Raw genomic sequence first — 113,843 nt, 5'->3', positions numbered from 1 at the left:
TGGTGATGCTGGCTCGCAAGCTTGCTCGAGTGGTATTCGCCCTGCTTAAAGGACAGAGCGAATACCAATCAAAAGTGAGTTGAGGGTTTCCCTCAACCATAGAATCTCCCACAAGGGCACCGCAATCCACTGTGGGAGCGAGCCTGCTCGCGAAGGGGCCAGACCAGACACCGCAAAGCCTCCAGGAGATCGTAATGACCGATACAGCAATGACCCCCACCGAATTCGAAGCCGCCCTGCGTGCCAAGGGCGCCTACTACCACATCCACCACCCCTACCATGTGGCGATGTACGAAGGCCGCGCCACCCGCGAGCAGATCCAGGGCTGGGTCGCCAATCGCTTCTACTACCAGGTCAACATCCCGCTCAAGGACGCCGCGATCCTCGCCAATTGCCCCGACCGGGAAGTGCGCCGCGAATGGCTGCAACGCATCCTTGATCACGACGGCGTGCCCGGCAGCGAAGGCGGCATCGAAGCCTGGTTGCGCCTGGGCGAAGCAGTGGGGCTGGATCGCGAGCAGGTCCTGTCGCAGGAACTGGTCCTGCCGGGTGTACGTTTCGCCGTGGACGCCTACGTCAATTTCGCCCGTCGTGCCTGTTGGCAGGAAGCGGCCAGCAGCTCGCTGACCGAACTGTTCGCGCCGCAGATCCATCAATCGCGGCTCGACGCCTGGCCCAGCCATTACCCGTGGATCGACGTCGCCGGCTACGACTACTTCCGCGCGCGGCTGAGCCAGGCCCGGCGCGATGTCGAACACGGCTTGCGCATCACCCTCGCGCATTACGTCACCCTCGAGGCCCAACAACGCATGCTGCAGATCCTGCAATTCAAGCTGGATGTGCTGTGGAGCATGCTCGATGCCATGAGCATGGCCTATGAACTGCAACGCCCGCCGTATCACACCGTCACCCGCGACCACGTCTGGCATCGGGGGATCGCCCTGTGAGCCTGATCGACCGCGAGCAGTCACCGTCGTTGCGCCGGGGATTTCGCCTGCAATGGGAACCGCGCCAGGACTGCCATGTGCTGCTGTACCCCGAAGGCATGATCAAGCTCAACGCCAGCGCCGGGCAGATTCTCAATCTGCTGGATGGTGAGCGCAGCGTCGCAGCGATCATTGATCGGCTGACGGCGGATTTCCCGGGCGTACCGGGGATCGACGAGGATGTGCTGGCCTTTCTGGAGGTGGCCCATGCGCAGTTCTGGATCGAGTGATGCGCCGCCGGGGCCACCGCTGTGGTTGCTGGCGGAGTTGACCTATCGCTGCCCGCTGCAATGCCCGTATTGCTCCAATCCACTGGACTTTGCCCGCCACGGCGAGGAATTGAGTACCGAAGAATGGATTCGCGTGTTCCGCGAAGCACGGGACATGGGTGCCGCGCAACTGGGATTCTCCGGTGGCGAGCCACTGGTGCGTCAGGATCTGGCGCAGTTGATCAAGGCCGCGCGGGACATGGGTTACTACACCAACCTGATCACCTCGGGCATCGGCCTGACCGAGCAGAAGGTGCGCGACTTCAAGGTCGCCGGACTGGACCATATCCAGATCAGTTTCCAGGCCGCCGACGAAGCGGTGAATAACATGCTGGCCGGCTCGCGCAAGGCCTTCGCCCAAAAGCTCGCCATGGCCCGGGCGGTGAAAGCCCAGGGCTATCCGATGGTGCTGAACTTTGTCACCCATCGGCACAACATCGACCGGATCGCGCAGATCATTGAGCTGTGCCTGGAACTGGAAGCGGATTTCGTCGAACTGGCCACCTGTCAGTTCTATGGCTGGGCCGAGCTCAACCGCGTCGGCCTGTTACCGACCCGCGAGCAGTTGCAGCGTGCCGAGCGCATCACTAACGAGTACCGCGAGCGGCTTGAGGCGCAAGGCCATCCGTGCAAGTTGATCTTCGTCACCCCGGATTACTACGAGGAACGCCCCAAGACGTGCATGAACGGGTGGGCCAACCTGTTTCTCGACATCACCCCCGACGGCACGGCGTTGCCGTGTCACAGCGCCCGGCAATTGCCGGTGCAGTTTCCCAACGTGCGCGAACACAGTATCGAGTACATCTGGAACGATTCCTTCGGTTTCAACCGATTTCGTGGCGATGCGTGGATGAAGGAGCCGTGTCGTTCCTGCGATGAAAAACACAAGGATCTGGGAGGCTGCCGCTGCCAGGCCTTCATGCTGACCGGTGATGCCGCCAATGCCGACCCGGTGTGCAGCAAGTCGCCGCACCATGGCGTCATTCTCAAGGCCCGCGAAGAAGCGCAAGCGCCGGGGCTGGGCATGGAGCACCTGACGTTGCGCAATGAGAAGGCGTCGCGGCTGATCTACCGCGGATAGATCAAACACCGCAGAACCCTGTGGGAGCAGGCTCGCCCGCTCCCACAGGGTTCTGCGGTGATTACAAAGTCCGAGTACAACAAGATGGCGCTACCCATTGGTCTGATTGCATTCGCAGCCGGATGCGTTAGTGTGGCTTTACCTTCCAAAACAATAAAAAACAGGCTTTCCTATGAGCCAGAGTCTCAGTCAGCTGCGTAAATTCGTCTCGCCTGAAATCATCTTCGGTGCCGGCTGCCGGCACAACGTCGGCAATTACGCCAAGACCTTTGGCGCGCGCAAGGTGTTGGTTGTCAGCGATCCGGGGGTGATTGCCGCCGGTTGGGTCGCCGATGTCGAAGCCAGCCTGCAAGCGCAGGGCATCGAATATTGCCTTTACAGCGCCGTCTCGCCCAACCCGCGGGTCGAAGAGGTCATGCTCGGCGCCGAGCTGTATCGGGAAAACCACTGTGATGTGATCGTCGCCGTCGGCGGCGGGAGCCCGATGGATTGCGGCAAAGGCATCGGTATTGTCGTCGCCCATGGTCGCAGCATCCTCGAATTTGAAGGGGTAGACACCGTCCGGGTGCCCAGCCCGCCGCTGATCCTGATACCGACCACCGCCGGCACCTCGGCCGACGTCTCGCAATTCGTGATCATTTCCAATCAACAGGAACGCATGAAGTTCTCCATCGTCAGCAAGGCGGTGGTGCCGGACGTGTCGCTGATCGACCCGGAAACCACCCTGAGCATGGACCCGTTCCTGTCCGCCTGTACCGGCATCGACGCCCTGGTGCACGCCATCGAAGCCTTCGTTTCCACCGGTCACGGGCCGCTGACCGATCCCCATGCACTGGAGGCGATGCGCCTGATCAATGGCAATCTGGTGCAGATGATCGCCAACCCGACGGACATCGCCCTGCGCGAAAAAATCATGCTCGGCAGCATGCAGGCCGGGCTGGCGTTCTCCAACGCGATCCTTGGCGCCGTGCATGCGATGTCCCACAGCCTGGGCGGTTTCCTCGATTTGCCCCATGGCCTGTGCAACGCGGTGCTGGTGGAGCACGTCGTGGCGTTCAACTACAGTTCGGCGCCGGAGCGTTTCAAGGTTATCGCCGAGACCTTTGGCATCGATTGCCGGGGTTTGAACCAGCGGCAGATCTGCGGGCGACTGGTCGAACACCTGATCGCCCTCAAACACGCCATTGGCTTCCATGAAACCCTTGGCTTGCATGGGGTCAGCACGTCGGACATTCCGTTCCTGTCGCAACACGCGATGCATGACCCGTGCATCCTGACCAACCCGCGCGAGTCCAGCCAGCGTGATGTCGAGGTCGTCTATGGCGAAGCCCTCTGACGAACAACAACGGGCCCTGGCCGGGCTGCTGGGACTGGGCAGCCACTCGGCCCGCAAGAGCCATTACCCGGAACTGGCCGCGCGTCTGGATGAACTGGAAGCCGAACGCAACCGCTACAAATGGCTGTTCGAAAACGCGGTCCATGGGATTTTCCAGGCCAGCCTGCAAGATGGCATGCGGGCCGCCAACCCGGCGCTGGCGCGCATGCTCGGTTATCAGGACCCGCAGGAGGTGCTGTTTTCCCTGAACGACCTGGCCAGCAACCTGTTTGCCGGTGGCGTGCAGGAACTGGAAACCATCGGTGAAATCCTCAGGCGCCAACACAGCCTGCACGGTTACGAAACCCGCTTGCGCCGCAAGGATGGCAGCCACCTCGATGTGCTGATGAACCTGTTGCTCAAGCCCGGTCAGGAAGGCCTGGTGGAAGGTTTTGTCGCCGACATCACCGAGCGCAAACAGGCCCAGCAGCGCCTGCAACAACTCAATGACGAACTGGAGCTGCGCGTCACTGCGCGCACCGATGAACTGCTCGAAGCCAACCGCAACCTGCAGCAGCAGATCACCCAGCGTAAACAGATCGCCCAGGCCCTGCGCGACGCCCGTGACGCCGCCGAAGCGGCCAATCGCAGCAAGGACAAATACCTCGCCGCCGCCAGCCATGACCTGCTGCAACCGCTGAACGCCGCGCGTTTGCTGATCTCGACCTTGCGCGAGCGCAAGTTGCCGGACGTCGAGCAGGTGCTGGTCGAGCGCACTCACCAGGCCCTGGAAGGCGCCGAAGACCTGCTCACCGATCTGCTGGATATTTCCCGGCTCGATCAGTCAGCGGTCAAGCCGGACATCGCGCCTTACCGCCTGGATGAATTGCTCGGGCCGCTGGTTTCGGAGTTCCAGTCGGTGGCCCAGGCGGCGGGATTGAATCTGCGGGTGCACATGGGCGATTACGCCATCAGCACCGACCTGCGCCTGATGACGCGCATCTTGCGCAACTTCCTCAGCAATGCCTGTCGCTACACCGAGGAAGGCAGCATCCTGCTCGGCGCCCGGCGCCGGGGCGATTATCTGCGCCTGGAGGTGTGGGACACCGGGCGTGGGATCGCCGCCGACCGGCTGGACTCGATCTTCCTTGAATTCAATCAGCTGGATGTCGGCCGTGCCGCCGACCGTAAAGGTGTGGGCTTGGGGCTGGCCATCGTCGAACGCATCGCCAAGATCCTCGGCTATAAAATCGGCGTGCATTCGCTGCCGGGGCGCGGTTCGATGTTCAGCATCGAGGTGCCGCTTTCCCATGAAGTCCCCTTGCCGATCAGCCAGGCGGCGCCCCAGCCGGGGACCGGTAACCCGTTGCCGGGCCGGCGATTGCTGGTGCTGGACAATGAAGTGAGCATCCTGGAGAGCATGGGCGCGTTGCTCGGGCAGTGGGGGTGCGACGTGGTGACGGCCACCGATGAAGCCTCGGCGCTGGCGGCCCTTGAGGGACGGGCGCCGGAACTGATTCTGGCGGACTATCACCTCGATCATGCGGTGGTTGGCTGTGATGTGGTGCGCCATTTGCGCGAGCATTTCCACCGGCCTATCCCGGCGGTGATCATCACCGCCGACCGCACCGACCAGTGCCGGCGCTCGCTGCAACGGCTCGACGCACCGCTGCTGAACAAACCGGTCAAGCCCGGCAAGTTGCGTGCGGTGTTGAGTCAGTTGTTGGGGGCGCCGGCTTAAAGCGCCCGGTACTGCAGCTTGAAGCCCAGCGTCGAGGTTTGACCTTGCTCCAGCAAACGCAAGCCTGGCCGACCGGGCAGGTGGTGCGCGTTGACCGGGTGGCTCACCGGTTCGAGACAGAAAAAATCCAGGCCAGCCGGGCAGTAAAGCAAGTAGTAGTCGCCGCCTGTGGCCTGGCACTCCAGTTCATGACCCAGGTCGGGCTGCTGGATCAGGCAGTGGCCATTCCATTGGCAAAAGCCGTTGTCGACCAGTGTCGCGGGCAATGCCTTGGGTTGTCGGAAATCCCAATCGGCGGGTAACGCAGCGAGCTGTGTCGGCAGTTTGGACGCATCGCACAACCAGACCTGCTCGGCCGGGGCCGTCAGGCGAGTGTTCGCCGTACGTGGAAAGTAGGGGTGCAGACCGAGCCCATGCCATGCGGCACGTTCGGCGAGATGCGCGATGTGCAACTCGATGCTCAAGCGACCTGCGCTCAGCTCGAATCGTTGCCGGGCGCGGTAGGCGAAGGGCGTGCTGCTGTCGAGTTGCAGGATCACTTCGTTCGCTGAATGGGAAACCACGTGCCACGGTTGCTGCCAGGCGCTGCCATGGATCGGCAGCGGATCGGTGATGCTGTTGGGGGCCAGCGCCAGCCAGCCATCGGGGCAATCGAAGCCGCCTTCGGCAATGCGGTTGGACCAGGGCACCAGGGGAAAACAGCCGAGTTTGCCGGGCAGGCCAGTGTTCAATGCCTGCGCATCGGCGTGGCGCAACAAGGGCTGGCCGGTGCCGAGTACGGTCCAGTTGACGATGCTCGCGCCGAGTTCGGGGGCGAGGGTGAGGTGGGTGAATTCGTCTTCGAGTTCGAGCAGTGTTGGTGTCATGTTGATCAGCGCTATCAATTGATGCGGGGGATTTGCAGGCGCCAGGCTTGCCGGCGAAGGCGTCCTTCAGTGCGCCTTCGCCGGCAAGCCTGGCGCCTGCAAGTAAGGAATTACAACACCAAATGCGGCAACCAAAGCGACAGCGCCGGAATGTAGGTCACGGCCATCAGCACCAGGAACAGCACGCCATAGAATGGCAGCAGCGCCTTCACGGTTGTTTCGATACTGACTTTACCCACGGCCGACCCCACAAAAAGTACCGCGCCCACCGGCGGTGTTATCAATCCGATTCCCAGGTTCACCAGCATGATCATGCCGAACTGTACCGGATCGACGCCAATGCCGAGAATCACCGGCATCAGGATAGGCGTGAGGATCAGGATCAGCGGCGCCATGTCCATCACCGTGCCGAGCAACAGCAGCATGACGTTGATGCACATCAGAATCACGTAACGGTTGTCCGACAAGGTCAGGAACATCGTCGTGATCTTCGCCGGGATCTGCATCAGGGTCATGATGTAGCCGAAGCTGGCGGCGAAGCCGATCAGGATCATCACGATCGAAATCGTCCGCACCGTGCGGTGCATCAGTTTCGGCAGTTCGCTCCACTTGTAGTCGCGGTAGATGAACATGGTCACGAAGAACGACCACAGCACCGCAATGGCGGCTGATTCGGTCGCAGTGAAAATGCCCGACAGAATGCCGCCGAGAATGATCACCATGGCCATCAGGCCCCACATGGCTTCGCCGCAGATTTTCAGGGCTTCGCGCATCGGGATGACTTCGCCCTTGGGGTAGTCACGCTTTCTCGCGAAGATCAGGCACAGCACCATCAGGCATGCGCTCATCAACAGGCCCGGCACCACGCCGGCCATGAACAGCGAAGCGATCGACACCGTGCCGCCGGCGGCCAGCGAATAGAGCACCGAGTTGTGGCTTGGCGGGGTCAGGAGCGCTTGTACCGAACCGCTGACGGTCACCGCCGTGGCGAAATCCCGGGGATAGCCTTTGCGTTCCATTTCCGGGATCAGCACCGAGCCGACCGAGGCCGTATCGGCCACCGAAGAACCGGAGATCGCGCCGAAAAAGGTCGAGGCCATGATGTTGACCAGCGACAACCCGCCACGTACGAACCCGACCAGCACCCCGGCAAACGCCACCAGGCGTCTAGACATTCCGCCCTCAGCCATGATCGCGCCGGCCAGGACGAAAAACGGAATCGCCAGCAGGGAAAATTTGTTCACGCCTCCGGCGACCTGGATCATCAGGGCCTGGAACGGAATGTCGATCCACCAGGCGCCGATCAGGGCCGAAAGCCCCAGGGCGTAGGCGACCGGCATGCCGATCAGGATCAATGCGATAAAGCTGCCCAACAGAATCAAAGCGTCCATTCAGGCAGCCCCTTCGCTTTCTTCAACCAGGTCGAAACGTACGACCCGACGATTGCTCTGATCACCGAGCAAGAGTTTTTCCAGCACGAAAATCAAGGTCAGCAGGCCGCCCACGGGGATCGGCATGTAGGTGATGCCCACGCGCAGGGTCGGCAGGGCGCTCATGAACTGATTCCAGGTCGACAGGCACAGTTTGGTGCCCCATACGGTCATGAACACGCAAATGGTCGCCATCAGCAGTTGCGAGAAGAGGCTCATGCCCTTGCGCATGCCGGGCGACATGCGATCGGTCAGCATGGCCACCGCCATGTGCGCACCCGCCCGGTAACTGGCGGCGGCACCGATGAAGGTGAACACCATCATCAGCAGTATCGCGGTGGGCTCCGGCCAGCTGGAACCGGTGCCAAGCACGTAGCGGGCGAACACGCCCCAGGGAATGATCAGGGAAATGGTCAGGACCGACAGGCCGGCGACCCAGATACAGGACATGTACAGCCGGTCGTTGAAGCGCAGCAATAGATTCTTCATCGGGTTTCACCGTAACCGGGCGCGCACGAACGTCTACCCATGTGCAGACGCGCGCGCCGGGCCTTTCAAGGGAGCGGGAGAGTTACTGAACGGCTTCGATGCGCTTGATCAGATCGGCGTAGGGCGCGCCGTATTTCTCGCGGATCGAGGCGGTTGCGTCGTAGAAAGGTTTCTTGTCGACGGTGATGAACTCGACGCCGGCGGCCTTGAGTTTCTCTTCGCTGCTGGCGGACTTGGCGTCCCACAGGGTGCGTTCGTGGGCTTGCGCGGCCTTGGCGGTTTTCTTCACCAGCACTTGCTGTTCGGGGGTGAGTTTTTCCCAGGTGATTTTCGACATCACGATGGGCTCGGGCAGGATCAGGTGGCCGGTCAGGCTGTAGAACTTGGCGTTCTGGTAGTGGTTGTGTTCGAGCAGGGTCGGCGGGTTGTTTTCCGCGCCATCGATCACCCCGGTCTGCAGGGCGCTGAAGATTTCCCCGGTGTCCATGGCGATCCCGTTGCCGCCCATGGCGTTGATGGTGTCGATGAACATCGGGTTGCCTTGCACACGGATCTTCATGCCCTTGAGGTCTTCGAGGCTGCGCACCGGTTTCTTGGTGTAGATGTTACGCGTGCCACCATCCATCCAGGCCAGGGCCACCAGGTTGAATTCGGAATGGGTGATCTTGTCGAGAATCTCGTCGCCGACTTCACCGTCGATGACTTTGCGCATGTGTGCCTGGTCGCGGAACACGAACGGCATGTTGAACACGTTCACGTCCGGCACCACCGGGCCGACGATGCCGAGGCTGACCCGGGCCATCTGGATCGCGCCGACCTGAGCCTGTTCGACCACTTCCTTTTCCGAGCCGAGTACACCGCCGGCGAACATTTTGAAAGTCAGTTTGCCGCCGCTGTCGGCCACCAGGGTCTTGCCCAGTTGCTCTTCGGCGACCACGGTCGGATAACCCGCGGGATGGATGTCGGCGAATTTGATTTCCAGCGCCTGCGCGGCGCTGCCGAAGGTGAAAGCGAAAGGAATTGCAGCGGCGAGCAAGGTGCGTTTGAAGTCCATGGGCATTTCTCCAGTCTTGTTATTTTTGTATTCAAAGGCGCAGCGGTGCAGCAGAAGCGGTGGAGGCTATCGATCCAACAGTGCCGGCGAATCGTTGAACAACGGTTCCGGCAGACCTTTCACGCCGGGGTCGAGGGCGAACACCCCGCCGGCGAGTGACTGCCGATCATGGTCATCACCGGGGCGAATCGAGGTCACGAACAGCGTGTCCAGTCGACTGCCTCCGAAGGCGCACATGGTCGGTTTTTTCACGGGGACAGCAAGGGAGCGGTCGAGGCGACCGTCAGGGGTGAAGCGGTGAATCAGCCCGGCGTCGTTGGCGCAGATCCAGTAGCAGCCTTCGGCGTCCACGGCCGCGCCGTCGGGGCGGCCGGCGAACAGGTTCATGTCGACAAAGACCCGGCGACGGGTCGGGGTGCCGCTGTCGATGTCGTAATCGAAGGCCCAGATCTGCTGGACCGATGGATGGGAATCGGACAGGTACATCGTGCGTCCGTCCGGGCTGAAGGCCAGGCCGTTGGGCACGATGAAACCGTCCAGTTGCGGCGCCAGCGGCCCGCGTTGTCCGGCGCTGTAGCGATATAGCCTGCCGTCGGCGGCATTGGCGGCCATGTTCAGCACCATGCTGCCGGCCCAGAAACGCCCCTGGCGGTCACAGCGACCATCATTGAGGCGCATGTCCGGGCGGGGATGATCGACGAAGGCCAATGGCTCGCTGTCGAGACTGCCATCGTTATGCGCGTGCAGATGAAAGAACCCGCTCTCCATGCCGGCGACCCAGCCACCGTCGGGGTGACGGGTAATGCATGCGAGCATTTCCGGAGTTTTCCAGGCGTCGACATGACCGGTGTCGGCGCTCCAGCGTTGCAACCCCCCTGCAGGAATATCGACCCAGTACAGGGCGTTTTCCTCCGGGACCCAGACCGGGCTTTCACCGACCGCATTGCGGGCATCGACAATCAATTCGGCTTGCATGGCAACTCATTCCCTTGGGTTTTTGTTGTTGGGATCAGGTGGCAGGCGCGGGTGGTTTCAATCGTCGAACGGGCCGGCTGCGCAGAAGGCGCCACCCTGATAGACCCGGGCCGGATCATCGGCGGCCGGCAGTGGCTGGGCTTCGACTTTTTCGCGGAACACTTCGGAGCTGTCCTTCGCGACATATCCCAGGCGCGTGGCGAATTGGTTGTCCCACCAGACGTCCTTGTTATCGGACATGCCGTAGATCACGGTGTGGCCGACCTCCGGCGTGTACAGCGCGCGTTCGAGCAATTGGGTGAGGTCGGCGAAGCTCAGCCAGGTACTCATCATCCGGCGGTTTTGCGGCTCCGGGAACGACGAGCCGATGCGCACGCTGACGGTTTCGATGCCATAGCGATCGAAGTAGAAGGTTGCCATGTCTTCGCCGTAGGACTTGGACAGGCCGTAGTAGCTGTCGGGACGGCGAGGGGAGTGGGCATCGATGACTTCATCTTGTTTGTAGAAACCGATGACATGGTTGGAGCTGGCGAAGATCACTCGTTTCACGCCGTGTCGACGCGCGGCTTCGTAGATGTGGAACACGCCGCAGATGTTGGCACCGAGAATGTCTTCGAACGAATGCTCGGTGGAAACGCCGCCGAAATGCAGGATAGCGTCCACGCCTTCGACCAGTTGATGCACGGCCTGCTTGTCGGCGAGGTCGCAGGGTACGACTTCTTCACGGTTATCGATGGCCGGGGCTATGTCGGCGATGTCCGACAGGCGAATGACATTGGCATAGGGGCGCAGGCTTTCACGCAAGACTTTGCCCAGGCCACCGGCGGCGCCGGTCAGGAGCAGACGATTGAAGGGGGCGCGGGCGGTTGAAGTGGTCGTCATGGGAGTCCCTGAACACGCGGTTGTTGTTATTGGAATTGTTGTAGGTTGTCGTATGACTAACTCGAGTATCGTAAGTGTTTCCGGTTCTTGTCAACGCGACTTTGGTGGAAATTGACGAGGGGCAATCACTTTCCCTGTGGGAGCTGGCTCGCTCCCACATTGATTCGGCCAAACCTGATAGCAGCTGCCCGAAAAGACGCCCTTACAACAGCGAAATCGGATAACTGATGAACAATCGGTTCTCATCGAATTCGTTGGTACTGAAGTCCCTGCGAATGCTCGCATTGCGCCATTTGACGTTGAGATTTTTCAGCGCGCCGCTTTGCACCGTATAGGCCAGTTCCGACTCGCGGCCCCATTCCTTGCCGTCGGTGATGGTGCCGGTGTGCACATTGTCGCCACTGATGTAGCGGTTCATCAGGGTCAGGCCGGGAATGCCGAGGGCGACGAAGTTGTAGTCGTGGCGCACTTGCCAGGATTTTTCCCGGGCGTTGTCGTAGCTGGAGTTGTAGCTGTCGTTGGCCAGGGTGCCACCGCTGGTGCCGTTGACCCGCATCCAGACATCGTCGCCACTGAGTTTCTGCAGGCCGACATAAAAGGTGTTGCCGCCATACTTGGCGGAGAGCAGGGCGAACGCGGTCTTGTTGTCGAGGTCGCCGGCCAGGGCGCTGCCTTCTTCCTTGCCGATGAAGTAGCCGAGATTGGCGCCGAAGGTCCAGTCGCCGAGGGGCTGGCTGTGGCTGAGGTTGAAGTACTGCTGCTGATAGATGTCGCTGAGTTCGGCGTACCACACACCGACCTGGGTGCGCTTGTCGTTGAAGGCGTATTCGCCGCCACCGAAGTTGAAACGGTCCGAGGTGAACGCCGCTTTACCATTCATGAACATGTCTTCCATGCTCGCATCATTGCGCGGGCTGTTCTGCCGGAACTGACCGCCGTAGAGCGTCAGGCCGCTGATTTCCGTGGAGGTCACCTGACCGCCACGGAAGGTTTGCGGCAACGAACGGCCATCGTCGGCGCGCAGGATCGGCAGCACCGGCATCCATTCGCCAACCTTCACTTCGGTTTTCGAAATCTTGCCCTTGAGCGCCACACCCAGGCGGCCGAAATTGTCGGCGGGGCGGCCGTCACCGTGGATCGGCAGCAACTGCGTACCGCCCGTGCCTTTGCCGCCATCGAGTTTCTGCGAGTAGAGCCCCAGCACATCCACGCCGAAGCCGACCGGGCCGGGGGTGAAACCGGATTTGGCATCGAGGATGAAGTTCTGCGTCCACTCTTCAGCCTTGCCCTGGGGGGAGGCCGGGTTGGTGAAGTTGCGGTTGAAGTAGGCGTTACGCAGGTTCAGCGTGGCCTTGGCATCGTCGGTGAAACCTTCGGCCTGGCTGGTCATGGGCAGGGCGAAGGCGAGGCTGCCGCAGCCGATCAGGCTCAAGGTATGGCGGCGGGTGAACGAGGGACGTGGACTGCGGGCGGACGGATTACGGGCGAGGTGGCTCACTGTGACGCTCCATTTTTCTTGTTTTTATTTTTTGTTATACGTCGTCGTACAACATTGAGGCGATTATTTGCGGGGATTTCCAGGGTTGTCAATCAGAAGTTATACGATGACTTGACTGTTGTGGGAGCGAGCCTGCTCGCGAAGACGGACTGTCAGTCAACAAGGCGGGTGAATGTGATATTGCAATGGGCGAGCAGGCTCGCCCCCACAGGAAATGGCGGGTTGAACGTAGTTTGCGATCCCCCTGTCGCCGCGAGGTAGAGCGGATGCTAGTCTTGTTTAACGCTGAAACAAGGGAGCCCTCATGGGCAATCACAAGATCGAGATTCGTCGCAGTAACGTCGAGAAAATTCTGCTGGGGGCCGAGAAAGTCTTCGCCGAAAAAGGCTTCGGCAGCACCGCCATGGCCGACATTGCCGCCGAGGTAGAGCTGCCGCGCTCCAATCTGCATTACTACTTCAGCACCAAGACCGAGCTGTACAGCGCCGTACTCTTGGGTCTGCTGGAAGTGTGGAAACAGGACGCGCTGTGCTTCGAGATGTTCGACGATCCGCGCGTGGTACTCAGCAGCTACATCCGCGCCAAGATGAACCACTCACGCAGTCGCCCCTACGGTTCGAAAGTCTGGGCCAACGAAATCATCCACGGCGCGCCGACCCTGGGCGAGACACTGGACGCAAGCCTGTACGACTGGGCCAAGATGAAAGAAGCGAAGATCCGCCAGTGGGTGGACGACAAACGCATCCTGCCGGTGGAACCCTCGAGCCTGCTGTACATGATCTGGGCCTCGACCCAGCACTACGCGGACTTTGATCATCAGGTGAATATTCTCAATGATCATCAGCCGCTATCGGACATGCAGTTCGAACGGGCGGTGCAGACGGTGACGAGTGTGATTTTGCGGGGGATTGGGTTGGAGCCTTGAGGCGGTCGGTGCCGTTGCCGACCTCTTCGCGAGCAGGCTCGCTCCCACAGTTGAAATGCATTCCAATGTGGGAGCGAGCCTGCTCGCGAAAGCGCCCGTTCAGACGCCGCTGAACTCAGACTGCGACATGGTAGGGATTGCGCGGATCATGATTCCAGTCCAGAAACGGCTTGCCGGTGTCCACCGGGACCATTTCGATGCAGTCCTGCACCGGGCAGGTGATCTGGCACAGGTTGCAGCCGACACACTCTTCATCAATCACTTCATAGGCGTGGGTGCCATCGGCCTTTTTCACGCTGGCCACGGCCTGGTGCGAGGTGTCTTCGCAGGCGATGTGGCAGCGGCCGCAACCGATGCAGGCCTCCTGGTCAATCTTCGCAATCACCTGATAGTTGATGTCCAGGTACTTCCAGTCCGTGGTATTGGCCACCGCCCGCCCGGAAAACTCTGAAATGCTGGCGTAGCCCTGACTGTCCATCCAGCGCGACAGGCCGTCCTTCATCTCCTCGACAATCCTGAAGCCATGCAGCATCGCCGCCGTGCACACCTGCACCGAGCCACTGCCCAGGGCGATGAACTCTGCCGCGTCGCGCCAGTTGCCGATGCCGCCGATGCCGCTGATGGGCAAGCCCTGGGTCTGCGGATCGCGGGCGATTTCCGCGACCATGTTCAGGGCAATCGGCTTGACCGCCGAACCGCAATAGCCGCCATGGGTACTCTGACTGCCGACCATTGGATTGGCCACCATGCGCTCCAGGTTGACGCTGGTAATCGAATTGATGGTGTTGATCAGCGACACCGCATCGGCGCCGCCCCGGTGCGCTGCGCGGGCAGCTACGCGGATGTCGGTGATGTTCGGCGTGAGCTTGACGATCACCGGCAGCGAACAATACGTCTTGCACCAACGGGTGACCTGTTCGACGTACTCCGGCACCTGGCCGACCGCCGCACCCATGCCGCGCTCCGGCATGCCATGGGGGCAACCAAAGTTCAGTTCGATACCGTCGGCGCCGGTGGCTTCCACCAGCGGCAGAATGTGTTTCCAGGACTCTTCGACGCAGGGCACCATCAACGACACGATCAACGCACGGTCCGGCCAGTCCTTTTTGACCTGGGTGATTTCCCGCAGGTTGATCTCCAGTGAGCGGTCGGTGATCAGCTCGATGTTGTTAAAGCCGAGAACCTCTCTGTTAGCTCCGAAGTGCGCGGAATAGCGCGACGACACGTTCACCGCCGCGGGATCCTCCCCCAATGTTTTCCAGACCACGCCACCCCAGCCGGCTTCGAAAGCGCGGACCACGTTGTAGGCCTTGTCGGTCGGGGGCGCGGAGGCCAGCCAGAACGGGTTGGGGGACTTGATGCCAGCGAAGACAATCGACAGATCGGCCATTTACGCAGCCTCCACGTTGAGCATCAGTTGAGCATGAATAGCCTCGGCGGCCCGCTTGCCGTGTTGCACCGCTTGCACGGTGAGGTCCTGGTCGAGGCTGGTACAGTCGCCGCCGGCATATACGCCGGGGATGCTGGTTTGCAGCTGTTCGTCCACCAGGATGCGATCGCCCTGGCGCTTGAGCTCGCGGGCCAGCGGGTCGGCGAGGGCGCTGTCATCGAAGGTCTGGCCGATAGCCTTGAAGATCGCGTCGGCAGCCAGCTCGAAGGTTTCGCCGGTGGTTTGCAGGCGACCTTCAACCAGATGTGTGCGAGCGAAGCGCATGCCGCGTACCTGACCCTGGTCATCGAGCAACACTTGCTCCGGTTGTGCCCAGGTCAACAGGCGCACCTGATTGGCCTTGGCGATGTCTTGTTCGTGGTGGGTCGCGCCCATGTCTTCGACGCCACGGCGATACACCAGGTTGACGTCATGGGCGCCGAGGCGAGCCATTTGCACCGCCATGTCGATGGCGGTGTTGCCGGCGCCGAGCACGATGCAGTGGTCAGCCAGAGGCAGTTCGGTCAGGTCTTCGGCCTGGCGCAGTTCGCGGATGTAGTCGGTGGCGGCTACCAGCCCGGGCGCGTCTTCATGCGGTAGGCCCAGCTGTTTGCTGGCCGCCAGGCCGAGGCCGAGGAACACCGCGTCGAATTGTTGATGCAGATCGCTGAGGCTCAGGTTGTCCCCGAGTTTTTGTCCATGGCGGATTTCGATACCGCCGATTTCCATCAGGAACTCCAGCTCCTTCTGCGCGTAATCGTCCACCAGTTTGTATTTGGCGATCCCATATTCATTAAGGCCGCCGGCCTTTTCCCGAACCTCGAAAATCACCACGTCATGCCCGTGCATGGCGCTGCGATGGGCGCAGGACAGCCCCGCCGGACCGGCACCCACCACGGCAATGCGCTTGCCGGTGGCGGCGGCACGGGAGAAGGGGTGTTGGCTGAAATGCGCGTTGTCCACGGCGTAGCGTTGCAGCAGACCGATCAACACCGGCGCGCACTCATGGGCGTTGTTGCGCACACAGGCTTGCTGGCAGAGGATCTCTGTGGGGCAGACCCGGGCACAACTGCCGCCGAGGATGTTGGCCGAAAGGATTTTCTGCGCCGCGCCCTGGACGTTGTCCTGGTGGATGTTGCGGATGAACGAGGGAATATCGATCTCGCTCGGGCAGGCATTGACGCACGGTGCGTCGTAGCAATACAGGCAGCGCGAGGCTTCCAGGTGGGCCTGCCGATCATTGAGTGGCGGCGCCAGGTCGGTGAAATGGCCGGCGAGGGCGGCCGCGTTCTCGTAGGGGTGCGGGAGGTGGGTCAGGGTCTTGATCACGGTTTTTGGCCTCACGGTGATGGAGGTTATGCCTCTACATGGGCATTGTTTTTTTGCTGCCTGGACCGGCCCTATCGCTGGCAAGCCAGCTCCCACAGGTTTTGTGAACACCTGAGATCTCTGTGGGAGCTGGCTTGCCAGCGATAGGCCGAAGGCCGCTCTCAGCGCTTCACGGCAACCGGCTGATTCAACTCGGCCCGCTTGCTCAACAAGTCAAACACCGCCGGATACGCCGGCCGTTCGATATAGCGTCCGGCCCCACGCTCGGCCCGCAGGTCACCATCGGCCCAGACCACCCGGCCCTGGCTGATGGTGTGGCTGGGCACGCCGCGTACGGTCTTGCCTTCGAAGATGTTGAAGTCGACCTGCTGGTGATGGGTCTTGGCCGAAATCGTCCGGGTGCCGTGCGGGTCCCACAGCACCAGGTCGGCATCGGCGCCCACGCGGATCGCGCCTTTGCGAGGGTAAAGGTTGAAGATCTTCGCGGTGTTGGTGGAGGTGAGGGCGACGAAGTGCTGCATCGACAGGCGCCCGGTGTTCACCCCTTCATCCCAGAGCACGGCCATGCGGTCTTCGATGCCGGCCGTGCCATTGGGGATCTTGCTGAAATCGTCCTTGCCGGCGGCTTTCTGCTCGGCGCAGAAGCAGCAGTGATCGGTGGCGGTGGTGTGCAGATTGCCCGCTTGCAGGCCATGCCACAGTGCGTCCTGATGGCCGCGCGGACGGAAGGGCGGGCTCATCACGTAACCGGCGGCGGTCTGCCAGTCCGGGTGTTGATAGACGCTGTCGTCCAGCAGCAAATGCCCGGCCAGCACTTCGCCGTAGACCGGTTGGCCCTTGGCGCGGGCGTAGGTGATTTCGTCCAGCGCTTCCTTGGTCGAAACGTGCACCAGGTACAGCGGCGTGCCCAGGGTTTCGGCGATGCGGATCGCCCGGCTTGCGGCTTCGCCTTCGACCTGGGAAGGGCGCGACAGTGGATGCGCTTCCGGCCCGGTCATGCCCTGGGCCATCAGTTTGCGTTGCAGGTGATAGACCAGCTCGCCATTTTCCGCATGCACGGTGGGCACAGCACCCAGTTCCAGGCAACGCTCGAAACTCGCCACCAGGGTGTCGTCGGCCGCCATGATCGCGTTTTTGTAAGCCATGAAGTGCTTGAAGCTGTTGACCCCGTGATGGATCACCAACTCGGCCATTTCCTCGCGGACCTGCTCGCTCCACCAGGTGATGGCGACGTGGAAGCCGTAATCGGAAGCGGATTTCTCGGCCCAGCCGCGCCATTGATGGAAGGCTTCCATCAAGGACTGCTGCGGGTTGGGAATCACGAAGTCGATGATCGAGGTGGTGCCCCCGGCCAGACCCGCCGCCGTGCCGCTGAAAAAGTCTTCGCTGGCCACGGTGCCCATGAAGGGCAGTTGCATATGGGTATGGGGGTCGATGCCACCGGGCATCAGGTATTGGCCGCTGCCGTCGAGCACTTCGGCACCTGCGGGCACGTCGAGGTCTTCGCCGATGGCCTTGATCACGCCGTCTGCGCAATACACATCGGCGCGATAACTTTCATCATGGGTAATAACGGTGGCGCCACGAATCAACAGAGACATTCCGGATTCCTCGCAGGCATGACCGACTGATGTCGGTTCTAGATGTTTTTATAGGTGGCCATCGTAAACAGGTGTATTCCTGTCAGCGCTGTCAGGAATAAACGCTAGCTGCTGTTATGGGAATCAGCAAGAATATTTTTTATTAGCTTATATCTGTTTTAACTTATTGATAATTAACAGTTTAAATCTAAAATCACCAAAATGGTGAGACCCCTCCCCATTTTGACGCACTTGACAGGTTCGAAATATGGTCAAGATTTTCTATGTGAAATCAGCTGTTTGAGTATGGTCTATGGTTGATGCGCGACATTGAAAAAAAGATCGGCGCACCAGATTGAGTCCTGACTGTTCGGACAACTTGCCTGGCATTCGGCCTGAGTGGCATGGCAACTCGCCGAGGATTCAATGGTTGTACAAATAAAACTGATAAATATCAGTTGCTTAGCAAATGTTTATGGAACTGCCCGATGCACAAACGGGGTACCCGGCATGCTTATTGATGCCGCCAGCCCCTGATGAGCAAAAAATAATTCAAAGAACAGTGGAGCGGCCATGCAACAGATCAGATCGCAAGTGACCGAGCGCGACGGCTTGTTCGAGCTGGAAGCCGGCAGCGATGTCCTCGACAGTCCCCGTTACAACCACGACATGGCACCGACCAAGGTGCGCGAACGAACCTGGAACAAATGGCACATCACCGCGTTGTGGGTCGGCATGTCGATTTGTGTGCCGACCTATACCCTTGGCGGCGTACTGACGGCCTATTTTGGCCTGAGCGTCGGCGAAGCGCTGCTGGCGATCCTCTTCGCCAATATCATCGTACTGATTCCCCTGACCCTGAACGCCTTTCCCGGCACCAAGTACGGCATTCCGTTCCCGGTGTTGCTGCGTTCGTCGTTCGGCATCCTCGGTTCCAACATCCCGTGCCTGATCCGCGCCCTGGTGGCGTGTGGCTGGTTCGGCATCCAGACGATGTTCGGCGGCCTGGCCATTCACCTGTTTCTGGGATCGGTGTTCGAGGGCTGGAAATCCTTGGGTGGCACTGGTGAAGTCCTGGGCTTCATGATGTTCTGGGCGCTGAACCTGTGGGTGGTGATCCGCGGCGCCGAGTCGATCAAATGGCTGGAAACCCTGTCCGCGCCGTTGCTGGTGGCCGTGGGCGTGGGGCTGCTGGTGTGGGCGATGCCCAACGTGTCGATGACCGAATTGCTGGCGATTGCGCCCAAGCGCCCGGAAGGGGCCAGTGTGGTCAGTTACTTCGCCGCCGGGCTGACCGCGATGGTCGGCTTCTGGGCCACGCTGTCGCTGAACATCCCGGACTTCAGCCGCTATGCAAAAAGCCAGAAGGACCAGATCGTCGGGCAGATTATCGGCTTGCCGCTGACCATGTTCCTGTTCGCCGCGCTGGGCGTGGTGATGACCGCCGCCTCGGTGAAACTGGTGGGCGTGACGGTGTCCGATCCGGTGACGCTGATCGGTCATATCCAGAGCCCGGTCTGGGTCGCGCTGGCCATGGCGCTGATCATCATCGCCACGCTGTCTACCAACACCGCGGCCAACATCGTGTCGCCGACCAACGACTTCCAGAACATTGCGCCCAAGGCGATCAACCGGACCAAAGCGGTGATGCTCACCGGTTTCGTCGGCCTGGCGCTGATGGGGCATGAACTGCTGAAAAAGCTCGGGCTGATCGTCTCGGACATCAGCCTGGAAACCGTCTATTCCAACTGGTTGCTCGGCTATTCGAGCCTGCTGGGGCCGATTGCCGGGATCATGGTGGTGGACTATTTCCTGATCAAGAAACAGCAACTGGACCTTGCCGGACTCTATCGCGATGACGTGTACCCGGCGTGGAACTGGAACGGCTTTCTCGCGTTCGGTGTGCCGGTGGCACTGACGCTGTTGTCGCTGGGCAGCGACGCGTTCAGCTGGTTCTACAGCTATGGCTGGTTCACCGGCTCGGCCCTTGGCGGTTTGATTTACTACGGGTTGTGCGTGATGCGACCCAGCCCGTCGGTCGCCAAATCGGCGGTGTGATTGAAGGCCTCATCGCGGGCAAGCCCGCTCCCACAGGGGAACGCATTTCAACTGTGGGAGCGGGCTTGCCCGCGATGACGGCCTCACATTCACCGACAAAATGTATGAGAGAAACCTATAAGAACAGCCTGAGGAGATCCCCATGAACGCAGCCGTAGACGTTCTGCAATCCACCCATCAGCACATCAACCGCGACCGCTTGTGGCAGTCGCTCATGGAACTGGCCAAGCTCGGCGCGACGGTCAAGGGCGGTGTCTGTCGCCTGGCCCTGACTGACCTCGACCGCCAGGCCCGTGATACGTTCGTGAAGTGGTGTGAGGAAGCCGGCTGCACCGTCAGCATCGACGCCGTGGGCAATATCTTCGCCCGTCGTCCCGGGCGCAATCCGGATCTGCCGCCAGTGATGACCGGCAGCCATATCGACACCCAACCCACCGGCGGCAAGTTCGATGGCTGCTTCGGCGTGCTGGCCGGCGTCGAAGTGCTGCGCACCCTCAATGACCTGGGCATCGAAACCGAAGCGCCGCTGGAAGTGGTGGTGTGGACCAACGAAGAAGGCTCGCGCTTCGCCCCGTGCATGATGGGCTCCGGCGTATTCGCGGAAAAATTCACCCTGGAAGAAACCCTGGCCAAGGTCGATGCCGAGGGCGTGACGGTCGGCGAGGCGCTGAACGCCATCGGCTATGCGGGGCCGCGCGCGGTCAGCGGTCATGCGGTGGGCGCCTATTTCGAAGCGCACATCGAGCAAGGGCCTATTCTCGAGGACGAACGCAAAACCATTGGCGTCGTCATGGGTGCCCTCGGGCAGAAATGGTTCGACCTGAAACTGCGCGGCGTCGAAGCTCATGCCGGTCCGACCCCGATGCATCTACGCAAGGATGCGCTGGTCGGCGCCGCGGTGATCGTTGGCGCCGTCAACCGCGCTGCTCTCGGTCACCAGCCCCACGCCTGCGGCACCGTCGGTTGCCTGCAAGCCTATCCCGGTTCCCGCAACGTCATCCCCGGGGAAGTGCGCATGACCCTGGACTTCCGCCATCTGGAACCGGCACGGCTGGACTCGATGATCGCCGAGGTCCGCGAAGTCATCGAAACCACTTGCGAAGAACACGGTTTGACCTATGAGCTGACACCCACCGCCGACTTTCCGCCGCTGTACTTCGACAAGGGCTGCGTCGAAGCGGTACGCGGTGCCGCGCAAGGGCTGGGCCTGTCGCACATGGACATCGTCAGTGGCGCGGGACACGACGCGATCTTCCTCGCCGAACTCGGCCCGGCCGGAATGATCTTTGTGCCGTGCGAAGGCGGCATCAGCCACAACGAAATCGAAAACGCCGCGTCGGATGACCTGGCGGCGGGGTGCGCGGTGTTGTTGCGGGCGATGCTGGCGGCTTCAGCAGCGATTGCCGACGGCCGGCGCACCAATTGACGAGCAACGAAATGCAGCCTTCGGCCGGCAGGCTGCAATTTCGCCCAAGGATCGCTCCCGGACTCAGCGTCGCGTTTGCAGCATTCTGAAAATCAGCATACCCGCCAGCATGGCGAACACGAAGACCCATGCCTGCCAGTGCCCTGTCGGCAGCAACACCAAGGCCGGGCCCGGACAAATACCGGCGATACCCCACCCGATTCCAAAGAGCAGGCTGCCACCGATCAGTCGCGAGTCCAGTTCACGGCTGACCGGCAATTGCATGGGCGCGCCCAGCAAGGATGTCGGTTGCTTCATCGCCCAATGAAACGGCACCCAAGCTACGGCGATCGCGGCGATCATCACCAGTGCCAGCGAAGGATCCCACACACCGGTAATGTCCAGAAAACCCAACACTTTGGCCGGGTTCGCCATGCCAGCCAGCAACAAGCCGATGCCGAAGAGCACGCCGGCCATGAACGCGATCACTTTGCGCATGCTTAATACCCCAGCTGGTGACGTATAACGAAGACCGTCACAAAACCCGAGAACATGAAACTTAATGTGGCAACAATGGAGCGCGGTGAGAGGCGCGAGATCCCACACACGCCATGGCCACTGGTGCATCCCGAGCCATAGCGGGTGCCAATGCCGACGCATAACCCGGCGACGATCAGCCCCACGGGCCCCGTCTTGAATTCAATGGGCGGCCATGCATTCAACAGTGCCCACACCAAGGGGGCTGCCAGCAGTCCGAGAATGAACAAGGCTTTTTCGGCCAGCCCCGAATCCTTGCGCTCGATCAGGCTGCCCAATAACCCGCTGATCCCTGCAACCCGTCCGTTGCATACCACCATCAGGCCGGCGGCGAGTCCGATAAGCGCGCCTCCCGCGAGGGCAGACCAGGGGGTGAAGTGAACTGAGTCAAACATCATGGCAATGCTCCTGAAGGGTAAGGCCTTACGCACAGTACTTATTCTGCTTGAGCATAGGTTGGCATCCTTTCCTTGGCGACGGCTGAAGAGCTGCGAAGGGCTCTGCACTATCGCCATCCGCAGCGGTCGACATCTTCACAGGCAGACACCTGAACGCGCTGCTGCGCCCATGGAGACCCAATGAGCCAAGACGTCCTGACCACCGAAACCAGTCGCCGCCAGTTGCAGCAGATCATCACCGGCCTGTCTGACGGGGTGATTCTGCTGGAGCTGGATCAGACGATTGTCTGGGCCAATGACGCCGCGCTGGCCATGCATGGTGTGGCGCGGATTGGCGAGCTGGGGGCCGATGCCGAGGACTATGTCCGGCGTTTCGCCTTGCGGTATCGCAACCATCATCCGGTGCCGGTGGACAACTATCCGATTCACCGCGTCGCGCGTGGCGAGACCTTCAGCGATGTGCTGGTCGAGCTGACCCCGGCCCATGACGAAGAACGCACCTGGGTCCACCGCGTGCGCAGTCTGGTGGTGACCGACAGCCACGGTGAGCCGGAGTCCCTGGTGCTGATCATGGACGATGTCACCGACTGGGCCAGCGCCGAGCAGCGCTTCGAAAAAACCTTTGCCGCCAACCCCGCACCGGCGGTGATCTGCCGCCTCAGCGATCTGCGCTACATCAAGGTTAATTCCGGTTTTCTCGATATGACCGGTTATGCACGGGATCAGGTGATCGGCAACTCGACCTATGAACTGGACGTGCTGGATCAGGCTGAAAACAAAGACCTGGCCAAGCAGCGCTTGCGCGAAGGCGCGACCATCCCGCAGATGCAGGCTGAACTGCGTTTGGCGGACGGCGGCAACAAGCAAGTGATCGTCGCCGGCCAACCCCTGGAGCTCAACGACGAACCCTGCATGCTGTTCTCCTTCGTCGACATGGAGCCCCGGCGCAAGGCCGAAGTCGCCCTGCGTCAGAGCGAAGAGCGTTTTGCCAAGGCGTTCCGCCTGACGCCGGTGCCGGTTCTAGTGTGCAGCGCCGGGGATCAGGTGGTGCTGGATGTGAATGAGGCATTCCTCGATACCCTCGCGTATCCCCGCGAAGAGGTGCAGGGCAAGACCATCGCCGAGATCGATTTCATCCATGAAAAGGGGGCGAGGGCAATGTTGTTCACGGCACTGGAAAAAACCGCAAGCCTGGATCGCATTGATCTTCGCGTGCGTAAAAAAAACGCCGAGGTGATTGATTGCGCCGTGTCGGCGGACACCGTCAATATTCAGGACAATCCTTGTTATTTGCTGGTGTTGATGGACATCACCGAGCGTAAACGCACGGAGCTGGAGTTGGTGGCGGCTATCGAAGAAGTGATGAAAGACGCTTCGTGGTTCAGTCGCACGCTGATCGAAAAACTAGCCAACGTGAAGAATGTCCACTCGCCGCAACTGCCCAGTGTGTCCTTCACCGACCTGACCGTTCGCGAGCGTGAGGTGCTGGAGCTGATCTGTGAGGGCCTGGCCGACAAGGAAATCGCCGCGCGACTCAAGCTTGCGCCGAACACGGTGCGCAATCATGTGGCGACGGTCTATTCCAAGCTCGATGTGCACAGTCGCAGCGAGGCGATCGTCTGGGCGCGCGATCGTGGGTTGTTCGCCGGGGCAGGGCGATCCAGGGGCCAGCGGTAAGGTGCAAATGCACCAGGTGTCATAGTGCAAATGGACGTTTTGGCAGGGGACGGCGGCTCTTAGGCTGAGAGCGTGCGAACGGGGATCATGGATCTTCCGCGCGCGATTTACGAAACCGCTCAAGGATCAGCCATGTACACCACCCCCAGCACACTTACAGTCCCTTGCCACGGGGGGCAATCGCAATGATTCACCTGGCGCAACTGCGGCTGCAACTTGAGCGCAGCTTTTCTCCCCTGGCCTGCGAATGCACCATCACAGGCGAACATTCGTTGACCGTGAAGCTCTACCATCCGGTGTCGGGGCAGGTGGACCTGGTGGTCAGCGGGTTGAAGGTGTCAGCGCTCAACACCCACGAAGCAGTCGTCACCCTCATTGAGGAGCTGCGCTATGAACTGCAGAGCAATACCCTGCATCGACCCGATCCGGTGCGCTAGTTTTTGTCGGTTTTGACTACAAACCGGACTGGAAAACCCACAAAAACGGCTTTTCTGTGACCAACCCGTGAACTTTTTGGCAGTGTTTTGTTGTCACAAACTTGTCGATCACTTATCGCGGGTCATCCTATGAAAAGTCTTGGGAAACGCGTTTTCACCCCTGTTGCGCTCTGCGCCGTGATTCTCGGTGGCTGTTCCAGTCCGCCGCCACCTCCACCCGCTGCGCCACCCCCTCCGCCTGAAACGACTTGTCAGGCTTCCGATAGCACCCAGGTAATGGGCGATATGCGGGCCGAAGGGCAAGTGACGCGGGAGACCACCGTGACCCGGTGTGTCACGCAGTAAATTCGGTCAAGCACGACCCTTGTACGAGCGAGCAAGCTCGCTCGTACAAGGGGCCATCAGATCAGGACAGGAAGCCGCCATCGACGTTCAGCGAAACGCCGGTGGTGTAGCTCGACGCATCGCTGGCCAGGTAAAGCACCGCACCGGCCATTTCGCTTGGATCCGCCACGCGCTTGAGCGGAATCTGCTGCAACGCGGTGTTCAGGATGGCCTCGTTCTTGACCAGTGCCGAAGCGAATTTGGTGTCGGTCAGGCCCGGCAGCAGGGCGTTGCAGCGGATGCCGAACTGCGCGCATTCCTTGGCGAACACCTTGGTCATGTTGATCACGGCAGCCTTGGTCACCGAATAGATGCCCTGGAACACACCCGGCGAGACGCCGTTGATCGACGCGACGTTGATGATGCTGCCACCGCCGTTCTCGCGCATCAGCTTGCCGGCTTCCACCGACATGAAGAAGTAGCCGCGAATGTTCACGTCGACAGTCTTCTGGAACGCGCTCAGGTCGGTATCCAGCACGTTGCAGAACTGCGGGTTGGTCGCTGCGTTATTGACCAGGATGTCCAGGCGCCCGAACTGTTCCTTGATGCCGGCGAAGACCTGGCTGATTTGCTCCATTTCACCGATATGACAGGCGATGGCCGTGGCTTTGCCACCCGCGGCGATGATGGCGTCGGCCACGTGCTGGCAGCCGTCGAGCTTGCGGCTCGAAACGATCACATGGGCACCTTGCTGCGCCAGCAGTTTGGCGATGGCTTCACCGATGCCGCGGCTGGCGCCGGAGACGAAAGCGATCTTGCCGTCGAGGTCGAACAACTGAGTCTTGGACATGGGGTTCCCTTATGAAAAGTCTTGTTATGGAGTCAGGGGCGTGATCAGAGATCGGACTTCTGGATGACTTGCAGGCTCATCTGCTCCAGCAGTTTGTTCATGTGAATGAATTGCGCGAAGCGTTTGTCCTGGGTCTGGCCATGGTAGAAGCGGTAGTAGATCTGCTGCACGATGCCGGCCAGGCGGAACAGGCCGTAGGTGTAGTAGAAGTCGAAATTGTCGATCTGGATGCCGGAGCGCTGGGCGTAGTAATCGACGAACTCGCGGCGGGTCAACATGCCCGGTGCGTGGCTTGGCTGGCGGCGCATCAGTTGCACCGGCGCCGGGTCCCCGGCTTCGATCCAGTAGGCGAGGGTGTTGCCCAGGTCCATCAGCGGATCGCCGAGGGTGGTCAGTTCCCAGTCGAGCACACCGATGATCTGCATCGGGTTGTTCGGGTCGAGGATCACGTTGTCGAAGCGATAGTCGTTGTGCACGATGCTGGAGGTCGGATGATCGGCCGGCATCTTGTCATTGAGCCAGGCTTTCACCGCTTCCCACTGCGGTGCATCCGGGGTCAGGGCCTTCTCGTAGCGATCGCTCCAGCCTTTGATCTGCCGCGCCACATAACCTTCGGGCTTGCCCAGGTCGCCCAGGCCATAGGCGTTGTAGTCGACCCGGTGCAGTTCGACGAACTTATCGATGAAGCTCTTGCACAGCGCTTCGGTTTTCGCTGAATCGAGGCCCAGCTCTGGTGGCAGTTCGGAGCGCAGGATGATGCCCTTGACCCGCTCCATCACGTAGAACTCGGCGCCGATCACAGACTCATCGGTGCAATGCACATAGGCTTTCGGGCAATACGGAAAGCCGTCGCGCAATTGATTGAGGATACGGAATTCACGCCCCATGTCATGGGCGGATTTGGCCTTGTGGCCGAACGGCGGCCGACGCAGGACGAACTCCTGTCCGGGATATTCGAGCAAATAGGTGAGGTTGGACGCGCCGCCCGGAAACTGGCTGATCTGCGGCAGGCCGCTGAGGCCTGGGATGTGCGCCTTGAGGTATGGATCGATCAGGCTGGCATCGAGTTCTTCGCCGGAGCGGATACGGGTGGACTGGTCAGTAAGCGCCATGCTTATCCCTTCTGCTTATTTTGGAGGCCAGACATCATTGGCTAATCTAATGGCGCGCCTTGAGCGCCACAAGTGCGACACGGTCTTATAGGTTAGCGTGTTGCCGGATAATCAGCGTTCCTGATGTGTGAGAAACGGTCTCGGGGGCTATGGTTGAAAGGGGCTGATGGTTTCCAGGAAAGAGGTGTGAAATGGGTTGTCCGCAAGTGTGCGCCAGTGCCACCCTGCAATGCAGCTTCGGCGCCGCGCCAGCGGTACTCAATGTGCTGCCGGTGAACCGCACGCTGACTGGCGGGCTGCCGGCAGCGAACATCATGGATCACATTCCGCTGGTGAATGTCACGACGTTCGGCATGTGCATGAGCCTGGCCAACCCGACGGTCGCTGCTGCGACTGCCGCGGCACTCGGGGTGCTGACGCCGATGCCGTGCATCCCGGCCACCGCAACGCCATGGATTCCCGGAGGCCCGCCGACCGTGCTGTTGGGGAGCATGCCGGCGCTGGATGCCAACAGCACCTTAATGTGCAATTGGGCCGGGGTGATCAAAATCGTCATGCCGGGGCAGATGCAGATGCTCATTCCTTGATTTATGCAGGTACAAGCCGTCACCACAACAGATTCAGGTCTGTGCCGGATCGTTCCAGCGCCGAAACCACCAACGCACCCTTGAGATCGGCTTGCCCTCGACATCCAGCGGACGCCCATCGCTGGCGTAGCCTTGTTCCGGCTCGATCAGTTGCCCATTGAGATAGTGGGCCTCCACCGCCGGTTTGCCATTGGGATGAAAACGCTGGTAGCGCCCCTCGCGAACGCCATCGCGGTAGAGCTCGACTTCGGCCAGTTGTCCGTCGGGGAAGTAATTGAAGGCCTCGCCATCCAGCAGCCCGCGACGGTAAGAGGCCTTGCGTTGCAGCCAGCCTTCGGGGGCGTAGAAACTGGCGACGCCTTGCAGTTTGTCCTGTACGTAAGGCAGTTGCGCCGAGAGCTTGCCATTGGGGTGATAGAGCAGGGTCGTGCCTTGCAGCTCGCCCTGGCTGTAGTGCAAATCGGCCTGGGCGCGACCGTCCTCCTTGATGTGCAGCGCGCCGTCGAGTTGTCCGTCGAGCAAGTGACCCTTGAGTTGTTTATCGTTCTGCTGCACATCCAGCGGCGTTATGGCCATAAGCGCTCCCTGTCAGTTGACTTGCACCAGACCGCCCTTGATGGTCAGCATGCCGCCGCCATCCACGGTCTGCGAAGCGGCTGCCTTGTTGGTCAGACTGATGCCGGCATCGTTGGTCATCGTGGTGCCGGCCTTGTTTTCCAGCGATGTTCCGGCCTGATTGCTCAGCGACGTCCCGGCTTTCTGACTGATCGAGGTGCTGGCCTGGGCCGCCAGGTCGGCGCCGCTCTTGATCGTAAAACTGCCACCGCTTTGCAGGGTCAGGGTGCCGCTTACCTTGATGGTCAGGTTGCCGTCCACCGTCAGGCTGTAATCGCCGGTCACCTTGTGCTCGTAATTGCCGCCGGTGCTGTGGTTCTGGTCGGCGCCGACCTTCACCGTGCGACTGTCCTTGACGTCGAGACTGTCGGTGCCGGTCTGGATCGTCACACTCCGGTTGCCTTTCTCCAGGGTCACGGTTTCGTCACCGTCCTTCACTGTCCGGGTGCGCGCGTTTTGCACCGTCAGGGTTTCGTCGTGACCGACCGTGGCGGTGGTGTCGTTGAGTACGTTGATCTTCAGGTCTTTCTGCGCCTGCAAAAACACCTCTTCGGCGTCTTTCTTGTCCTCGAAGCGCAACTCGTTGAACCCGCCGCCGCCCTTGGACGACTGAGTCTTGATTCCCGATTGCGTCTGATTGGCAGGCAAGGCGTAGGGCAGGGCGTTGTCGCCGTTGTAGACGCAACCAGTGACCAGTGGCCGATCCGGATCGCCGTCGATGAAGGTCACGATCACTTCCTGGCCGATGCGCGGCACGAACTGCATGCCGAAACCCTTGCCGCTCCAGGGCAGCACCACGCGCACCCAGCACGAGCTGGTCTCATCATTTTTGCCATCGCGATCCCAGGGAAACTGCAACTTGATTCGACCGTATTCGTCGGTCCAGATTTCTTCCCCGGACTTGCCCACCACGACCGCTGTCTGTGGATGCATTCGCGGCTTTGGCGTGATGCACGATGGACGAAAGGGCGTGGCCTTGGGGATGGCCTCGAAACGGTTCCGATAGTTCTCATGGCTGACGTCATGGGTCACCCGGGTCACCACCCAGTCGATGTTCAGCGTCGAGTCATCGTGCCCGGCGAGGGTGAACCAATGCCCCGGGACCAGCCAGCGGCAGTCGCTCTCGCCGACAAACCGCTTCTCCTCGCTGCGCAAGCCGTCCACCCGCTGTTTGGTCAGCGCATCGCCTCGGGCCTTGGCGGTGTAACCGCCCGGATGCTCATACAGCGAGCGTGGCCCGGCCACCGCTTCGGCCTGGGCGTACAGCGAGGTCGTCGGGGTGGTGAATTCGTAATCCGTCGCTCGATACACCCCGGCCACCGCCTGTACACAAACCTGGCCCGCGCGAACACCGTGCAGCTCGCGCTCGCCCAATTGCTGACCGAGGTAATTGACCTTGGGGCCGTTGGGAATCGGCACAAACGCATCGTTGCTGTCGCCCAGCACCAGCGTGTGCTTGCCTTCTTCGTGGGTGAAAAACCAGAAAATCCCTTCGTCCTGCAACAGTCGCGAGATAAAGCTGAAATCCGTTTCGCCGTACTGCACGCAATACTCGCGCGGGGTGTAGCTACCGGTGAGCGAGAGTTTGAAGTCGGTAAAGCCGTGGGCCTTGAAAATCGTGGTGACGATGTCCGAGGTGCTGAGGTTCTGGAACACCCGGTTGTTGCTGGCCAGGGTCAGCCACCAGAGCCATGGCCTTAAAACAAGCTGATAACGCTCGGCGGTTGCGTCGGAGGGGAGTTGGCGGATTTCGGCGACCAGCGCGTCCAGTGGGCGGGTTTGGGCGTCGTTGTGCAGGGTGGTGGTGACATGGGTGGCGATGGTGGTGGTCAGGTTCAGCGAAGATTCGTCGGTGAGGCCGTTGAGGATTTGCTGGCCAAACTGGTTGAGGGCTTCTTCACCGGAAATCGACTCAGGATAAAGCGCCGCCAGCGATGCAGCGGTCAGGGAAAGACTGGTGTTAGTGTCGATAGAGCGAGGCATCGAGTAACCTCAAAGATGATAGTCAAGAACCTCAACGCAATTCTATAAGCTGGCCACGCGAAATCTGGCCAGGAAATACAACGCTTGGTTATACATACTCTCTGGCAGACTGGCTAACGGGTTTACACCAAACTCTACTGCCGCGGTCATTACCCCGAACATTCTGTGAACCGGTGTTGCGGTATCGGGATATATTTGATTCCAATAAGCAAAAATCACATAAGCGAATGCCTGAATTTCTTCCTCTCTAGCCCCGGCTTTTAAGGCGACGCTCAGCATCAGGTGAGTGGTGTATGAAGGGCCAGCCCAGATCGGTAGATTGCTTCTGCGTGCTCTGGCGGTCCAATTATGGTCTTCCCGAGGTGTGCCGACATTGACTCGCATTGTTTCTTTGGTAATACGACCGTTATCCATGGGCGTTTCCGTCCATTTGATTGTGCCGGCAAGGTTATGTGTAATGTCATATAAGTACGGCAACAAGGTTGCCGAGTCCAGAGTCCAGTAGCAGTCAGTCCAGGTTTTCCAATCCAAAGGGGCGTGCAGTGTTGAGTACTTTTCCTTTAGTAACTTATCGCGCTCCGTCTCGGTAATATTGTTTTCAGCATAGGTGTTGATCTTTTTGGAGAGTACTACCATTATTTTTTCTATGCCTTTTGATCTGAGTATGTCACCGGCGAGTGCGGTTTCCGTAATGAGTGTGGGTGTCGAGGTATATTCGCCGTAGATGGCCAGTGCCAGGTCTACGTAATTGTTGTAGTAACGAAACTGCGCAACCACCCCCTCTCTTTTTCGAGCAGCCATGCCGTCGCTACTCATCATGGCGTACATTGTTTTTTTGTCGCTGTCATAATCGGAGTAACGCATCCAGTTCATCAGGATCCTGAACATGCTGGGAATATCCTTTTTATCGATGCTCAAGGCGTTACACACTTGCATGAATCGTGAAATTACCGCGAGGCACTCTCTGTCTTTAATTAAGTAGTATTTATCATCATTGCCTTTGGGCGTATCTTCCGAATAGACGCCGTCGAAAATACGAAGTTCTGATCCTTTGTGCATGAATAACATAGTGGCCTCGCTGTTATCCGTCCTGTATTAAAGTCGATAGTCTAATAAGGTCATAATAAAAGTGCTCCAGTGAAGCTGAGCGCTCCTGCCTGAGTCGGTCGGGTATTTGCCAGTATTACTCCAACACCCACTCCGCCAACTTCCCTGTCACCTGCGTCATCAACACATTCTCGACATCCCGCGCCCCGGCCGCGCTGCATTTGGCCAAGACCGCCTGCACAATCCCGGCATCAAACTCAAACTGTTTGCCGGTCGCAGCCTTGTAGCGCCCGCGCAGTTTTTCCAGCTTCGCCAACACAATCGCTTCCAGTGTCGTCTCATCCAGCGGTCGGTACGCCACCACCGTCATGCGCGCCAGAAAGGCCGGGCGAAACGCTTGCAGCAACACCTTGTGCAAGGCTTCGTTGAAGGCGTCGGTGCCGAGCTGCGCCACCGGCGTGTCGAGCAGCAACTCAGCGCCAATGTTGCTGGTGGCGAGCATCACGGTGTTTTTGAAGTCCACCACCAGCCCGGTGCCGTCTTCCATCACGCCTTTGTCGAAGACGTTGTAGAAGGCTTCGAGCACGTCCGGGTGGGCCTTTTCGATTTCGTCCAGCAGCACCACGGAATAGGGTTTGCGCCGTACCGCTTCGGTGAGGACGCCGCCGCTGCCGTAGCCAACGTAACCGGGTGGGGCGCCTTTGAGCTGGCTGACGGTGTGCGCTTCCTGGTACTCCGAGAGGTTGATGCTGATCAGGTTGCGCTCGCCGCCGTACAACGCATCGGCCAGGGCATAGGCGGTTTCGGTTTTGCCGACACCGGTGGGGCCGACGAGCAGGAACACGCCGACCGGTTTCTGCGGGTCGGTGAGCCCGGCACGATAGGCTTGCAGGCGTTGCGCGATGGTGTTCAGCGCGATGCTCTGGCCCATCACCCGCTGCCCCATGCGTTGGCCGACGGTGCGCACGGCATGGGCTTCGTCGGCGAGCATTTTGCCCACCGGGATGCCGGTCCAGCCGGCAATCACCGCTGCCACGGTTTTGGTATCGACCTGCTCCGGCACCAGCGGATCGTCCTGGCGAATCGCGTCGAGCCCGGCTTCCAGGCGCAGCAGTTCGGCGGCCAGGTGATCGATGCGGGTGTCGGTGGCTTCATCAGGTTTGTCACTGTCGGCGCGTTCGCTCAGGGCCAGCAGTTCGCGACGGGTATCCAGCAGTTCGCGTACCGCCACCCGCTCTTCGCCCCAGCGGGTTTCCAGTTCGCGAATGGCCTGTTCGTTGCTCAGTGATTCGCTCTCGAGCCCGGTGATGCGTTCGCGATGGTCAAGCCCGGTGGCCTGTTCCCGGCGCAGGCGTTCGACTTCGTCTTTCAGACTCTGCTGGCGGTGGCGCAGGCTCTCCAGCGGGGGCGGTACGTCGTGCTGGCCGAGGGCGACCCGGGCGCAAGCGGTGTCGAGTACGCTGATGGCCTTGTCCGGCAACTGGCGCCCGGAGATGTAGCGATGCGAAAGCTTCACGGCTTCGTGGATGGCCGCGTCCAGTACCTGCACGCCGTGATGCTGTTCCAGTTTTGCGGCAACTCCGCGAAGCATTTCCACGGCGGTGGTTTCGTCCGGCTCCTCGACTTGCACCAGCTGAAAACGCCGGGCGAGGGCAGGGTCTTTCTCGAAATATTTTTTGTATTCCAGCCAGGTGGTGGCGGCGAGGGTGCGTAACTCGCCACGGGCCAGCGCCGGTTTGAGCAGGTTGGCCGCATCACTGCCGCCCTCGGCACCACCGGCACCGATCAGGGTATGGGCTTCATCGATAAACAGAATGATCGGTTTTTCGGCACTGCGCACGGCGTCGATCACCCCTTTGAGCCGCTGTTCGAACTCGCCCTTGACCCCGGCTCCGGCCTGCAACAGGCCAAGGTCGAGTACTCGCAAGGTGACGTCCTGCAGCGACGGAGGCACATCGCCGGCGGCAATGCGCAGGGCCAGTCCTTCGACCACGGCGGTCTTGCCGACGCCCGGTGCGCCGACCAGGATCGGGTTGTTCTGCCGGCGCCGCAGCAGGATGTCGATGCACTGGCGGATTTCGCCATCGCGACCGACGATCGGGTCGATGCGTCCAGCGTGGGCGTCGGCGGTCAGGTCTTGGGTGTACTGATCGAGTACCGGGTCTTGCTTGGGTTGTGCACTGTCCTTGGCGACAGCGCGCACAATGCCCACATGTTCCCGTGACTTTTCCGTCCACTCCAGCAGGTTGGCGCGCAGGGCTTCACGGGGAATGCGCAGCAGCGATGACGCGCTGTTGAGCAGCAAGCTGCGGCGCTCGTCGCGGTCGATCAGTGCCAACAGCAACAGGCCGGAACGGATACTGTCCAGGCCCAGCACACTGGCCTGGACTACGGCGTCCTCCAGCAGGCCGAGGGTATGGGTGGAAAGCGCCGGTGTGCGGGTGCAGCCGGACTTGAACAACTCCAGCGCCTTGTTGATTTCGGCACTCAGGGCGTCGCGCTCCAGACCGAAGCGCGGCAGCAGCAAGGTAAAATCACCGCCCTCGATATCCAGCAACTCCAGCAGCAAGTGTTCGATTTCGACGTAGTGATGGCCCCGTTGCAGGCAGCGTTGCGCCGCCCGTTCGAGGGCGCGGCGGTTGTCCGGGTTGAGGCGTCCGATGAGGCTGGCGAGTTCCATGTTCAGGTGATCTCCAGCTGACGAAGGCGGGTTTCGATGCGTTGCACGGCGAGGCTGCTCTGGCGATGCAAACCGCCGTTCCAGCCGAGCAGGGGCGCAGCGTCGCGACCGAGTTTCAGAGGTCCGGCACCGCGTACCAGTAGCACCAGAGTGATGTCCAGGTCCGGGCCGAAATACAGGGCACTGAGGCTGGCCAGTGGCGGGTGGGCTTCACCGTTCGGCAGAAAGCGTGCCGCTTGCGCCGGGCTCAGCGGGCCGAGCGTGAGGCGGATCCCGGCGTGTTCATCCCACACCCGTGTGCCCGCCACGGCGTTGCGACCCAGTTGCAGGTTGCGGCCACCCGGTTGCAGTCGACTGCGGCTGGCCGGCGGGATTTCGCGCCAGGCCCCTTCATAGGCACTGAGTTGCACCGGCAATTCGAATTGCTCGCGCACGATGGCGGCAAAACCGGCCAGTGAACGACGGCCATCGGCATACAAGGCACTGCACGCCAGGACGGCGCTGTCGGCAACGGCCTGGCGCTCCTGCAAGGCCTTGGGCAGCAGACCGGTCAGCGCCCGCAATTGCGCGTGTACTGGGGAGGCGCCGGGCGGGGTGAAACCCACGGCGACCCGGTGTTTGCGCATCACTTTGTACAGCAGGCTCAACAACCGATGCTGGAACAGGTCGAGAAACTCGGCCGGTGCGTGATCCCTGGCCCGCGCCCGCTGCTGCAACCATTCCTGATAAGCGTAGGGCAGGGGGCCGTCGGGGCCGCCGAGGCCAAACACCGGGGTACTCAGAACCGGGAGTTCGCCGGGCGTTTCACTCAGGCTTTCGATCTGGCTGGCGGCGAACAGCGGCGTCAACGGCCCGCGCAAGCGCAAGGCTTCGGCCTGGGGCGCGCTGCCGTTGCCCAGCGTCACGGCTTGCGGGTGTTCGCGCTCCAGCAATAACAATGCCTGCAATAACTCGAACGCCTGCGGATCGCGGCGCAAGCGTTGGCTCAGGCTCAGAGGGACAGGGGCATGCCGGCTTGGGGTTGCCATGCCTTGACCTCCTTGTCGGACTGCACCAGCACCGTGCGCACGAAGCGGTTGGCCGTGGCATACAGGGAAAAGAACTGCGCCAGCACCGCCGAAAACAACACGGCGCTGCTGCCGACGAAATGCTGCGGGTCGAGTTGCAGGCGCACTTCCAGTCCATTGCGCCACCCGCGCCAGGCGTCTTCGCCGATATGGGCGATCACCCGCTCGCAACCCAGGCCCAGCAGGCCCTGAATCTGGCGTAAGGCCGAGGCCTCATCGCGCAGGTTGTGCAACTGCAGGATTTCCTTGAGGGCGTCCAGCGCCTGCGGACCTTCGACCAGCGACAAATGATTGAGGGTCAATTGCGACACCAGCCGCCAGCGCGACTCACCGTCCAGTTGCGGCAGACTCTGGGCGCTGGGTGGATTGCGCAATCTCGCCCAGGCCACCGGTCCCGGCCGTTCGAAACCCAATGGGGTACCGGCCGGCAGGCTTTGCGCCAGGTGTCGGTTGGTGCAGAGCAGGTCGGCGGTAAGGCTGTAGTCGAACAGATCAGTGAGTGGATTGAGTCGTGCGTCCACCAGGCTTACCAGCAAGTCGCTGCCCAAGCGATTGGGGGTCAATGCGCTGACCCGTCGCGCATGCCAATAGCGCTGACGCTCTGCGCCACCGTGCTGGTTGCCGTAATAGGCGGGCACGCGCTGCACGCCTTGGGCGGAGCTGGCACGCAGGGTGCGGATACTGTGGATTTCGACGCTGTTTTCCCGGTGACTGTCAGCGATCAATCGATACTCGCTGCGGGTGCCGTCCGGGCGCAGCGGTTCCGAGGTGCGCGGGAACAGGTTGATGACCGGGGCGCAACCCAGGGCAATATCGCTAGCCTGAAGCGGCAAGCGGCTGGCCGGGGCACGATCGAAGGCGATGTACAGGAACAGCGTCTGATCGGTGCTGGTGGCACCGGCCAGCGGCAGGTCGAAGAAATTGAATTTCTCCGGGAACGCAAAATACTCAGCCAGCAGGCGCATGCCGGGATGCACGCCGTCTTCGTCCGGCAGCAGCACTTCCTCACTGGCGAAACCGACGATTTTCGGTAGTCCATGCAAGGCCTTCGGAACGCTGCCCGGTGGCCCCGCGAGGACGCTGACCGCATGGGCACCGAGCAGGTCATAGAGGCAGGCATTGGTCACCGGTGATGCAGCCAGGTGCACCCGCAACTGTTCGATACCGAGATCTTCCCAGCGGGTTTCCCCCAGGCAGCGCAGGCTCAGACGCAGTGCCGAACGGGCCTGCATCACGCCGGTCAGTGCCTGGGCTTCATCGCTGCCCAGCAACAGTGCTTCGGTGATTTCCACCGGCCACAACCGCACCGCCGCACTGGTACGAAAGTGAATGCTTTCGCCTTTGCTGGTGGTGACGAACAACGGTGTGTCCCGGGGTAACGGATAACCCTCATCGAGCTTGCCTTTGCTCGGATCGGGTTCGAACTGCACGATTGCGCAGGACGGCAGCGGACGCATGGCCAATGGGTAGAGTTGTTCAAGCAGGGCGTCGCTGAATTCGGCGTAATCGTCATCGAGCCGCCGTTGCAAGCGCGCCGCTAACAGTGCGAAGCCTTCCAGCAAGCGTTCGACATGCGGGTCGGGGCACTCGTCCGGCGACAGCTCCAGGCGCCGGGCGACCTTTGGGTAGCGCTCGGCGAACTGGCTCCCGGCGTGTCGCAGCCAGGTCAGTTCGCGCTGGTAATAGTCGAGCAGTTGCGGGTCAATCGAGTCGCTCATGGCGCACCTCCAGACCCTCGCCGGTCTGTTCGATGACAAACGCCACCGGCCAGTGCTGACGGCCGCTGCGCAATTGACCGAGCAGGCGAATGCTCAGTTGCTGTAGTTGCCCCGGCAACGGATTGATCTGAACTTCACCCAGCAACAGGCGCGGTTCGAAATGCTCGATGGCCGCGCGGACTTCCCGCGTCAACTGACGTCGGTCATCGCTGCGCTGCTGTTGCAGGGCGGTCCAGTCAGCGATGCCGTAGTCGAGAATGCTTGGCGGGGAGGTCAGCGTCCGTGGTCCACGGCGGGTGTTGAACAGGCGCAGCAACTCCGTGTGCACCGAGTCGAGCAGGTCCTGGCGATCGAACACCTGCGCGGTATCCGTCTCGCTTGAGGCCAGGCGCTCGAACAGCGGGGGGAGTATGCCGGTGCCTGACATGGCCGCCGCGCCCGCTTACTTGACCAACTTGTTGGCGGCCATATCCCAGGTCGAGGCGGCCGTGCCTTCCTTGGTACCGTCGTCTTTTTGCGCCGTGAGTTCCCACTTGATCTTGGTGAAGTTCAGCGACAGTGTTTCCACCGGTTTACCGCCAGTGCCGCCGCTGACGCTGACGTTGGACAGCACCACGTTGGTCAGTGTGTAGATGATGAACGGCATCAGCTTACCGCTGCCTTCGGCAGCGTTACGACCGATGGTGATCTTGGCTTCCGGGATCGGCTTGCCGGCGCAGCAGTATTCGTTGAGGGAAGGGGTCGAGCTGTCGACGAATTTGGTCAGGGTGAACTCGCCGATGTGCGGCTTGCCGGAGGTGCGCTCCGAGTTGCTGACATCGTTGGTCACTTGCATCGCGACGTTGTGGCTGTAGGACATGACTTCGATCTTGTCCGTGTAGCCCTCGAGCAGGCTGTCGCCTTTGATGTCACCGCCGAGGTCGAGAATGATTGCATCCATCGCATGTAACTCCAGAAGGTTTTCGCGCTAGATAAAGGAAAGCCCCGCCGGAATCTCCGGCGGGAGCATGGCGGGTCAGGCTGCAACCGGTGGCGGCAACGTGGCGACCAGTCGGATCGACGCGGTCAGCTCTTCAAGCTGAAAGTGCGGTCGCAGGAACACCGTGGCCCGATAGGCGCCGGGCTTGCCGGCGACTTCGGTGACGTCTACCCGGGCTTCTCGCAACGGGTACTGCGCCTTGATCTCTTGTGGCGCGTTGTCGTTGATCAGCACGTAGTCGGCGATCCAGTTGTTGAGGTAGGTCTGGACGTTGTCGCGGGTCATGAAACTGCCGACCTTGTCGCGCATGATCACCTTCAGGTAATGGGCGAAGCGCGACGCGGCGAGTACGTAGGGCAACATCGCCGAGATCCGCGCGTTGGCATTGGCCTCGTTGGTGTTGTAGACCTTGGACTTGTTGGTGGTCTGGCCGCCGAAGAACACGGCGATGTCGCTGTTTTTCTTGTGGCACAGGGCGATGAAACCGAGGTCGTTGAGTTCCTTTTCCCGGCGGTCAGTGATGGCCACTTCGGTTGGGCACTTGAGCGACAGGTCGCCTGAACTGGTGCGGAAGGTATGCGCCGGCAAGCCTTCCACTGCGCCACCGCCTTCGGCGCCGCGAATCGCCGCGCACCAACCGTATTTGGCAAAGGCTTCGGTGATTCGCTGCGACAGGGCCCAGGCAGCGTTGCCCCACAGGTATTTGCTGTGATCAGTGCCGTTGACGTCTTCTACGTAGTTGATGCCTTCCACCGGCGAGGTTTCCGGGCCATATGGCAGGCGCAGGAGAAAGTGCGGCAGCACCAGCGACACGTAGCGCGAATCCTCGCTCTCGCGGAACGAGCGCCACTTGATCAGTTCCTGGCTTTCGAAGACTTTCGACAGATCACGCGGCACGGCCAGTTCGGTGAAGCTGTTCATGTCGAACAGTCGCGGGCTGGCGGCGGCAATGAACGGGGCGTGGGCAGCGGCGGCGACGTTCGACAGCTTTTCCAGCAAGCCGATGTCCTGGGGATGCCGGCCGAAGGTGTAGTCACCCACCAGCAGGCTGAACGGGTGGCCGCCGAAGGTGCCGTATTCCTCTTCGTAGATTTTCTTGAACAACGCGCTCTGGTCGAATTCGACGGCTTTTTCCAGGTCGTTCTGCAGCTCTTTCTGCGTGACATTGAGCAAACGCAGTTTCAGCCGCGAACTGGTTTCGGTGTTCTGCACCAGCAAGTGCAGGCCGCGCCAGGAGGCTTCGAGTTTCTGCAGGTCTGGATGATGCAGCACTTCGTTGAGCTGGGCGCTGATCAGCTCGTCTATCTGGCTGATGCGGTCGTTGATCATCGCCACGGTGTCCTTGTCGATGGCCATGCCTTCGTCGAGTACCTGGGTGGCGAACTCCGCGAGCATGTCGCGGGCGTAATCCTGCTGGCTATCGTCATGGGCCATGCGGCCTTCGGCGATGATGCGGTCGAGCAGGGATAAAGTCTGGGTCGTACTATCGCTGGCTTGGCTTGAGGCGGTGGCGGGCATGACGGAGTCTCCCTGAATGATTGAGCGATCAGGCTTGCGGTTCGGCCGGGGTTTCGGCGTCGGTGTCGACGGCGGGCGCGGCGGTGTCCGGGCGGGCCGATTTGATTTCCTGCAGGCCCTCGGTATTGGCGATGACGTCGCGCAACAGCTTGTCCAGATCATCGTTGCCGTCGAGTTTGGTCAGCAGGTCGCGCAGGCGCTGGCGGGCTTCGAACAGCCGCCGCAGCGGGGTCACTTGCTCGACCACCTTGACCGGGTCGAAGTCGTCGATGTGCTTGAAGTTCAGCTCGATGTTGAGCTTGCTGTCGTCGCCGCTGAGGGTGTTGTTGACCTGCAAGGTGGCGCGCGGAGTGATCGAGGAGAGCACTTCGTTGAAGTTGTCGCGGTCGATTTCGGTGAAGCGTCGTTCACTCAGTTTGGGCAGGGGCTCAAGGGGTTTGCCGGAGAGGTCGGCAAGAATACCCACCACCAACGGCAACTCCTTTTTTTCGATGGCGTCGCCGATTTCTACGTCGTAAGTGATTTGCACTCTGGGCGGGCGAACCCGGTCGAGTTTGTGCTGAGTACTTTCTGCCATGGTGGCTGACTCCGAAGCATGAGGCGGGCGCAATGCATCGGGGTGGCCCGCTCATCGCTTTCCCTTACTGGACCGTAGGTTAGAAAGGGTGGCAGATGGACCTGTCGTTCCTTTGACAAACCTTCCACATTCGGCAGGGGCGCCGAACTACCCAAGACGCTAGAACAGGTCTATAAAAATGCAAGCGAAAACAAATTCGGACTGACCAGCGAAAAGGAAAATTCATTTTGTTTGCACGAGTGTTTGCCGCGGCCTTGCTCTTGAGTCTCTGCGGGTGTTCGCTGTTCGGGCCACGGGTCGACCTCGACAGCCTGACCCTGGATGTCGCTCCACGGGCCAACGACAACACACCGATCGCCGTGGACTTCATCGCGGTCAACGATCCTGACCTGCTCAAGCAATTATCCGGCATCACTGCCCGGCAATGGTTCGCCGAGCGCGAGCAGTTCCAGCGCGACTATCGTCAGCTGATCTCGGTGTGGGGGCTGGAGTTGGTGCCAGGCCAGTTCATCGATCGTCAACCCTTTCCCCTGGAGGGCAAGCGGGCGGCTGGACTTTTGGTCTTCGCCAGCTATAACACTCCCGGAGCGCATCGGTTGCGCCTGGATGATCAGAGCGACGCCTGGCTCAAGTTCGACAGTCGCGAGATGAACCTGGTCAGTAACGCTCCCTCGCAGTAACAGCGCCAGCCGCGGTGTGTGCGGCACCCAAGGACGTCGAAGGGAATCTATGAGTCTGCTACCTGACGCGGTTTGCTGGCATGAAGGCATGCAATTGCTACCTCAGCATTTTCAGTTGCAAGGGTTGCGGGCCGAAGCACTGGTGGCGCATCTGGCGCAAGCCTGCAATCCGTGGTTCTGGGGCGTGAACCGGGTCGAATTCGATTCTTCGGCCTTGAGCGGCGGGTTGGTGCGAGTGCTGCAGCTTCAGGCGACCTTGCCCGACGGCTTGCCGGTCAACATTCAAGCCGGCGTGGGGCCGATGCTGGAGCTGGATATCGGCGAGGCGGTCAACGCCACCGACGATGCCACGGTCACGGTCTACCTGGCGATCAGCCCGTTGTGGCGTGCCGGTCAGTTGCTGCCGCTCAAGGGGCGCCTGCAATCGGTGGTTGGGGAGGCACTGCCGGATCTGACCAGCGGCGAATACCCGGAGTCGATCACCGTCTGGCGGCCGAACCCACGACTGTGCACGCAATTGAACAAGGCTGACTCGATCTGTCTGCCGCTGCTGAAAGTCCGCAAGGAGGGTGGCGGCTTCCTCGCGTTGCCTTACACGCCTCCCACGCCTTGCCTGTTGCCCGAGTCGGTGCTGGGGCGGCGAGTGACCGGGCTGTGTGGCCGGGCGCGGGAAAAGTGCATGTTCCTCGCCGGGCGTCTGCGTCAGGCGCAGCAGGCCGGCAATCAGGACGATGCGCTGGAGATTCGCCGGCAACTGACCGCACTCTGGGCGCGTCTGCCGGAAGTCGAAGGCACGCTGAACAATCGCCTGGCGACGCCGCAAGGACTATACGGTCAACTGCTCGGAATGGCCGGTGCCTGGGCGGCCCTCGATCCGCTGGCCGGGGTGCCGGCGTTTGCTCCCCTGGATTTTCTTGAGTTGCAACGCGGCTACGAGCAGGTACTCGATTGGCTGGAGAAGACACTGGAGCTGATCCGCGCCGGCTATCGCAGCCTGAACTTCGATCGCAGCGAGCAGATGTTTACGATTCAATTGCCCGACGATCGACCGAGCCAACGGTTGGTCATCGGCTTGCGCATGCCCAACGGCACCAGCGAACAGGCGGCGAGCGAGTGGCTGCGCGGGGCGATTATCGCCTCGGCGCCGCACATTGCGCTGCTCGGCCGCCAGCGCATGAGTGGCTTGTCGCAGCAGGCCATGAGTCGTAATGAGCAAGTGGCCTACAGCGTCGGCGACGACACCCGTTTGTTCGTGGTGACGGCCGAAGGTCAATGGTTCGATGCGCAGCTGCCACTGGTGATCGCGGCACCGGCCTCGAAGCTGGCCGGCAGTCCGTGGCAAGTGGTGTTGTTTGTCGCTCAGGCCAACGAAGAGGCGTGATCAGGGAAGGGGCGTGGCATGTCGCAACTCAGCGCAAAGGGTACACGAGGCCTTCAGGATGCACCGTTGAGCAGCGCTTTTCGCGATGCCTGGCAGCAATGGTTCCAGGCCTGGAACGAGTTGCCAAAGGACAGTGAAGACGATTCCCTGGTGGAGGCGGTCGTCGAAATGTCGACCCAGGCCTCCCAGCGTCTGTGGCGTACGGCGTTTGCCCGGGTCGGTGACGCCGCCACCGATCAGGTCAAGGCGCTGGTCTATGCCTTCGTGGCGCTGATCGATGAAACGCTGTTGTTCACTTCGTGGCCGGGGCAAGCGGCTTGGCAGGAAAAACCCCTGGAGTCGCGGCTCTACGCCAGTCGCCAGGCGGGTGAGCAGTTGCCGCTGGCGATCAAGGCGCTGCTGGACGAACAGGTTTCCACCACCCGCGACCTGGCCAATGTCTATTTGCAATGCCTGATTCTCGGATTCCAGGGGCGTCTGCGCGGCGAGCAAAGTCAGGTGCAGCATGAAAAATGGCGGCTGGCACTGTACACCTTCGCCTGGCAACACGAGGCCGGTTACGACGATGTCAGCGCCAGGCTGCAACAGCCGGCGCTCGTTGCGCCGGTGCAGTTGCCGGTGCGGCTGTCATTGCCCGACGGCTTGCGTCTGGGGTTGGGCATCCTCGGGATGGTGATATTGCTGACGGGCATGGGGCAGTTGTTCTGGCGCGATATCAGCCAGGAGCTTGAACCGGTATTGCAGCTGTCTGACGTTGCCGCGGAGCAAGGCGAATGAGTCCCTTGGCGATCGTGGCGTTGATCGTCGTGGGGGTATTGCTGCTGGCGGTTGTGCTGTTGGCGTTGTGGTGGTGGCGCACGCAGAGCGGCGCGGCGATTCGCAGTTTCTATATGGCCGTGCGTGCCATGGAGCAGGAGCAGGGCATTCAGGATCGCTACCAGATGCCTTGGCTGCTGATGCTCGGCAACGAAACCCAGGGCTCGCAATTGTGCCGTCGGTGGCAGCTGCAACCCACGGACAAACCCGCGTGGTTTGGACGTTGGTGGTCGGATTCCGATGGCGCTGTGCTGGTCGTTCCCCAGGCGCTGTTTTTGCCGGATGAAGCGATTAAACGGCAACGCGGTGGCTGGTGGCGGCTGTTGGGCTTGATCTTGCGCCTGCGCAGCAAGCGGCCGCTGGACGGCGTGATTTGGACAGTGCCGGTCAGTCGCCTGAGCAATGTTGAACAGGCCGCCAGCCTGGGACTCGAAGCGCGTCGGCGGTTTATCGACCTGTTGCAACGGTTCGGGCTGAGCTTGCCGGTGTATGTGGTGGTGACCGGTCTGGAAGAGTTGCCGGGGTTTCAGGAACTGATCTCGGCCCTGCCGCAAGAGGCCCGAGAGCGCACGCTGGGATGGTCTTCGCCGTTTGGTCCGGACGCGGCCTGGCAATCGCAGAACACGGATACTGCGCTGGATCAAGTGTACCGGGCACTGTCGGAGTCAATCATTGAGATCGGTGCCTTGTCCGGGCAGCTGAGCAGTGACCTGTATGCTTTGCCGGAGCGATTCGAAACCTTGCGCCGACCCTTGCAAACCCTTCTGGAACCAGTGTTCCAGGGTAACTCTCAAGGCGAGGCGCCACGCTTTCGCGGCATTTACTTCACCGCGAACGAGCCGGCGGATGCAGCGCCCGATAGCTTTTCAGCCTACGACAGCGACTTGCAACAGAACGCGTTTATCCGCCAGTTGTGGCGTCAGCGAGTGGTGGCCGAGCGCGGCCTGGCGCAGGTGGTGCCTCGCCTTTTGCGCCTGCGCCAACGCTGGCAGCGTCTGGCTGTCACGGTGTCGTTGGTGATCGGCGTGATCTGGGCGGGATGCATGGTGTGGGTCTGGCAGCAGTCGGTAAAAGACGCCCATGAGCTGGCGCGCCACATGCAAGCGGCGCAGAAGAACTTTGTGGTGGTGACTGACGATAATCACTGGCTGGAGCCGACGCGGCGCAATGTCCAGAGTTTCTGGCGGGTGCTGGAAAAGGCGCCGCGCTGGACATTCACCTCTGTGGCATATCCCACGTCCTGGTTCTCCTCGCTGGATGAACGACTGGAGAGCGAGCTGCGTGAGACGTCCCGGCGTCATTTGTTGCTTCCGCTGCAGGCGCTGCTGACGTCCGAGATGACCCAACTCAAATCCATCCGTAACACCGAACGCCGTGGCAATGTGGAAAGCGAGGACCCGGCCCAGTGGCAGAACTACGTCAAGGCCACCGAGCTGGTGTCGCTGGCGGTCAGCCTTGAGCAACAGAACCAGTGGTTCAGCCAGGCCCTGAACAGCCCCAAGGCGCCACTTGAAGATCTGGTGCAGCTGAGCAACAACGCCCTGTCGCTGAACCTCAATGCCGGCACGCTGCGGCACGCCAATTATTACAACCGCTTGTTGTTCGACACCGATTTCAAGGCCCTGGACCTGAGCATGGACCGGGCGCTGGTCGAGGAGAACTTCTCCGGGCTCATGGAGCGCTGGCTGGATCAATACTTTCTGGCCGACAACTTCGTACGTCAGGCCGGTTACCTCAAGTTGCACCTGGAACAATTGGAAGCCGGCAGCGGCAACTCCCTGACCGAACTCGAAGACTTGCGTGGCCTGGTGGATGACCTGCAAGCGCAGATCGGCCTGACCAACTCCGCGTGGGGCCGGGGCAAGGGGCAGGACCTGGTACCGGGTTATCAGGAAATGATGAACAAGGTGCGCCAGAGTGCCTTGCTTGGGCCGCAGGTGGAACAGCGCCTGGAGCTGCAAGCGTCGACCTTGCAACAGCGTTTCCGTGACCAATGGATCGCACAGTTGGGGGCACGGGGCAATCTGCTGGCGCAGCAGGGCGGTGGGCAACTGGTGTTGCAGGAGCATGTGGTGCAACTGGACAACGCGGTGCAGGCGTTGTTCAAGCGTGACTTCGTTTCCCTGGCGATGCACTCGGATCAGTCGGATGACGTGGCCATGCAGGGAGAAAACGTCGATGGCGATGACCTCAACGCGGCACTGAACTACTTTGCCAGCTACAAGAGCTACGTCGCCGAAGAGTTGCCACGTATCCCGGCGGATTATCGCGGCGCCCTGATGCAGGCTGCCGAAGGCGCGGTGGCCAAGGCCATGTGGCAGAGCATCAAGAATCATAATGACCACACTCACGCCTATGGCGTATTCAATGTGCAGGCCCCCCAGGCGATCGCGCTGCAAAAAGCCTTTGTCGAAGTGCGCCGCAGCGACCTCGCTACCCGTTTGCAAAGTGCCCTGAACCGCCGTGCCATGGCGCAGATTACCGATGGCCTGAATGAAGTGGTGGCGCAGCCGCTGTTCGGCGGGCGCGCGCAAATCAGTCAGTGGGACGGCTCGAAGAACCTCGGCTTGCAACTGTTTGGCGCCAGCGATGTGCAGGAATTGAAACTGACCCTCAAACAGCAGTTCAACACCATGCTCGGCATCACCGAACGCCGCACCTCGGCGCTGGAGTGGCTCAAGACGCAGCAACAGAACCTGCCAGCGCTGGATTACGAACGCGTGACGCAGTTCAGCGCACTCAATGATGAACTGCTCAAGTACAAGGATCAGAACCCGGCCAGTTCGCCGGCGCAGATCGAGCAATTGGTCAGCCGCGATTTCATTGACATGGACACCGGGTCCTGCGGCCAGATCCTGCAAACCGCCAGCCTGTCCGGTGGGCGCGGCACCCTGGCGATGCGTGCGCTTGATCTGCAGCAAAGCGCCATGCAGCGCTGCCAGTGGCTGCAACAGCAACAGGCTTCAGCCGCCTGGAATGACCTGGCCAATTACTTCAATCAGTACCTGGCGGATCGCTTCCCCTTTGCCAATGGCTTGCAGGTCGCGGATGCCGACCCGGCGCGAGTGCAGCATTTGCTGGAATTGATCGACAAGCGCCTGCCGGTGGCCCAGGCCGGCTTGCAACTGAACCAGACCCCCGAACGACTGGCCGCCGAGGATTTTCTCAACCGCCTGAAACAGGCCAGCACCTGGTTGGGGCCGATGTTCCTTCGGGACAAGAGCGGCATCCTCGGGGTTGAAATGGATGTGCGCTGGCGTACCGATCGTGATGAAGAGCGGGGTGCCGATCAGGTGATTGCCTGGAGCCTGATCGCTGGCAACCAGCAGGTCAGCTACCCCGGTGAACCGCAACCGAACCTGCGCTGGATGGTCGGCCAGCCGATCCGCCTGACCTTGCGTTGGGCACGCAATGGCTCCCAGCGCCCGGCCAACGATCCGTTGCAACCGACCCTGGTCGTGCGCGACCTGGAGGCTGCTTGGGAGTACAGCGGTCCCTGGTCGTTGTTGCGCCTGATGCGCACGCACTTTTCCGTACAGCGCCAGCCGAACGTGGACTACACGGAGTTCCCGCTGAGCTTGCGCCTGCCGGTCACGGCACAACCCAACGTAACCTCCGGACAAACCCTGATGTTTGTCCGCCTGTCGCTAATGAGCCAAGGCTCGAAGTTGCCCTTGTCGATTCAACCGCCGCCAACCCGGGCTCCGCGTTCGCCATTTGCGTTCACGGGGACAACCGCCGTCAATTCGCTGCAGGAGGAGGGCTTGTGAGCCTGCCATCAACGTCACTGTCGCAACGGATCAGCCAACTGCTGGAACCGATCAGCACCGAGGCTCCCTGTGGGCAGGATCTGCGCTACGAGCGTGAATTCGACCTGTTGCGTGAAATGCGCCGCGAGGACGACACCAGCCTGCCCACCGGAGTATGGCAATCGTCGATCAAACGGGCGCAATGGACAGAGGTGGAAGCGCTGGCGACGAGCCTGTTGCGCGAGCGTAGCAAGGATCTGATGCTCAGCGCCTGGCTGGGGGAAGCCTGGTTGCATCAGTCCGGGCTTGAGGGATTGCCTGACTGTCTGGCGCTGGTGGCCGGGCTGTGTGAACGCTATCCGCAACAGCTTCACCCACAGGCCGAGGACGGCGATCAGTCCTGGCGAGTGATTCCTCTGGAATGGCTGGTGCGGCGCTACAGTGAAGTGCTGTTGACCCGGGTGCCACTGTTCGAGTCCGGCAACAGCGAGTTCGAGGCTTTTTGCCTCGACAGTTGGCGACGCTTGCAGCTGCAACAGGTCCAGGGCAACGACAGCAAGGGAGCCAAGGCTTCGGCGGAAAACGCGCGCAGCGAACAGAAAAAACTCGTCGAGCAGGTCCGCGCAGCGCCTTTGTCCTCCTGGTTGCGCAAACAGGACAACCTGCAGCTCAGTCTGCAACAACTGCAGCGGCTCCAGGACTGGAGCGATCAGCAACTTGGCGATCAGGGGCCGGGGTTTCGCCCCTTGCAAGACATCATTGAAGCGTTGTTGACGCTGGTTCGGGAGTTCATCGCCATGCAGCCAAGACAGCCAGCCCCACCTTCCGTAGACGCTGCACCGGCCGCAAGGGTGCAACCGCAGCCCGACTCACCTGCAACGCCAGTACCACCGGTGTTTCGCGAGCCGGCCAGTCGCGAGGAAGCTTATCGGCAACTTCTGGTCATTGCCGACTATCTGTCGCGTACCGAGCCCCACAGCCCCGTGCCGTATCTGATTAAACGAGGCGTGGAGTGGGGCAACAAGCCGTTGAGCGAGTTGTTGGGTGAGTTGATCAGCGCCGACGCCGAGTCCCGCCGACTGTGGACACTGCTCGGCGTCCTTTAATGGACCCGCACATTGACGCTCGGCAGCGGCAGCTCGATGGGTGTCAGCACCGGTTGACCGGCGAAAAACGCCACCAGATTCTTGCCCACCAACTCCACGGTACCTTGGGTCGCTTCTGGCGACAGGCCGGCGACATGGGGTGTGAGGACCACATTGTTCAGGACTTTCAGGGCGTCCGGCACCTGCGGCTCGGCATCGAATACATCCAGCGCGGCACCGGCGATCCGTCGTTGTTCCAGTGCGGTGATCAGGTCGGCGGTCGCCACCACGCTGGCCCTGGCAATGTTGACGAGAAAGCCCTTCGGCCCGAGCGCGTCGAGTACCTGGCGGTTGATCAGGTGTTTGGTGCCAAGGCCGCCAGGGGTGGCGACGATCAGGAAGTCCGAGGCGCGTGCCAGTTCCGTGGGGGTCGAACAGAAGTCGTAGGGCACGTCGCTACGATGCTGGCGGTTGTGGTAGCACACACGCATGTCGAAGCCTGCGGCGGCGCGCTTGGCAATGGCCATGCCGACAGCGCCGAGGCCGAGAATGCCCAAGTGTTTGCCGGCGAGGGACGGGCGCATGATTTTTGGCCACTCGCCCCGGCGCACGGCGGCATCGCAGCGCGGCACATCACGCACCAGTGACAGCAGCAGGGCCATGGCGTGGTCGGCCACGGACGAGGCATTGACGCCGGCGCCATTGGTGACAGCGATGCCTCGGTTGGCGGCCGCTTGCAGGTCGACCATTTCATAGCCGGCGCCGATCACGCAGATGATCTTCAGGTTAGGCAGGGCGGCAATTTCGTCGGTATACAGGCCCAGCGGGCCGCGGGTCAGAACGGCATCGATCCGGGTGCCGTGGCGGCTGATGGCTTCGGCGCGCTCGGCGGGGGTCGGGGCAAGGATCAGGTGGAAACCCTGATGTTCGAGGATCGGCAGGTAATCATTGATGGTTTCAACCAGTACCAGAACGGTTGCGGGCATGCTTGGCTCCTGTGGGCAGCAGATATCGGGCTCGAACGTCGCTTGAAAGTGCTGGCTCCGGGGCGTTTTGGCAACGCTATCTTCGCAGCCGCGTCTCTCAGTGTAGGAGCTGGAGCGGCCTGCGATTGTTTTCTATGACACTGAATATTCAGGTTGGGGTAGGGTCATGGCTTTTGCGCTGTCAGAAAGCTGAGCGCAGCCTCGAGGATTTCATCGGACAAGGCCTCGCCCCGGGTGGCCCGGGCCAGTGTCAGGGCGCCGACCATCATCGAATACTGCACCAGCGCCTGTTGCCGGTTTTCGCTGGCATCGTCCGAATCCATCAGTTTGCCAAACGAATCGAGCAGTCGGTTCAGACCCTCCATGAACGGCTCGCGCAGGCCGCTATCGGCGGTTTCGTGGCACATGTCGCCGGCGAAGGCCACCACCGGGCAGCTGTCACCGGGGTTGTCGCGGCTGTGGGCGGACAGGTACGGCTCAATCAGTGCGCGGCGCGCAGCGGCTTTGTCGTCGGTGGTGGAGATGCGTTCCCGCCAGCGTGCACCCACTTCTTTGAATACCCGTTCGCTGGCCTCTTTGGCCAAGGCCTCCTTGGACTCGAAGTGACCATAGAAGCCGCCATGGGTCAGGCCGGCCGCGGCCATCACATCGACGACGCTGATCCCATGCAGGCCGCGCTCGCGGAACAGCCGGGTAGCGGCGTCGACAATGGTTTCGCGATTGAGGTCGGCTTGCTTGCGGGAAACTCGGGGCATTGGCGGCTCACAGGTAATAGGGTTGAAAAATCAGAGGGCGTACTGGGCAATGCCGTTGTCGAACGACCAGTTTTCCTTCTTCACTTTCACCAGATTAATGAAAACATCTTCCAGGCGCACCGACAGTTCCGTGTTCAGGCTTTCGGCGATGGTTTTATACAACAGTTTCTTCTGCTCGACGGTACGGCCTTCGCTGAGGGTGATCTGGATGATGACCAGCTTGTCGCTGCGCGGGATGCCCAGGTAGTTCGGATCGAAAACGAAATGATGCTCGTCGTGTTCGCGGAGGATCTGGAAGTTATCGTCCCTGGGCACGCCAATGGTGCTGTGCATGGCGGCGTAGATCAGCTCGCCAATGCGTTTGGCGTAGGTGGGGTCATGCTGCTTTTTGATTTCGACGCGAACCAGTGGCATGGAGTGACCCCAGATCGAAGACAGGTTGTTTAAAAATACATGATGATAGACCTTTATCAAGTGTCCATCGTCGGGTGGCGTTGATTGCGACCCCCCACCCCTGTAGGAGCGAGTTCGCTCGCGAGAAACCCGAGAGCACCGCGGGGTGTCTGGTTTCCAGCGTTATCGTTAACGACCATCGCGAGCAGAGCTCGCTCCTACAGAGGCGCAGGGAGTCCGGGGTGCAACCTGGTACCACCGTTCCTCACCTAAGTCTTTGCTTCTGTTCACTAATCCCGGACAATCGCGCCCCTGTTTCGGCCGGGCGCTGCCTGTCGGGTATTCCGACGCGTTCTGGCCGGGTGGCAAGTGACCGGAATGTGGAGATCCCACCGGATGAATGATCAGGCCAATAGCGTTAACGAACGCTATGTAGCAGCGACACCCGCAACCCTTTCGAGCTGGAATCGCCAAGACACCACCTGGATGCTGGGCCTGTTTGGCACGGCGATTGGTGCAGGCACCCTGTTTTTACCGATCAACGCGGGTCTGGGCGGCTTTTGGCCGCTGCTGATCCTTGCGCTGCTGGCGTTCCCGATGACCTTCTACGCACACCGTGGCCTGACCCGCTTCGTGCTGTCCGGCCGTGAAGGCGCTGACATCACCGAAGTGGTGGAAGAGCATTTCGGTCTCAAGGCCGGCGCGCTGATCACCTTGCTGTACTTCTTCGCGATCTTCCCGATCCTGCTGATCTACAGCGTGGCCCTGACCAACACCGTGGGCAGCTTCCTCGAACATCAACTGCACATCATGCCGCCGCCACGCGCGGTGCTGTCGTTCGTGTTGATCCTCGGCCTGCTGGCGGTGGTGCGTTGCGGTGAGCAAGTGATCGTCAAGGCCATGAGCCTGATGGTTTACCCGTTCATCGTCGCGTTGCTGTTCCTGGCGGTGTTCCTGATTCCGCACTGGAACGGCGGCATCCTGACCACGGCCAGCACGCTGCCTGAGCCGTCGGCGTTGCTGCGCACCCTGTGGCTGGCGATCCCGGTGATGGTGTTCTCGTTCAATCACTCGCCGATCATCTCGGCGTTCGCGGTGGACCAGAAACGTCGTTACGGCGACCACGCCGAGCAGCGCAGCTCGCAGATTCTGTCCCGCGCCCACGCCTTGATGGTGGTGATGGTGCTGTTCTTCGTCTTCAGCTGCGTGCTGACCCTGTCGCCGGCACAACTGGCCGAAGCGAAAGCGCAGAACCTGTCGATCCTGTCGTACCTGGCCAACCACTTCAGCAATCCGACCATCGCCTTCGCGGCGCCGTTGATTGCATTCGTGGCCATTTCCAAGTCGTTCCTGGGGCACTACATCGGCGCCAGCGAAGGCCTGAAAGGCTTGATCTTAAAAAGCGGCAAGCGTCCGGCGGCCAAGACCCTGGATCGCATGACCGCGGCATTCATGCTGGTGGTGTGCTGGATCGTCGCGACACTGAACCCGAGCATCCTCGGCATGATCGAAACCCTGGGCGGCCCGGTGATCGCGGCCATCCTGTTCCTGATGCCGATGTACGCCATCCGCAAGGTACCGGCCATGGCGCGCTTCCGTGGTCAGGCGTCGAACGTGTTTGTGGTGGCAGTGGGGCTGGTGGCGATTTCGGCGTTGATCTATTCGCTGAGTGCCTGATAAGTCCTGCGGGGCTTTGAGTCCGTTTTCGCGGGCAAGCCACGCTCCCACAGGGTTTGCGCTGTACCTGTGGGAGCGTGGCTTGCCCGCGATGAACGATTACGCGGTGTTCCTGAAGGCATAAAAAAACGCCGCTCATCTCACGATGGGCGGCGTTTTTTATTGCGTTGCAGCGTTAGGCTTGAACGACCGGGATGTTGGCGTTCGCAGCAGCTTCACGGAACTCGGCGATCTGGTCGAAGGACAGGTAGCGGTAGACATCGGCCGCCATGCTGTCGATCTTGCCAGCGTATTCCATGTACTCCTCGACGGTCGGCAGGCGACCCAGGATGGAAGCCACGGACGCCAGCTCGGCCGAAGCCAGGTAGACGTTCGCGCCGTCACCCAGACGGTTCGGGAAGTTACGGGTCGAAGTCGACACAACGGTCGAGTTCGGCTCTACGCGTGCCTGGTTACCCATGCACAGCGAGCAGCCCGGCATTTCCATGCGCGCGCCGGCCTTGCCGTAGATGCCGTAGTAGCCTTCTTCGGTCAGCTGGTGAGCGTCCATCTTGGTCGGCGGCGACAGCCACAGACGGGTTGGCAGCTGACCCTTGACCTGATCCAGCAGTTTACCGGCAGCGCGGAAGTGACCGATGTTGGTCATGCACGAACCGATGAACACTTCGTCGATCTTCTCGCCAGCAACGCTGGAAAGCAGACGAGCGTCGTCCGGGTCGTTCGGCGCGCAGAGTACTGGCTCCTTGACGTCGGCCAGGTCGATCTCGATGACTTCGGCGTATTCGGCGTCCTTGTCCGCTTCCAGCAGCTCAGGGTTGGCCAGCCAGGCTTCCATCGCTTGAGCGCGACGTTCCAGGGTGCGGGCATCGCCGTAGCCTTCGCCGATCATCCAGCGCAGCAGGGTGATGTTCGACTTCAGGTATTCGGCGATCGACTCTTTGGACAGCTTGATGGTGCAACCGGCAGCCGAACGTTCGGCCGAGGCGTCGGACAGTTCGAAGGCTTGCTCGACGGTCAGGGTTTCCAGACCTTCGATCTCCAGGATGCGGCCGGAGAAGGCATTCTTCTTGCCTTTCTTCTCGACGGTCAGCAGGCCTTTCTGGATCGCGTAGTAAGGGATGGCATGAACCAGGTCACGCAGGGTGACGCCTGGTTGCAGTTTGCCCTTGAAGCGGACCAGGATCGACTCAGGCATGTCCAGCGGCATGACGCCGGTGGCGGCGGCGAACGCGACCAGGCCGGAACCGGCCGGGAACGAGATACCGATCGGGAAACGGGTGTGGGAGTCACCACCGGTGCCGACGGTGTCCGGCAACAGCATGCGGTTGAGCCACGAGTGGATGATGCCGTCGCCCGGACGCAGGGAAACGCCGCCACGGGTCATGATGAAGTCAGGCAGGGTGTGGTGGGTGGTCACGTCGATCGGCTTTGGATAGGCCGCGGTGTGGCAGAAGGACTGCATCACCAGATCGGTCGAGAAGCCCAGGCACGCCAGGTCTTTCAGTTCGTCACGGGTCATCGGACCGGTGGTGTCCTGGGAGCCCACGGTGGTCATCTTCGGTTCGCAGTAGGTGCCCGGACGGATGCCGGTCACGCCGCAAGCCTTGCCGACCATTTTCTGCGCCAGGGTGTAGCCCTTGGTGCTTTCAGCCGGTGCTTCAGGCTTCTTGAACAGGTCGGAAGGTGGCAGACCCAGCTCGGCACGAGCCTTCTCGGTCAGGCCGCGGCCGATGATCAGCGGAATACGGCCGCCGGCGCGAACTTCGTCCAACAGGACCGGAGTCTTCATTTCGAAGGTGGTCAGGACTTCGTCGGTGCCGTGCTTGCAGACTTTGCCAGCATGCGGGTACAGGTCGATCACGTCGCCCATGTGCATGTTGGAGACGTCGAATTCGATTGGCAGTGCGCCGGCATCTTCCATGGTGTTGTAGAAGATTGGAGCGATCTTGCTGCCGAAGCAGAAACCGCCGGCACGCTTGTTCGGCACGTAAGGAACGTCGTCGCCGAAGAACCACAGTACAGAGTTGGTGGCCGATTTACGCGAAGAACCGGTACCGACCACGTCGCCGACGTAGGCGATCGGGAAGCCGGAATTGCGCATTTCTTCGATCTGCTTCATCGGACCGGTGACGCCTTGTGCGTCAGGCACGATGCCGTCGCGAGCCATTTTCAGCATGGCCAGGGCGTGCAGCGGGATGTCCGGGCGGGACCAGGCATCAGGAGCAGGGGACAGGTCGTCGGTGTTGGTCTCGCCAGTCACCTTGAATACGCGCAGGCTGATCTTGTCGGCCAGGGTAGGGCGGTTCTTGAACCACTCGCCGTCAGCCCAGGATTGCAGTACGCCTTTGGCGTGAACGTTGCCGTTCTTGGCTTTTTCAGCCACGTCGTGGAAGGCATCGAACATCAGCAGGGTGTGCTTGAGTTCTTCGGCGGCCACTGGCGCCAGTTCGCCGTCGTCCAGCAGGTTCACCAGGGTCACGATGTTGTAGCCGCCCTGCATGGTGCCGAGCAGTTCAACAGCGCGCTTCTTGTCGATCAGGGGGGATTTGGCTTCGCCTTTGGCGATGGCGGACAGGAAGCCGGCCTTTACATAGGCGGCTTCGTCCACTCCAGGTGGAACGCGATTGGTGATCAGGTCAACGAGGAAAGCTTCTTCGCCAGCCGGGGGATTTTTCAGCAGCTCGACCAGGCCTGCAGTTTGTTCGGCGTTAAGCGGCTGGGGAACGATACCCAGTGCTGCACGCTCTTCGATATGTTTGCGGTAGGCTTCAAGCACAGTTATTACCCTCATCAGTGGTCCCAAATGGGTGTCCGGGACGCTCATCCCGAAATTGCCGTACTCATGCGCTGCATGGCGTTGTGAGCCACTTAGCCAGAATTACCGACAATTCCTTACAGAAGCTGCTTTCAAAGTTTTACGCCTGCAGAACGGGAGCTGATGAGGGTTGGCGTCGGATTCTTCCCCGCTGGAAAAAACCTTCGCCAACACCGCTCTGAAGGAACGACTGTGCTCGTGACGCTTTGAAAACAGCTTCTAACGGACATTGGCGCCTAAAAAGGCTGGCTGATTCTACGGCAAAAAAAAATTAAAGGTAAGTCAGGCTCTATTGGACTTTGGTGGCGAACAGCCTCGGGAGTGCGACAGAGCCTCAAGCGCTGAACTTTGAGGGGTGATCAATACCGGACAAAGGGCTAACATGCCGGCCTGTTTTGCTTTTTCGTGTTCTGCCTACCTATGCCCAATCAGACCATCAAGACCCCCTGCGTCGGCCTTTGCTCCACTGTCTACGGTGACCTGGTGTGCCGTGGCTGCAAGCGTTTCCACCATGAAGTGATTCACTGGAACGGTTACAACGAAGAAGAAAAACGTGCGGTATGGCTTCGTCTGGAGCAGCTGTTGTCCCAGGTGATGGCGGCCAAGGTCGAGATTTTCGATGCGTCGCTGCTCAGAACCCAGCTGGAGCAGCGCAAGATCCGCTTCGTGCCGCATCAGTCGGCCTATTGCTGGGCGTACCAATTGATCGCCCGGGGCGCGCGGGTCATCAATAACCTGGAAGCCTACGGGATGGTTTTGTTGCCGGAGTTCCGTGACTGGAACCTGCCGGTATTGCGCGATGCCATTGATCGGGAGTTTTTTCTGCTGTCCGAGGCGCATTACCAGCGATATATCGCCCCAGGATTTCTCAAGGATGCGTTTGGCGGCTGATTTTTAGAAGCTTCGCGAGCAGGCTCGCTCCACAGGGAAATGCATTTCAACTGTGGGAGCGGGCCAGCTCGCGAAGGCGTCCTGACAAGCGCCGAAAATCTCAATGCTTGTTCGCAATCTCCTCCAGATGATCCTCGATCTCCTGCGGCTTGAGCACCAGCACATCGCTTTCCACCGCATCGAGCACCACTTCCGCCGTATTGCCGATCAACGTTCCGGACAACCCGCTACGCGCCACGGTGCCGATCACCGTCACTGCCGCCTGCAGTTTGTGCACCATAAACGGAATCAATACGTCCGCCGGGCCTTCTGAAATGTGCAGGTGCTCATCGTCGATGTCGAATTCCGCCTGGAACGCCTTGCACTGTTCGCGATAGCGCGCCTCGATGGTTTCGCTCAGTTGCAGCGTGGCGTCCGCCGACGACAACATCGGAGAGGGGTGGGCGCTGATCACGTGCAGATGGGCTTTGGCCAGGCTGGCGATGTCATAGCCGTGATCGATGATGGTGTTGTGCAGATGGCGGTGTTCCGGGTCCACGTTGCCAACATCGATGGCCGCCAGGATCACTTTGTCCTTCCAGGAACCGGCGGTTTTCACCAGCAGGACCGGCGTCGGGCAGTGACGCAGCAGTTTCCAGTCTGCCGGGGTCAGCAGGGCCTTTTTCAGCGCGCTGTCGGGGAAATGCTGCTTGACTACCAGGCCACAGCCCTCCGCCTGCTGCACATCGACGATGGTTTCATGCAGGCTCTGATTCCAGGCCTGCTCGGTGGTGACGCTGTAACCGTCCTCCAATAGCGCGGCCTTGAGCACGCTCAACATGGCGCTGTGATCATGCTTGGGGTCGCACACCAGCAGGTGCAGGTGCGCCTGGGTCACGCCGGCAATCAGTTTGGCCCGTTTGAGCGCCAGGCTTTCCGAGTGTTCGGGTTCGATGACCACCAGAATGCTGCGTATGGCTTGCATGATCGGGATCTCCTGAAAATGAAAAAGCATGGCGTTGCACAACTATAGTTGCTGCCCTGACGCGTGGGTGTTGATACATATCAACGGTCGGCGACTGGTGGTCTGCCGGCAGGCCGGTATAATCGGCGCCCTTCGTTTTGAACCTATTATCCCGTGGGCCCCATGATCCTTCCCGAAATTCACGAGTTCCTTGGCTGTCGCACCCCCGACGGCTGGGTCCAGGCCGCGCTGGCCGATCAGGAAACCCTGCTGATCGACCACAAGAATTGCGAATTCAAGGCCGCCAGCACCGCGCTGAGCCTGATAGCTAAATATCACTCCCATGTCGACCTGATCAACATGATGTCGCGGCTGGCCCGGGAAGAGCTGGTACACCACGAACAAGTCATGCGCCTGATGAAAAAGCGCAAGATCGAGCTGCGCCAGCTGTCCGCAGGGCGTTACGCTTCGGGGCTGCGCAAAGTGGTGCGCAGTCACGAGCCGGTGAAACTGGTGGATACTCTGGTGGTGGGGGCCTTCATCGAAGCCCGCAGTTGCGAGCGTTTCGAGGCGCTGGTGCCGCATCTGGACGAAGAGCTGGGCAAGTTCTACTTTGGTTTGCTGAAAAGCGAGGCCCGGCACTTCCAGGGTTACCTGAAACTGGCTTACCAGTATGGGGACGCCAAGGACATTGCGCAGGTGATCGACAAGGTTCGTGCCGCCGAGCAAGCGTTGATTGAGTCGCCGGATGTGGAGTTTCGTTTTCACAGTGGCGTGCCGGCAGCGGCCTGATGCACTGAGAATGTAAAAAACTCTTAAAAGCATGAAACATCACTGAAAACCGGCCTTCATGGCCGGTTTTCGCTGCTTCTTGTCTCTGTCCCGGCAACGACCAGGTCAGATCCGCCCCGCGACTGATCAGCCCGTGTCGCGGTCGTCATCGTCTTTCTCCAGCGCATGCTCAAATTCCGCGCCGAGTATCAGCGGACCCATGTGATAGCTCCCGTCCAGTCCCAGCACTGGCCGCGACTTGATCGAACCCATGCCGTTGAGTTCGTCCGAACCTTTGTATCCAGTCTTGCGGTCCTTGCGCACATCGCTGGCACCGATGTACACGCCGAGGCCGAAATCATCCTCGTCAAAGGCCCAGCCCAGGCCCCGCTCGCTGTCAAGAAATATGCCATAAGGACTGACGATCTCACCGCCCACCAACGGGGTTACCACTCGCTCGTCACTGCCGCTGTAGCGCGGTGCGCTGGTGGCACCGGCACGCAGACTGTAGCGCCAGTCTTCGGCATGCAAGGCGGTGGAAGGCAGGAGCAGGCAGCAGGAAGTCAACGACAGACACAGCGGACGGAACATGGAGACACCCGAGGGAAATTTGGATGCCCCATGCTAGGTGGCTGGCGACGTGCAATCCTTGGCAGCTATGTCGCGAAACTGTCAGAGACTGTGAAAGTGCCTAGCGGCTCAAACCCAGGCGCTCATGCCATTGCGCGATGGATTCTTCGGGATAGTCATCGAACTGTTTATCGCCAGGTTTGACCTCGGTCTCGACCCAGGGGGCCTTTGAACCGAGCAACAAGTGCGTGTGTTCCGGCGGTACCGGCAGCGGTGTGTCGATGGCCGACGCAAATGGGTAGATAAACTCAGGCCATTCGGGGCTGAACAGCCACAAACCCGAACCGCAAACCGAGCAGAAATGCCGTTCGGCACTGCTGCGGTGGGCACGCTTTTCGCCTTCGCCCTTGAGCAGGGCGTGGTAAATCGCGAGGTTCTTGCGCCCGCGTACCTTCAGGCTGTTGGCATCACCGGCAATATTGATCGCAAAACCGCCACCGCCCTGGGTTTTGCGGCAGATCGAGCAATAGCAGCGTTGATAAGGGTAGGGGTGGGCGCTGTTCAGGCTGAACGACACTGCGCCGCAATGGCAGGAGCCTTCGAGATGCATGGTGGCCTCCGGTGGCTGAAGTGATGCGGTTTAGCCTAGAAGATAGGCGGCGAGAGTGCCGACGCCTTCGCGAGCAGGCTCGCCCCATAGTCGGAATGCAGTCCCCTGTAGGAGCGAGGCTTGCCCGCGAAGAACAATAACGCGGTCTATCGCGTAGGCACTCGCCACAAATACCAGGAAGCCACCGTCCGATACGGGCTCCATTCCAACCCGATCTCGATCATTTGCTTGCGCGTCGGCTGCACCTCCAGCCCCTTGAGCCGCCGATAACCCTCGCGCACGCCGAAGTCATCGGCCGGCAAAACGTCCGGTCGTTCCAGGCTGTAGATCAATAACATTTCCACCGTCCAGCGCCCCACGCCGCGCAGGGTGATCAGGCGCTCGATCAGTGCTTCATCATCCATCGCCAGCGCGGTGGCGTAATCCGGTACCACGCCGTCCAGCGTCGCCTGGGCGATGCCCTGGATGGTCGCGATCTTGCTGGCGGAAAACCCGCAACTGCGCAGTTGATCGAAATCCGTGGCGACGATCTGTTCAGGTCTGGGAAACGAAACCGGCGGGAACAACGCCAGCAGCCGCCCGACAATCGCATCGCCCGCCTTGGCGTGCAGTTGCTGGTAGGCAATCGCCCGGACCAGCGATTCATAAGGATCGCGTGCGGCATGGGGTTGATGCAGGCACGGGCCGACCAGGGCGATGTGCTGACGCCAGTCATCATCGAGAGACGATAAAAACTCAGTGGCTGGCTGGTAGCGGTCGCGCATGGGCTCAGGCTTTCCCGGACGGTTTCAACAGCGCGTTGATTTCGCCATAGGTCAACGCCTTGATGTCGTGGCTGTCGAGTTTGCCGTTCTGCAGAAAGCTTTTGGTCAGTGACGCCATGGCGCCGTAAAGAAACTCGGCGATGCCCGAGCCGGCGCTCAGGCGACGCACGCCGAGTCCTTGCAACGCTTCAGGCGACGGCAGACCGGGTAGCCCAAGCACATTCAACGGCAGTGGCGTGCCCTGGCACAGCGCTTTGATCTCATAGTCCGACGTGACACCCGCCGCGAACAAGCCGTTTGCACCGGCTGCGTGATACCGCGCGGCGCGCTGGAGGGTTTCTGCCACGCGATCTTCGGCGGGAACCAGGCCCCGCAGGTACACATCGGTGCGCGCGTTGATAAACAGATTCACATGACGCCGATCGGCGACCTCGCGGGCGGTTTCGATCTTGCGGGCGAGTAACTCGGGCGATGAGGCACCGTCCTCGATATTGATGCCCACGGCCCCGGCAGCGATCACCGCGTCTACCACATGGGCAACCCGAGCCAGGTCGTCGGAGTAACCGGCCTCGATGTCCACGGTCAACGGCACCGAGATCACCCGTGCAATGGATTCGACCGTCGATACCAATCGTTCAAGGGGCAGGGTGTTGCCATCCGGGTAACCATGGACCCAGGCCACCGCCGCGCTGCTGGTGGCCACCGCCTTGTTGCCCAGTTGCTCCACCAGCCGCGCCCCGGCGGCGTCGGCGACGTTGGTGAGGATCAGCAGACCGTCCTGATGCAGTTGATGAAATTGAGTGTCGAGCCTGTCCATCGAATTTCCTTCCTGATGAAAAACACGGGGGGATCAGAGTGCGAGTTGTTCGGTGAGCTGTATCGCAGCGTTTTCCAGCCTGAGCAGGAACGCCTTGCGCGGTTGGCCTCCAGCGTAGCCTGTCAGCGAACCGTCGGCACCGATCACGCGATGGCAGGGCACCACAATCGAGAGGCGGTTGTGACCGTTGGCCAGGCCCACTGCGCGACTGGCGCCGGGCTTGCCCAAGAGGCTGGCGATAGCACCGTAAGTCGTGGTCTGGCCGTAGGGGATTTTTGCCAGCTCGGCCCAGACCTGGCGGGAGAACTCGCTGCCGGGCATGTGCAGGGCAACGTTGAATTCGGTGCGACTGCCCGCAAAATACTCAGCCAGCTGTTCTTCGATGTGCTGCAAATGCGCGTTATGCCCCGGCGCCACGGCGTAACCGAACCGGTTTTGCAGGGCTTCGACTTCCCGGGTCAATGACGCCTGGTCGAGGAACTCCAGCAACACCAGCCCACGCCGTTCGGCCATGGCGATCATCGGCCCCAGAGGCGTGGTCAGCCGGGTGAACAGCAAGGGTTCGCTGTTGGCGGCGCGACCGGGGGTGATGTGGAAGGATTTCTGGAACGCATCGCGGAAACCGCTCAGGGATTCGTAGCCCGAATCGAATGCCGCGCTGTCGATGGAATCGCCCTGTTTGATGCCGCCCAATGCCATGCCCAGGCGCCGGGTGCGCAGCCAGGCATGAAAAGTCATGCCGAAATGCTGCTTGAACCAGCGCCGCAACTTCAGCGGCTCGATGCCTTCGGTCAGCAACTGGGCGTCGGTCCAGCGTTGCTCGGGGTCAGCGTCCACCGCTTTGAGCAGTTTCTGCACCCAGTCCGGGGCGACGGCCGCGGCATTCAACGGTTTGCAGCGCAGGCAGGCGCGGTAGCCGGCGGACAAACATTCATCGGCGTGGGCGAAGAACTCGACGTTCTCGGGCTTGGGCTTGCGCGCCGTACAGCTGGGACGGCAAAAGATCCCGGTGGTTTTCACCGCAGTGAAAAACACCCCTTCGTAGGCGGTGTCGCGCTCGAGCATGGCGCGAACCATCTCGGCGTGGGGCGGAAGCAGCGTGTGTTGTAGGTTCATGGACGCAGCATAGAACGGGGCAGGGGCAGCCTCCACCGGAAAATCGACAGGGAATTTTCACTGACTCACTATCAGACCAATGAGGGAGCGGGCTTGCTCCCACAGTGAATATCAGTGTTTCAGGTGCGCCGTGCCATCAGTAACACCGAGGCTGCGGCTGATAGAAGCCCCGCGCAGCCGCGGTTGAACATCCGCTTGCCCGACGGCTTGGCGAACCAGCGGCGCATGTGCAGGCCCATGTAGGCATAGGCGGCGATGGCGACCCATTCGAGCGCCAGGAACAGCGCGCCCAGCACCGCGAATTGCGGCGTGATGGCGCGGGTCGAGTCGACGAACTGCGGCAGGAACGCGGTGAAGATCAGGATCGCTTTCGGGTTGCCCGCCGCCACCAGGAACTCCTGCCGGGCCAGCGCCAGCATGCCCACGGGCGCACCGGTCACGGTGTTTTCCACCCCTGGGTCGGCACGCCACAGTTGCCAGGCGAGATAGAACAGGTACGCCGCCCCGAGAATCTTGATCCCATAGAACAACAACTCCGAGGTTTGCAGCACCACCGCCAGGCCCGCCGAGGCGAGGGCGATCATCCCGGCGAACGCCAGCAAGCGACCCAACCCGGCCACACAAGCGGTGCGGTAGCCGTAGCGGGTGGAGTTGCTGACCGACAGCAGGTTGTTCGGGCCTGGCGCCATGTTCAGGGCGAAGCAGGCCGGAAGGAAGAGTGTGAGGGTGGCGAGGTCCATGGGCGGGCTCCTTGTAACGGGAGCCCTGTTTTTATCACGAGAGGCGGTTGGACTGACCCGTACAGTCATGACGGCAAGCGCCATAGCAGTGGCTAACGGGCGAATTTTTTCGCCCCGGCCACGCACAGAATCACCGCCACGGTCACCCCGAGCATGCCGATGCTCACATGCTCGTGCAGCAAGGTCGCCGCCAGTGCCAGGCCAAAAAACGGTTGCAGCAATTGCAGTTGTCCGACGGCGGCGATTCCGCCCTGGGCCAGCCCGCGATACCAGAACACAAAACCGATCAGCATGCTGAACAGCGACACGTAGGCCAGGCTGAACCAGGCGGGTGTGCTGATGCCGTTGAACGAAACCGGCAGCCGCCACCAGGTTAGTGCCGCCATGACCGGCAACGCCAGCACCAGCGCCCAGGAAATAACCTGCCAGCCGCCAAGCGTGCGGGATAGCTTGGCCCCTTCGGCATACCCCAGGCCACAGGCCAGGATTGCCAACAGCATCAGGATGTCGCCCTGGGGTGAGGCGGTCAGGCCTTGGGCCACGGCGAAACCGACCACCAGCAGACTGCCCAGCACCGAGAAGATCCAGAACACCGGGCGGGGGCGTTCACCACCACGCAAAACACCGAATACTGCGGTCGCGAGCGGCAGCAGGCCAACGAACACAATGGAATGAGCGGAGGTCACGTACTGCAGCGCCAGCGCGGTCAGCAGCGGAAACCCCACCACCACGCCCAGGGCGACGATGGCCAGGGGCACCAGTTGATGGCGTGCGGGACGTTTTTCCTTGAACGCCAGAAGCAGGCACAGGGCCAGAATCGCGGCGATCGTCGCGCGGGCCACCGTGAGGAATACCGGGTCGAACTCCAGCACCGCCACCCGTGTTGCCGGCAGTGAGCCGCTGAAAATCACCACACCGATCAGGCCATTGATCCAGCCGTTCGCATTGCTGTCCAGCGCCCGGTTTTGCAGGTTCGACGTCCGTTCCATTTCGCTCACACTCATTGTTGGGTTGCATGAAACCCATCCTATGGCTGACTATCGATACAATCAAAAAATTGTCATGGATACATCTCGACATGCCGCGCTCCCGCTACAAGTCTCTCGTAGATGCTTTTGCCGCCGACATCCGTTCAGGGCGTTTGCCGCCCGGCACACGCCTGCCGACGCATCGGCAACTGGCCACCAAGCATGGCCTGGCGCTGGTCACCGCCAGCCGGGTGTACGCCGAGCTTGAAAGCATGGGCCTGATCAGCGGCGAAACCGGACGCGGGACCTTTGTCAGGGAGACAGCGTTGCCACCTGGCCAGGGCATTTCGCAGTCCGTGGTGGCGGCGGGGATGATTGACCTCAACTTCAACTACCCGTCGTTGCCCGGTCAGGCGGATCTGTTGCGCACGGCCTTGCGCCAGCTCGCGCTGTCCGGCGACCTTGAAGCCCTGCTGCGTTACCAGCCCCACGCGGGGCGAATGCATGAGCGGGCCTCGGTCGCGCGCCACCTTGCCGATCGCGGCCTGAACGTGCCGGCCGAGCAGGTGTTGATCGTCAGTGGTGCGCAGCATGGCCTGGCGGTGGTGATGATGACGCTGCTCAAGCCCGGCGATGTCATCGCCGCCGATGCCTTGACCTATCCGGGGTTCAAGACGCTGGCCGAAACGCTGCACCTTGAAGTCTTGCCGATTCCGGTCACCGACAAGGGGCCGGATTTGCCGGCCCTGGAAAAGCTCTGCCGCAGTCGACCGGTGCGGGCCATCTATTCGATGCCAACCTTGCATAACCCGCTGGGCTGGGTGATGGACGCCGATCAGCGCGAGCGCTTGGTGGCGATGGCGCGCCAGCATGACCTGACGATCATCGAGGACGCGGCCTACGCGTTCCTGGCGGAAAACGCGCCGCCACCCCTGGCTGAAATGGCACCGGAAAGAACGGTCTACGTGTCCGGTTTATCGAAGAATGTCGCCACCGGCCTGCGTGTCGGTTTCGTGGCCGCGCCCGCGCAATGGATCGCGGGATTCGAACGCACGATCATGGCAACCACCTGGAACACCCCCGGTGTGATGACGGCCATTGCCACGGCCTGGCTCGACGACGGCACCGTGACCAGGCTGGAGGGGCAAAAGCGTGCGGACGCACGAGCCCGGCAAGCCTTGGCGCAGGAGGTGCTGGCGGGACTCAGGACCATCAGCCATCCCTCTTCGTACTTCATCTGGCTGCCATTGGCCGAAGACGCCCGGGCCGACCAGATCGCCATGGCGTTGATGCGCGAGCAGGTGTCGGTGTCGCCTGCCGAACCCTTTGCGATAACCCCCCATGTGCCGCACGCGATTCGCTTGGCGCTGGGCTCGGTGGACATGGACTCGCTGCGCGAGGCCTTGGTGAAAGTGAAACGGGTGGTGGGTTATTACGCGTAGTGGTCTCGCAGGGCAGTTTTCTTCAATACGCACGCCAAGGTGCTCATTACCTTGAGGCCTGGTTCAACTGACAGGAAGAAGGTGTGCGATGAGTCTGATGATGTCCATGGCGGCGTTTGCGTTGGCCGCTTCGATAACGCCGGGGCCGGTAAATATCGTGGCGTTGAGTTCGGGGGCGCGCTTCGGCTTTCGCGCCAGTCAGCGGCATGTGGCGGGGGCGACACTGGGCTTTGTGTTGCTGCTGGTGCTGATGGGGCTGGGGTTGCATGAGTTGTTGCTGCTGTGGCCGGCCATGACTCAGGTGGTGCAGTGGGCCGGCGTGGCGTTCCTGTTGTACATGGCGTTCAAGCTGGCGGCCGACAACGGGCAACTTGAGGCGAAAGAGGCGGGCCGTGCGCCGTCGATGCTGTACGGGGCCGTCATGCAATGGCTCAACCCGAAAGCCTGGCTGGCCTGCGTGGCCGGCATGGGCGCGTTTGTCGCCGATGGCGAGGCGCGGTTGGTGTGGCAGTTCGCGGCGGTGTACCTGGTGATCTGCTACCTGTCGGTCGGCTGCTGGGCGTATGCCGGGACGTTTTTGCGCGGCTACCTGAACAACCCGGCGGGGATGCGTTGGTTCAATCGGGTGATGGCGCTGATGTTGGCGGTGAGTGCGGTGTATCTGTTACTGCCGAGTGACTGATATCGAGGAGAACCTGTGACGAGGGGGGCACAGGATCACCCCCGATACTGCCCCGGCGTCGCCGCCAGATGCTGCTTGAACGCCCGTTGAAAATGCGCCTGATCGGCAAATCCCGCTTCCAGCGCGACGTCGGCGATCAGTTTGCCGTTGCGCAGTTGATCCCGGGCGAACTGGATGCGCCGGTTGACCAGGAAGGCGTGAGGCGTCATACCGTAATGCTGCTTGAAGGCGCGGATCAGGTAGGACGGCGACAATTGTGCCGCTTCGCAAATGTCTTCGAGCTTGAGCATTTGCGTGCAGTGTTCACGGATGAATTGGGCGGCGCGTTCCAGCTTGAAGTTGGGCTCGCGCAACGGCTGATCGACCGGGTTCAGCCTTAGCTGTACCTCGGTGAAAAACTCCACCGCCGCACTGTGTTTATGCAAAACGTCCTGCTGTGGATCGACCAACACCTCATACAAATCCTTCAAACCCTCAAACAGGTCGACATCCGGCGTATGGGTGACGCTGAAGCGGCGAAACGCCAGGTCGTCGCTGAAGCCGAGCTGATGCTGCAAGTCGGTGAGCCACGGGGTATCGACATACAGCATCAGGTAGGACCAGGGCTGGTCGTTGATGGGATTGCAGGCGTGAACATCACCAGGGTTCATCAGCACCACGGTGCCGGTACTGACCTCGAATCGTGATTGCTCGTGGACATAGGTACTGCGTCCAGCGGTGATCGCACCGATGGAAAAATGCTCGTGGGAATGCCGCGTGTAACAGACCTCGCGCCCATCGGCGATGGAGCGTGCCTCGATGAAGGGCAGGGCATCATCGCGCCAGAAGCGCGGAGCCTTGTCCGGGTCCTTGGGCCTGGGCTTGGAGAGCGTCATGGTCAGTCCTCGGCAGATCAGCCCCGGAGTGTATTAGCTCTCGCCATCAAAGGCTCGTCGCAGCTCGGCGATATTCAATTTTTTCATCTGCATCATCGCCGCCATGGCGCGCTGGGATTTGGTTGTGTCAGGGTCTTTAAGCATCTCCATCATCGCCACCGGCACGATCTGCCACGACACGCCGAATTTGTCCTTGAGCCAGCCGCACTGCTGCGCCTCCACCGGCCCGCCAGCGGACAGCCTGCCCCAGAAGTGATCGACTTCTTCCTGGGTCTGGCAATTGACCTGAAACGAGATCGCCTCATTGAACTTGAAGTTCGGGCCACCGTTAAGGCCGGTGAAAGTCTGCCCGTCGAGTTCGAAACTGACCGTCAGCACCGAGCCTTCCTCGTGACCATGGATTTCCTGGCCGGCCTTGCCGTAGTGAGTGATGGCGGTGATTTTTGCGTGATCGAAGATCGCACAGTAGAACTTCGCAGCCTCTTCGGCCTGACCGTCGAACCAGAGGCAGGGTGTGAGTTTTTGAACATGTAGCATGGCGGGTCTCCCTGGCAGGTTTTTGCATGCTGGATTATCAGCGTAGCCAGCTCGTGCTTGTCTGGTTGTGCCGTAGATCGACAAGTGCGCCAGCAGAGCGCTGTGAAAATAGTCAATTTGACTGTCTATTGAGTCATACAGACTATTTTTGTCGTGAGTCGTTATGACACCTTTGTTCTCAAGCGCCTGATTCATAAGGGGTAAAAGTCTGGCACGAGACTTGATACTTCAAACGTACAACTGAACTGCTACAGGAGTACGGAAAATGTTCCATTTCTTCAGCAAGCCTCAGAATGTTCTGCACCTTTCCAGCCGTGTACTCGGTGTTGGCCTGGCCATGCTGCTGGCGGGGATCTACGGCGCGTACCTTTATGCCGGTCACCTGTCGATCCTGGCGCAGGTGTCATTGCACGCCATGACCATTGTCGGCCCGACCTTGCTGAAAATCGGTTACGTCATGCGCCTGCTGGCCCAGCACCGGTTGAGCAAACCACTGACCGGGGCGCTGGCCTGATGCGCAAACTGCTCGCGGCACCGGTCTTCAGCCTCGGTTTTCGTCCATTCTTTTTGATGGGAGCCGCGTTCGCCGCCCTGTCGGTGGCGATCTGGGCCTTGTGGTTGTACGGCCGCTTGCCCGGCGCGCAACCGGTGGGTGGCATGCTTGCCTGGCATCGACACGAAATGCCGTTCGGGTTCGCCGTGGCGATCATCGGCGGGTTCCTGTTGACGGCGGTGCCTAACTGGACCGGTCGACCGGGGCTCAAGGGCTGGCCGTTGATCGGGCTGGTGCTGGTCTGGCTGCTGGCGCGGCTGGCCTGGTGGATGCCGATTCCTCCTGCGTTTGTGCTTCTGCTGCAGTTGCCTTTTCTGCCACTGCTGGCCAGTGCATTGGGCCGCGACCTGATAGCGGCCGGCAAGCGTGAAAACTATCCGATTCTGCTGATGGTCATGCTGCTGGCCGGTTGTCAGGCCATGACGCTGTGGGGGATGTCGATTGATGACGCAGGCCTGCAGCGGCGTGGTGTACTGGCCGCCCTGTGGCTGGTGGGCGCAATGATGAGCGTGATCGGCGGGCGCGTAATCCCGTTCTTCATCCAGCGCGGCTTGAATCGCCCGGCACAGCCTGCAATCAGTCCATGGCCGACCCGGATTCTGTTACTGGGTAGTTTGCTTGTGGCGTTGACCTTCGCCCTCGGTTTGCATGACGTCCCCAGACTCTGGCTGGCGGCGTTGTTTGTGCTGATGGGTGCTTTGCACCTGATGCGCCTGTGGCGTTGGCATGATCGGGGCATGTGGCGCGTGCCGCTGTTGTGGTCGCTGTACCTGTCCTACGTCTGGCTGGTGGTGGCGGTGTTCGCGATGGCGCTGTGGCATGTCGGCCTGATGCCGCAACAGAGCCTGGCGACCCATTCGCTGGCGGTGGGTGGAGTGGGTGGATTGATTCTGGCCATGATTGCCCGGGTCAGCCTGGGTCACACCGGGCGGCCGTTGCAGCCGTCGAAAGCGATTGTCCTGGGGTTTGCCCTGGTGCTGGTGGCGGGTCTGTCACGGGTGTTGCTGGTGCCTTTTTCCGGGTTGGGATTGGGATTGTCGGCGCTGCTTTGGTGTATGGCGTTCGGGCTGTTTCTGTTGCGCTACACCGGTATTTTGTTCAAGCCGAGGGTTTAACCCTTATCTGACAAAGCCGCCCATCAAGGCGGCTTTTTTGTGACCGGTGGTCGATACACCACGGCCAGCGAAGCAAATTGGACTTAGCTGTAGGGATAACCAAGGCGCGCGTAGGTTTTTCATTGCCACAGCGACGCCCCCTTCAGAACACCGTGAGTCTGAGGAGCTTCGCAATGCTGACCCTCAATATCAATGGCAAGGACCAGGAACTGGATGTCCCCGCGGACATGCCTTTGCTCTGGGTCCTGCGCGATGTCGCGCACCTCACCGGGACCAAGTTCGGCTGCGGCATGGCCCAGTGTGGCGCCTGCACCGTACACATCGACGGCACGCCATTACGTTCCTGCATCACGCCGGCTACTGCCGTGGCCCATGGGCAGAAAATCCTCACCATCGAAGGCTTGTCGACTGACGGTTCACACCCGGTGCAGCAAGCCTGGGCTGAACTCGATGTGGTGCAGTGCGGTTACTGCCAGTCCGGGCAAATCATGTCGGCCGCGGCGTTGCTGGCGAAGATCCCGCAACCGACCGACAGCGATATCGATCAGGCGCTGTCGGGCAACATCTGCCGTTGCGGCACCTATCCAAGAATTCGTGCTGCGGTCAAACGCGCCGCTGAGTTGGGTTGAGGTGGCCATGGACAGCATTCATCCGCTCTCGCGACGTAGTTTTCTCAAAGGCAGTGCCGTGCTGGGCGGCGGGCTGGTGGTGGCGTTTGTCATCCCCGGTGGCCATCGCTTTGCCGTGGGGGCCGAGAACCAGGGCAACGCGTTCGCCCCCAATGCCTTCCTGCGCATCGGCAATGACAACAGCGTCACCGTGCTGCTCGGTCATTCGGAAATGGGCCAGGGCATCTGGACCGGCCTGACCATGTTGATCGCCGAAGAACTGGACGCCGACTGGTCAAAAATCCGCGTCGAGCATTCCCCGGCCTCCGCCAAGGACTATGGCCTGGCGGGTTTTGGAGGCATGCAGATCACCGGCGGCTCGACCTCGACCTGGATGGAGTTCGACCGCTACCGCCAGGCCGGCGCGGCGGCGCGGTTGATGTTGATCGAGGCGGCGGCCAAGCGCTTCAACGTCGCACCTTCCGACATTCGTACCGAATCGGGTGTAGTGATTGCCGGCGACCAGCGCGCCACCTATGGTGAACTGGCCGACGACGCCGGCAAGTTGCCGGTGCCGGACCCTGCGACCATCAAATTCAAGGAGGCCAAGGACTGGAGAATCATTGGCAAACCCACGAAACGCCTGGACACGCCAGAGAAGATCACCGGGCGCGCCAGGTTCGGCATGGACGTGCAGTTCGAAGGCCTGATGACCGCGATGGTCGCCCGTCCGCCGGTATTCGGCGGCAGCGTCAAATCCTTTGAAGGCGCCGAGGCGCTGGCGATTCCTGGCGTGCACAAAGTGGTGCAGGTGCCGACGGGCGTGGCGGTGATTGCCGATCACTATTGGGCGGCGAAACTGGGGCGTGATGCGCTGCACGTCGAATGGGAACTGGGGCCGAACGCCGGGCTCGACAGTCAGAAATTGCTGGAAGACTTTCGCAAACTCGCCGCCACCCCCGGCCTTCCGGCCAGCCAGGCCGGCGATACCAAGGCTGCATTGGCCAAAGCGGCCAAGACCCTCGACGTCGAGTACAGCGTGCCGTATCTGGCCCACGCGCCTATGGAACCGCTCAATTGCACGGTGAAAATCACCCAGGACAAATGCGAGATCTGGACCGGTACGCAGTTCCAGACCCTGGACCAGATGATTGCCGGGAAAATCACCGGGCTCAAGCCTGAGCAAGTGGAGATCCATACCGAGTTCCTGGGTGGCGGTTTCGGCCGCCGGGCCAATCCGACGTCGGATTTTGTCGCCGAAGCGGTGCAGGTCGCCAAGGCCGCGGGCGCACCGGTGAAAACCGTGTGGGCGCGGGAGGATGACATCCGTGGCGGCTATTACCGCTCGGCATTCCTGCATCAGGCGCGTGTCGGCCTGGGTGCCGACGGCCTGCCAATGGCGTGGAAACATGTGCTGGTCGGGCAGTCGATCATGGCCGGTACCTCGCTCGAAGCGGCCATGGTCAAGAACGGCATCGACAAGACCTCGGTCGAGGGCGTGGCCGATAGCCCGTATCTCGAAGGACTGGCCGACCATCAGGTTGACCTGCATTCGCCGAAAACCGGCATCAGCGTGCTGTGGCTGCGTTCAGTGGGGCATACCCACACCGGTTTCGTCATGGAATCGCTGATCGATGAATTGGCCGCGGCGGCGGGCAAGGACCCGGTGGAGTACCGACGGACCTTGCTCAAGAACCATCCACGGCACCTGGGTGTGTTGAACCTGGCGGTAGAGAAAGCCAACTGGAAAGCGCCACTGCCGGACGGCCATGCCCTGGGCGTGGCGGTGCATGAATCGTTCGGCAGTTACGTGGCCCAGGTCGCCGAGGTGTCCCAGGAGAACCTGGCGATTCGCGTACATCGGGTGGTGTGCGCGGTGGACTGCGGGATTGCGGTCAACCCGCAGAGTATCGCGGCGCAAATGGAGTCGTGCATCGCTTTTGGCCTGAGTTTCACCTTACACAGCAAACTGACGATCAAGGACGGCAAGGTGGTGCAGTCCAACTACCACGATTATCAGGTGCTGCGGCTCAACGAGATGCCGGTGGTGCAAGTGCATATCCTGCCCAGCAGCGAAAAACCCGGAGGCATCGGCGAGGCCGGTGTACCACCCACGGCGCCGGCGGTGGCCAACGCGGTGTTCGCCCTGACCGGGCAACGCCTGCGGGAGCTGCCGCTGCAACTGTCGGGGGTGTGAGATGAGACGGCATCATTGGGTGCTTGGGGCGCTGATACTGGTAGGCCTTTTTGTCTATGCAACCGAGCTGTTCGCCGAAGATAAAGAGGCCGCGAAGGCCTTCGACACGGTACAGAAAGTATTCCAGAGTCCCCGGTGCCAGAACTGCCACATTCCCGGCGATTCGCCGTTGCAGTTCGATGCGGGAACGCCCCACGCGATGAACGTCGTGCGGGGTATGGGCGGCAAGGGGGCGGCGGGCTTGCCCTGTGCCAGTTGTCATGCCGAAGCCAATCCACCGGCCAGCTACGGCCCGAAAGCGCCACCCGGTGCACCGCATTGGAGCTTGCCGCCGACGGCGCAAAAAATGGCCTGGATCGGCCTGCCGCCCGACCAGCTGTGCAGCATGATCAAGGACCGTACGCGCAACGGCGACCGTGATTTCGCGGCGCTGATCAAGCATGTCCGTGAAGACAAACTGGTGCTTTGGGGCTGGAATCCGGGCGGTGATCGCGCGCCGGTGCCGGTGCCGCACGATGTTTTTGTCACGCAGTTCAAGCGCTGGGCGGACGCCGGCGGGCCGTGTCCGGTAGTGGGTAGCTGACCAACGGCGAGTCGACAGGGAGTCAAACCCGGTATCGAGGGCTCTAAAGAACATACCCACCCATGGAGTATGTGATGCTGATTTCAGGCAAACCGCACAAAACAGGTGTACGTGCAGGGACGCCACAGCAGGAGCGTGAGCTACTGCGCGATCTCGCCCGCAAGGCGGAGCAAGAGCTGATCGGGGTGCAGATGGCGAGCATGGATGAGTTGACGCTGCTGCCCAACCGGCACGGTTTCCTGGCGCTGGCCCAACTGGGGCTGGACGCCTGCGGGCAACTGGGCCGACCGGCGACGTTGCTGTTCTTCAATCTCGATGAATTCAAACGCATTAACTACCTGTTTGGTCGCACTGAAGGTGACAACGCGCTGAAAACCTTTGCCGATGTCCTGCGCATCGGTTTTCGTGAAAGCGAAGTGATCGGGCGGCTGGATGGAGCCACCTTCGTTGCCTTGCTCACCGGCTCTGGCAGTGTGGACATCGCGGCGATCAAGGCGCGGCTCGAGGAAATGCTCGATGAACGCATTGCCACGGCGCATCGCGGGTATGAGATTCGTTTCAGTATCGGGCAGATCGAGCATGACCCGACGGTTCATGGAACGGCTGAAGAGCTGTTGGTTGAGGCTGAAAAAATGTTGGGCCGGTAGCCGTGTGGTGCGATGAGGCCCTGGCAGGCGAGACATCTCTTCACTTGGCAAACAACTGCCCAATATCCTTGAACGCCTTGAACTCCAGCGCGTTCCCGCACGGATCGAACAGAAACATCGTCGCCTGTTCCCCCACCAATCCCTGAAAACGAATCCCCGGCTCGATCACGAAGCGCGTCTGCAGTGCCTTCAGCCGCTCGGCCAGTGCCTCCCATTGCGCCATCCCCAGCACCACGCCGAAATGCGGCACCGGCACGTCATGACCGTCGACGGCGTTGGTATGGGCAGCTTCCTGCGAGGCGTTTTTCGGCGCCAGGTGGATGACCAGTTGATGGCCGAAAAAGTTGAAATCGACCCAATGATCGCTCGAACGACCTTCTTCGAGACCAAATACGCTGCCATAGAAGTGCCGCGCAGCAGCCAGGTCATACACGGGAATGGCCAGGTGAAAAGGGGACAGTTGCATCAGGCTTGCCTCGCTTGCATGGGGAGTTCAGGCAGAGTTTAGTCCTGTGCTTTTCGATTGAAAGACGATAGTTTTTGCATCGAGCTCAAATTATTTCGATCAATCGGTGGCTGCCATGCTTCGAGAACTGAAAACCTTTATCGCCGTGGCGCGCCATGGCACGTTCGCCGCAGCAGGCATGCACATCGGCCTGACGCAATCGGCGGTCAGCGCGCAGATTCGCAATCTGGAACAAGCCCTCGGCATTCGTCTGTTCGATCGCACCGGGCGTCAGGCGCTGCTCAATGCGGCGGGACAGCGCGCGTTGCCGATGGCCAGGGAGATGTTGGAAATCTTCAATCGCATGGCGGTCAGTGATGACGTCAGCGAGTACCGTGGCGAATTGAAGATCGGCGCCGTGGCCACGGTGCAAACCGGATTGCTGCCCCAGGCATTGTTGCGATTGCGCCAGCAGGCGCCGCGCCTGGAGCCGAAACTGGTGCCGGGCGTTTCCCTGAATCTGTTGAGTCAGGTGGACACGGGTGAGGTGGACCTGGCGATCCTGATCAAGCCGCCGTTCGAACTGCCCAAGGAACTGTCGGCGCAAGTGATCCGCCGCGAACCGTTCGTGCTGATCGCGCCGATGGACCTTGAAGGCGATGACGCGCTCAAGCTGCTCGCCGAACATCCCCATGTGCGCTACGACCGCAACTCGTTCGGCGGGCGCCTGGTGACGCGATTTCTGCGGGAACGGCAGATCGACGTGCAGGTCGCACTGGAACTGGATGAGCTGGAAGCCATTGTGAAAATGGTCGAATGCGGGTTGGGGATTTCGCTGTTGCCGGAGGCGGGACTTTGGCTGGAGCATGGGGCGAAGGTCAGGGTGATTCGCTTGGGTGAGTTGACCTTTTACCGCGAGATAGTCCTGTTGCAGCGCTACAGCCAGCGCATGCAACCGATCCAGCAGTTGTTCGCGAAATGCCTGAACACCGAATAACCCTGTGGGAGCGAGCAAGCCCGCTCCCACATTGGATTGCATCAGGGTTGAAAATGCAGGCACAAAAAACCCGCCAAAACAGGCGGGTTTTTTAATGGCTAACCGAAAATCACTCTTCGATGTTGCCCATGGCCGTGGTGTTGAAGCCACCGTCCACGTACATGATTTCGCCGCTGATGCCGGACGCCAGGTCCGAGCACAGGAACGCACCGGCGTTACCCACTTCTTCGATGGTGACGTTGCGACGCAGCGGGGTTTGTGCTTCGTTGGCGGCCAGCATCTTGCGGAAGTTCTTGATGCCGGAAGCGGCGAGGGTGCGGATCGGGCCAGCCGATACGCAGTTGACGCGAGTACCGTCCGGGCCCAGGGAGCCGGCCAGGTAACGAACGCCCGCTTCCAGGGAAGCCTTGGCCATGCCCATTACGTTGTAGTTCGGCATGGTGCGCTCGGCGCCCAGGTACGACAGGGTCAACAGGCTGCCGTTGCGGCCTTTCATCATTTCGCGACCGGCCTTGGCCAGGGCCACGAAACTGTAGGCGCTGATGTCGTGGGCGATGCGGAAACCGTCACGGGTGGTGGCTTCGGTGAAGTCGCCGTCCAGTTGGTCGCCCGGGGCGAAGCCCACGGAGTGCACGATGCAGTCCAGGCCGTCCCACTTCTTGCTCAGTTCTTCGAAGACCTTGGCGATTTCTTCATCGCTGGCCACGTCGCACGGGAAGCACAGCTCAGGGCTCGAACCCCAGCCTTGTGCGAACTCTTCGACACGACCCTTGAGTTTGTCGTTCTGATAAGTGAAGGCAAGCTCAGCGCCCTCGCGATGCATGGCGGCAGCGATGCCGGATGCGATGGACAGCTTGCTGGCGACACCGACGATCAGTACGCGCTTACCGGCGAGAAAACCCATGTGTTGCTCCTCTCTTTCAGGTTATTGCGCAGTGTCTGGAACCAGGAAGGCGGCTTCCAGCAACTGCTGTGTATACGGATGTTGGGGGTCGGCAAAAATACTTTGCGCGTCTCCCTGTTCGACCACTTGGCCATGCTTGACCACCATCAGCTGGTGGCTCAGCGCCTTGACGACAGCCAGGTCATGGCTGATAAACAGATACGTCAGGTTGTACTTGGTTTGCAGTGAACGCAGCAGCTCCACCACTTGGCGTTGCACGGTGCGGTCGAGGGCCGAAGTCGGCTCGTCCAGCAGAATCAACGCCGGTTTTAGCACTAATGCCCGGGCAATGGCGATTCTCTGCCGTTGCCCACCGGAAAATTCATGGGGGTAGCGGTGCCGGGTATCCGGGTCCAGACCTACCTCCTTAAGTGCCGCAATAATCGCTTGTTCCTGTTCCGCCTCGGTGCCGATCTTGTGGATCCGCAAGCCTTCGCCAACGATCTGGCTCACGCACATCCGTGGGCTCAGGCTGCCGAACGGGTCCTGAAACACCACCTGCATCTCCCGCCGCAGCGGCCTGACTTGTTGCTGTGTCAGGCAGTCTAGCTGCTTGCCTTCAAAACGGATGGCGCCTTGGCTGCCGATCAACCGCAGAATCGCCAGGCCCAGCGTCGATTTGCCGGAACCGCTTTCGCCCACGATGCCCAGGGTCTGTCCCTGGGGCAGGCTGAAATTGATGCCGTCCACCGCCTTGACGTAATCCACCGTGCGCTTGAGCAGGCCTTTCTTGATCGGGAACCAGACTTTCAGGTCCTCGACCGCCAGCAAGGGCGGGCCGATCACGTTGGTCGCCGGCGTCCCGCTGGGCTCCGCAGCCAACAGGATCCGAGTGTACGGATGCTGCGGCGCGCGGAACAACTCTTCGCACGATGCCTGTTCGACGATGCAACCGCGCTGCATGACACATACGCGATGCGCAATTCTTCGCACAAGGTTCAAATCGTGACTGATCAGTAACAGCGCCATACCCAGGCGTGCCTGTAATTCCTTGAGCAATTCGAGGATTTTCAGCTGAACGGTCACGTCCAGCGCGGTGGTCGGCTCATCGGCGATCAGCAATTCCGGCTCGTTGGCCAGGGCCATAGCGATCATCACCCGCTGGCGCTGACCGCCGGACAATTCGTGGGGAAGGGCCTTGAGGCGCTTCTCAGGCTCCGGAATGCCGACCATTTCCAGCAGTTCGAGGGTGCGCTTGGTCGCCACTTTGCCGACCAGGCCTTTGTGGATGCCCAGCACCTCGTTGATCTGCTTCTCGATCGAGTGCAGCGGATTGAGCGAGGTCATCGGCTCCTGGAAGATCATCGCGATCCGGTTACCACGGATGTGGCGGATGGTTTTTTCTTTCAGGTCCAGCAGGTTTTGCCCGGAATACTTGATGTTGCCCGATGGATGACGGGCGAGTGGGTAGGGCAGCAGGCGCAGGATCGAGTGGGCGGTCACCGATTTGCCGGAACCGCTTTCGCCCACCAGCGCCAAGGTTTCGCCACGCTTGATATCGAAGCTGACATTCTCTACAACGCGCTGGCAGTGCTCGCCAACGACGAATTCGACGGCGAGGTCGCGCACTTCGATCAGATTGTCCTGATTCATTTCACTTCCTCGGGTCGAAGGCATCGCGAGCGGACTCGCCGATGAACACCAGCAGGCTCAACATCAGTGCCAGCACGGCAAACGCGCTCATGCCCAGCCACGGCGCCTGCAGGTTGGATTTACCCTGGGCCACCAGCTCACCCAGTGACGGGCTGCCCGCCGGCAAGCCGAAGCCGAGGAAATCCAGGGCGGTCAGGGTGCCGATGGCGCCGGTCAGGATGAACGGCATGAAGGTCATGGTCGAGACCATCGCGTTGGGCAGAATGTGGCGGAACATGATCGCGCCATTCTGCATGCCCAGCGCCCGGGCCGCACGCACGTATTCCAGGTTGCGCCCGCGCAGGAACTCGGCGCGGACCACGTCCACCAGGCTCATCCAGGAAAACAGCAGCATGATCCCCAGCAGCCACCAGAAGTTCGGCTGCACGAAGCTGGCGAGGATGATCAGCAGGTACAGCACCGGCAGCCCGGACCAGATCTCCAGGAAGCGCTGTCCGGCCAGGTCGACCCAGCCGCCGTAGAAACCCTGCAAGGCACCGGCAATCACACCGACAATCGAACTGAGGATGGTCAGCGTCAGGGCGAACAGCACCGACACGCGGAAGCCGTAGATCACCCGGGCCAGCACGTCGCGGCCCTGGTCATCGGTGCCCAGCAGATTGTCTGCCGACGGTGGCGCGGGAGCCGGGACTTTCAGGTCGTAGTTGATGCTCTGGTAGCTGAACGGAATCGGCGCCCACAGCACCCAGGCATCCTTGGCCTTGAGCAGTTCGCGGATGTACGGGCTCTTGTAGTTGGCTTCCAGCGGGAACTCGCCGCCGAAGGTGGTTTCCGGGTAACGCTTGAGCGCCGGGAAATACCAGCCATCGTCGTAGTGGACCACCAGCGGTTTGTCGTTGGCGATCAACTCGGCGCCGAGGCTGGCGCCGAACAGGATCAGGAACAGCCACAGCGACCACCAGCCGCGCTTGTTGGCCTTGAACAGTTCGAAGCGGCGGCGATTGAGAGGGGACAGGTTCATCTCAATGCTCCCGGCTTTCGAAGTCGATGCGCGGATCGACAAAGGTGTAGGTGAGGTCGCCGATCAACTTCACCACCAGCCCCAGCAGGGTGAAGATGAACAGCGTGCCGAAGACCACCGGGTAGTCGCGGTTGATCGCCGCTTCGAAGCTCATCAGGCCGAGGCCGTCGAGGGAGAAGATCACCTCCACCAGCAACGAGCCGGTGAAGAAGATCCCGATGAAGGCCGACGGGAAACCGGCGATCACCAGCAGCATGGCGTTGCGGAACACATGGCCGTACAGCACGCGCTGATTGGTCAGGCCCTTGGCCTTGGCGGTGACCACGTACTGCTTGTTGATTTCGTCGAGGAAGCTGTTCTTGGTCAGCAGGGTCATGGTCGCGAAGTTGCCGATCACCAGGGCGGTCACCGGCAGCGCCAGGTGCCAGAAGTAGTCGAGTACCTTGCCGCTCATGCTCAGTTCATCGAAGTTGTTCGATGTGAGCCCGCGTAGCGGGAACCAGTCCAGATAGCTGCCACCGGCAAATACCACGATCAGCAGGATGGCGAACAGGAACGCCGGGATCGCGTAGCCGACGATGATCAACGAGCTGGTCCAGACGTCGAAGTGGCTGCCGTGCCGAGTGGCCTTGGCGATCCCCAGGGGGATCGACACCAGGTACATGATCAGGGTGCTCCACAGCCCGAGGGAGATCGACACCGGCAACTTTTCCTTGATCAGGTCGATGACCTTGGCATCGCGGAAGAAACTGTCGCCGAAATCCAGGGTGGCGTAGTTCTTGACCATGATCCACAAGCGTTCCGGCGCCGATTTGTCGAAGCCGTACATGTGTTCGATTTCCTTGATCAGCGCCGGGTCCAGGCCCTGGGCGCCGCGATAGGCGGAACCGGCCACCGACACTTCCGCGCCGCCACCGGCGATACGGCTGGTGGCGCCTTCGAAGCCTTCGAGCTTGGCGATCATCTGTTCCACCGGCCCGCCGGGAGCGGCCTGGATGATCACGAAGTTGATCAGCAAAATACCGAACAAGGTCGGGATGATCAGCAACAGTCGCCGAAAAATATACGCCAGCATCTGATTACTCCGTGCCCGCAGGGTCGGCTTGCAATTTGGTTTCGATCTCTATGGCCGGTTTGGCATCGGGCTTGACCCACCAGGTGGCGGTGCCGATGTCATATTTTGGGGAGACCTTCGGGTGACCGATGTGGTTCCAGTAAGCCACACGCCAGGTCTTGATGTGCCAGTTGGGAATCACGTAATAGCCCCATTGCAGCACCCGGTCCAGTGCGCGTGCATGAGCCACCAGGCTTTTGCGCGAATCGGCATTGATCAGTTGCTCGACCAACTGGTCCACCACCGGGTCCTTGAGGCCCATGGAGTTCCGGCTGCCGGGCTTGTCGGCGGCCGCGGTCATCCAGAATTCGCGCTGTTCGTTGCCCGGCGAGTTGGACTGCGGGAAGCTGCCGACGATCATGTCGAAGTCCCGCGAGCGCACGCGGTTGACGTATTGCGAGACGTCGACCCGGCGGATCACCAGCTCGATGCCCAGGTCGCTCAGGTTGCGCTTGAACGGCAGCAGTATGCGTTCGAATTCGGTCTGGGCCAGCAAAAATTCGATACTCACCGGTTTGCCGGTGGCGTCGACCATCTTGTCATCGACGATGCGCCAGCCGGCCTCTTGCAGCAGTTGATAGGCCTGGCGTTGCTGGGTGCGGATCATGCCGCTGCCATCGGTGGTCGGGTTCTCAAAGGTTTCGCAGAACACCTGTGGCGGCAGTTTGCTGCGAAACGGGTCGAGGATCGCCAGCTGATCGGCATCCGGCAGGCCGGTGGCGGCCATTTCCGAATTCTCGAAGTAACTGCGGGTGCGCGCGTAGGCGCCGTTGAACAACTGCTTGTTGGTCCATTCGAAGTCCAGCAACAAGGTCAGGGCCTGGCGTGCGCGCACGTCGTGGAACACCGGACGGCGCAGGTTGAAGACAAAGCCTTGCATGCCGGTGGGGTTGCCGTTGGGGATCTGTTCCTTGATCAGGCGGCCTTCGGTGACGGCCGGGATGTTGTAGGCGTTGGCCCAGTTCTTCGCGGTCATCTCCAGCCAGTAATCGAATTGCCCGGCCTTGAGGCCTTCCAGCGCGACGGTATTGTCGCGGTAGTAGTCGGTGGTCATGACATCGAAGTTGTAGAAGCCGCGGTTGATCGGCAGGTCCTTGCCCCAATAGTCCTTGACCCGCTCGTAGCGTACCGAACGTCCGGCCTTGACCTCGGTGACCTTGTACGGGCCGCTGCCCAGCGGAATCTCCAGGTTGCCCTTGTTGAAATCGCGAGTGGCCCACCAGTGTTTGGGTAGCACCGGCAATTGGCCGAGGATCAACGGCAGCTCGCGGTTATTGCTGTGCTTGAACTTGAACAGCACGGTCAGCGGATCTTCGGCAACCACGTCTTCGACGTCGTTGTAGTAGCCGCGGTACATCGGTGCGCCATCCTTGATCAGGGTCTGGAAGCTGAACACGACATCCTCGGCCCGCACCGGATGGCCGTCATTGAAGCGGGCTTCGGGCCGCAGGTAGAAGCGCACCCAGTCGTTGTTCGGGGCTTTTTCGATCTTGCCGGCAATCAGGCCATATTCGGTAAAGGGTTCATCCAGGCTCTGCCTGGCCAGGGTGTCGTAGATCAGATCGATATCGTTGGCCGATACCCCTTTGCTGATGAAGGGGTTGAGGCTGTCGAAACCACCGAAACCGGCCTGGCGGAAGATGCCGCCCTTGGGCGCGTCCGGGTTGACGTACTCGAAGTGTTTGAAGTCGGCCGGGTATTTTGGCGGCTCGTTGTACAGGGTCAGGGCATGTTGCGGGGCGGCACAGGCCCACCCTGCGAACAACAGGGCGCTGGCCTGCAACAGCAGGGCGCTGATGGGTTTCATCGATCTTTCTCCGAAGATTTCAGCCACCACGCACTCAGGTCCAGGGCATAGGGCGGCGTGGTGACGAAGGCGAGCCGGTTGCGGTAAGCCAGGCGGTGATAATTGAGGTACCAGTTGGGAATGATGTAGTGCTGCCACAGCAGCACCCGGTCGAGTGCCTTGCCGGCGGCGACTTGCTCATCGCGGGTCTTGGCCGCGAGCAATTGATCGAGCAGATGATCGACCACCGGGTTGGCGATGCCGGCGTAGTTCTTGCTGCCCTTGACCCCGACCTGACTGGAATGGAAGTACTGCCACTGTTCCAGACCGGGGCTGAGGGTCTGGTTGAGGGTCATCAGGATCATGTCGAAATCGAACTGGTCCAGGCGCTGTTTGTACTGGGCGCGATCGACCGTGCGCAGCCGTGCGTCGATGCCGATGCTCGCGAGATTCTCGACGTAGGGCTGAAGGATGCGTTCCAGGTTCGGATTGACCAGCAGTATTTCCAGGCGCAACGGCTGCCCTGCGGCGTTCTGCAGCCGCTGGCCGTTTAGCTTCCAGCCCGCCTCGGCGAGCAGGCTCAGTGCCTGGCGCATGGTGTCTCGGGGAATGCCGCGGCCCTGGGTCTGCGGCAGGCTGAACGGTTCGCTGAACAATCTGGCGGGCAACTGCTCGCGCCAGGGCTTGAGCAACAGCCATTCATGCCCGACCGGCAGACCCGTGGCAGAAAATTCACTGTTGGGGTAGTAGCTCATGGCGCGATTGTAGGCACCGCTGAACAGCGTGCGGTTAGTCCACTCGAAGTCGAACATCAGCCCCAGCGCCTCACGGACTTTGGTTTCGGACAGGGTGGGGCGCCGGCCGTTCATGAACAGCCCCTGAGTCTGGGTTGGGATTTGGTGCGGGATCTGCGCCTTGATCACATCGCCGCGACGTATCGCCGGAAAGTTGTAGCCGGTGGCCCAATTCTTCGCCTGATGCTCGATATAGATGTCGAACTCACCGGCCTTGAACGCTTCGAACGCCACGTCGCTGTCGCGGTAGAACTCGACTTGCATGCGATCGACATTGTACTTGCCGCGATTGACCGGGAGGTCTTTGCCCCAATAGTCCTTGACCCGTTCGAACACGATCTGCCGCCCCGGTGTGACCGAAGTAATGCGGTACGGCCCGCTGCCCAGCGGCGGCTCGAAGGTGGTGGCCTTGAAGTCGCGATCTTTCCAATAATGCTGCGGCAGCACCGGCAACTCACCCAGGCGCAGGATCAGCAAGGGATTGCCGGCACGCTTGAAGACGAAACGAATGCGCCGGGGATTGAGGATATCGACCCGCAACACTTCCTGCAGGTTGGTGCGGTATTGCGGATGACCTTCCTTGAGCAGCAGGCGGTAGGAGAACGCCACGTCGTAGGCGGTGATCGGCGCGCCATCGTGAAAGCGTGCTTCGGGGCGCAGATTGAACACCACCCAGCTGCGGTCCTCGCTGTACTCCACCGATTGGGCGATCAGGCCATAACTGGAGGTCGGCTCGTCCCCGGAGGGGGCGTACTGGCCGGTACCGACCATCAGCGGCTCGTTGAACTCGTTGATGCCATATTGCAGGAAATTCGGCGTGGCAACCGGGCTGGTGCCCTTGAAGGTATAAGGGTTGAGCGTATCGAACGTGCCAAACGCCATCACCCGCAACGTACCGCCCTTGGGCGCTTGCGGGTTGACCCAGTCGAAGTGGGTGAATCTGGCCGGGTACTTGAGCGTGCCGAACTGCGCATAACCATGACTTTCGCTGATCGTCGCGCTTGCGGTGGAGCTCAAGGCCAGGCTGATCAGGAGCGAGAGGAGGGGACGCTTCAAGTAGTGAATCCGATCCAGGCGGCTTGGGCTTTGTGGCCCGTACAGTAACAGCTTGTATGAACAGGAAAAAGACGGGGGGTTAATGCGGGGTTAATTGTGGGCGAAGCCGTTCTGCGCCTTCGCCACAAAAGCCAAAAAGGCTCTTGAGTCGCAGGCAAAAAAAGCCCCTGATAATCAGGGGCTTGTTTTTTTAGTGCGGATTGGAAACCGTCAGCATCTGCCCCGGCTTCAGCGCCTGGCCCATCTTCGGGTTCCAGCGCTTGAGGTGCTGCATTTCAACGTTGAAGCGCTTGGCCACGATGTACAGCGAGTCGCCTTGTTTGACCTTGTATTGGGTCTGTGGCTTTTTGGAATCGCCCTTGGTTTTGGCGTTGGCCGCCACCACGGTGTTGATGCGTCCCGAACCGCGTTTGCTGGTGTCCTGCATAACCAGTGTCTGGCCGGGTTTGAGGTTCTTGCCACTCAGCTTGTTCCAGCGCTGCAGGTCCTTGACGTCGACATTGTTGGCCTTGGCGATGGAGCCCAGGTTGTCGCCGCGCTTGACCCGGTAGTTGCGTTTGGCAACGGCCACCTGGGTCTCGTCCGCGCCGTCGAAGACCGGCTTGAGTTGCTTTTTGCTGATCAACTCTTCAGGACGCATGGTCTGCAGGCTGGTGGTCAGCAGTTGTGCCTTGGACGTTGGCACCAGCAAATGCTGGGGGCCGTCGATGGTGGTGCGTTGCTTGAAGGCCGGGTTGAGCTGGAACAGTTCGTCTTCGTCGATGTTGGCCACCGCCGCGACCTTGGACAGGTCCATGCGCTGGTTGATTTCGACGACCTGGAAATACGGTTCGTTGGCGATCGGGTTGAGGTTCACACCGTAGGCGTCAGGCGCCAGTACCACTTGCGACAATGCCAGCAGCTTCGGCACATAGGCCTGGGTTTCGGCGGGCAGCGGCAGGTTCCAGTAGTCGGTTGGCAGGCCGAGCTTTTCGTTGCGCTCGATGGCCCGGCTGACCGTGCCTTCACCGGCGTTGTAAGCGGCCAGGGCCAACAGCCAGTCGCCGTTGAACATGTCGTGCAGACGGGTCAGGTAATCCATTGCGGCGGTGGTCGAAGCGGTGATGTCGCGACGGCCATCATAGAAGCGGGTCTGACGCAGGTTGAAGTAACGTCCGGTGGATGGAATGAATTGCCACAAGCCAACCGCATTCGCCCGGGAATAGGCCATCGGGTTGTAGGCGCTTTCAATCACTGGCAGCAATGCCAGTTCCAGCGGCATGTTGCGTTCTTCAAGACGTTCGACGATGTAATGAATGTAGAGACTGCCGCGTTCGCCGGCGTTTTCGAGGAACGATGGATTGCTGGCGAACCACAGGCGCTGTTGCTCGATGCGCGGGTTGACGCCCAGACCGTCCTGCAGCTGGAAGCCCTGGCGCATGCGCTCCCAGACATCCTGCGGGATTTGCGGGCTCGGTTTTTCGCTGATCCAGATGGGCTTCTGCTTGGCACGCGCGGCAATATTCGGAGCATGCGTCGCATCGGTCTGCGGCGCATGGCTGGAACAGCCCGCCAATGTCGCGGACACAGCCACCGCTATGGCTTGCGCCAGACGGGTCAAAGCGTCCGAATTGATGGCTTTGCGAATAGATGACGACATTGGCTGGAAGTAAGTTCCGGGCAAAAATGTCGGGCGATTCTAGAAAGCGCACCCCTAACGGTCAACCATTCATGGTTTTCGTACCATCGTGCAAGCTGTTTAGAACGTGTCTTTCCAAGCCCTCAGTGTCGCAAAAACCATATCGGGCGCAGAGTTATCGGTGCCGGTCCGTTCGTCCGCTTTTTCTTTAACGGATGTTTCGCCTGCACGTAAAAAAGGATTTGTGCGCTTTTCCAGGGCTATCGTGGATGGCAGCGTGATGATCCCCGCTTCCCGTTGACGGGTGACAGTGTCCAGGCGTTCGAGGGTGTCCGGATTGCCCGGTTCGACGGCCGCGGCGAAGCGCAGATTGCTCAGGGTGTATTCATGGGTGCAGTACACCTTGGTGTCTTCGGGAAGCGCGGCAAGGCGCGACAGCGAGGTGTACATTTGTTGAGGCGTGCCTTCGAACAGGCGTCCGCAACCCGCCGCGAAAAGGGTATCGCCACAGAACAGCAGGCCGGGGTGATAATAGGCAATGTGCCCCAGGGTATGACCGGGGACGGCAATGATCTCGAAGTCATGGCCCAGCACATTGACGCGATCGTTATCCTTGAGCGCGATGTCCCCCCCCGGGATGCGTTCGCTGGCCGGGCCGTAGACGTTGGCGTCCGTCGCTTTCTTCAGCTGATCGACGCCGCCGACATGGTCATGATGATGGTGAGTGATCAAAATATCGCTCAACACCCAGCCCGGATTAGCTGTGAGCCAGGCCTGAACCGGCGCGGCATCGCCCGGGTCGACCACCGCGCAGCGCCGGGTGCTGGGGTCTTGTAACAACCAGATGTAGTTGTCGGTAAAGGCGGGCAGGGCACTGATCTGTATCATCGTCGGATTCGCCAAGCGGAAAACAATGGCGCATCTTAGAACTTCCTGGCGCGTTGGAGAATGCAATGACCGATAAAGCGTTCGCTCAAGCCGATCCTGACTGGCTGGCATTGATCAGCGCCGCCCGTGAGTGGCTCTCCGGTCCACTCGGGCAGTTTTTACTGGATGAAGAACGGCGCATGCTCGAAGAAGAGCTTGGCCGTTTTTTCGGCGGTTACCTGGTGCATTACGGTCCCTCGGCCCAGACGCCACCGTCGGCGCCACAGGTGCAGCGCAATGTGCGCCTGGGGGCGCCGTTGCCGGGGGTCGAAATAGTCTGCGAGGAACAAGCCTGGCCGTTGAGCGAGCATGCCGCCGATGTGGTGGTGTTGCAGCACGGGCTGGATTTCTGCCTGTCGCCCCATGGTTTGCTGCGGGAAGCGGCGAGCAGCGTGCGGCCCGGCGGTCATCTGGTCATCATCGGGATCAACCCCTGGAGCAGCTGGGGCCTGCGTCATGTGTTTGCTCACGATGCCTTGCGCAAGGCGCGCTGCATTTCTCCGTCGCGGGTGGCCGACTGGCTGAATCTGCTGGGCTTCGCGCTGGAGAAACGCCGCTTCGGGTGCTATCGTCCGCCGCTTGCTTCGCCCGCCTGGCAGACCCGTCTGGCCGGTTGGGAGCGCAAGGCCGGTGATTGGCAATTGTCCGGTGGCGGCTTCTATTTATTGGTGGCGCGCAAGATCGTGGTGGGCCTGCGGCCGGTCCGTCAGGAACGCCGCGAACCGATGGGCAAGCTGATTCCATTGCCGATGGCCAAGGTCAACCGCCGCCGCATCGAACCGTAATACCTACTTTATTTTTCCGGCCGGGGTTGCCCCCGGTCTCGGGCGTTGTCGATCACCAATCGGCGAGCCACCGCATTTTCTGGATAGATTGGCATGAGCGATAGCGTAGAACTGTTCACCGATGGCGCCTGCAAAGGCAACCCCGGTCCTGGCGGCTGGGGTGCGTTGCTGGTGTGCAAGGGCGTTGAAAAGGAACTCTGGGGCGGCGAAGCCAACACCACCAACAACCGCATGGAGCTGATGGGCGCGATCCGCGGCCTGGAAGAACTCAAGCGTCCCTGCGACGTACTGCTGGTGACCGACTCCCAGTATGTGATGAAAGGCATCAACGAGTGGATGGCCAACTGGAAAAAGCGCGGCTGGAAAACCGCCGCGAAAGAACCGGTGAAAAACGCCGACCTGTGGAAGATGCTCGACGAGCAGGTCAACCGCCACAACGTCACCTGGAAATGGGTGCGCGGGCACATCGGCCACCACGGCAACGAGCGCGCCGACCAACTGGCCAACCGGGGCGTGGATGAAGTGCGCGGGTTCAAGCAGGCCTGAACGACCGAGTCGCGGCCTTCGCGAGCCTGCTCGCGAATGGGTGCACACGGTCTATCTGAAAGACCCCGGCGAGCGTGTTAACATCGCCGCTTTTGCAAGAATGACCCGTTGAGAGCTGAGCACTGATGGCCACCAGATCCGTTGTACTCGATACCGAAACCACCGGCATGCCGGTGACCGACGGCCACCGGATTATCGAAATCGGTTGTGTCGAGTTGATCGGTCGGCGCCTGACGGGCCGGCATTTTCACGTTTACCTGCAACCGGACCGCGAAAGTGATGAAGGCGCCATCGGCGTCCACGGCATCACCAACGAGTTTCTGGTGGGCAAACCGCGTTTTGCCGAGGTGGCTGAAGAATTCTTCGAGTTCATCAAAGGCGCACAGCTGATCATCCACAACGCGGCGTTCGACGTTGGCTTCATCAACAACGAATTTGCCTTGATGGGTCAGCACGACCGTGCGGACATCACGCAACACTGCTCGATCCTCGACACCCTGATGATGGCCCGGGAGCGTCACCCGGGGCAGCGCAACAGCCTCGACGCCCTGTGCAAACGCTATGGCGTCGACAACTCCGGTCGTGAACTGCACGGCGCCTTGCTCGACTCCGAGATTCTTGCCGACGTTTACCTGACCATGACCGGCGGCCAGACCAGCCTGTCCCTGGCCGGTAATGCGTCCGATGGCAACGGTTCCGGTGAGGGCGCGGACAACTCGGCCACTGAAATTCGTCGACTGCCGGCCGACCGCAAACGGACCCGTATCATTCACGCCAGTGAAGACGACCTGGCCCGGCACGCGGCGCGTCTGGAGATCATCAGCAAATCAGCGGGTGGGCCGGCGTTGTGGTTGCAATTGGCCGAGGCTGAAGCGCAGGCGTAAGTTTATCGATCGTGATAAAACGTTGACCCATTTTGGGGCATCGCACTCGCCACATCCGCTTCAACCCTCTACCCTGAGGTGATTGGCAGGCTCTGGCCTGCCGCCTCAGGACACTGAGCCTCATGTATAAAGATCTGAAATTCCCGGTGCTGATCGTCCATCGCGACATCAAGGCCGATACCGTCGCAGGCGATCGTGTGCGGGGCATCGCCCGGGAGCTGGAGCAGGAAGGTTTCAGTATCGTCTCGGCGATGGATTACGCCGAAGGGCGCCTGGTTGCTTCGACGCATCACGGCCTCTCGTGCATGTTGATCGCGGCGGAAGACGCCAGCGCCCACTCGCATTTATTACAAAATATGGCTGAATTGATCGGACTGGCGCGAGTGCGTGCGCCCGACTTGCCGATCTTCGCCCTGGGCGAGCAAGTGACCCTGGAAAACGCACCCGCCGACGCCATGGCCGAGCTCAATCAACTGCGCGGGATTCTCTATCTGTTCGAAGACACCGTGCCATTTCTCGCGCGGCAGGTGGCGCGGGCGGCGCGCAAGTATCTGGATGGGCTGCTGCCGCCGTTCTTCAAGGCGCTGGTGCAGCACACCGCCGATTCCAATTATTCCTGGCACACCCCCGGTCACGGCGGGGGCGTGGCGTATCACAAGAGTCCGGTGGGGCAGGCGTTTCATCAGTTCTTCGGTGAAAACACCCTGCGTTCGGATTTGTCGGTCTCGGTGCCCGAGCTCGGTTCGCTGCTGGATCACACCGGGCCGCTGGCAGAAGCCGAGGCCCGGGCGGCGCGCAACTTCGGCGCCGATCACACCTTCTTCGTGATCAACGGCACCTCGACCGCCAACAAGATCGTCTGGCACTCCATGGTGGCCCGCGATGATCTGGTGTTGGTGGACCGCAACTGCCACAAATCAGTGCTGCACTCGATCATCATGACCGGCGCCATCCCTTTGTACCTGTGCCCGGAGCGCAATGAGCTGGGGATCATCGGCCCGATTCCGTTGAGCGAGTTCAGCCCGCAATCGATTCGGGCCAAGATTGACGCCAGCCCGCTGACCAAGGGCCGGGCGCCCAAGGTCAAACTGGCGGTGGTGACCAATTCGACCTACGACGGCCTCTGCTACAACGCCGAACTGATCAAGCAGCAATTGGGCAACAGTGTCGAGGTGCTGCACTTCGACGAGGCCTGGTATGCCTATGCGGCCTTCCACGAGTTTTTCGCCGGACGTTACGGCATGGGCACCTCCCGCAGCCATGATGGTCCGCTGGTGTTCACCACCCATTCCACTCACAAGCTGCTGGCGGCGTTCAGTCAAGCGTCGATGATTCACGTACAGGACGGCGGTGCCCGGCAGCTTGACCGTGATCGCTTCAACGAAGCGTTCATGATGCACATCTCAACGTCGCCGCAATACGGGATCATCGCTTCGCTGGATGTCGCCTCGGCGATGATGGAGGGTGGGGCCGGGCGTTCGCTGTTGCAGGAAATGTTCGACGAAGCCCTGAGCTTTCGCCGGGCGCTGGCCAATTTGCGACAGCACATCGCAGCGGACGACTGGTGGTTTTCCATCTGGCAGCCGCCTTCGGTAGAGGGCATCGACCAGATTGCGACCGAGGACTGGCTGCTGCAACCGACGGCTGACTGGCACGGCTTTGGCGACGTGACCGACGATTACGTATTGCTCGACCCGATCAAGGTCACGCTGGTGATGCCGGGCCTGACCGCGGGCGGTGCACTGAGCGAGCGCGGGATTCCGGCGGCGGTCGTCAGCAAGTTCCTCTGGGAGCGCGGGCTTGTAGTGGAAAAGACCGGGTTGTATTCGTTTCTGGTGCTGTTCTCCATGGGCATCACCAAGGGCAAATGGAGCACGCTGCTCACCGAACTGCTGGAGTTCAAGCGCAGTTACGACGCCAATGTCAGTTTGGCGACCTGCCTGCCGTGCGTGGCGCAACAAAATGTCGCGCGCTATCAGGGCATGGGCCTTCGCGACCTGTGCGACCAGTTGCACACCTGCTATCGCAGCAATGCCACGGCCAAACATCTCAAACGCATGTACACGGTGCTGCCGGAAGTCGCGATGAAGCCGGCTGATGCCTATGATCAATTGGTGCGTGGCGAAGTCGAGGCGGTGTCGATCGATGCTCTGGATGGGCGCATCGCCGCCGTGATGCTGGTGCCGTACCCGCCGGGCATTCCGTTGATCATGCCCGGTGAGCGCTTTACCGAGTCGACCCGTTCGATCATCGACTACCTGGCGTTTGCCCGCACGTTCGACAGCAGTTTTCCGGGGTTCGTCGCCGATGTGCACGGCTTGCAACACGAAGATGAGGGCAATGGACGGCACTACACCGTCGATTGCATCAAGGAATGAGGACCTTTCCGAGTATGCAACCTGTCATGAATCCAAATCACCCGGGGTTGTCGGTGCGCGTCGCCGACGACGGCTTTGCCGCCTACATCTGGGGCAGTGATTTCAGTTTTGAAGTGGCTGCCTACGGTGCACCGGAAATAGGCCGGTCGGTGGAAGAATGGTCGGTCACACCGATTACGCCTTATCGCAAATGCTATGGCATCGATCCTGAAGAATTCAGCAGTTTTCGTGACGCCGCCGACAGTGCAATCTTCATGGCCTTCCTGGATGACGAGCCGGTGGGGCATTTGGTGATCAGTACCAATTGGAATGGTTTCGCCCATATCGACGAACTGGCGGTGCATGCTCCGGCGCGACGCCACGGCGTGGCCAAGGCATTGCTGGACGTGGCGCAGTTCTGGAGTCGCAAGAAGAAACTGCCGGGCATCATGCTGGAAACCCAGAACAATAACCTCGGCGCGTGCCGCTTGTATGAACGTTGCGGCTATGTGATCGGCGGCATCGATCATTTGCGCTATCGGGGCATCGACCCCAATACCGCCGAGGTGGCGCTGTTCTGGTATCGAATGTTCGATAACCCGCTGGAAAACCCGATCAGCTCCCCAGCATCGCCGCGGCTTGTTCCGTGATGATGTCCAACAGAGCCTGAACGGCCGGCGAGGGTTCGCCGTTTTTCAGCGTCAGGGCGTAGACACTGACCGGCACCGCGGGTGCCAGTGGACAGGCGTCGAGCCCGGTGGATTTGGCGCCGAGGGCCGTGAAGGGGTCGACGATCGCCAGACCTTCTCCGGCCTCGACCATGCTGCGCATCATCTGATGCGTCTGGACCCGGGTCTGAATCACCGGCGCCGGGTGCAAGGCGTGCAGCTTGTGCTCCAGGGCCGGGCTGAGTGGATCATGGCCTTCGAGACCGACCATTGCTTGCCCGGCCAGATCCTGCACTGAAATGTACTTCTGTTTCGGTTGCAACCAGCCGTGGGGGGCGAGCAGTTGCAGCTTGCCTTGGGCGATCGCCTGGCAATGAATCTCGGCGCGATCGGGATCATGCAGGCTCAGGCCCAGATCGCTTTCACGCAGCAACAGGCTTCTGACGATGTCGCGGGTGGGTTGGCTCAGGAGGGTGCAGGGCGCGTCGGGCAAGCGTCGACGCAGGGCCGCGATGCTCTGCGGCAACAATTGCTGGGCCAGGGGCGGGGTGCAGATGATGCGCAGCGGCGGGGCCAGGTATTGCCGCAGGCTGTTGGCCAGGCGCTGCACGGGTTCGAGCGCATCGTAGACGTGGGCGATTTCCACCTGCAGCTCCCGCGCTTCACGGGTGGCCTGCAAACGCCCGCGTACGCTGGAGAACAGCATGAAACCCAACTGATCCTCGGCCTCGCGCAAAATGCGCTCGACCTCGGTCACCGGCAATTGCAGCCATTCGGCGGCGGTGCCCAGGTGACCGGTCTGCAGGAGTGCCTGGATCACTTCGATATGGCGTAAACGCATGCGTGAAGTCCATGTTCAGCAGGTGAAGGAGTCAGTGACTGAATCCTAACCCAAGTCCAAGCATATGACTTCTGCTCATAACGCCAAGTTATGAAGCGACAATCGATTCCGGTTCGCGGGTCAGGGTTACGCCCGTTTGCACCAACTGAAACTCGTTGTCATCGAGTTTGTTGACGCGATCGCCAATTGCCAGTTTGTACGTGGTGACAGGCGCGCCGTCTGCCGACGGTGTGGAGTCCTGGAACTCATGCACGGAATAAATGCGGCCTTCCGCGTCTCTTGCATGGAACTGACCGACGAGTACTGCTGCCATCTGCTTAGAACCTCTGGAGATAAAACGCTTGATTTGCGGCTGTGTAGACCGCCACCGAGCACGGTAAGTTTTCCTGCGTAAAAAAAATAATCAGGACGTGGATATACCTGTGTTCACTGGTTGAACCGCCGCCTGATCATCTATAACTACTGGCTCCTCCCACGGACTATCGAGAGTCTTCCATGAGTAATGTCTATACCGTCGCCGTAGTGGTCGGCAGCCTGCGCAAAGCATCGATCAACCGCAAGGTTGCCCTCGCGCTGGCGGAACTGGCGCCGGCCAACCTGAAGCTGAATATTGTCGAGATCGGCGATCTGCCGCTCTACAACGAGGACATTGACGGCGATTCACCGCCGGCAGCCTACAGCACTTTCCGACAACAAGTGAGTTCATCCGACGCAGTGCTGTTCGTCACCCCGGAATACAACCGCTCGGTGCCAGCCCCAATGAAGAACGCCATTGACGTGGGTTCACGCCCTTACGGCAAGAGTGCCTGGAGCGGCAAACCGGGTGCGGTATTCAGTGCTTCGCCGGGTGCGATTGGCGGATTTGGGGCGAACCATCACTTGCGCCAGTCCATGGTGTTTCTCAATGTACCGATGATGCAGCAACCTGAATCTTATCTGGGTGGCGCCGACTCGGCGTTCGACGAGGCGGGCCATCCGTCCGAGTCGGTCCGGCCGTTTCTGCAAAAATTCATCGACTCTTATGCGAAATGGGTCGAACAGCACAAGAAAGCCTGACAACCCCGTGTAGGAGCAGCCGGTCGATGCTCGATTGCTCGCGATGGCGTCGTGTCAGTCAACGTTGATTTGCCTGACACTCCGTCTTCGCGAGCAAGTTAAGGCTCTGTTTTTTTCGGAAGGTGACGGCGGTTGGGTGGCCTGTCATCCTGTTTACTCATTTGTTCCAAGGCTGCCTTGAATGCTTGTCGCGTCACTGATTTTCCTGTTGACCATTACCTTGGTGATCTGGCAACCCAAAGGCCTCGGCGTTGGCTGGAGTGCGGTGTTCGGCGCGGTGCTGGCGCTGATTTTCGGCGTGGTGCACCTGGGTGACATCCCGGTGGTGTGGCAGATCATCTGGAATGCCACCGGCACCTTTATCGCGCTGATCATTATCAGCCTGTTGCTGGACGAGGCCGGGTTGTTTGCCTGGGCAGCGCTGCATGTGGCCCGCTGGGGGCGAGGCAACGGGCGCAAGTTGTTCGCTTACATGGTGCTGCTCGGGGCGCTGGTCTCGGCGTTGTTCGCCAACGATGGCGCGGCGCTGATTCTCACGCCCATCGTGATCTCCATGCTCCTGGCGTTGCGTTTTTCCCCGGCGGCGACCCTGGCGTTTGTCATGGGCGCCGGTTTCATCGCCGATACCGCGAGCCTGCCGCTGGTGGTGTCGAACCTGGTGAACATCGTTTCCGCGGACTTCTTCGACATCGGTTTCAATCGCTACGCGGCGGTGATGATCCCGGTCAACCTGGTGAGCGTTGCCGCGACGCTTGCCATGCTGATGTGGTTTTTTCGTCGTGACATTCCACGGGATTATGACCCTGAGCAACTGGAGCATCCCGCGTCCGCCATCCACGACAAAGCCACGTTTTATGCCGGATGGGCGGTGCTGGCCATCCTGTTGCTCGGCTGTTTTGCGCTGGAGCCGCTGGGCATTCCGATCAGCGCGATTTCGGCAGTGTGTGCCGCACTGTTGCTGGCCATCGCTGCCCGCGGCCACAAGATCTCCACGCGCAAAGTGATGAAGGAAGCGCCGTGGCAGATCGTGATTTTCTCGTTGGGCATGTACCTGGTGGTCTACGGCCTGCGTAACGCCGGGCTCACCGGGTTCCTGGCGGGGTGGCTGAACGGTTTCGCCGAATACGGAGTGTGGGGCGCAGCCATGGGCACCGGCGTGCTGACGGCGCTGTTGTCTTCGATCATGAACAATTTGCCGACGGTGCTGATCGGCCTGTTATCCATCGATGCCAGTCAGGCGACGGGGATGGTGAAGGAGGCAATGATCTACGCCAACGTCATCGGTAGCGACCTGGGACCGAAAATCACCCCGATCGGCAGCCTGGCGACGCTGTTGTGGTTGCATGTGCTGGAGCGCAAGAGTATCCGGATCGGCTGGGGGTATTACTTCAAGGTCGGGATTGTGTTGACGGTGCCGGTGTTGTTGGCGACGTTGGCGGCTTTGGCTTTGCGGTTATCCCACTAGACCGAATCGGCCTCATCGCGGGCAAGCCCGCTCCCACAGGATCACACTAATCCTTGTGGGAGCGGGCTTGCCCGCGATGAGGCCAGACCAATCACTACATAAAAATCAACCCTGGCCCGGCACGTTAGGCCAAAGATCCGCCACCAGAAACAACCGCTCGGCTTCTTCCCAGTCGCCATTGGCATTTTCCGTCAACCGCACCAACAACTGCGCCGGTGCTACGGGCGACAACTCACTCAACCACGCCTGCAATTGCCCGTTACTCCAGGTCTGTTCGGCAGGGTAATGCGCCGGCGCCAGCCAGGCATGGCGGGGCAGGGGTTGCCAGCGACCGGTTGGGCTTTGCCCGATAAATTCGGGCCAATCCTTCTGATGCAGCCAGCGACCGCGCAAATGCTGTGGGTGTGCACCGCCCGGAGGCACCGCTGGGCCCGGCCATGGATACAGCAAGTAGCCGCCCAGCCACAAATGTGCGCTGAATTGCCGGATATCCAGCGCCGCCAGGACTTCGCGGCTCTCCGGCCGGGCGGAAATCGGTAGCTGATGCTGGCTCAGGTGCGTCAGTTTGCGATCCAGTCGATCGTGGCATCCGGGTCCGAGCCACTGAGCGGTGTCGCGTCCATCCCCATTCTGCGGGCCAAGATAGAGCTTGATCGCTAGTTCCAGGTGATGCACGCCGTCGCGATCGCGCAGCAGCATGTCCAGCTCGCCCAGGGTGTGGCCTTCACGGCGGATCGGCATGTTGGCGGCAATCAGTTCGATACCTGGTGCATGTTCGACGGCAAATTGCCAGAGACGCTCGTAGTACAGGCCCAGGCGCCGGGTGCGGGCCTGGGACAACCAGTGCAGCAAACCGTAGCTGTCCTGGTCCAGTCGACGCAGCCAGTGTTCCAGGCGATCCGGCGCCTGTACCCAGTCGCTGCCGGCCAGCGGATGACGCTGCGGCCACGGCGTGTCGGCGAGCATCGGCGGCGCCAGGATGACCCACGCCAGGTCGCGCACTTCGGGGTGGTGCAACCGGTGGGGTAACTGCAACAAATCTGGAAATAGGATCATCTTGCGAGCATAGCCTCAAACAGGAGTACACCCTTGTCGCTGAAAGGATTTTGTCTATCCCGAGCTTTCGCCCATAATCGTGCTTTTCGCCGTCGCAGAGCTTAGGGACCCCATGGAGCAATTTCGTAATATTGGCATCATCGGACGTCTCGGCAGTTCGCAGGTACTCGATACCGTCCGCCGACTGAAACGGTTTCTGCTCGATCGTCACCTGCACGTGATCCTCGAAGACACCATCGCCGAAGTCCTGCCGGGGCACGGTCTGCAAACCTCGTCGCGCAAGATGCTCGGCGAAGTGTGTGACATGGTGATTGTGGTCGGCGGTGACGGCAGCCTGCTCGGCGCCGCCCGGGCGCTGGCCAAACACAATATCCCGGTGCTGGGGATTAACCGGGGCAGCCTGGGTTTCCTGACCGATATCCGTCCCGATGAGCTGGAAGTCAAGGTCGCCGAGGTACTCGACGGCCACTACCTGGTGGAAAACCGCTTCCTGCTGCAGGCCGAAGTCCGTCGCCATGCCGAGGCCATCGGCCAGGGCGATGCGCTGAACGACGTGGTGCTGCACCCCGGCAAATCGACGCGGATGATCGAGTTCGAGCTGTACATTGACGGCCAGTTCGTCTGCAGCCAGAAGGCCGACGGCCTGATCGTCGCCACGCCCACCGGTTCGACCGCCTATGCGCTGTCGGCGGGTGGACCGATCATGCACCCCAAGCTCGACGCCATTGTAATTGTGCCGATGTACCCCCATACCTTGTCGGGCAGACCGATTGTGGTCGATGGCAACAGTGAGCTGAAAATCGTCGTGTCCAAGGATATGCAGATTTACCCGCAAGTCTCGTGTGACGGGCAGAACCACTTTACCTGTGCGCCCGGCGACACCATCACCGTCAGCAAGAAAGCCCAGAAGTTGCGGCTGATCCACCCGCTCGACCACAACTACTATGAAGTCTGCCGGACCAAGCTCGGCTGGGGCAGCAAGTTGGGTGGTGGAGGCGACTGATGCTCGATCCCGCGCGTAGCTACGACCTGATCGGTGACGTGCACGGTTGCGCTCTGACCCTTGAGCATTTGCTCGACCGGCTCGGTTATCACAAACAAGGTGGCGTCTGGCGCCATCCTTCGCGCATGGCGGTGTTCGTCGGCGACATCATCGACCGCGGCCCGCGGATTCGCGAGGCGCTGCACATCGTCCACGACATGGTCGAGGCCGGTCAGGCGTTGTGCATCATGGGCAACCATGAATTCAACGCCCTGGGCTGGGTCACGCCGGCACTGCCCGGCAGTGGCAAGCAGTTCGTCCGTGAGCACACGCCGCGCCACGCCCGATTGCTGAATGAAACCCTGACCCAGTTCGAACATCATCCGGGTGACTGGCATGACTTCCAGCAATGGTTCTATGAGCTGCCGCTGTTCGTCGACGCCGGACGCTTCCGGGTGGTGCATGCCTGTTGGGACGCCGGCCTGATCGAACCGCTGCGGGCGCTGTTTCCCGATGGGTGCGTCGATGAACACTTCCTGCAGGCGTCGGCCATGCCGGGCAGTTTCGCCTGCACCGTGTTCGACCGCCTGCTGCGCGGCACCGACATGCGCCTGCCCCATGGCCTGACCATGACCAGCGGCGATGGCCTGACCCGATCGTTCTTCCGCACCAAATTCTGGGAGGACGACCCGCAGACCTATGGCGACATCGTGTTCCAGCCCGATGCGCTGCCCGACCCGGTGGCGCAAACGCCGCTGTCGTCCAGTGAAAAGAACAACCTGCTGCGTTACGGCATCGACGAGCCGTTGCTGTTCGTCGGCCACTACTGGCGCAGCGGCAAACCCGCGCCGATCCGCCCGAACCTGGCGTGCCTGGATTACAGCGCCGTGCTCTACGGCAAGCTGGTCGCCTATCGGCTGGATCAGGAAACACGGCTCGATCCGCATAAATTTGTCTGGGTCGATGTCGAGCGGCCAGAGGTTTTGCAATGAAAGAGAGGTCGCAATGAGTGCTGTGGCGGTATTGCGTCTGCCGCTGGCGGTGGACCTCAGCGGTTTCGTCAAATTGTTGCAGCGCATGCAGGTGCCGCACCGGGTCAGCGAAGAGGCGGGCGAGCAGGTGTTGTGGGTGCCGGACAACATCAGCGAAGACGTGCGCGCCTTGTATGAGCGGTTTCCAGAGGGCGATCCCGATCAGCAACTGGATGTTCCAGTGGCACAAACCGTTCGCCGTCCGGGTTTCGTCGAGCAGCTCCGCTACGCGAAAGCCACTGCGCTGGTCTTGCTGTTGAGCCTGCTGGTCGGCGCGCTGACGATGCTGGGCGACAACCTGAATACGATGCACTGGCTGACCTTCCTCGATTTCCGCATTGTCGGCGAGTACATCCACTTCACGCCTTTGGCCGACAGCCTGGCGGCGGGGCAGTGGTGGCGACTGGTCACGCCGATGCTGATCCACTTCGGCATCCTGCACCTGGCGATGAACGGCATGTGGTACTGGGAGCTGGGACGGCGCATCGAGTCGCGCCAGGGCAGCGTCAACCTGATCGGCCTGACCTTGCTCTTCAGCCTTGTATCCAATTACACCCAATTTCTTTTCAGCGGCCCGAGCCTGTTCGGCGGGTTGTCCGGGGTGCTGTACGGCCTGCTCGGGCACTGCTGGATTTTCCAGCTGTTGTCGCCGAACGCCGCTTATCGCCTGCCTCGCGGGGTACTGGTGATGATGCTGGTCTGGTTGCTGCTGTGCCTGTCGGGGCTGGTCTCGATGATCGGCTTCGGTGAAATCGCCAACGCGGCCCATGTCAGCGGGTTGCTCGTCGGATGCTTGACTGGTTTGTTGGGCGGTTTGTACAACCGCCGTAAACTGGCCGTCTGAAACAGTCTTGTAAGTAGAGAACGCGGAGACCCAATGTCCTCTTTTAACGAAATGATCAAGAACATCACCCCGGACATCTACCAGAGCCTGAAGCTGGCGGTGGAAATCGGTAAATGGTCCGACGGTGGCAAGCTCACCACCGAGCAACGCGAATTGTCGCTGCAAGCGATGATCGCCTGGGAAATCCAGAACCTGCCCGAGGAAGAGCGCACTGGCTACATGGGCCCGCAGGAATGTGCGTCGAAGTCGATCGAAGTGCCGAATATCCTGTTCAAATCGGATGCCATCCATTGATCGAGATTGGCCGCGGTGCAATCAGTAAAATGTCGGCGCGCCTGGACGGGCCGAACGTGCAATACGCATTTCGCCTGGGCGACGTCGAGGTTCCGGTCAATCCGTTGATCGGCACCACGGTGCGCCTGGAATACTTGGGTGCGATCCATTGCATCCATTGCGGACGCAAGACCAAAACCAGTTTCAGCCAGGGCTACTGCTACCCGTGCATGACCAAACTGGCCCAGTGTGACGTGTGCATCATGAGCCCGGAACGCTGCCATTTCGACGCCGGTACTTGCCGGGAGCCGGAGTGGGGCCAGACATTCTGCATGACCGATCACATTGTCTACCTGTCGAATTCGTCCGGGGTGAAAGTGGGGATTACCCGCGCCACCCAGTTGCCAACCCGCTGGATCGATCAGGGCGCCAGCCAGGCGTTGCCGATCGTGCGCGTCGCGACCCGCCAGCAATCCGGTTTCGTCGAAGACCTGTTCCGCAGTCAGGTCGCCGACAAGACCAACTGGCGCGCCTTGCTCAAGGGCGATGCGGTTTCGGTGGATCTGGCCGGAGTGCGCGACCACTTGTTCGACAGCTGCGCCGAAGGCCTGCAAGGATTGCAGGAACGATTTGGCCTGCAGGCGATCCAGACGATCAGCGATGTCGAACCGCTTGAAATCCGTTTTCCGGTGGAGCAATACCCGGCCAAGATCGTCAGCTTCAACCTGGACAAGAACCCGATTGCCGAAGGCACGCTGCTGGGGATCAAGGGGCAATACCTGATTTTCGATACCGGCGTGATCAACATTCGTAAGTACACGGCCTATCAGCTCGCCGTGCATCAGTAAGGATTCCAGCATGCGCACCGAACAACCGAAGATGATCTACCTCAAGGACTATCAGGCGCCCGAGTACCTGATCGACGAAACACACCTGACCTTCGAGTTGTTCGAGGACCACAGCCTGGTCCATGCGCAACTGGTGATGCGCCGCAATCCCGAGCGTGGCCCGGGCCTGCCGCCGCTGGTGCTGGACGGTCAACAACTCGACCTGCTGTCGGTGACCCTGGCCGACCGCGAACTGACGCCTGCCGACTACCAGTTGACCGAGAACCATCTGACGCTGCATCCGACCAGCACCACGTTCACGGTCGACACCAGCGTGCGCATTCACCCGGAAACCAACACTGCGCTGGAAGGCCTGTACAAGTCCGGCACGATGTTCTGCACCCAGTGCGAAGCCGAAGGTTTCCGCAAGATCACTTATTACCTTGACCGTCCGGACGTGATGAGTACGTTCACGACAACCGTGGTTGCCGAGCAACACAGCTATCCGGTGCTGCTGTCCAACGGCAACCCGATCGCCAGCGGTCCCGGCGAAGACGGCCGGCACTGGGCGACCTGGGAAGACCCGTTCAAGAAACCGGCGTACCTGTTTGCGCTGGTGGCCGGTGATTTGTGGTGTGTCGAAGACACCTTCACCACCATGACCGAGCGCACCGTGGCGCTGCGCATCTATGTCGAGCCGGAAAATATCGACAAATGCCAGCACGCCATGAACAGCCTGAAGAAATCCATGCGCTGGGACGAAGAAGTCTACGGTCGCGAGTATGACCTGGACATCTTCATGATCGTCGCGGTCAACGACTTCAACATGGGTGCGATGGAGAACAAGGGCCTCAACATCTTCAACTCCAGCGCCGTGCTGGCGAAGGCCGAAACCGCCACCGACGCCGCGCACCAGCGGGTCGAAGCCATCGTGGCCCACGAATACTTCCACAACTGGTCGGGCAACCGCGTGACCTGCCGCGACTGGTTCCAGCTGTCGCTCAAGGAAGGCTTCACCGTATTCCGCGATTCGCATTTCTCCGCCGACATGAACTCGGCCACGGTCAAGCGCATCCAGGACGTGGCCTACCTGCGCACCCACCAGTTTGCTGAAGATGCCGGCCCCATGGCCCACGCGGTACGTCCGGACAGCTTCATCGAGATTTCCAACTTCTACACCCTGACCGTGTACGAAAAGGGTTCGGAAGTGGTCGGCATGATCCACACCTTGCTTGGCGCCGAAGGCTTCCGTAAAGGCAGCGACCTGTACTTCGAACGCCACGATGGCCAGGCCGTAACCTGCGATGACTTCATCAAGGCCATGGAAGATGCCAATGGTGTCGACCTGAGCCAATTCAAGCGCTGGTACAGCCAGGCCGGTACGCCACGCCTTGCGGTCAGCGAGTCTTACGATGCTGTGGCGAAAACCTACAGCCTGACTTTCCGCCAGAGCTGCCCGCAAACCCCGGACAAGGTGGAAAAACTGCCGTTCGTGATCCCGGTTGAATTGGGCCTGCTGGACAGCAAGGGCGCCGAAATTGCCCTGCGCCTTGCCGGTGAAGCGCCGGCGCAAGGTACTTCTCGGGTCATTTCGGTGACCGAAGCCGAACAGACCTTCACCTTCGTCGACATCGCCGAACAGCCACTGCCGTCGTTGCTGCGCGGCTTCTCCGCGCCGGTGAAACTGAGCTTCCCGTACAACCGCGATCAGCTGATGTTCCTGATGCAGCACGACAGCGACGGATTCAATCGCTGGGATGCCGGCCAGCAATTGTCGGTGCAGGTGCTGCAAGAACTGATCGCCCAGCAACAAAAAGGCGAAGCGCTGGTCCTCGATCAGCGTCTGGTTTCGGCCTTGCGCACCGTGCTGTCCGATGAGTCGCTGGATCAAGCGATGGTCGCCGAAATGCTCTCGCTGCCAAGCGAAGCGTACCTGACTGAAATCAGCGACGTGGCGGATGTCGAAGCCATTCACATCGCTCGCGAATTTGCCCGCAAGCAACTGGCCGACGCGCTGTTCGAAGGCTTGTGGCTGCGTTATCAGGCCAACCGCGACCTGTCCAAGCAAACCCCGTATGTGGCCGAGGCTGAACACTTCGCCCGCCGTGCGTTGCAGAACATTGCGCTGTCGTACCTGATGCTTAGCGGCAAACCGGAAGTCCTGGCCGCGACGCTGGAGCAGTTCGATGCGTGCGACAACATGACCGAGCGTTTGACCGCACTGGCCGTGCTGGTCAACTCGCCGTTCGAAGAGCAGAAAGCCAAGGCGCTGGCCAGCTTCGCCGCGCACTTCAGTGACAACCCGCTGGTCATGGATCAGTGGTTCAGCGTCCAGGCCGGTAGTGTGTTGCCGGGTGGACTGGAGCGGGTTCGTCAGTTGATGGAGCATCCGGCGTTCAACATCAAGAATCCGAACAAGGTGCGGGCGCTGATCGGTGCGTTTGCCGGGCAGAACCTGATCAACTTCCATGCGGCGGATGGTTCCGGGTATCGCTTTTTGGCGGATCTGGTGATCGAGCTGAACGGGTTCAATCCGCAGATCGCTTCTCGGCAGTTAGCGCCTTTGACGCGGTGGCGCAAGTATGACGGTGCTCGCCAGGCGTTGATGAAAGGGGAACTGGAGCGGATTCGGGCTTCGGGGCAACTGTCTAGTGATGTGTTTGAGGTGGTCAGCAAGAGCCTGGCTTGATTGGGTTATCTCTCTCCTACAGGTTTCACCCGGATCCTGTGGGAGCGAGCCTGCTCGCGAAAACGTTTGGGTAACAGGGTCATTCAGGCAGGGCGCGTTATTGTTGACGTCCTTCGCGAGCGTGCTCGCTCCGACAAACCGCCAACCACCATCACCCCACCCAATACCCCATCATTCAGAAAGCCCCCATACCCCCACGGTTAACAAAACATAACGTGCCGTCGATTGTCAGCCGTCGAAAAACACCGATAGGATAAGCCAGCTTCCGAAGGGGCTCTGGATTGCGGGTTTCAGGACTATGCTCTGAAACAGGTCATCCCGATACGCACCCTTGCGGCGCCCTGAAAGGTTGAATGACCTAACAATAATAAAGGGGGAAGGTCTATGAGTGAGCCTGTCATGGGTGTGGGTATTTGCCGCCCGCCGGCTTTACGCAAATTCGCGTTGCTGGCTACAGCGCTCTCGCTGTTGGGCTGTGCCGTGTGGTCGGCACCTGTGCTGGCGGCTGATGCGCCGGCATCCGACGTTTTTTATTCCGTTGAATCGGCCAAGGCCAGCAAAAGCCTGGTTCTCGATGTCGTGCACGCAGGCAAGCGTCTGGTGGCGGTCGGGGATCGCGGGCATATTCTGTATTCCGATGACCAGGGTACGACCTGGACCCAGGCCAAGGTACCGACCCGGCAACTGTTGACCTCGGTGTTCTTTGTCGATGACAAGCATGGCTGGGCCGTCGGTCATGACGCGCAGATCCTCGCCAGCGAGGACGGCGGCGTCACCTGGACCAAGCAGTTCGAAGATCTGAAACGCGAATCGCCGCTGCTCGACGTCTGGTTCCAGGACGCCAACAGCGGCTTTGCCGTGGGCGCTTACGGCGCGTTGATGGCCACCACCGATGGTGGAAAGAACTGGGAAGACGTCAGCGACCGCCTGGACAACGAAGACCAGTACCACCTCAACGCCATTGCCGCCGTCAAGGACGCCGGGCTGTTCATCGTCGGCGAGCAGGGCAGCATGTTCCGCTCCGCCGATTGGGGCCAGACCTGGGAGAAGCTCGAAGGCCCGTACGAAGGTTCGTTGTTCGGCGTGATCGGCACCGCACAACCCAATACGTTGTTGGCCTATGGCCTGCGCGGCAATCTTTACCGTTCCACGGATTTCGGCAGCACCTGGGAGCAAGTCGAGCTCGAGGCTGAACGCGGTGCCCTGGAGTTCGGCCTGTCCGGCGGCACGCTGCTCGACGATGGTTCCATCGTGATCGTTGGCAACGGTGGTTCGGTGATCAGCAGCAGCGATGACGGACAGACTTTCAGCGTCTTCAACCGCCGGGATCGTATTTCCATCTCTTCGGTGGTCGGTGCAGGAAACGGCAATCTGATTCTGGGTGGACAAGGCGGCGTTCGCGCCACTTCGCCAAACGGCGCGGAGCTGGGCAAATGAGCTACGTTAATAATAAGAAGGCGGGGCTATGACTTCCTTGAGCACTCATCATCAGGACAAGGCGACGTTTCTTGAACGCCTGATTTTCAACAACCGCCCGGCAGTGATCACGATCTGCCTGCTGGTCAGTATCTTCCTGTTCTGGCAGGCGACGCTGATCCGGCCGTCCACCAGCTTCGAAAAAATGATCCCGCTCGAGCATCCGTTCATTCAAAAGATGATGGAGCATCGCAACGATCTGGCGAACCTGGGCAACACCGTGCGGATCTCCGTGGAAGCCACCGACGGCGACATCTTCTCCAAGGAGTACATGGAGACCCTGCGCCAGATCCACGACGAAGTGTTCTACATCTCTGGTGTCGACCGCTCCGGCCTCAAGTCGCTGTGGAGTCCGAGCGTGCGCTGGACCGAGGTGACGGAGGAGGGCTTCGCCGGTGGGGAAGTGATCCCGCAGAGCTATAACGGTTCGCAGCAAAGTCTCGACCTGCTGCGCAACAACGTACTCAAGTCCGGGCAGGTCGGGCGGCTGGTGGCCAATGACTTCAAGTCGAGCATCGTCGATATCCCGCTGCTGGAGTCCTACCCGGACCCGCAGGACCAGGGCAAGTTGCTGGCGCTGGATTATCGCAAGTTCTCCCACGAGCTTGAAGACAAGATCCGCAACAAGTTCGAAACGCAGAACCCCAACGTCAAGATCCACATCGTCGGCTTCGCCAAGAAGGTCGGCGACCTGATCGATGGCCTGGTGATGGTGGTGATGTTCTTCGGTGTCGCCTTCGTCATCACCCTGATCCTGCTCTACTGGTTCACCAACTGCATGCGCAGCACCGTGGCGGTGTTGAGTACGACGCTGGTGGCGGTTATCTGGCAGCTGGGCCTGATGCACTTCTTCGGTTTCGGCCTGGATCCGTACTCGATGCTGGTGCCGTTCCTGATCTTCGCCATCGGTATTTCCCACGGCGTGCAGAAGATCAACGGCATTGCCCTGCAATCCAGTGAAGCGGACAACGCCTTGACCGCGGCGCGTCGGACGTTCCGTCAACTGTTCCTGCCGGGGATGATCGCGATCCTTGCCGATGCCGTGGGTTTCATCACGCTGCTGATCATCGACATCGGCGTGATCCGTGAGCTGGCCATCGGCGCATCCATCGGCGTGGCGGTGATCGTGTTCACCAACCTGATCCTGCTGCCGGTGGCGATTTCCTACGTCGGCATCAGCAAGCGTGCCGTGGATCGCAGCAAGAAAGACGCGACCCGTGAGCATCCGTTCTGGCGCCTGCTGTCGAACTTTGCCAGTGCGAAAGTCGCTCCGGTCTCGATTCTGTTGGCGTTGATCGCCTTTGGCGGCGGCCTCTGGTACAGCCAGAACCTGAAAATCGGCGACCTCGACCAAGGCGCGCCGGAGCTGCGTCCGGACTCGCGCTACAACAAGGACAACAACTTCATCATCAGCAACTACTCCACCAGCTCCGATGTACTGGTGGTGATGGTCAAGACCAAGTCCGAAGGCTGCTCGCGCTATGAAGCGATGGCGCCGATTGACGAGCTGATGTGGAAGATGCAGAACACCGAGGGCGTGCAGTCGGCAATTTCCCTGGTGACCGTGTCCAAGCAGATGATCAAGGGCATGAACGAAGGCAACCTGAAATGGGAAACCCTGTCGCGTAACCCGGATGTGCTGAACAACTCCATTGCCCGGGCCGATGGCCTGTACAACAACAGCTGCTCCCTGGCGCCGGTACTGGTGTTCCTCAACGATCACAAGGCCGAGACCCTGGATCGCGCGGTTCACGCGGTGCAAGAGTTCGCCAAGGAAAACAACAAGGACGGCCTGGAGTTCATCCTCGCGGCCGGTAACGCCGGGATCGAGGCGGCCACCAACGAGGTGATCAAGAAGTCCGAGTTGACCATCCTGATTCTGGTGTACATCTGCGTGGCGGTCATGTGCATGATCACTTTCCGTTCCTGGGCGGCGACCTTGTGCATCGTGCTGCCGCTGGTGCTGACCTCGGTACTCGGCAACGCCCTGATGGCCTTCATGGGTATCGGCGTGAAGGTCGCGACCCTGCCGGTGGTGGCGTTGGGTGTGGGGATTGGCGTGGACTACGGAATCTACATCTACAGCCGTCTGGAAAGCTTCCTGCGTGCCGGGCTACCGCTGCAAGAGGCGTATTACCAGACGCTCAAGTCCACCGGTAAAGCCGTGTTGTTCACCGGTCTGTGCCTGGCCATCGGCGTGTGCACCTGGATCTTCTCGGCCATCAAGTTCCAGGCCGACATGGGGCTGATGCTGACCTTCATGCTGCTGTGGAACATGTTCGGCGCACTGTGGCTGTTGCCGGCGCTGGCGCGGTTCCTGATCAAGCCGGAGAAACTGGCGGGGCAGAAGGGCAACTCGCTGTTTGCTCACTGATCCACGATCAGAAACACAAAAGCCGCAACCTCAGGGTTGCGGCTTTTTTATGCCTGGAGTTTCCATCGCTCCCACAGGGTTCTTTAGTGGTTATGAAGGATCGCTGCCCAGAACCACATTCAGCGCACTGCGCGCATCATCCAGTTGCACCAGCGTCGCATGCCGGGCGCCCAAGGCATCGCGGTTTTCAATCGCGGTGAGAATCGCCTTGTGCCGTGGCAACGCCAGTTCATGCAGGTTCGGTCGCTGGTTGGAATGCTTCAACGCTTCGGCAATCGCCACCGAGAGCATGTTGCACAGATTGGCCAGCAGATCGTTGTGGGTCGCATCGGCGATGCGGCTGTGGAAGTCGAGGTCCGGTTGTAGCAAGGCCTCCGGCGTGGGCGCAGCCTCCATGCGTTGGTAGGCTTCGCCGATGGACGCGATGTCGGCGTCGGTGGCGAATTGCGCGGCAAGGGCCGCGGCCGCCGGTTCGATGATGCTGCGCACGCTGGTGAGCAAGTCGAAGAACTCATTCTGGGGGCTGCTTTGCATCAGCCAGTGCAGCACATCCGGATCCAGCATGTGCCAGTCCTTGCGCGGTTTGACCACGGTGCCGACCCGTGGACGGGAATACACCAGGCCCTTGGCGACCAGCACCCGCGTGGCTTCGCGCAATACCGGCCGGCTGACGGCATATTCCTCGCACAACAACGCTTCGGCGGGCAGTTTGTCGTCCGGCAGGAAACGTCCGGAGACGATTTGCATGCCCAGTTCCTGGACGATGCGCGAGTGCATGCTTTTGCGGTCGGAGGGTTTGCGGTAATCCATGGGGAGCGACGCGGTCCTGTGCGATGGGGTACCGCGCATGATAACAGGCACGGCGCAATCTTGAGGCAGATGCTCAAAGCAAATGTGGGAGCCAGCCTGCTGGCGATGGCGGTGTGTCAGTCAACATGAATATCAACTGACAGACCGCTATCGCTAGCAGGCTAGCTCCCACAAAGGGGCGGCGGTGTTAATGGGAATGGCGGGGAACCTCAGCCCCGCGGCAACCAACCAGGAAGTCAAAGTCGCAACCCTGATCCGCCTGCAGCACATGGTCGATGTACAGTTGACGGTAACCACCGACCAACAACTGTTGTGGCGGTTGCAGGTCGGCCATGCGCGCCGCCAGTTCGGCATCCGGGATGTCCAGGTGCAGGCGGCCACTGGCGCAATCGAGCTCGATCCAGTCGCCTTCCTTCACCGCCGCCAAAGGTCCGCCAGCCGCCGCTTCCGGTGCGACATGCAAGACCACGGTGCCGTACGCCGTACCACTCATGCGCGCATCGGAAATGCGCACCATGTCAGTCACGCCCTGGGCCAGCAGCTTGGCCGGCAGGCCCATATTGCCGACTTCAGCCATGCCCGGATAACCCTTCGGACCGCAGTTTTTCATCACCAGGATCGAGTTGGCGTCAACGTCCAGTTCCGGGTCGTTGATCCGCGCCTTGTACATGTCGAAGTTTTCGAACACTACGGCGCGGCCACGGTGCTGCATCAGCTCCGGTGTTGCGGCCGAGGGCTTGAGCACTGCACCCAGCGGCGCCAGGTTGCCGCGCAGCACGCAGATGCCGCCGTCGGCGCGGATCGGATTGTCGAGGGTGCGGATCACTTCGTCCTCACCGTAGATCGGGGCGTCTTTGGTGTTCTCGCCAATCGACTTGCCGTTGACGGTCAAGGCGTTGGGGTTCGGGATCAGGTTGGCTTCACCGAGGCGGCGCAGTACCGCTGGCAGGCCGCCGGCGTAGTAGAACTCTTCCATCAGGAAGCGCCCGGACGGTTGCAGGTCGACGATGGTTGGCATGCCGCGACCGATACGGGTCCAGTCGTCCAGATCCAGTTCCACGCCGATGCGTCCGGCGATGGCTTTGAGGTGAATGACCGCATTGGTCGAACCGCCAATCGCGGCGTTGACGCGAATGGCGTTCTCGAAGGCCTCCTTGGTCAGGATCTTCGACAGTTTCAAGTCTTCGCGAACCATTTCCACTGCACGCATGCCGGACATGTGCGCCAACACATAGCGGCGCGCATCGACCGCCGGAATTGCCGCGTTGTGGGGCAGGGAAGTGCCCAGTGCTTCGGCCATGCAGGCCATGGTCGAGGCGGTGCCCATGGTGTTGCATGTACCGGCCGAGCGGGACATGCCGCCCTCGGCCGCCAGGAAGTCATCGATGGTGATGGTGCCGGCCTTGACCTGCTCGCTCAGCTGCCAGACCACGGTGCCCGAACCGATATCCTTGCCCTTGTGCTTGCCGTTGAGCATCGGCCCTCCGGTGACGACGATGGCCGGCACATCACAACTGGCCGCGCCCATCAGCAAGGCCGGGGTGGTTTTGTCGCAACCGGTGAGCAGCACCACACCGTCGATCGGGTTGCCACGGATAGCCTCTTCGACGTCCATGCTTGCCAGGTTGCGGGTGAGCATGGCGGTGGGGCGCAGGTTGGATTCGCCATTGGAGAACACCGGGAATTCCACCGGGAAGCCTCCGGCCTCGATCACGCCGCGTTTGACGTGCTCGGCGATCTGGCGGAAATGCGCGTTGCACGGGGTCAGTTCCGACCAGGTATTGCAGATGCCGATGATCGGCTTGCCGTGGAACTGATGGTCGGCGATGCCCTGATTCTTCATCCAGCTGCGGTACATGAAGCCGTTCTTGTCGGCGGTGCCAAACCATTGGGCGGAGCGCAGGGTGGGTTTCTTATCAGACATGATCGACTCTCTTATTGTATGACTATATTGTTCGAGCTGAGGTGTAACATAAGCGCAAATTCACAGCTTTGGAAGTGTTGTTGGTTAATTAGTATTACTATATAGTCATTTTCAGCGGAGGGATGGCCCTGACGGTTTGCCGTGAGAGGCGTCCCCCGAGGTTATATAAAAACAACAATCGGAGACCGATCTCATGAGCCAGGAACTGCGGCTTATCCGTCGCATCACGCTGAAACTGATTCCCTTCCTGATCCTGCTGTACCTGATCGCCTATGTGGATCGCTCCGCCGTGGGGTTCGCCAAATTGCACATGGGTGCCGACATCGGCCTCGGTGACGCGGCTTACGGTCTGGGCGCGGGGCTGTTCTTCATTGGCTACTTCCTGCTGGAAATCCCCAGCAACCTGATGCTTGACCGCTTTGGCGCACGGCGCTGGTTCGCGCGGATCATGGTCACCTGGGGCGCCATCACCATCGGCATGGCTTTCGTCCAGGGACCGAACAGCTTCTATCTGATGCGCTTTCTGCTCGGTGCGGCGGAGGCCGGGTTTTTCCCGGGCGTGCTCTACTACATCACCCAATGGTTCCCTGTGCGCCATCGCGGCAAGATCCTCGGGCTGTTCATCCTGTCGCAACCGATCGCGATGATGATCACCGGTCCGGTGTCCGGTGGCTTGCTCGGCATGGACGGCGTGCTGGGGCTGCATGGCTGGCAGTGGCTGTTCATCGTCATCGGCGCCCCGGCGATCCTGCTGACCTGGCCGACGTTGCGCTGGCTGCCGGACGGTCCGCAACAGGTGAAGTGGATGGATCAGGCTGAAAAAGACTGGCTGGCCGGCGAGCTGAAAAAGGACCTGGAGCAATACGGCCAGACCCGTCATGGCAACCCGTTGCACGCCCTCAAGGACAAGCGTGTGCTGTTGCTGGCGCTGTTCTACCTGCCGGTGACCCTGAGCATTTATGGCCTGGGCCTGTGGCTGCCGACCCTGATCAAGCAGTTTGGCGGCAGCGACCTGGTGACCGGCTTCGTGTCTTCGGTGCCGTACATTTTCGGGATCATCGGCCTGCTGATCATTCCGCGCAGTTCCGACCGTTTGAATGATCGCTACGGCCACCTGGCGGTGCTTTATGTGCTGGGCGCGCTGGGCCTGTTCCTCAGTGCCTGGCTGTCGGTGCCGGTGCTGCAACTGGCGGCGTTGTGCCTGGTGGCGTTTGCGCTGTTTTCCTGCACTGCGGTGTTCTGGACCTTGCCCGGCCGGTTTTTTGCCGGCGCCAGTGCGGCGGCGGGGATTGCCCTGATCAACTCGGTGGGCAACCTTGGCGGCTACATCGGCCCGTTCGTGATCGGCGCGCTCAAGGAGTACACCGGCAACCTGGCCTCGGGCCTGTACTTCCTGTCTTGCGTGATGCTGTTCGGCCTGGTGCTGACCGGCGTGGTGTACCGCCTGTTGGAGCGCAAGCACGTACTGCCGGCGGATGAGTTTGCGGCCAGCGCCCGAGGCGCATCCCGTACCTGACACAAAACACGAAATTACCACTGACCCAGGGGGAGCGGGCTTGCCCGCGATGACGGCGGCTCATTCAACATTGATAAGCCAGATAGATCGCTATCGCGGGCAAGTCGAATCGTCGCACCGCCGCTCCCACAGGGATCTGGGGTGTTTGATCACACAGGAGAACATTCATGCGTTTGGTGCAATTCGAATTGAGTAACGGCGAACGCCGGGTCGGCGTGGTCGAGGAAGGGCTGGTGCGCGAAGTGCAGGACACACGCACGGTTCGCGACCTGGCCCTGGCGGCGATCGAGGCGGGCGTCAACCTTGAGCAACAGGTGCAATGCATGGGGCTCGGTATCAGTCACGACTACGCCGAACTCCTGGCGCAACTGCGCATTCTGCCGCCGCTGGATCATCCGGATCCGGCGCACATGCTGGTCAGCGGCACCGGTCTGACTCACCTGGGCAGCGCTTCAGCCCGGGACAAGATGCATCAGCAGGCCGGTGATGAAGCGGCGATGACCGACACGATGCGCATTTTCAAATGGGGCGTGGAGGGCGGTAAACCCGCAGAAGGGCAGGCCGGTGTGCAACCGGAATGGTTCTACAAGGGCGACGGCAGCATCGTCGTGCGCCCGGGCCAGCCGTTCCCGTTGCCGCCGTTTGCCGAAGACGCCGGTGAAGAGCCTGAGCTGAGTGGCCTGTATGTCATCGGCCATGACGGCAAGCCCTATCGCCTGGGTTTCGCGGTAGGCAACGAGTTCTCCGATCACGTCATGGAGCGCAAGAACTACCTGTACCTGGCTCACTCGAAGCTGCGCAGTTGCAGCTACGGCCCGGAACTGCGGGTCGGCGAACTTCCTCAACATCTGGCCGGTGCCAGCCGCATCCTGCGTGACGGTGAAGTGCTGTGGCAAAACGAGTTCCTCAGTGGCGAGGCCAACATGTGCCATAGCCTGGCGAACCTCGAGTATCACCATTTTAAGTACGGCCAGTTCCTGCGTCCGGGGGATGTGCACATCCACTTCTTCGGCACCGCGACCCTGTCGTTCGCCGATGGCGTGCGCACCCGACCCGGCGATGTGTTCGAGATCAGCCAGGCTGAGTTCGGCGCGCCGTTGATCAATGGCATCGCAGCGGTTGAAGCGGCTTTCGAACCCGGCACCGTCGGTTCACTTTGAGGAGTTACTGATGACCCGAATTCTTGGTCATAACTATATTGGCGGCCGGCGCAGCGCGTTGGGCAGCGTCAAACTGCACAGCGTCGATGCGCAAACCGGCGAGACGCTGCCCCATGATTTCATCCAGGCCACTCCGGAAGAAGTCGATGCCGCCGCCAAGGCTGCCGCTGCTGCATACCCGACCTATCGCGGCTTGAGCGCCGAGCGGCGTGCGCAGTTTCTCGATGCGATTGCCGATGAACTGGACGCACTGGGTGATGATTTCGTGACCCTGGTTTGCCGCGAAACCGCATTGCCCGCGGCACGGATCATCGGTGAGCGCGGGCGCACCAGCGGTCAGATGCGCCTGTTCGCCAAGGTGCTGCGTCGAGGTGATTTCTACGGTGCGCGCATTGACCTGGCCTTGCCAGAGCGTCAACCGCTGCCACGTCCTGACCTGCGCCAGTACCGCATCGGCCTCGGTCCGGTGGCGGTGTTTGGTGCCAGCAACTTTCCCCTGGCATTCTCCACCGCCGGTGGCGACACCGCCGCGGCCTTGGCTGCCGGTTGCCCGGTGGTGTTCAAGGCCCACAGCGGGCACATGGCCACGGCTGAGTCAGTGGCCGATGCGATCCTGCGCGCGGCGGAAAAAACCGCGATGCCGGCGGGTGTGTTCAACATGATCTACGGCGGCGGGGTCGGCGAAGCGCTGGTCAAGCACCCGGCGATTCAGGCGGTGGGCTTTACCGGGTCGCTCAAGGGCGGTCGGGCCCTCTGCGACATGGCGGCGGCACGCCCGCAACCGATCCCGGTGTTCGCCGAGATGTCGAGCATCAACCCGGTGATCGTCCTGCCCCAGGCGTTGCACGAACGCACGGAAACCATCGCCCGTGGCCTGTCGGCTTCGGTGGTTCAGGGTTGCGGCCAATTCTGCACCAACCCTGGACTGGTGATCGGCATTCGTTCGCCACAGTTCAGCGCATTCCTGACGTTGTTGGCAGACATGATGGCTGATCAACCGGCACAAACCATGCTCAACGCCGGGACCCTGGGCAGCTATGGCAAAGGCTTGCAGAAACTGCTCGATCATCCAGGCATCGAGCACCTGGCGGGTCAGCCGCAACAAGGACGCCAGGCACAACCGCAGTTGTTCAAGGCTGATGTCAGCCTGCTGATCAACGGTGATGAGGTTCTGCAAGAGGAAGTGTTCGGCCCGACCACGGTGGTGGTCGAAGTGGCGGATCAGACGCAACTCACTGCTGCGTTGAATGGGCTGCACGGTCAATTGACGGCGACGATCATCGGCGAACCCGCGGATTTCGAGCAGTTCGCAGAGCTGACGGCGTTGCTGGAACAGAAGGTCGGGCGGATCCTGCTCAACGGCTATCCGACCGGGGTGGAGGTCTGTGATTCGATGGTCCATGGCGGACCGTATCCGGCGACCTCCGATGCGCGCGGCACGTCGGTGGGCACCCTGGCCATCGACCGTTTCCTGCGCCCGGTGTGTTTCCAGAACTACCCGGACAGCCTGCTGCCGGATGCGCTGAAAAATGCCAATCCGCTGGGTATTCAGCGACTGGTGGATGGCAAGCCGTCGCAGAGCGCGATCTAACCGTCACGCACTAACCCCCTGTGGGAGCGAGCCTGCTCGCGAAAGCGGCGGAACAGTCCGGAAATTTATCGACTGACACTCCGCCTTCGCGAGCAGGCTCGCTCCCACATTTGTTGGGTGTCGCGGGCAGGTGCCGTGACGGGCACTAATGAGTTCCCACATTGAGCTATCATTGCGTTTTTCCCACTCAAAGATTGACTGCCATGACTGCTGTAACCGATACCTTGCTCAATGCCCTCGAACATTGCGGAATGGTGGAAATCGACGGGCTGCATGCCTTCGAATTTGCCCTTGATGTCGACGACAACCTGCACATCGAATGCATGGATGGCCGAGCGGCCAAGCACTGGGAATTCACCCCGGCACAGGTCCAGGCGGCGACCTACGACACCACCTTGCAAAGCTGGTTGATCACCGGTGATTCTGGTGAACACCGTCTGGTCTGCCTCGGTGATGTCATCAGCGGCGATAACGAAGACGACGCCCAAGAGGATGCGTAACCTCTGGCCCCTGTTGATCGCCGGCAGCATCGGCGCGATGGGTGTTCAGGCCGCCTGCGCCGACGACTATCAATTGCTCGTGGGTTCCTATACCGCCGGGCAAAGTCAGGGCATTTATCGACTGAATTTCGACAGTGCAACCGGGCAGATCAACGCCAGGCCGCTGCAAGTGATCAACAGCGAAAATCCATCATGGCTGACCTTGAGCAAGGATCAGCGGCGGCTGTTCGTGGTCAACGAAAATGGCCCCGGCCAGACCGATCCGGTCGGTCGGGTCAGCAGTTATGCGATCGACCCCAAGAGCCATGAGCTGAGCCTGATCAATCGGGTGCAGAGCCTGGGCAATGAGCCGACGCATTCGAGCCTCAGCGCGGACGCCAGCCATCTGTTTGTCAGTAATTACTCGGTAGCCGAAGACCCGGGCGGTACCCTGGCAGTGCTGCCGGTGGGCGCCGATGGCGCGCTCAAACCGGTGGTGCAGATGGGCAGTCATCCGGCCAGCCGGGTCTATCCCGAACGGCAGATGTCGGCGCATGTGCATTCGACGATTGCGTCGCCGGATGGCAGGTATGTGTTTTCCAATGACCTGGGCGCGGACAAGGTTTTTGTCTACCGCTTCGACCCCAAGGCCAATCCGGACCTGCCGTTGACCCCGGCCACGCCGGCATTCGTCCAGCTGCCACCCGGCAGCGGTCCGCGTCATCTGCTGTTCAGCGCCGATGGCCAACACGCCTGGCTGACCATGGAAATGAGCGCCCAGGTGGCAGTGTTCGATTACCGCGACGGCAAGCTTGAGCAGACGCAAATGGTCGATCTGGCTACCGGTCAGCCGGTGTCGGACAAGGCGGCCGCTGCACTGCATGCATCAAAGGATGGCAAGTTCCTCTACGTCAGCAACCGCGGCACTGCCAATCAATTGCTGGTATTCGCCATCGACCCTGTGACCGGCCATCTCAAGGAACTGCAACGGCGCTCGGTGGAGGGCGACCATCCTAGGGAATTCAGCCTCGATCCCAGTGGCCAATTCCTGCTGATCGCCAACCAGAAAAGCAACCAGATTGTTGTCGTCGAGCGCGATGCCAAGAGCGGTCTGCTGGGCAAAACCGTGCAAAAACTGCCGATGGACGCCCCGAGCGATCTCAAGTTTGTGCTGCGACAATAGGCCGCAGGCCACGATTCGCGGGGTCTGCAGCTTTCTATCAATGAGGCTGATATTTGGTAATGCTACAAAGCATTTCAAGGCCTCGTTCCTCGAGGGTTAAGTTTGCTTCACGGCCCCACCGGGCAAGCAAGCCAACTGACTCCGAGGTATACCGCATGAACTTCAATCTCTTCTCTGTAATCGCCGCTTCCGCCATCTCGGCCACCGTTGCTCTGCCAGCCAGTGCCAACGTTGAAATCAGCGACAAAAAATCCCACGCCCAGAGCTACACCCAGAAATACCTGCAACAAAGCGCCAACTTCTACGCCGCGCTGGATCACAAAGCCCAGCACTGAAATTGTCTCCCCGCACCCTTTATGCAGGAGCGAAGTCACTTGCCGATCGAGCGTTGAGCGTTCGAAAAGTTCTGAAGTGATGTCGCTCCTGCATAACGCGTTTACGACAGCATCAGATAGCCATCAATCTATTGCTTGATATCACATAGCCATGCGTTTAAATTTGACGCTGATTTTTTGACTCCTTCTCAAGAAAAGGATCGATGACATGGCGATGCGTCTTGCAGTGGTGCTGCTGTTTCTTTATTCCACTCCCATCCTGTCCGCGGCAGAGCCCATTTCCGGGGAGCCTGATGCTGCCCGCGAGCGCATGATTAGTTTTATCGAAGACTGAGATAGTCTGGCTTAATGATCAACGCAGCTGATAGTTGATATAGACACGTCTTGTTGGTGATCGATGCTTTTTTGATCGATTCTGTGGACTCTGAAACATGTCCACGGAGTTCATCATGGCCAGCGCAATCATCACTTCTGCCAAACACGGCGCCTATGTGGCTATCGGTCTTTACCTGGTCATGGTGCTGGTTGTCAGTCTTTCGCCGCAATCGCAACAAACCGTCGAACCGCCGATTAACGTTGCCCATCCCGGCATCCAGTTTGAACACCGCGCGCAACAGGCGCTGGCGGATCAGGCTGATCTCGCGGGAGTGGGCGGCGTATGAACCGTTGCAAACTTTTGGTTATCGCCTTCCTGGCAGTCATCACCAATGGATTTTCCTTGTTGGGGATCGGTCAAGGTTCGATAGGCGGGGTGGCACGGGCCATCGAGGCCAACCACAACATCGCGCGAAATATAGAGACAGCCAAGGCCATGGGGATGCTGGCCGGCAACCCGCCGCTCAAACCCGATAGCGGGTTTTTCGGACCATTCCATGTCGATTGCTCGGTGATCGGTATGTGCGAAGTATTGGCGTAAGCCACCACGATCCCTGTAGGAGCGAGCTCGCTCCTACAGAAAGCGGCTATTTCTTCATGATTGATACAAACAGTTCTGACCCCAGAAACCGCTGCAACCAGTCCTGCAGCCGTCGATACGGCGTCTGCGCGAACCACTCGCGATCGACATGGGCGAATTGCCGTATGAACGGCATCAACGCCACGTCGGCCAGACTTGGATGGTCGGCCAGCAAGTAATCGCGATCTTTCAACAATTCATCCAGCTTACGCAGGAACGCCTCGCCCTCGGCCCGATAAAACGCCATCGGCTGTTCGG

At 60.7% G+C, this 113,843-nt stretch carries 104 protein-coding genes and 1 pseudogene (1 of these 105 cut by a window edge); 52 read left to right on the top strand and 53 right to left on the bottom strand.

All coding sequences use genetic code 11. The annotated features are described in order from the left end of the window. Window positions 1–194 precede the first annotated feature (194 nt). From pqqC to FFS64_RS12495, 5 genes are all read left to right on the top strand, one after another. Window positions 195–947 carry a pyrroloquinoline-quinone synthase PqqC gene (pqqC, locus tag FFS64_RS12515; RefSeq protein ID WP_137805639.1) on the top strand — a complete coding sequence of 251 codons (753 nt, stop codon included), beginning with the start codon at window positions 195–197 and terminating at the stop codon, window positions 945–947. After that, on the top strand, window positions 944–1,216 hold the full coding sequence (pqqD, locus tag FFS64_RS12510; RefSeq protein WP_095195020.1) for a pyrroloquinoline quinone biosynthesis peptide chaperone PqqD: 273 nt from the start codon (window positions 944–946) through the stop codon (window positions 1,214–1,216). The genes pqqC and pqqD overlap by 4 nt, the downstream gene beginning before the upstream one ends. Further along, entirely contained in the window at window positions 1,194–2,336 is a 1,143-nt protein-coding gene (pqqE, locus tag FFS64_RS12505; protein ID WP_137805638.1) for a pyrroloquinoline quinone biosynthesis protein PqqE, read from the top strand. Before pqqD ends, pqqE begins: the two co-directional genes overlap by 23 nt. A 172-nt stretch (window positions 2,337–2,508) precedes the next feature. Next, entirely contained in the window at window positions 2,509–3,672 is a 1,164-nt protein-coding gene (gene ercA, locus FFS64_RS12500) for an alcohol dehydrogenase-like regulatory protein ErcA (RefSeq protein WP_137805637.1), read from the top strand. Further along, window positions 3,656–5,392 (top strand): NahK/ErcS family hybrid sensor histidine kinase/response regulator, encoded by a 1,737-nt coding sequence (locus tag FFS64_RS12495; protein WP_137805636.1) that lies wholly within the window; start codon window positions 3,656–3,658, stop codon window positions 5,390–5,392. The genes ercA and FFS64_RS12495 overlap by 17 nt, the downstream gene beginning before the upstream one ends. On the opposite strand, the gene FFS64_RS12490 is transcribed toward FFS64_RS12495, so the two are convergent. The 7 genes from FFS64_RS12490 to FFS64_RS12460 form a co-directional block, all read right to left on the bottom strand. Then, window positions 5,389–6,258 carry an aldose 1-epimerase gene (locus FFS64_RS12490; protein WP_137805635.1) on the bottom strand — a complete coding sequence of 290 codons (870 nt, stop codon included), beginning with the start codon at window positions 6,256–6,258 and terminating at the stop codon, window positions 5,389–5,391. The two genes, FFS64_RS12495 and FFS64_RS12490, sit on opposite strands and share 4 nt — an antisense overlap. Window positions 6,259–6,368: 110 nt before the next feature. Further along, window positions 6,369–7,649 (bottom strand): TRAP transporter large permease, encoded by a 1,281-nt coding sequence (locus tag FFS64_RS12485; RefSeq protein ID WP_137805634.1) that lies wholly within the window; start codon window positions 7,647–7,649, stop codon window positions 6,369–6,371. Further along, complete coding sequence (locus FFS64_RS12480; RefSeq protein WP_137805633.1) at window positions 7,650–8,177, bottom strand: TRAP transporter small permease; 528 nt, start codon at window positions 8,175–8,177, stop codon at window positions 7,650–7,652. It lies immediately after the preceding gene. Window positions 8,178–8,259: 82 nt separating this feature from the next. Next, a complete protein-coding gene (locus tag FFS64_RS12475; protein WP_137805632.1) occupies window positions 8,260–9,231 on the bottom strand; it encodes a TRAP transporter substrate-binding protein in 972 nt (323 codons plus the stop codon). Between the two features lie 66 nt (window positions 9,232–9,297). Then, window positions 9,298–10,206, bottom strand: coding sequence for an SMP-30/gluconolactonase/LRE family protein (locus FFS64_RS12470; RefSeq protein WP_137805631.1), 909 nt, complete (start codon window positions 10,204–10,206; stop codon window positions 9,298–9,300). Window positions 10,207–10,263: 57 nt separating this feature from the next. Further along, window positions 10,264–11,088 (bottom strand): NAD(P)-dependent oxidoreductase, encoded by an 825-nt coding sequence (locus FFS64_RS12465; RefSeq protein ID WP_137805630.1) that lies wholly within the window; start codon window positions 11,086–11,088, stop codon window positions 10,264–10,266. Window positions 11,089–11,290: 202 nt separating this feature from the next. Further along, window positions 11,291–12,586, bottom strand: a complete 1,296-nt coding sequence (locus FFS64_RS12460) for an OprD family porin (protein WP_137805629.1) — start codon at window positions 12,584–12,586, stop codon at window positions 11,291–11,293. Between the two features lie 304 nt (window positions 12,587–12,890). Between FFS64_RS12460 and FFS64_RS12455 the strand changes: the two genes are divergently transcribed. Beyond that, the gene (locus tag FFS64_RS12455; RefSeq protein ID WP_095195009.1) at window positions 12,891–13,511 is read left to right on the top strand and encodes a TetR/AcrR family transcriptional regulator; all 621 of its coding nucleotides are present in this window, start codon (window positions 12,891–12,893) and stop codon (window positions 13,509–13,511) included. Between the two features lie 115 nt (window positions 13,512–13,626). Here FFS64_RS12455 and preA read toward each other — a convergent pair whose 3' ends face one another. The 3 genes from preA to hydA all read right to left on the bottom strand — a co-directional run bounded on the left by preA (window position 13,627) and on the right by hydA (window position 17,870). After that, window positions 13,627–14,901, bottom strand: a complete 1,275-nt coding sequence (preA, locus tag FFS64_RS12450) for an NAD-dependent dihydropyrimidine dehydrogenase subunit PreA (RefSeq protein WP_137805628.1) — start codon at window positions 14,899–14,901, stop codon at window positions 13,627–13,629. Then, a complete protein-coding gene (locus FFS64_RS12445) occupies window positions 14,902–16,269 on the bottom strand; it encodes an NAD(P)-dependent oxidoreductase (protein WP_137805627.1) in 1,368 nt (455 codons plus the stop codon). It lies immediately after the preceding gene. 161 nt (window positions 16,270–16,430) lie between these two features. After that, window positions 16,431–17,870, bottom strand: a complete 1,440-nt coding sequence (gene hydA, locus FFS64_RS12440) for a dihydropyrimidinase (protein WP_137805626.1) — start codon at window positions 17,868–17,870, stop codon at window positions 16,431–16,433. A gap of 552 nt (window positions 17,871–18,422) precedes the next feature. On the opposite strand from hydA, the gene FFS64_RS12435 reads away from it, so the two are divergent. Together FFS64_RS12435 and FFS64_RS12430 are read left to right on the top strand one after the other, a co-directional pair. Further along, the gene (locus FFS64_RS12435; protein ID WP_137805625.1) at window positions 18,423–19,907 is read left to right on the top strand and encodes an NCS1 family nucleobase:cation symporter-1; all 1,485 of its coding nucleotides are present in this window, start codon (window positions 18,423–18,425) and stop codon (window positions 19,905–19,907) included. A gap of 142 nt (window positions 19,908–20,049) precedes the next feature. Further along, window positions 20,050–21,333, top strand: a complete 1,284-nt coding sequence (locus FFS64_RS12430; RefSeq protein ID WP_137805624.1) for a Zn-dependent hydrolase — start codon at window positions 20,050–20,052, stop codon at window positions 21,331–21,333. Window positions 21,334–21,396: 63 nt separating this feature from the next. Here the strand turns inward: FFS64_RS12430 and FFS64_RS12425 are convergent, their stop codons facing one another. Then, window positions 21,397–21,810, bottom strand: a complete 414-nt coding sequence (locus tag FFS64_RS12425) for a DUF6691 family protein (RefSeq protein ID WP_137805623.1) — start codon at window positions 21,808–21,810, stop codon at window positions 21,397–21,399. A gap of 2 nt (window positions 21,811–21,812) precedes the next feature. Next, window positions 21,813–22,247: a YeeE/YedE family protein gene (locus FFS64_RS12420; RefSeq protein ID WP_137805622.1), complete on the bottom strand. Its 435-nt coding sequence runs from the start codon at window positions 22,245–22,247 to the stop codon at window positions 21,813–21,815. Between the two features lie 180 nt (window positions 22,248–22,427). Between FFS64_RS12420 and FFS64_RS12415 the strand changes: the two genes are divergently transcribed. Further along, the gene (locus FFS64_RS12415; RefSeq protein WP_137805621.1) at window positions 22,428–23,924 is read left to right on the top strand and encodes a helix-turn-helix transcriptional regulator; all 1,497 of its coding nucleotides are present in this window, start codon (window positions 22,428–22,430) and stop codon (window positions 23,922–23,924) included. Window positions 23,925–24,109: 185 nt separating this feature from the next. Further along, window positions 24,110–24,361, top strand: a complete 252-nt coding sequence (locus FFS64_RS12410) for a DUF1652 domain-containing protein (protein ID WP_137805620.1) — start codon at window positions 24,110–24,112, stop codon at window positions 24,359–24,361. Window positions 24,362–24,767: 406 nt separating this feature from the next. Here the strand turns inward: FFS64_RS12410 and FFS64_RS12405 are convergent, their stop codons facing one another. Both FFS64_RS12405 and FFS64_RS12400 read right to left on the bottom strand, forming a co-directional pair. Then, the gene (locus tag FFS64_RS12405; RefSeq protein WP_095195000.1) at window positions 24,768–25,535 is read right to left on the bottom strand and encodes an SDR family oxidoreductase; all 768 of its coding nucleotides are present in this window, start codon (window positions 25,533–25,535) and stop codon (window positions 24,768–24,770) included. Between the two features lie 44 nt (window positions 25,536–25,579). Next, window positions 25,580–26,647 carry a phosphotransferase family protein gene (locus tag FFS64_RS12400; RefSeq protein ID WP_137805619.1) on the bottom strand — a complete coding sequence of 356 codons (1,068 nt, stop codon included), beginning with the start codon at window positions 26,645–26,647 and terminating at the stop codon, window positions 25,580–25,582. 191 nt (window positions 26,648–26,838) lie between these two features. Between FFS64_RS12400 and FFS64_RS12395 the strand changes: the two genes are divergently transcribed. After that, window positions 26,839–27,234, top strand: coding sequence for a DUF4280 domain-containing protein (locus tag FFS64_RS12395; RefSeq protein WP_137805618.1), 396 nt, complete (start codon window positions 26,839–26,841; stop codon window positions 27,232–27,234). A 33-nt stretch (window positions 27,235–27,267) separates the two neighbouring features. Here the strand turns inward: FFS64_RS12395 and FFS64_RS12390 are convergent, their stop codons facing one another. The 10 genes from FFS64_RS12390 to tssB form a co-directional block, all read right to left on the bottom strand. Continuing rightward, the gene (locus FFS64_RS12390; protein ID WP_137805617.1) at window positions 27,268–27,810 is read right to left on the bottom strand and encodes a toxin-antitoxin system YwqK family antitoxin; all 543 of its coding nucleotides are present in this window, start codon (window positions 27,808–27,810) and stop codon (window positions 27,268–27,270) included. A gap of 12 nt (window positions 27,811–27,822) precedes the next feature. Next, window positions 27,823–29,832, bottom strand: coding sequence for a type VI secretion system tip protein VgrG (tssI, locus tag FFS64_RS12385; RefSeq protein WP_137805616.1), 2,010 nt, complete (start codon window positions 29,830–29,832; stop codon window positions 27,823–27,825). 42 nt (window positions 29,833–29,874) lie between these two features. Continuing rightward, window positions 29,875–30,900 carry a hypothetical protein gene (locus tag FFS64_RS12380; protein WP_137805615.1) on the bottom strand — a complete coding sequence of 342 codons (1,026 nt, stop codon included), beginning with the start codon at window positions 30,898–30,900 and terminating at the stop codon, window positions 29,875–29,877. Window positions 30,901–31,015: 115 nt separating this feature from the next. Further along, window positions 31,016–33,559, bottom strand: a complete 2,544-nt coding sequence (gene tssH / locus FFS64_RS12375) for a type VI secretion system ATPase TssH (protein WP_137805614.1) — start codon at window positions 33,557–33,559, stop codon at window positions 31,016–31,018. A 2-nt stretch (window positions 33,560–33,561) separates the two neighbouring features. Further along, window positions 33,562–34,587 carry a type VI secretion system baseplate subunit TssG gene (gene tssG / locus FFS64_RS12370; protein ID WP_137805613.1) on the bottom strand — a complete coding sequence of 342 codons (1,026 nt, stop codon included), beginning with the start codon at window positions 34,585–34,587 and terminating at the stop codon, window positions 33,562–33,564. Next, entirely contained in the window at window positions 34,551–36,344 is a 1,794-nt protein-coding gene (gene tssF, locus FFS64_RS12365) for a type VI secretion system baseplate subunit TssF (protein WP_137805612.1), read from the bottom strand. The genes tssG and tssF overlap by 37 nt, the downstream gene beginning before the upstream one ends. Next, the gene (gene tssE, locus FFS64_RS12360; protein WP_137805611.1) at window positions 36,328–36,771 is read right to left on the bottom strand and encodes a type VI secretion system baseplate subunit TssE; all 444 of its coding nucleotides are present in this window, start codon (window positions 36,769–36,771) and stop codon (window positions 36,328–36,330) included. Before tssE ends, tssF begins: the two co-directional genes overlap by 17 nt. Before the next feature lie 15 nt (window positions 36,772–36,786). Next, on the bottom strand, window positions 36,787–37,284 hold the full coding sequence (locus FFS64_RS12355) for an Hcp family type VI secretion system effector (protein ID WP_095194990.1): 498 nt from the start codon (window positions 37,282–37,284) through the stop codon (window positions 36,787–36,789). A 75-nt stretch (window positions 37,285–37,359) separates the two neighbouring features. Beyond that, on the bottom strand, window positions 37,360–38,841 hold the full coding sequence (gene tssC / locus FFS64_RS12350; RefSeq protein ID WP_095194989.1) for a type VI secretion system contractile sheath large subunit: 1,482 nt from the start codon (window positions 38,839–38,841) through the stop codon (window positions 37,360–37,362). Between the two features lie 28 nt (window positions 38,842–38,869). Further along, window positions 38,870–39,418, bottom strand: coding sequence for a type VI secretion system contractile sheath small subunit (gene tssB, locus FFS64_RS12345; protein WP_137805610.1), 549 nt, complete (start codon window positions 39,416–39,418; stop codon window positions 38,870–38,872). 227 nt (window positions 39,419–39,645) lie between these two features. On the opposite strand from tssB, the gene FFS64_RS12340 reads away from it, so the two are divergent. The 5 genes from FFS64_RS12340 to tssA are packed head-to-tail and all read left to right on the top strand — an operon-like array spanning window position 39,646 to window position 47,150. Beyond that, window positions 39,646–40,098: a type VI secretion protein gene (locus tag FFS64_RS12340; RefSeq protein WP_137805609.1), complete on the top strand. Its 453-nt coding sequence runs from the start codon at window positions 39,646–39,648 to the stop codon at window positions 40,096–40,098. A 49-nt stretch (window positions 40,099–40,147) separates the two neighbouring features. Continuing rightward, window positions 40,148–41,479, top strand: a complete 1,332-nt coding sequence (tssK, locus tag FFS64_RS12335; protein WP_137805608.1) for a type VI secretion system baseplate subunit TssK — start codon at window positions 40,148–40,150, stop codon at window positions 41,477–41,479. Between the two features lie 18 nt (window positions 41,480–41,497). Further along, on the top strand, window positions 41,498–42,256 hold the full coding sequence (locus tag FFS64_RS12330) for a DotU family type IV/VI secretion system protein (protein ID WP_137805607.1): 759 nt from the start codon (window positions 41,498–41,500) through the stop codon (window positions 42,254–42,256). Beyond that, entirely contained in the window at window positions 42,253–46,065 is a 3,813-nt protein-coding gene (locus FFS64_RS12325; protein ID WP_137805606.1) for a type VI secretion protein IcmF/TssM N-terminal domain-containing protein, read from the top strand. The genes FFS64_RS12330 and FFS64_RS12325 overlap by 4 nt, the downstream gene beginning before the upstream one ends. Beyond that, entirely contained in the window at window positions 46,062–47,150 is a 1,089-nt protein-coding gene (gene tssA, locus FFS64_RS12320) for a type VI secretion system protein TssA (RefSeq protein WP_137805605.1), read from the top strand. Before FFS64_RS12325 ends, tssA begins: the two co-directional genes overlap by 4 nt. Here the strand turns inward: tssA and FFS64_RS12315 are convergent. From FFS64_RS12315 to FFS64_RS12305, 3 genes are all read right to left on the bottom strand, one after another. Further along, window positions 47,147–48,115, bottom strand: a complete 969-nt coding sequence (locus FFS64_RS12315) for a 2-hydroxyacid dehydrogenase (protein ID WP_137805604.1) — start codon at window positions 48,113–48,115, stop codon at window positions 47,147–47,149. The two genes, tssA and FFS64_RS12315, sit on opposite strands and share 4 nt — an antisense overlap. A gap of 164 nt (window positions 48,116–48,279) precedes the next feature. Beyond that, the gene (locus tag FFS64_RS12310) at window positions 48,280–48,870 is read right to left on the bottom strand and encodes a TetR/AcrR family transcriptional regulator (RefSeq protein ID WP_137805603.1); all 591 of its coding nucleotides are present in this window, start codon (window positions 48,868–48,870) and stop codon (window positions 48,280–48,282) included. Between the two features lie 30 nt (window positions 48,871–48,900). After that, window positions 48,901–49,284 (bottom strand): tautomerase family protein, encoded by a 384-nt coding sequence (locus FFS64_RS12305; protein ID WP_137805602.1) that lies wholly within the window; start codon window positions 49,282–49,284, stop codon window positions 48,901–48,903. Window positions 49,285–49,659: 375 nt separating this feature from the next. On the opposite strand from FFS64_RS12305, the gene FFS64_RS12300 reads away from it, so the two are divergent. Beyond that, entirely contained in the window at window positions 49,660–50,940 is a 1,281-nt protein-coding gene (locus tag FFS64_RS12300; RefSeq protein ID WP_137805601.1) for a serine/threonine transporter, read from the top strand. A 175-nt stretch (window positions 50,941–51,115) separates the two neighbouring features. Here FFS64_RS12300 and acnB read toward each other — a convergent pair whose 3' ends face one another. After that, window positions 51,116–53,716, bottom strand: coding sequence for a bifunctional aconitate hydratase 2/2-methylisocitrate dehydratase (acnB, locus tag FFS64_RS12295; RefSeq protein WP_137805644.1), 2,601 nt, complete (start codon window positions 53,714–53,716; stop codon window positions 51,116–51,118). Between the two features lie 459 nt (window positions 53,717–54,175). Here acnB and FFS64_RS12290 point away from each other — a divergent pair, with 459 nt between their 5' ends. Next, entirely contained in the window at window positions 54,176–54,646 is a 471-nt protein-coding gene (locus FFS64_RS12290) for a DUF1289 domain-containing protein (protein WP_137805600.1), read from the top strand. A 100-nt stretch (window positions 54,647–54,746) separates the two neighbouring features. Here FFS64_RS12290 and FFS64_RS12285 read toward each other — a convergent pair whose 3' ends face one another. Next, window positions 54,747–55,610 carry a universal stress protein gene (locus FFS64_RS12285; protein ID WP_137805599.1) on the bottom strand — a complete coding sequence of 288 codons (864 nt, stop codon included), beginning with the start codon at window positions 55,608–55,610 and terminating at the stop codon, window positions 54,747–54,749. A 162-nt stretch (window positions 55,611–55,772) separates the two neighbouring features. Here FFS64_RS12285 and FFS64_RS12280 point away from each other — a divergent pair, with 162 nt between their 5' ends. Then, the gene (locus FFS64_RS12280; protein WP_137805598.1) at window positions 55,773–56,381 is read left to right on the top strand and encodes a tRNA-(ms[2]io[6]A)-hydroxylase; all 609 of its coding nucleotides are present in this window, start codon (window positions 55,773–55,775) and stop codon (window positions 56,379–56,381) included. Between the two features lie 129 nt (window positions 56,382–56,510). Here the strand turns inward: FFS64_RS12280 and FFS64_RS12275 are convergent. From FFS64_RS12275 to FFS64_RS12245, 7 genes and pseudogenes are all read right to left on the bottom strand, one after another. Beyond that, a pseudogene (locus FFS64_RS12275) lies at window positions 56,511–56,951 on the bottom strand (MipA/OmpV family protein); the annotation flags it as partial. A gap of 100 nt (window positions 56,952–57,051) precedes the next feature. Further along, window positions 57,052–57,540: a GFA family protein gene (locus FFS64_RS12270; RefSeq protein WP_137805597.1), complete on the bottom strand. Its 489-nt coding sequence runs from the start codon at window positions 57,538–57,540 to the stop codon at window positions 57,052–57,054. Between the two features lie 146 nt (window positions 57,541–57,686). Beyond that, a complete protein-coding gene (locus FFS64_RS12265) occupies window positions 57,687–58,304 on the bottom strand; it encodes a DNA-3-methyladenine glycosylase (RefSeq protein WP_137805596.1) in 618 nt (205 codons plus the stop codon). 4 nt (window positions 58,305–58,308) lie between these two features. Further along, entirely contained in the window at window positions 58,309–59,121 is an 813-nt protein-coding gene (locus FFS64_RS12260) for an isocitrate lyase/phosphoenolpyruvate mutase family protein (RefSeq protein WP_137805595.1), read from the bottom strand. A gap of 33 nt (window positions 59,122–59,154) precedes the next feature. Next, window positions 59,155–60,237, bottom strand: a complete 1,083-nt coding sequence (locus FFS64_RS12255; RefSeq protein ID WP_137805594.1) for a bifunctional transcriptional activator/DNA repair enzyme AdaA — start codon at window positions 60,235–60,237, stop codon at window positions 59,155–59,157. A 119-nt stretch (window positions 60,238–60,356) separates the two neighbouring features. After that, window positions 60,357–60,977 (bottom strand): LysE family translocator, encoded by a 621-nt coding sequence (locus FFS64_RS12250; protein WP_137805593.1) that lies wholly within the window; start codon window positions 60,975–60,977, stop codon window positions 60,357–60,359. Window positions 60,978–61,069: 92 nt separating this feature from the next. Continuing rightward, window positions 61,070–61,966 carry a DMT family transporter gene (locus tag FFS64_RS12245; RefSeq protein WP_137805592.1) on the bottom strand — a complete coding sequence of 299 codons (897 nt, stop codon included), beginning with the start codon at window positions 61,964–61,966 and terminating at the stop codon, window positions 61,070–61,072. Window positions 61,967–62,055: 89 nt separating this feature from the next. Here FFS64_RS12245 and FFS64_RS12240 point away from each other — a divergent pair, with 89 nt between their 5' ends. Continuing rightward, the gene (locus FFS64_RS12240) at window positions 62,056–63,387 is read left to right on the top strand and encodes a PLP-dependent aminotransferase family protein (RefSeq protein ID WP_137805591.1); all 1,332 of its coding nucleotides are present in this window, start codon (window positions 62,056–62,058) and stop codon (window positions 63,385–63,387) included. Between the two features lie 88 nt (window positions 63,388–63,475). Next, window positions 63,476–64,069, top strand: a complete 594-nt coding sequence (locus FFS64_RS12235) for a LysE family translocator (RefSeq protein WP_137805590.1) — start codon at window positions 63,476–63,478, stop codon at window positions 64,067–64,069. Window positions 64,070–64,104: 35 nt separating this feature from the next. On the opposite strand, the gene FFS64_RS12230 is transcribed toward FFS64_RS12235, so the two are convergent. Both FFS64_RS12230 and FFS64_RS12225 read right to left on the bottom strand, forming a co-directional pair. After that, window positions 64,105–64,944, bottom strand: coding sequence for an AraC family transcriptional regulator (locus tag FFS64_RS12230; RefSeq protein WP_137805589.1), 840 nt, complete (start codon window positions 64,942–64,944; stop codon window positions 64,105–64,107). Between the two features lie 33 nt (window positions 64,945–64,977). Beyond that, the gene (locus FFS64_RS12225) at window positions 64,978–65,481 is read right to left on the bottom strand and encodes a VOC family protein (RefSeq protein WP_137805588.1); all 504 of its coding nucleotides are present in this window, start codon (window positions 65,479–65,481) and stop codon (window positions 64,978–64,980) included. 265 nt (window positions 65,482–65,746) lie between these two features. On the opposite strand from FFS64_RS12225, the gene FFS64_RS12220 reads away from it, so the two are divergent. The 6 genes from FFS64_RS12220 to FFS64_RS12195 all read left to right on the top strand — a co-directional run bounded on the left by FFS64_RS12220 (window position 65,747) and on the right by FFS64_RS12195 (window position 71,184). Continuing rightward, window positions 65,747–65,995, top strand: coding sequence for a transmembrane sensor/regulator PpyR (locus tag FFS64_RS12220; protein WP_137805587.1), 249 nt, complete (start codon window positions 65,747–65,749; stop codon window positions 65,993–65,995). Further along, window positions 65,995–67,149 carry an NnrS family protein gene (locus FFS64_RS12215; protein ID WP_137805586.1) on the top strand — a complete coding sequence of 385 codons (1,155 nt, stop codon included), beginning with the start codon at window positions 65,995–65,997 and terminating at the stop codon, window positions 67,147–67,149. The genes FFS64_RS12220 and FFS64_RS12215 overlap by 1 nt, the downstream gene beginning before the upstream one ends. Window positions 67,150–67,322: 173 nt before the next feature. Continuing rightward, window positions 67,323–67,778 (top strand): (2Fe-2S)-binding protein, encoded by a 456-nt coding sequence (locus FFS64_RS12210; RefSeq protein ID WP_137805585.1) that lies wholly within the window; start codon window positions 67,323–67,325, stop codon window positions 67,776–67,778. Between the two features lie 7 nt (window positions 67,779–67,785). Beyond that, a complete protein-coding gene (locus FFS64_RS12205) occupies window positions 67,786–69,954 on the top strand; it encodes a xanthine dehydrogenase family protein molybdopterin-binding subunit (protein WP_137805584.1) in 2,169 nt (722 codons plus the stop codon). A 1-nt stretch (window position 69,955) separates the two neighbouring features. Continuing rightward, a complete protein-coding gene (locus FFS64_RS12200) occupies window positions 69,956–70,537 on the top strand; it encodes a hypothetical protein (RefSeq protein ID WP_137805583.1) in 582 nt (193 codons plus the stop codon). Window positions 70,538–70,611: 74 nt separating this feature from the next. Further along, the gene (locus FFS64_RS12195; RefSeq protein WP_137805582.1) at window positions 70,612–71,184 is read left to right on the top strand and encodes a GGDEF domain-containing protein; all 573 of its coding nucleotides are present in this window, start codon (window positions 70,612–70,614) and stop codon (window positions 71,182–71,184) included. A 40-nt stretch (window positions 71,185–71,224) separates the two neighbouring features. Here FFS64_RS12195 and FFS64_RS12190 read toward each other — a convergent pair whose 3' ends face one another. Continuing rightward, window positions 71,225–71,650 (bottom strand): VOC family protein, encoded by a 426-nt coding sequence (locus FFS64_RS12190; protein WP_095194954.1) that lies wholly within the window; start codon window positions 71,648–71,650, stop codon window positions 71,225–71,227. Window positions 71,651–71,765: 115 nt separating this feature from the next. Here FFS64_RS12190 and FFS64_RS12185 point away from each other — a divergent pair, with 115 nt between their 5' ends. After that, on the top strand, window positions 71,766–72,626 hold the full coding sequence (locus tag FFS64_RS12185; protein ID WP_137805581.1) for a LysR family transcriptional regulator: 861 nt from the start codon (window positions 71,766–71,768) through the stop codon (window positions 72,624–72,626). A gap of 109 nt (window positions 72,627–72,735) precedes the next feature. On the opposite strand, the gene fabI is transcribed toward FFS64_RS12185, so the two are convergent. The 8 genes from fabI to gloB form a co-directional block, all read right to left on the bottom strand. Beyond that, on the bottom strand, window positions 72,736–73,530 hold the full coding sequence (fabI, locus tag FFS64_RS12180) for an enoyl-ACP reductase FabI (protein WP_007956947.1): 795 nt from the start codon (window positions 73,528–73,530) through the stop codon (window positions 72,736–72,738). A 21-nt stretch (window positions 73,531–73,551) separates the two neighbouring features. Further along, entirely contained in the window at window positions 73,552–75,162 is a 1,611-nt protein-coding gene (locus FFS64_RS12175; RefSeq protein ID WP_137805580.1) for an ABC transporter ATP-binding protein, read from the bottom strand. A gap of 1 nt (window position 75,163) precedes the next feature. Beyond that, window positions 75,164–76,183 carry an ABC transporter permease gene (locus FFS64_RS12170; RefSeq protein WP_095194951.1) on the bottom strand — a complete coding sequence of 340 codons (1,020 nt, stop codon included), beginning with the start codon at window positions 76,181–76,183 and terminating at the stop codon, window positions 75,164–75,166. Window position 76,184: 1 nt separating this feature from the next. After that, window positions 76,185–77,258: a microcin C ABC transporter permease YejB gene (locus tag FFS64_RS12165; RefSeq protein ID WP_137805579.1), complete on the bottom strand. Its 1,074-nt coding sequence runs from the start codon at window positions 77,256–77,258 to the stop codon at window positions 76,185–76,187. 4 nt (window positions 77,259–77,262) lie between these two features. After that, window positions 77,263–79,104, bottom strand: coding sequence for an extracellular solute-binding protein (locus tag FFS64_RS12160; RefSeq protein ID WP_137805578.1), 1,842 nt, complete (start codon window positions 79,102–79,104; stop codon window positions 77,263–77,265). Beyond that, entirely contained in the window at window positions 79,101–80,909 is a 1,809-nt protein-coding gene (locus tag FFS64_RS12155; RefSeq protein ID WP_372242171.1) for an extracellular solute-binding protein, read from the bottom strand. The genes FFS64_RS12160 and FFS64_RS12155 overlap by 4 nt, the downstream gene beginning before the upstream one ends. A 214-nt stretch (window positions 80,910–81,123) precedes the next feature. Further along, complete coding sequence (locus FFS64_RS12150) at window positions 81,124–82,572, bottom strand: transglycosylase SLT domain-containing protein (protein WP_137805576.1); 1,449 nt, start codon at window positions 82,570–82,572, stop codon at window positions 81,124–81,126. A gap of 99 nt (window positions 82,573–82,671) precedes the next feature. Continuing rightward, a complete protein-coding gene (gene gloB / locus FFS64_RS12145; protein ID WP_137805643.1) occupies window positions 82,672–83,439 on the bottom strand; it encodes a hydroxyacylglutathione hydrolase in 768 nt (255 codons plus the stop codon). A 65-nt stretch (window positions 83,440–83,504) separates the two neighbouring features. On the opposite strand from gloB, the gene FFS64_RS12140 reads away from it, so the two are divergent. The 5 genes from FFS64_RS12140 to FFS64_RS12120 all read left to right on the top strand — a co-directional run bounded on the left by FFS64_RS12140 (window position 83,505) and on the right by FFS64_RS12120 (window position 88,700). Beyond that, entirely contained in the window at window positions 83,505–84,263 is a 759-nt protein-coding gene (locus tag FFS64_RS12140) for a class I SAM-dependent methyltransferase (RefSeq protein ID WP_137805575.1), read from the top strand. 93 nt (window positions 84,264–84,356) lie between these two features. Beyond that, complete coding sequence (gene rnhA, locus FFS64_RS12135) at window positions 84,357–84,809, top strand: ribonuclease HI (protein WP_095194944.1); 453 nt, start codon at window positions 84,357–84,359, stop codon at window positions 84,807–84,809. A 125-nt stretch (window positions 84,810–84,934) separates the two neighbouring features. Next, window positions 84,935–85,693 carry a DNA polymerase III subunit epsilon gene (gene dnaQ, locus FFS64_RS12130; protein WP_095194943.1) on the top strand — a complete coding sequence of 253 codons (759 nt, stop codon included), beginning with the start codon at window positions 84,935–84,937 and terminating at the stop codon, window positions 85,691–85,693. Window positions 85,694–85,815: 122 nt separating this feature from the next. Beyond that, on the top strand, window positions 85,816–88,071 hold the full coding sequence (locus tag FFS64_RS12125) for an Orn/Lys/Arg decarboxylase N-terminal domain-containing protein (RefSeq protein WP_137805574.1): 2,256 nt from the start codon (window positions 85,816–85,818) through the stop codon (window positions 88,069–88,071). Window positions 88,072–88,085: 14 nt separating this feature from the next. Next, window positions 88,086–88,700 carry a GNAT family N-acetyltransferase gene (locus tag FFS64_RS12120; RefSeq protein WP_137805573.1) on the top strand — a complete coding sequence of 205 codons (615 nt, stop codon included), beginning with the start codon at window positions 88,086–88,088 and terminating at the stop codon, window positions 88,698–88,700. Here FFS64_RS12120 and FFS64_RS12115 read toward each other — a convergent pair. Together FFS64_RS12115 and FFS64_RS12110 are read right to left on the bottom strand one after the other, a co-directional pair. Further along, window positions 88,666–89,559 carry a LysR substrate-binding domain-containing protein gene (locus tag FFS64_RS12115; protein WP_137805572.1) on the bottom strand — a complete coding sequence of 298 codons (894 nt, stop codon included), beginning with the start codon at window positions 89,557–89,559 and terminating at the stop codon, window positions 88,666–88,668. The genes FFS64_RS12120 and FFS64_RS12115 overlap by 35 nt on opposite strands. Window positions 89,560–89,647: 88 nt before the next feature. Next, complete coding sequence (locus tag FFS64_RS12110) at window positions 89,648–89,872, bottom strand: hypothetical protein (protein ID WP_095194939.1); 225 nt, start codon at window positions 89,870–89,872, stop codon at window positions 89,648–89,650. A gap of 182 nt (window positions 89,873–90,054) precedes the next feature. Between FFS64_RS12110 and FFS64_RS12105 the strand changes: the two genes are divergently transcribed. Both FFS64_RS12105 and FFS64_RS12100 read left to right on the top strand, forming a co-directional pair. Then, window positions 90,055–90,615 carry an NADPH-dependent FMN reductase gene (locus FFS64_RS12105; RefSeq protein ID WP_137805571.1) on the top strand — a complete coding sequence of 187 codons (561 nt, stop codon included), beginning with the start codon at window positions 90,055–90,057 and terminating at the stop codon, window positions 90,613–90,615. A 181-nt stretch (window positions 90,616–90,796) separates the two neighbouring features. Next, window positions 90,797–92,080: an arsenic transporter gene (locus FFS64_RS12100; protein ID WP_137805570.1), complete on the top strand. Its 1,284-nt coding sequence runs from the start codon at window positions 90,797–90,799 to the stop codon at window positions 92,078–92,080. 105 nt (window positions 92,081–92,185) lie between these two features. Here FFS64_RS12100 and FFS64_RS12095 read toward each other — a convergent pair whose 3' ends face one another. Next, the gene (locus FFS64_RS12095; protein ID WP_137805569.1) at window positions 92,186–93,136 is read right to left on the bottom strand and encodes a DUF1853 family protein; all 951 of its coding nucleotides are present in this window, start codon (window positions 93,134–93,136) and stop codon (window positions 92,186–92,188) included. A gap of 112 nt (window positions 93,137–93,248) precedes the next feature. Between FFS64_RS12095 and FFS64_RS12090 the strand changes: the two genes are divergently transcribed. The 8 genes from FFS64_RS12090 (at window position 93,249) to FFS64_RS12055 (ending at window position 103,632) form a co-directional block, all read left to right on the top strand. Further along, window positions 93,249–94,139 carry an NAD(+) kinase gene (locus FFS64_RS12090; RefSeq protein ID WP_034146463.1) on the top strand — a complete coding sequence of 297 codons (891 nt, stop codon included), beginning with the start codon at window positions 93,249–93,251 and terminating at the stop codon, window positions 94,137–94,139. Continuing rightward, window positions 94,136–95,110 carry a metallophosphoesterase gene (locus tag FFS64_RS12085; protein ID WP_371917526.1) on the top strand — a complete coding sequence of 325 codons (975 nt, stop codon included), beginning with the start codon at window positions 94,136–94,138 and terminating at the stop codon, window positions 95,108–95,110. The genes FFS64_RS12090 and FFS64_RS12085 overlap by 4 nt, the downstream gene beginning before the upstream one ends. Window positions 95,111–95,123: 13 nt before the next feature. Further along, window positions 95,124–95,993: a rhomboid family intramembrane serine protease gene (locus FFS64_RS12080; RefSeq protein WP_095194933.1), complete on the top strand. Its 870-nt coding sequence runs from the start codon at window positions 95,124–95,126 to the stop codon at window positions 95,991–95,993. Between the two features lie 33 nt (window positions 95,994–96,026). Beyond that, window positions 96,027–96,287 (top strand): YeaC family protein, encoded by a 261-nt coding sequence (locus FFS64_RS12075; protein WP_095194932.1) that lies wholly within the window; start codon window positions 96,027–96,029, stop codon window positions 96,285–96,287. Next, the gene (locus FFS64_RS12070) at window positions 96,284–97,114 is read left to right on the top strand and encodes a DUF2797 domain-containing protein (RefSeq protein ID WP_137805568.1); all 831 of its coding nucleotides are present in this window, start codon (window positions 96,284–96,286) and stop codon (window positions 97,112–97,114) included. The genes FFS64_RS12075 and FFS64_RS12070 overlap by 4 nt, the downstream gene beginning before the upstream one ends. 10 nt (window positions 97,115–97,124) lie before the next feature. Continuing rightward, window positions 97,125–99,782, top strand: coding sequence for an aminopeptidase N (gene pepN, locus FFS64_RS12065; RefSeq protein ID WP_137805567.1), 2,658 nt, complete (start codon window positions 97,125–97,127; stop codon window positions 99,780–99,782). Between the two features lie 384 nt (window positions 99,783–100,166). Next, window positions 100,167–101,219: a YCF48-related protein gene (locus tag FFS64_RS12060; RefSeq protein ID WP_137805566.1), complete on the top strand. Its 1,053-nt coding sequence runs from the start codon at window positions 100,167–100,169 to the stop codon at window positions 101,217–101,219. Between the two features lie 28 nt (window positions 101,220–101,247). After that, complete coding sequence (locus FFS64_RS12055; protein WP_137805565.1) at window positions 101,248–103,632, top strand: RND family transporter; 2,385 nt, start codon at window positions 101,248–101,250, stop codon at window positions 103,630–103,632. A 90-nt stretch (window positions 103,633–103,722) separates the two neighbouring features. Here the strand turns inward: FFS64_RS12055 and FFS64_RS12050 are convergent, their stop codons facing one another. Both FFS64_RS12050 and FFS64_RS12045 read right to left on the bottom strand, forming a co-directional pair. Continuing rightward, window positions 103,723–104,442, bottom strand: a complete 720-nt coding sequence (locus FFS64_RS12050; protein ID WP_170948679.1) for a FadR/GntR family transcriptional regulator — start codon at window positions 104,440–104,442, stop codon at window positions 103,723–103,725. 187 nt (window positions 104,443–104,629) lie between these two features. Continuing rightward, window positions 104,630–106,366 carry an IlvD/Edd family dehydratase gene (locus FFS64_RS12045; RefSeq protein ID WP_011334608.1) on the bottom strand — a complete coding sequence of 579 codons (1,737 nt, stop codon included), beginning with the start codon at window positions 106,364–106,366 and terminating at the stop codon, window positions 104,630–104,632. 193 nt (window positions 106,367–106,559) lie between these two features. Here FFS64_RS12045 and FFS64_RS12040 point away from each other — a divergent pair, with 193 nt between their 5' ends. The 9 genes from FFS64_RS12040 (at window position 106,560) to FFS64_RS12005 (ending at window position 113,546) form a co-directional block, all read left to right on the top strand. After that, window positions 106,560–107,882 (top strand): MFS transporter, encoded by a 1,323-nt coding sequence (locus tag FFS64_RS12040; protein WP_095194926.1) that lies wholly within the window; start codon window positions 106,560–106,562, stop codon window positions 107,880–107,882. 167 nt (window positions 107,883–108,049) lie between these two features. Next, on the top strand, window positions 108,050–109,042 hold the full coding sequence (araD1, locus tag FFS64_RS12035; RefSeq protein ID WP_137805564.1) for an AraD1 family protein: 993 nt from the start codon (window positions 108,050–108,052) through the stop codon (window positions 109,040–109,042). Between the two features lie 10 nt (window positions 109,043–109,052). Further along, the gene (locus FFS64_RS12030; RefSeq protein WP_137805563.1) at window positions 109,053–110,633 is read left to right on the top strand and encodes an aldehyde dehydrogenase (NADP(+)); all 1,581 of its coding nucleotides are present in this window, start codon (window positions 109,053–109,055) and stop codon (window positions 110,631–110,633) included. Window positions 110,634–110,836: 203 nt separating this feature from the next. Beyond that, a complete protein-coding gene (locus tag FFS64_RS12025; RefSeq protein ID WP_095194923.1) occupies window positions 110,837–111,133 on the top strand; it encodes a DUF5629 family protein in 297 nt (98 codons plus the stop codon). Then, window positions 111,126–112,295, top strand: a complete 1,170-nt coding sequence (locus tag FFS64_RS12020; RefSeq protein WP_137805562.1) for a lactonase family protein — start codon at window positions 111,126–111,128, stop codon at window positions 112,293–112,295. Before FFS64_RS12025 ends, FFS64_RS12020 begins: the two co-directional genes overlap by 8 nt. Window positions 112,296–112,450: 155 nt before the next feature. Next, window positions 112,451–112,630, top strand: a complete 180-nt coding sequence (locus FFS64_RS12015; RefSeq protein WP_095194921.1) for a hypothetical protein — start codon at window positions 112,451–112,453, stop codon at window positions 112,628–112,630. A gap of 208 nt (window positions 112,631–112,838) precedes the next feature. Then, window positions 112,839–112,964 carry a hypothetical protein gene (locus FFS64_RS31690; protein WP_256590244.1) on the top strand — a complete coding sequence of 42 codons (126 nt, stop codon included), beginning with the start codon at window positions 112,839–112,841 and terminating at the stop codon, window positions 112,962–112,964. A gap of 115 nt (window positions 112,965–113,079) precedes the next feature. Further along, on the top strand, window positions 113,080–113,292 hold the full coding sequence (locus FFS64_RS12010) for a hypothetical protein (RefSeq protein ID WP_137805561.1): 213 nt from the start codon (window positions 113,080–113,082) through the stop codon (window positions 113,290–113,292). Beyond that, entirely contained in the window at window positions 113,289–113,546 is a 258-nt protein-coding gene (locus FFS64_RS12005; RefSeq protein ID WP_137805560.1) for a hypothetical protein, read from the top strand. Before FFS64_RS12010 ends, FFS64_RS12005 begins: the two co-directional genes overlap by 4 nt. Window positions 113,547–113,592: 46 nt before the next feature. On the opposite strand, the gene FFS64_RS12000 is transcribed toward FFS64_RS12005, so the two are convergent. After that, window positions 113,593–113,843, bottom strand: partial view of a glutathione S-transferase gene (locus tag FFS64_RS12000; protein WP_137805559.1) — the 3' portion only. Its footprint extends 346 nt past the window's final position; the window shows 251 of its 597 coding nt (coding positions 347–597); its start codon lies off the right edge, out of view; it ends in the stop codon at window positions 113,593–113,595.

Origin of the sequence: Pseudomonas sp. G(2018) (assembly GCF_005502415.1) — a bacterium.
Lineage (GTDB): Bacteria > Pseudomonadota > Gammaproteobacteria > Pseudomonadales > Pseudomonadaceae > Aquipseudomonas.
The sequence above is the reverse complement of the archived record's forward strand: the minus strand, read 5'-3'. Positions and strand labels throughout refer to the sequence as shown.

Bases quoted from the DNA above. Each gene is read 5' to 3' on its own strand.
- FFS64_RS12420 (WP_137805622.1), bottom strand. From the start codon at position 22,247: ATGATGTTTGACTCAGTTCACTTCACCCCCTGGTCTGCCCTCGCGGGA.
- FFS64_RS12400 (WP_137805619.1), bottom strand. From the start codon at position 26,647: ATGGCGCTTACTGACCAGTCCACCCGTATCCGCTCCGGCGAAGAACTC.
- FFS64_RS12210 (WP_137805585.1), top strand. From the start codon at position 67,323: ATGCTGACCCTCAATATCAATGGCAAGGACCAGGAACTGGATGTCCCC.
- FFS64_RS12225 (WP_137805588.1), bottom strand. From the start codon at position 65,481: ATGCTACATGTTCAAAAACTCACACCCTGCCTCTGGTTCGACGGTCAG.
- FFS64_RS12115 (WP_137805572.1), bottom strand. From the start codon at position 89,559: ATGCGTTTACGCCATATCGAAGTGATCCAGGCACTCCTGCAGACCGGT.
- FFS64_RS12160 (WP_137805578.1), bottom strand. From the start codon at position 79,104: ATGAAACCCATCAGCGCCCTGCTGTTGCAGGCCAGCGCCCTGTTGTTC.
- FFS64_RS12260 (WP_137805595.1), bottom strand. From the start codon at position 59,121: ATGGACAGGCTCGACACTCAATTTCATCAACTGCATCAGGACGGTCTG.
- FFS64_RS12355 (WP_095194990.1), bottom strand. From the start codon at position 37,284: ATGGATGCAATCATTCTCGACCTCGGCGGTGACATCAAAGGCGACAGC.
- tssF (WP_137805612.1), bottom strand. From the start codon at position 36,344: ATGAGCGACTCGATTGACCCGCAACTGCTCGACTATTACCAGCGCGAA.
- FFS64_RS12470 (WP_137805631.1), bottom strand. From the start codon at position 10,206: ATGCAAGCCGAATTGATTGTCGATGCCCGCAATGCGGTCGGTGAAAGC.
- FFS64_RS12245 (WP_137805592.1), bottom strand. From the start codon at position 61,966: ATGGAACGGACGTCGAACCTGCAAAACCGGGCGCTGGACAGCAATGCG.
- FFS64_RS12110 (WP_095194939.1), bottom strand. From the start codon at position 89,872: ATGGCAGCAGTACTCGTCGGTCAGTTCCATGCAAGAGACGCGGAAGGC.
- FFS64_RS31690 (WP_256590244.1), top strand. From the start codon at position 112,839: ATGGCGATGCGTCTTGCAGTGGTGCTGCTGTTTCTTTATTCCACTCCC.
- FFS64_RS12165 (WP_137805579.1), bottom strand. From the start codon at position 77,258: ATGCTGGCGTATATTTTTCGGCGACTGTTGCTGATCATCCCGACCTTG.
- FFS64_RS12270 (WP_137805597.1), bottom strand. From the start codon at position 57,540: ATGCATCTCGAAGGCTCCTGCCATTGCGGCGCAGTGTCGTTCAGCCTG.
- FFS64_RS12170 (WP_095194951.1), bottom strand. From the start codon at position 76,183: ATGAACCTGTCCCCTCTCAATCGCCGCCGCTTCGAACTGTTCAAGGCC.
- tssB (WP_137805610.1), bottom strand. From the start codon at position 39,418: ATGGCAGAAAGTACTCAGCACAAACTCGACCGGGTTCGCCCGCCCAGA.
- FFS64_RS12290 (WP_137805600.1), top strand. From the start codon at position 54,176: ATGCCCAATCAGACCATCAAGACCCCCTGCGTCGGCCTTTGCTCCACT.
- FFS64_RS12310 (WP_137805603.1), bottom strand. From the start codon at position 48,870: ATGCCCCGAGTTTCCCGCAAGCAAGCCGACCTCAATCGCGAAACCATT.
- FFS64_RS12475 (WP_137805632.1), bottom strand. From the start codon at position 9,231: ATGGACTTCAAACGCACCTTGCTCGCCGCTGCAATTCCTTTCGCTTTC.
- FFS64_RS12380 (WP_137805615.1), bottom strand. From the start codon at position 30,900: ATGTTATTCATGCACAAAGGATCAGAACTTCGTATTTTCGACGGCGTC.
- FFS64_RS12040 (WP_095194926.1), top strand. From the start codon at position 106,560: ATGAGCCAGGAACTGCGGCTTATCCGTCGCATCACGCTGAAACTGATT.
- FFS64_RS12485 (WP_137805634.1), bottom strand. From the start codon at position 7,649: ATGGACGCTTTGATTCTGTTGGGCAGCTTTATCGCATTGATCCTGATC.
- FFS64_RS12425 (WP_137805623.1), bottom strand. From the start codon at position 21,810: ATGCGCAAAGTGATCGCGTTCATGGCCGGCGTGCTCTTCGGCATCGGC.
- tssG (WP_137805613.1), bottom strand. From the start codon at position 34,587: ATGGCAACCCCAAGCCGGCATGCCCCTGTCCCTCTGAGCCTGAGCCAA.
- FFS64_RS12490 (WP_137805635.1), bottom strand. From the start codon at position 6,258: ATGACACCAACACTGCTCGAACTCGAAGACGAATTCACCCACCTCACC.
- tssH (WP_137805614.1), bottom strand. From the start codon at position 33,559: ATGGAACTCGCCAGCCTCATCGGACGCCTCAACCCGGACAACCGCCGC.
- FFS64_RS12100 (WP_137805570.1), top strand. From the start codon at position 90,797: ATGCTTGTCGCGTCACTGATTTTCCTGTTGACCATTACCTTGGTGATC.
- FFS64_RS12330 (WP_137805607.1), top strand. From the start codon at position 41,498: ATGTCGCAACTCAGCGCAAAGGGTACACGAGGCCTTCAGGATGCACCG.
- FFS64_RS12285 (WP_137805599.1), bottom strand. From the start codon at position 55,610: ATGCAAGCCATACGCAGCATTCTGGTGGTCATCGAACCCGAACACTCG.
- FFS64_RS12455 (WP_095195009.1), top strand. From the start codon at position 12,891: ATGGGCAATCACAAGATCGAGATTCGTCGCAGTAACGTCGAGAAAATT.
- pqqE (WP_137805638.1), top strand. From the start codon at position 1,194: ATGCGCAGTTCTGGATCGAGTGATGCGCCGCCGGGGCCACCGCTGTGG.
- FFS64_RS12305 (WP_137805602.1), bottom strand. From the start codon at position 49,284: ATGCCACTGGTTCGCGTCGAAATCAAAAAGCAGCATGACCCCACCTAC.
- FFS64_RS12410 (WP_137805620.1), top strand. From the start codon at position 24,110: ATGATTCACCTGGCGCAACTGCGGCTGCAACTTGAGCGCAGCTTTTCT.
- FFS64_RS12265 (WP_137805596.1), bottom strand. From the start codon at position 58,304: ATGCGCGACCGCTACCAGCCAGCCACTGAGTTTTTATCGTCTCTCGAT.
- FFS64_RS12015 (WP_095194921.1), top strand. From the start codon at position 112,451: ATGAACTTCAATCTCTTCTCTGTAATCGCCGCTTCCGCCATCTCGGCC.
- FFS64_RS12060 (WP_137805566.1), top strand. From the start codon at position 100,167: ATGAGTGAGCCTGTCATGGGTGTGGGTATTTGCCGCCCGCCGGCTTTA.
- FFS64_RS12315 (WP_137805604.1), bottom strand. From the start codon at position 48,115: ATGCCCGCAACCGTTCTGGTACTGGTTGAAACCATCAATGATTACCTG.
- FFS64_RS12405 (WP_095195000.1), bottom strand. From the start codon at position 25,535: ATGTCCAAGACTCAGTTGTTCGACCTCGACGGCAAGATCGCTTTCGTC.
- FFS64_RS12080 (WP_095194933.1), top strand. From the start codon at position 95,124: ATGAGTGCTGTGGCGGTATTGCGTCTGCCGCTGGCGGTGGACCTCAGC.
- fabI (WP_007956947.1), bottom strand. From the start codon at position 73,530: ATGGGTTTTCTCGCCGGTAAGCGCGTACTGATCGTCGGTGTCGCCAGC.
- FFS64_RS12020 (WP_137805562.1), top strand. From the start codon at position 111,126: ATGCGTAACCTCTGGCCCCTGTTGATCGCCGGCAGCATCGGCGCGATG.
- FFS64_RS12005 (WP_137805560.1), top strand. From the start codon at position 113,289: ATGAACCGTTGCAAACTTTTGGTTATCGCCTTCCTGGCAGTCATCACC.
- FFS64_RS12025 (WP_095194923.1), top strand. From the start codon at position 110,837: ATGACTGCTGTAACCGATACCTTGCTCAATGCCCTCGAACATTGCGGA.
- FFS64_RS12325 (WP_137805606.1), top strand. From the start codon at position 42,253: ATGAGTCCCTTGGCGATCGTGGCGTTGATCGTCGTGGGGGTATTGCTG.
- preA (WP_137805628.1), bottom strand. From the start codon at position 14,901: ATGGCCGATCTGTCGATTGTCTTCGCTGGCATCAAGTCCCCCAACCCG.
- FFS64_RS12220 (WP_137805587.1), top strand. From the start codon at position 65,747: ATGTTCCATTTCTTCAGCAAGCCTCAGAATGTTCTGCACCTTTCCAGC.
- FFS64_RS12190 (WP_095194954.1), bottom strand. From the start codon at position 71,650: ATGCAACTGTCCCCTTTTCACCTGGCCATTCCCGTGTATGACCTGGCT.
- rnhA (WP_095194944.1), top strand. From the start codon at position 84,357: ATGAGCGATAGCGTAGAACTGTTCACCGATGGCGCCTGCAAAGGCAAC.
- FFS64_RS12435 (WP_137805625.1), top strand. From the start codon at position 18,423: ATGCAACAGATCAGATCGCAAGTGACCGAGCGCGACGGCTTGTTCGAG.
- FFS64_RS12195 (WP_137805582.1), top strand. From the start codon at position 70,612: ATGCTGATTTCAGGCAAACCGCACAAAACAGGTGTACGTGCAGGGACG.
- FFS64_RS12050 (WP_170948679.1), bottom strand. From the start codon at position 104,442: ATGGATTACCGCAAACCCTCCGACCGCAAAAGCATGCACTCGCGCATC.
- FFS64_RS12095 (WP_137805569.1), bottom strand. From the start codon at position 93,136: ATGATCCTATTTCCAGATTTGTTGCAGTTACCCCACCGGTTGCACCAC.
- FFS64_RS12125 (WP_137805574.1), top strand. From the start codon at position 85,816: ATGTATAAAGATCTGAAATTCCCGGTGCTGATCGTCCATCGCGACATC.
- FFS64_RS12495 (WP_137805636.1), top strand. From the start codon at position 3,656: ATGGCGAAGCCCTCTGACGAACAACAACGGGCCCTGGCCGGGCTGCTG.
- FFS64_RS12030 (WP_137805563.1), top strand. From the start codon at position 109,053: ATGACCCGAATTCTTGGTCATAACTATATTGGCGGCCGGCGCAGCGCG.
- FFS64_RS12240 (WP_137805591.1), top strand. From the start codon at position 62,056: ATGCCGCGCTCCCGCTACAAGTCTCTCGTAGATGCTTTTGCCGCCGAC.
- FFS64_RS12010 (WP_137805561.1), top strand. From the start codon at position 113,080: ATGGCCAGCGCAATCATCACTTCTGCCAAACACGGCGCCTATGTGGCT.
- FFS64_RS12150 (WP_137805576.1), bottom strand. From the start codon at position 82,572: ATGTCGTCATCTATTCGCAAAGCCATCAATTCGGACGCTTTGACCCGT.
- tssC (WP_095194989.1), bottom strand. From the start codon at position 38,841: ATGCCCGCCACCGCCTCAAGCCAAGCCAGCGATAGTACGACCCAGACT.
- tssE (WP_137805611.1), bottom strand. From the start codon at position 36,771: ATGTCAGGCACCGGCATACTCCCCCCGCTGTTCGAGCGCCTGGCCTCA.
- FFS64_RS12185 (WP_137805581.1), top strand. From the start codon at position 71,766: ATGCTTCGAGAACTGAAAACCTTTATCGCCGTGGCGCGCCATGGCACG.
- FFS64_RS12300 (WP_137805601.1), top strand. From the start codon at position 49,660: ATGAATGATCAGGCCAATAGCGTTAACGAACGCTATGTAGCAGCGACA.
- hydA (WP_137805626.1), bottom strand. From the start codon at position 17,870: ATGTCTCTGTTGATTCGTGGCGCCACCGTTATTACCCATGATGAAAGT.
- FFS64_RS12215 (WP_137805586.1), top strand. From the start codon at position 65,995: ATGCGCAAACTGCTCGCGGCACCGGTCTTCAGCCTCGGTTTTCGTCCA.
- FFS64_RS12280 (WP_137805598.1), top strand. From the start codon at position 55,773: ATGATCCTTCCCGAAATTCACGAGTTCCTTGGCTGTCGCACCCCCGAC.
- tssK (WP_137805608.1), top strand. From the start codon at position 40,148: ATGAGTCTGCTACCTGACGCGGTTTGCTGGCATGAAGGCATGCAATTG.
- FFS64_RS12465 (WP_137805630.1), bottom strand. From the start codon at position 11,088: ATGACGACCACTTCAACCGCCCGCGCCCCCTTCAATCGTCTGCTCCTG.
- FFS64_RS12230 (WP_137805589.1), bottom strand. From the start codon at position 64,944: ATGACGCTCTCCAAGCCCAGGCCCAAGGACCCGGACAAGGCTCCGCGC.
- FFS64_RS12395 (WP_137805618.1), top strand. From the start codon at position 26,839: ATGGGTTGTCCGCAAGTGTGCGCCAGTGCCACCCTGCAATGCAGCTTC.
- FFS64_RS12390 (WP_137805617.1), bottom strand. From the start codon at position 27,810: ATGGCCATAACGCCGCTGGATGTGCAGCAGAACGATAAACAACTCAAG.
- FFS64_RS12250 (WP_137805593.1), bottom strand. From the start codon at position 60,977: ATGGACCTCGCCACCCTCACACTCTTCCTTCCGGCCTGCTTCGCCCTG.
- FFS64_RS12055 (WP_137805565.1), top strand. From the start codon at position 101,248: ATGACTTCCTTGAGCACTCATCATCAGGACAAGGCGACGTTTCTTGAA.
- FFS64_RS12175 (WP_137805580.1), bottom strand. From the start codon at position 75,162: ATGAATCAGGACAATCTGATCGAAGTGCGCGACCTCGCCGTCGAATTC.
- FFS64_RS12105 (WP_137805571.1), top strand. From the start codon at position 90,055: ATGAGTAATGTCTATACCGTCGCCGTAGTGGTCGGCAGCCTGCGCAAA.
- pepN (WP_137805567.1), top strand. From the start codon at position 97,125: ATGCGCACCGAACAACCGAAGATGATCTACCTCAAGGACTATCAGGCG.
- FFS64_RS12415 (WP_137805621.1), top strand. From the start codon at position 22,428: ATGAGCCAAGACGTCCTGACCACCGAAACCAGTCGCCGCCAGTTGCAG.
- FFS64_RS12090 (WP_034146463.1), top strand. From the start codon at position 93,249: ATGGAGCAATTTCGTAATATTGGCATCATCGGACGTCTCGGCAGTTCG.
- pqqC (WP_137805639.1), top strand. From the start codon at position 195: ATGACCGATACAGCAATGACCCCCACCGAATTCGAAGCCGCCCTGCGT.
- FFS64_RS12255 (WP_137805594.1), bottom strand. From the start codon at position 60,237: ATGAACCTACAACACACGCTGCTTCCGCCCCACGCCGAGATGGTTCGC.
- FFS64_RS12140 (WP_137805575.1), top strand. From the start codon at position 83,505: ATGACCGATAAAGCGTTCGCTCAAGCCGATCCTGACTGGCTGGCATTG.
- FFS64_RS12120 (WP_137805573.1), top strand. From the start codon at position 88,086: ATGCAACCTGTCATGAATCCAAATCACCCGGGGTTGTCGGTGCGCGTC.
- FFS64_RS12075 (WP_095194932.1), top strand. From the start codon at position 96,027: ATGTCCTCTTTTAACGAAATGATCAAGAACATCACCCCGGACATCTAC.
- FFS64_RS12430 (WP_137805624.1), top strand. From the start codon at position 20,050: ATGAACGCAGCCGTAGACGTTCTGCAATCCACCCATCAGCACATCAAC.
- dnaQ (WP_095194943.1), top strand. From the start codon at position 84,935: ATGGCCACCAGATCCGTTGTACTCGATACCGAAACCACCGGCATGCCG.
- FFS64_RS12235 (WP_137805590.1), top strand. From the start codon at position 63,476: ATGAGTCTGATGATGTCCATGGCGGCGTTTGCGTTGGCCGCTTCGATA.
- tssI (WP_137805616.1), bottom strand. From the start codon at position 29,832: ATGCCTCGCTCTATCGACACTAACACCAGTCTTTCCCTGACCGCTGCA.
- FFS64_RS12200 (WP_137805583.1), top strand. From the start codon at position 69,956: ATGAGACGGCATCATTGGGTGCTTGGGGCGCTGATACTGGTAGGCCTT.
- FFS64_RS12205 (WP_137805584.1), top strand. From the start codon at position 67,786: ATGGACAGCATTCATCCGCTCTCGCGACGTAGTTTTCTCAAAGGCAGT.
- FFS64_RS12480 (WP_137805633.1), bottom strand. From the start codon at position 8,177: ATGAAGAATCTATTGCTGCGCTTCAACGACCGGCTGTACATGTCCTGT.
- araD1 (WP_137805564.1), top strand. From the start codon at position 108,050: ATGCGTTTGGTGCAATTCGAATTGAGTAACGGCGAACGCCGGGTCGGC.
- gloB (WP_137805643.1), bottom strand. From the start codon at position 83,439: ATGATACAGATCAGTGCCCTGCCCGCCTTTACCGACAACTACATCTGG.
- FFS64_RS12045 (WP_011334608.1), bottom strand. From the start codon at position 106,366: ATGTCTGATAAGAAACCCACCCTGCGCTCCGCCCAATGGTTTGGCACC.
- ercA (WP_137805637.1), top strand. From the start codon at position 2,509: ATGAGCCAGAGTCTCAGTCAGCTGCGTAAATTCGTCTCGCCTGAAATC.